Genomic DNA, 115,343 nt, shown 5'->3' with positions numbered 1-115,343 from the left:
AAACTTCATAAGTCTCCCTTAATTTAATAGATGTCCTTCTCTTATTACCAAGTCCATTGACCTTTTTCTTAATTTCTAAATATACTTTGTCATCTATATGGGGAACTCCATAAGCCCTGATACGAAGCTTTTCTTTATACTTAGGTTTGGTTAGGGAATTTCTTATTAAGAAATTGTCCTTCGTATCATAGTAAATATTACTTATTGTATAAAAATCATGAACTTTATTGTAATCATCCCTCTTCATATATTCTAGAAGCTTTATATTTAACGCTTCATATACATCCTTATCGATTAAAAATTTACATTCACTTCTATTAAAAACCTCTATAGCCATTTAACTTCTCCTTTCTACTAACTTTAAAGAGTTTACTGCTTTAACTTTATTTTAGAAGCCTAACCTTAAACAAACCTTAAATACTTTTAAAAGCTTCAATAACTTTGGTAAATTCATTTAAGCCTGCGTGTATATCATGATATTACATTTTACTCAATACTATAATTAATAGTAAAATGGTGGTATAATATAAGCAGAAAGTGAGGTGAATAAAGATGTATCTATGTGTAAAACAACAGTTGAAAAAACTATCTAAAGAAGACTATGAAAATCTTAGAGAGTTATCTCATATTGCTAAAAATCTATATAACTATGGTTTGTATAATGTAAGACAATATTACTTTGATCAAAAAGAGTATCTTAATTATGAAAAGAACTATGCTATTTGTAAAAGTAATGAAACTTATAAATTACTAAACAGTAACATGGCTCAACAAATTCTAAAAGAGGTAGATGGAGTATTTAAGTCATTTTTCGGACTAATTAAACTTGCAAAAAAGGGTACATATGATTTTAGAGCAATTAAACTGCCTAAATATCTTAAAAAAGATGGTTTTGCAACTCTTGTAATAGGCTTTGTAAGGGTAAAGGGTAATGAACTAATTATTCCTTATTCTAACAATTATAAAAAGACTCATAAGCCTATTAAAATTAAAATACCACCTATACTTTTAGATAAGAAAGTAAAAGAGATTAGAATAATACCTAAAGATAATGCAAGGTTCTTTGAAATACAATATACTTATGAAGTAGTTGAAGCTCAAAGGGATTTAGATAAAACAAAAGCACTTGCAATAGATATAGGGTTAAATAATCTGGCAACTTGTGTAACTAACCAGGGAAAAACATTTATCATAGATGGAAGAAAATTAAAGTCTATTAACCAATGGTTTAATAAGGAAAATAGTAGACTACAAAGCATAAAGGACTTACAAGGGGCTAAGGGAACTACTAAAACACAGTCTATATTAAAAAACAACAGAAATAATAAAGTAAATGATTACATTAATAAAACCTGTAGATATATCATTAATTATTGCTTAGAAAACAATATAGGAAACCTAGTAATTGGATATAATCAAACACTTCAAAGAGATAGTAATTTAGGTAAAATTAATAATCAGAACTTTGTTAATATACCAGTTGGAAATATAAAAGAAAAGTTAGAATATCTTTGTAAGCTATATGGGATTAACTTTGTAAAACAAGAAGAAAGCTATACTTCAAGGGCGAGTTTTTTTGATAATGATACTATACCTAAATACAATGCAGATAATCCAGCAGATATAATTTTTAGTGGTAAAAGAATTAAAAGAGGATTGTATAAAACTAAAAATGGATATTACCTAAATGCTGATGTTAACGGAGCATTAAACATATTAAAGAAAAGTAGCGTTGTGGGCTTACAAGTCCTATACAGTAGTGGCGAAGTGGATACGCCTATAAGAATAAAGATTGCATAGATTTTTAAGTCTTATGAAGCCCCCACTTCTAAAGTGGGGGAGAGTTCACTAAAGCTTTCTTATGATATAATTAGAGATAAACATATCCTAAAGTAAGGAGCGAATAATATGAGAATTTTGATAGTAGAAGATGAACTTCCTTTAGCTGAGGCTTTAGCACAAATACTAAGAAAAAATAATTATACTGTAGATGCTGTTAACGATGGAGAAAGTGGCTTAGATAATGCCTTAACCAACATCTACGATTTAATAGTTTTAGATATTATGCTTCCTAAAATGGATGGTATAACTATTCTTAAAACTATTAGGAAAGAAGAAATTTCTACTCCGGTCATACTTCTAACTGCAAGAGGAGAAATAAGCGACAAGGTCCTTGGACTAGACAGTGGTGCTGATGATTACTTAGCAAAACCCTTTGCAAGTGAAGAACTACTTGCCAGAATAAGAGCTATGTCAAGACGGAAAGGTGAGGTACTACAGGACAATTCCTTAAAATTTGGAGATTTACAGTTAAATACTTCTACCTTGAAATTAAGTAAAGACAATAAAGAGATCAAACTTATATTGAAGGAATCTCAGCTTTTAGAGCTGCTTATTATGAGGAAAAACATAGCTTCCTCAAAGGAGCTTATAATTGAAAAACTGTGGGGCTTCGACTCTGAGGTTGAGCATAATCATGTAGAAGTTTATATCTCCTTTTTACGAAAGAAACTGACTTACTTAAACTCTAAAGTTACTATTAACACCGTAAGAGGTGTAGGCTATATTTTAGAGTCAAACTAATGGATGAAGTATAAACTTGAATCAGATGGGGTTTCAAACTCCACCTGATTCTTAGTTGAACGAATCCAGGGACGTAACCGGTCTTTACTCCCACTTTGAAGAAAAGCAGCGAACCAAAATCTCTGATTTTGTGTGAGTCGCTTTCACAGAGTGCGTATGGGAGTATTAGAGCGGGTAGTCATCGGATGAATTTTGAAGGGAGCCTATTATGTTTAAACAGCTTAGAAACAGATTTCTGGTGTTAAATTTAGTTATCATTTCCATTATGATGATAATTTCTTTCACAAGTATATATTTGATCACCTATAAAAACGTACGTAATGATATATCTATGGAAATGAGCAAAGTATCGGATTTTAACAAAAAGCCTGATAACATTCTAAAGGAACAACATAATCTAGATAGCAATAATAAAAAAGAAGAACACCGCGGAGAACGCTCCATATCCTTTACATTAATAATTGATAATAACAAAAAAATAATAAACAGTTTTTCTATATTTGATATGGATGAAAAATTTTATGAATCAGCAAAAGATAAGGCTTTATCAGAAAACTCAAGCAATGGTAGGTTCAAGCTAGAGGATACTTACTGGGAATTTGTAATTAAGGAATCTCCAGAGGATTTAGGCTATAAAATGGTATTTTTAGATGTAACTTCAAGATACTCATATCTAACAAACTTAATTTATACATTCTCAGCTGTAGCTTTAGTTACGCTTATAGCAATTTACTTTATAAGTAGGTTCTTTGCCAATAAATCTATAAAACCAATTAAAGAAACCTTTGATAGGCAAAAACAGTTCGTTGCAGACGCATCTCATGAGTTGAAGACGCCGCTGGCTGTTATAAATACAAATGCTGATGTACTTTTATCAAACAGTGAAGATACTATAATAAATCAATCCAAATGGATTTACTTTATAAAATCAGAGGTTGAGAGAATGACTAAATTGACAAATGATTTACTATATCTTGCTAAAGCAGATAACTCAGATATGAAGTTAATTTCTACTGATTTTGATTTAAGCGAAACTATAGAAAATGTTATTTTAACAATGGAAGCCTCTATTTTTGAAAATAATATGGTTCTGGATTATAATATTGAGCCTAATGTTATAAGTCACGGAAACAGCGAGCAAATTAAACAAGTTGTAATGATATTACTAGATAATGCTTTAAAATATACAAATCCTGAAGGCAAGATTTCTCTCTCATTTAAAAAGTATAATAACAAAGCGATACTTAAAATATCCAATACTGGCAAGGGAATATCTGAAGAACATCTAGACAAAATTTTTGATAGATTCTACTGTGTTGACAAGTCTCGTTCAAAAAACAGTGGAGGCTATGGATTAGGACTCTCTATAGCTAAAGCTATTGTAGAACAGCATAATGGTAAAATATCTGTTAAGAGCAGCTTAAATGAAAACACTACCTTCACAGTTGAACTTCCTCGTGTAGGAAATAAATAAAAAAAGAGATAGGTTTTACTTACTTTCACAAGTAAAACCTATCTTTTTTATTTATCCGATGACTACCCGCTCTAATACTCCCATACGCACTCTGTGAAAGCGACTCACACAAAATCAGAGATTTTGGTTCGCTGCTTTTCTTCAAAGTGTACGTTGCCAGCGGCTATCTCCCTGGATTCGTTCAACTAAGAATCAGGTGGAGTTTGAACCTCCATCTGATTCAAGTTTACACTTCATTATTGACCTGTAGTAGGCGCTTGACCTTTTTGACCTCCTTTACCTCCATGCATAGAACTTTTAGCAGTTGTCACTCCAGATTCGTTAAGCCAAGTTACTGAACTTGAAATAGTAAAGTCTACAACCTTTGTTCCACCTTCATAATTTCCATCAGTATAAAGTCCATCAGTTTCTGTTTCAGCATTAGTTGTAGGGTATTATTGTCCTTACCACCCATTGGTCCTCTCATGCCTTCTTCTGCTTTTTTAGTGCCGTTTACACTGCCTCCGCCAGTGGTAATATTAAAGGAACCATCTGCAATAAGTATTGCTGTTTCTGCTTGTATTCCATCCTTTTGGGCTTTTAGGTTAAAGGTACCCTTTTCAATAGCTATAATTCCTTGAGTACTGTCTGTATCATTTGAAGACTTCACTGCATCTCCACCTGATTCAATAGTTATGGTACCATCTTTTACTGCTAATATGTCACGTCCTACTAAACCATCATCAACTGCTGTAATTTGAATATTTCCTCCCATAACTTTTAAATCATCTTTACTAGTAATTCCATCCTTATAATTTCCCTTAACAGTTAGTTTACCATTTCCGTTTATAACAAGGTTATCCTTACTAAAAATTGCTGCACTAGGCTCATCAGTGGAGGTGTCCGCTAAAACATATTTAGCGCCATCTACTATGTTGTTTTCTGTGCCTTCCTCTATAAAACATTTGTTAGCTATTTTAAACTCTTCTAAAGTCATGTATCAGATAAGTGACTATTATTTTAAACTAATATATTAGCATCATTTTCTTTCTATTTCATATAATGATATAGGTAAATTATGTTATTAGAAGGAGATATCATGCAAATTCATGTTGTTCAACCAGGACAATCAATACTTGAAATAGCAAGAGCATATAATTCCACAGTTCCAGCAATTGTGAGAGCTAATGAAATTCCAAACCCTAACCAATTAGTAGTAGGCCAGACAATGGTAATTCCTATAGTTGGAAGCTATTATTGGGTTCAACCAGGTGATAACTTGTACAGTATTGGACGTCGTCTTGGAATAAGCTATCAAACAATTGCTCAGGCCAATAGAATTTCAGCTACCCAGCCACTGAAAGTTGGATTAAGATTGTATATTCCTCCTCGACCTAAAAGAAAGGCAGAAATAAACGCATATGTTGAACCGCTAGGTGGAAGGGTCACTCCAGAACTACAGCAGTCAGCTCGAAGTGCAGCACCATTTTTGACATACTTGGCACCATTTAGTTTTCGAATTAAGAGAGATGGAACATTACAAGCTCCTCCGTTAGATAACTTTTCAGCTATAGCCAGAGCAAATGGTGCAACTTTGATGATGGTAGTTACTAATCTTGAGGAAGGAAAATTCAGTGCAGAATTAGGAAGAATTATCTTAACAAATCCAGAAATACAAGATCGTTTGCTTAATAACATTATTTCAACAGCAAAACAATCTAACTTTAGAGATGTACATTTTGATATGGAATTTTTGCCGCCTGAACTAAGACAAAACTATACTAACTTTTTAAGGAAGGCAAAAGCAAGATTATCCGCAGAAGGATTACTAATGTCTACAGCTCTAGCACCAAAAACAAGTGCCACTCAAGCAGGTCCTTGGTATCAAGCCCACGACTACAAAGCTCATGGAGAAATTGCAGATTTTGTTGTCTTAATGACTTATGAGTGGGGATTCAGTGGTGGTCCACCAATGCCCGTATCACCAATAGGTCCTGTAAGAGATGTAATTGAATACGCTTTAACTGAGATGCCTGCTTCCAAAATTATGATGGGACAGAACTTATATGGATATGATTGGACACTTCCTTATGTACCAGGAGGACAATATGCAAAGGCAGTCAGTCCTCAGCGCGCCATTGAAATTGCAGCAGAAAATAATGTGCCAATCAGATATGACACTAAAGCACAGGCCCCTCATTTCAATTATACAGATAGTGCTGGAAAACAGCATAAAGTATGGTTTGAAGATGCAAGATCAATTCAAGCGAAGTTTAACCTAGTAAAGGAGCTAGGTCTACGAGGGGTTAGCTATTGGAAACTCGGGCTTCCTTTCCCTCAAAACTGGCTGTTGATAGAAAACAACTTTGATGTAGTAAAACGATAAATTTACAATTAGCTTTAAATAAGATTTTTCAAATTACCCGAACATAATACTTCTATAAGTATCATGTTTGGGTAACTTAACTTTTCATGATTCTATATTAATTAAGACCTGCATCCTAAAATAAGGAATACAGGCCTTAGTTGCTATAATAAAGATTCTTAAAGTAATGGAAATATAGTTTATGCATTACTTCCGCTTTCTTTATCTTATGTAAATCTCAAGTTAGATAGTACCATTTAATTTTAATACTATCTGTGCAAATCCAGTTGCGAATATGAATGTACCTGTGTAAACAAGCAATGAGACAATAATGATTCTTAATCCTAACTTTTTAAATGTATCGATATCTTTTCCTAAAGATAATCCTGCATAAGATAGAACCGGTGTTGTCAGTGCCATAAAGTTTACTTTGTTTGTAATTTTTGTTAACATTTCATGTCCTGGAAAAATTGGTGATGTCAAAATAAGTGCCAAAAGTGAAATCCATACAACAGTAGGTGACTCCACTTTTATTGGAATAATTTTACTTATCCACCAACCCAAAAGAGCTATAGCAACAAGAATAGCCATTCCAGGAAGTGCTTCAAGTGGTTTAATCCCAAACCCTATCCAGTTTCCAACCAATGTTATTAGCCCTATAGCACTCAATGTAATAGCATTATTCTTCATTTATATTTCTCCTTTCAATATTTAAAGATGATTCATTTCTTCTACCGATTCTTGGCTCCAGCCAATTGTAAAAACGTTCTGCTAAGGGAAGCGATATAAATGCGCATACAAATGTACCTAGTATGGTTGTTGCTAAATTTGCCGCCCCAGAGAATACAAGTATATCGTTTTTAAAGTCAGGAAATAAAACTACTAGCGCACCAGCTGCTGCAGCCATCATACTACCTGATCCAACACCTGCACCCATTGCTAATGCTAAAGGATGAAAAATTCCTGTTCCACCTAAAATGCTAGCTAATAGTCCTAAGTAAATTGCACCAAATAGTGTTCCACAAATATAAACTCCAATTGCTCCCTTACTTTCTTGAGATTCGACACCAAACTTTTCAGATATAATAGCCAAATTGTTTTCGCGGTCTATTGAATAAGTTGCACCTATAGCTTCTCGCTTCATTCCCAAAAAAACAGCAACAGGAAGTGCAAGAACTATGGTACCAATGAAATGTCCTACTTCTTGGAATAGAAGTGCCCATCCTTCATTGAAAACTTTCATGATTGAAGGACCAAGCATAGTTCCTAGTTTTGCTACTAATAATACAAATGAAATTCCTAAAATATTTGATGCTTTAGACATTTCTTTTTCTTTTAATAGTTTAAACGAAGGAAAACTTATAATTCCTCCTAAAACTAGAGCATATAGCATTGGAAATAATGCTATAACTCCAAAACCAACATTTAGCTTTTTCGCCCCAACAAATTCTGTACCTACTACTAAGCATAGAACTATAAGGTGGATCCTTGGATTGATTAATTTTTCTTTATTCATAGTTTCAGCCCTCTTTTTAAATATGTATTTTTATGCTTATTAAAGAACAATTTTACTAATAAGTTTTACAAAATATTCTACTCCAATATTCAGAGAATCTTCATCAATATCAAAACGTGGATGATGATGGGGATATACTATACCCTTTTCCTCATTCTTAGCTCCTACTATAACAAAACACCCGGGTGCTTCATTGGCAAATGCTGAGAAATCCTCGCTCCCCATCATCGGTTCTGTCTTTCTTAATGTCCCTGTTCCAAAAGTATTGATAATGGTTTCTTCCACAAATTGAGTTACCTCTTTATTATTTTTTATCATATCGTAGCCATAATTATAATCAAATATATAGGTTGCTCCATGAGCTTCACAAATTCCTTTTATAATCCTCTCCATAAGAGTAGGTATTTCTTTACGTATTTCAGGTTTAAAAGTACGAACAGAACCCTCTAATTCAACTGCGTCAGGTATAATATTATACGCATGTCCACCATGAAATTTTGTAACAGAAATAACAACTTTTTCGTAAGGGTTAATTTGACGTGAAACAATATGTTGTAAATTACTAACAATTTCAGAACCAATAACAATTGGATCTATTGTTTCATTTGGCATAGAGGAGTGACCACCTTTACCTTGAATCTTTATTTTAAATGCATCATTTCCAGATGAAGCTATACCTGGTGCAACATCTATTTTCCCAACAGGAGCAAGAGTCATAATATGAATTGCGTATACCTCATCTACCCCTTCCATTACTCCAGCTTTAACCATTTCATGTGCTCCTCCAGGTGGAATTTCCTCAGCATGTTGGAAGATAAAACGTACTTCACCTCTTATTTGCTCCTTAAAATGACTCATAATTTTTGCTGTTCCAAGAAGCACTGACGCATGTCCATCATGTCCACAGGCATGCATAACACCATCATTCTGAGATTTGTACGGCAAATTATTTTCTTCTTGAATCGGTAAGGCATCAATATCAGCACGAATAGCGACTACCTTACCGGGGTTTGATCCAATCAAACGAGCAACAACACTTGTTCTCGTAGGACGTGAAACAATCATATTCCCAAAAGACACCAATGTGTCATAAATAAATTGTGAAGTCTCTATTTCTTCAAATGACAACTCTGGATTTTGATGAAAATGTCTTCGCCATACAATTACTTCTTTCTTAACTGATTCTATCAGTCCATCTATTTCTTTCTTTTTATCCATATTTGTCCCTCCCAACCTTATTTTCGGTATATTAAAGGAAATTTTCCTTTTACATTATTATATTCAATAGCTTTCAACATTGCAAGTTTTTCTTAAATAATACAGAAATTTAGAATTTAAATACCAGTAAAAGTTTTACATTTACTTGAGGGGCTGGTAAGCCCGCAGATTGTTAGATAGTAAAAAGAGGTTATTTCAAAACTGTCAATTAGTTTTGAAATAACCTCTTTTTACAGACGAATGTATTTTTTTCACTTAATATATATTTCGCTCTTAAATCAATTATTTAAGTTAATCGATAAAGCTTACTTGGTCTTCCTCGAGCAGAAAAATCCTCTTCGCCAATCCACAATGCTAAACCTATCTTGCATAATTCTGATATAATACGCCTAGAGTTACGCTCCGTCATTTGTAAATGAGTAGCTATGTCTTTTGTTGTGAATTGATTCCATCCCATTTTTTGATTTAATGCATATATTTTTTTATATGTTTTAATACTAATATTCGCTGCTTTCAACTTCTCAATTAGCCCTAAATCACTAGTTCTTGGGAAATAAGTCAGTTCTTCTTCGTTTTCAGCATGTTCGATTATGAGCCCATTTTCTTGAATAATAACAATATCTCTTTCAGCTTTTTCTTTTGACTGCTGCATGGCATTGTGTGCGTTAACTTCTGCAGACAACACAGTTTCTCCATAACCTATTCCAACAGCAACACTAGAATCAGCCTCCGTTGATAATTGATGAATTGTTTTCTTTAGTGTTGAAATCTCCTTTTCAATTGCACCACGGGTACTAATAATGACGTACCTGCCATTTCCCCGTTCAGACAAAGAACCATCAATTTTTTCACACAATCTTAGAATGGTGTCCTTTAAACGCAGTTCTAAACGCTGAAGATAATAGGTTGATTTCATCTTATTAATGATTTTATCAAAATTTTCAACTTCAATCATTTCAACTCCAATTTGGGTTCCTTTAAAATAAGACGTCATAAGGTTTTCCACTACTATCTTAATAGCCTGCCTGGTCTCTAGACAGCTAGTTGTCAACCAAGATGCTGGAACTCCTAATCTTTTCAATTCTTCACTAATAGAAGGTAAACAGGAAATTCCCCCTTCGGTCTTTTCTTCCTTCCATAAATTCATATGAAATTCCACCAGTTCTTCAGATTTAGTCTGTGGATCGATATATTTTACGTAAATATTCTCAGGTGGACTATCTAGTTGTTTAAGCGTATCATCTAGGGGGTACATGTCTTTTGGTAAATCTATACTAAAACTATTTAAAATTCCCTTTTGATCATAAATAAAATCTAACATTGCTTTAAATAGTCCTGATTCTGTGGCTGGTATATAAAATAAATTTTTATCAGACTTTAGTGCATCCTTAGCAAATAGGTATACAACAGGTCCTGAAAACAGCCATGCATTAACTTTATCATTGTTCTCCAAAATAAGTTTTTTAATCTCACTAGGACTTTCATATATATATGGAATAAATTCAAAAGAAGTTTTCATTTCCTTAGCAACGCCCAGTATTCGTTCAACTGATTGCCGAGGCCCCATGACACCAATCATACCAATTTTATACACTTTTAATTTCCTACTTTCTAAATGTATTTAATCAATGAGTATTGAATAATTTCACCTACAAGAACATTATAATCCTCATTTTTACTTATATCAAATAAATCCTAATGTATTAAATTACTATTATAAATTATTTTTCAGAACAACTTACCTTATTCACCTAATTCCACAAAACTTAATATTATAATATATATTAATTGTTGAGGAGAGTATTATGTTTAATTGTCCATATTTCTACTTTGATGAATACTCTGACTATTATAGAGCTACTTACAGTATCACTATCAACGTGAAGAATCACAGTCTAACATTGTTTAGAGACAATAAGGTTTTTAAGACTTATAGAGTTGCAGTGGGTAAACCTTCCACCCCTACCCCAAAGGGTACTTTCAAAATTATAAATAAAGCTGTAAATCCTGGAGGTCCTTTTGGTGCAAGATGGATGGGACTTAATGCTCCTAATGGAGACTACGGTATTCATGGGACTAACAATCCTAGTTCTATTGGTAAAGATGTATCCAATGGATGTGTTCGTATGTACAATAAAGATGTTATTGAAGTTTTTAAACTAGTTCCTGTGGGTACTGTAGTAAAAATTATATAACTTAGCAGCCTGTTAAACTAAAATAGAAACAATCATAAGTAGAATAGTTAAACAATAGAAAAAAAGTACGCTAAAGAGTATCTCGGATTTTTTCCAAGATACTCTTTTACTTATTGGTTTCGCCTAAGCCCTATTTCTCTCCTTCCTTTTGATTAATTAATATATATGCCCATCTCACAGGAAAATAATAAATACAACAATTTTTTTGATTAGATAATTTTTATTAATTAATATTGACAATTAATTAGAAATAATTTATAGTTAAAGTATACCAATGAAGTAGTTATTTGGAACAATTGTATTTTTACTAAAATAAATTAGGTTATTTTACTATGCCTAAATATTCAAAGGGGGATTTATCATGTCAAACTGTGAAAATTGCACAATATGCCAATCAGCGGATAAAGTTTTAGAGGGATTTATAGGAAACTTAGATGTGGAAACGGCTCATCATAGAGTTGAAAGCCAAAAAATCAAATGCGGCTTTGGACAACAAGGTGTCTGTTGTAAATTATGCGCCAATGGTCCTTGTAGAATAACTACTAAGTCACCTAGAGGAATATGCGGTGCAAATGCTGATACTATAGTTGCAAGAAACTTTTTAAGAGCTGTTTCTTCTGGAGCTGCTTGTTATCTTCATATAGTTGAAGGCACTGCTAGAAATATAAAAGCTTTAGGTGAAACGAAGGGCATAATTAAAGGTGTAAATGCTCTAAATAGACTTGCTGAAATCTTTGATATAAAAGAAGAAGATAATCATAAAAAAGCAATTTTAGTAGCAGATAAGGTTTTACAAGATCTTTATAAGCCTAGATTTGAAAAAATGGAATTAGTAGAAAAAATGGCTTATGGTCCTAGAGTAGAGAATTGGAAAAAACTCAACATAATGCCTGGTGGAGCAAAATCAGAAGTTTTTGATGCAATTGTAAAAACTTCTACAAACTTAAACAGTGACCCTGTTGATATGCTGCTTAACTGCTTAAACTTAGGAATATGTACCGGCCTTTATGGGCTTACTCTTACCAATCTTCTTAACGATATAGCTCTTGGTGAACCTGTTATAAGAGCAGCAAAGGTTGGTTTTAAGGTTATTGATAAAGATTATATAAATATAATGATTACTGGTCACCAACATTCTATGATATCTCACCTACAGGATGCACTTATCCAAGACAATTCTATAAAATTGGCTAATGCTGTTGGTGCTAAAGGCTTCAGACTTGTTGGTTGTACCTGTGTAGGTCAGGATCTACAGCTTAGAGGAGAACACTATAAGGAAGTTTTCTCTGGTCATGGTGGAAATAACTTTACAAGTGAGGCTATGATAGCTACTGGCGGAGTTGATGCTATTGTCTCAGAATTTAACTGTACTCTTCCTGGAATCGAACCAATTGCAGATAAATATATGGTTAAAATGATATGCTTAGATGATGTTGCTAAAAAGGCTAATGCAGAATATGTTCAATACTCTTATGCAGAAAGAGAAAAAATAACTAACCATATTATTGATGAGGCTATTAACAGCTATAAAAATAGAAGAAGCAATATACAATTAAATATTCCAAAGGATCATGGTTACGATGATGTTATAACTGGTGTTAGTGAAGTTTCACTTAAAAATTTCTTAGGTGGAAACTGGAAACCTCTAGTCGATTTAATTGCTTCTGGAAAAATAAAAGGTGTGGCTGGTGTTGTTGGATGCTCAAATCTTACAGCAAAAGGTCATGATATATTTACTGTTGAACTAACTAAAGAACTTATAAAGAGAAATATTATTGTACTATCAGCTGGATGCTCCAGTGGCGGACTTGAGAATGTAGGCCTTATGTCACCATCTGCTGCAGAACTTGCCGGAGACAGCTTAAAAGAAGTTTGTAAAACTCTTGGAATTCCTCCTGTACTAAACTTTGGCCCTTGTCTTGCTATTGGAAGACTTGAAATTGTCGCTACAGAACTTGCGGAATTCCTGGGAATAGATATACCTCAGCTACCTCTAGTTTTATCTGCACCACAATGGTTGGAAGAACAAGCTCTTGCTGATGGTGCTTTTGGTCTAGCACTTGGACTTCCATTACACTTAGCAATTCCTCCATTTGTAACTGGCAGTAAGGTTGTAACAAAGGTTTTAACAGAGGACTTAGAAACTTTAACTGGTGGAAAACTTATTCTTGAAGATGATGTAGTTAAAGCTGCAGATAAACTAGAAGAAATAATTATAAATAAGAGAAAAGGCTTAAATCTGGCATAGGGTGAATCATAACTCTTTATAGGAAGGTGTAATTTTATGAAACGTATAATGATCAATAAAGATCTATGTACTGGTTGCTTGAATTGTTATATTGCCTGCATTGCAGAGCATAATGAAAAAGGCAAATCAGTATTTGATGTAGATCTTGAAGATATAGAAAATGAAAGTAGAAACCATATAACCTTAGATAGTAATAAAAAACCAACTCCTATATTTTGCCGCCACTGCGATAACCCTGAATGCGTTATAACCTGTATGAGTGGTGCAATGACAAAGGATAAAACTACTGGTATAGTTTCATATGACAAAGACAAATGTGCTTCCTGCTTTATGTGTGTAATGTCCTGTCCTTATGGAGTTTTAAAAGCAGAATCTAAGAATAAGAAAGTAGTTGTTAAATGTGATATGTGTAATGACAGGGCTACCCCAAGATGTGTTGAAAATTGCCCAACTGGTGCAATATATTTGGATGAGGAGGGCTAAGTTATGAGATATTTAATACTAGGAGCAAGTGCAGCAGGTATAAATGCAGCAAAAACTATTAGAGAATTAGATAAATCCAGTGAAATTGCAATTATATCTGAAGATACAAAGGTTTATTCAAGATGTATGCTTCATCACGTAATAAGCGGCTCAAGAACTGTTGAGGAGATAAATTTCATGGAAAAGGACTTCTTCGCAAAATATAAAATCTCCTGGATAAAGGGAAAAAAGGTTATAGATCTTAATATAGATAAAAATGAAGTGAAGTTAAATGACGATACAGTGGAAAAATACAATAAACTTCTAATAGCCACTGGTTCCTCCTCTGTTATTCCGCCAATAAAAAATTTAAGAGAAGCTAAGGAAGTATACACTCTTAGAAATATATCTGATGTTTTTCATATACAAAACTCCCTAAAAAAGTCAAAGAACGTAGTTATAATAGGCGCTGGCCTTGTGGGCATAGATGCTTTAATTGGTATTATGAATAACAACTTAAAAATATCCCTTGTTGAAATGGGCGATAGAATTTTACCTTTACAATTGGATAAGAAGGCTTCATCTAAATATGAGAAGCTTTTGCTAGAAAAGGGTATTGATATTTATACTTCTGCTAAAGTAGAAGAAGTAACCTTAAATAAAACCGGCTTCGTAAAAAAAGTTATTTTATCTAATGGTACTGCTATAAATTGCGATTTGGCTGTAGTTGCTGCAGGAGTTAAGGCTAATATAGACTTTATAAAGGATTCCAGAATCAAAGTAAATAGAGGTATCATTGTAGATTCTACTTGCAAAACAACAGTTGAAAATATTTATGCTGCTGGCGATGTTTGCGCTACTGCTCCAATTTGGCCAATAGCTGTAAAAGAAGCTATCACTGCTGCCTATAATATGACTGGTAATTATAAAGTACTAGATGATAACTTTGGTCTTAGAAACTCTATGAATTTCTTAGGTCTTCAAACTGTGTCTCTTGGACTTATTGACCCTCCGGATAGCAGCTACACAGTGGATATATTAGAGAATAAAGATATTTATAAAAAAATTATACACAAGGATGGCATAATATACGGCGCACTTCTTGTAGGCGATATAGCTTACTGCGGGGTATTAAGTTACTTGATCAGAAATAAAGTTAACATTTCCAAAATAGACAAAAATATATTCCAAATAGACTATTCAGATTTTTATAATATAAAACCGGACGGACAGTTCGCATATGAAGAAATCGCATCTGACAATATTGTGAATGATACCCTAGAACAAATTACTGTCTCCAAACCAAAGTCTTTTATTGATAAAATACGTTCCTTTATTTCTAAATTTTAAATATATGAAAAGAACCCATGAATAAATGAACTAAAAACCCATCACTATTTGCACTTTTTAGAATAATTCTAAGTGCAATAGAAGCCAAGAATATAAAAACAATATTCTTGGCTTTTGTCTTTTAGCAGAGATTATACTATTTTTGAAATATTACTAAGTATATTAGTAGATCTAGTAATCTGATCAATTGTGGCATTAATCTCTTCAGTTGCAGCTGCTTGAGATTCTGCTATAGAACTGGATTCAGCAATGGCTTTTTTAATCTCTTCTATGGATTTGTTTATCTCTAATAAAGTTTGAGATACCTTTTTTGCAGATTCACTACTTAATTGGGATAACTTTCTAATTTCACTTGCAACTACACTAAAACCTTTACCAGCATCGCCTACTCTTGCCGCTTCTATAGCTGCATTTAGAGCCAATAAATTAGATTGTGAAGCAATATTTTGAATGGCAGAAAGTATTGAATCTGTATCTTTTATTCTTTCATTAGCGGAATTAGTATAATCCACTACAGTGTCAATGGTTTCAACTAATTTTTGAGAGGCATTAGCAATTTCTTCAACACTAGAGCCCGTTTGTTTCATTGAGATAGCAATGTTTTCTGACTCTTCCTGTATAAGTGCTTCCTTCTCTAAACTTTTTGCTACCCCTACCGCTCCGAAAACTTCTCCGCTGCTATCAATAAGTGGATAACAAATTGCTTTAAATACCACTCCAAATATTTCTTTTGGTACAATAGCAGAAACTACTTTTTTGCTGTTCATAGCCTCTAAATATGGATCACCTTTTTGAATAATATCACCAACTTTTAATTTTAGAGGAACTTTTTCGTTTGGAAAATAGGCTATAAACTTTGACCTATCAGTTATTGAAATTGCTATTTCCTCTTGCATCATGTCTTTCATTAAAGGTAGTACATCCATTAAAGAATTTATAATATCTTTGTTCACCATAACCAACCCCTGTCTATTTTTTATAAATACCCTAGTATTCAAATATTATTATATAACTTATATTATCGTTCATATTATCCTAATGTTTAATACTTTTAACTATTAAGTGGATTTTCTTTTAGATGATATCCTTCAATTTTAAAAAGATAAGTAGGTGTCTACTAAATACTTTGACACCTACTTATCTTTTTCTTTTTTTTACTTTATATTATTAAGTACTTAGATGATACTTTTGGGGACATATGCAACTATCTATTTAACCGAAAATCTTTTCTCAATAGTTTTTTGTAGTTTTTTACCGTCTGCAGATGTAACATCAGAACTTATAAGAATAGTATAATTTTCTGATTTTATAAACCCATCCTTAGCTTCAATAATAACGTCATTGCTATCCTTGTTATAGGAAACATCAGCATCTACAATATTATTTTCAGAATCAATAATCATAATGTTCTTTGAATTGATAGTTTCAGGATTTATTGCTTTACTAAAATGTATTTTCCAGCTTTTCTTCTGCTCATTTATATCCTGATCTTCCATTACTTTTTTATCTAATTTATCTTTTAAACTTTTAACATTTTCATTTTGAAGGTTTGACACTTTATCCATAGACTCTTTAACTTGCTTTATCAATTCATCGGTTCTACTCTTCAAATTAGATACATCTTCACTATTTGAAGAGTTAAGTCTATTAAGCTGTCTCTTTACTGTATTAAGTCTATTCATAATAGCATTTAACTTGCCATAAAAGCTGTTATTTACTAGACTATCTTCATTTTCGTATTCATTTTCAAATTCTTCACTTTGATCTTGATCATTTTCTCTTCCAGTATCAGTTGTTGTACTATCTGTTGTTGTTTCCGTTGAATCTTCAGTAGTTACTGCACTGCTAGTTGTTGTCTCCGTTGGAACACCAATAGTTATTGCGCTACCCGTTGTTGAAAAATACTCTTCTATTTTTACATTAACTTTTTTATAGGAATCCTCAATTTTATCTAATCTTTTAGATAATGTGTAAACTTCTTTTGAAATTTTTTTAGTACTCTTCTCTTGCTTCTGTTCAACCTTATTAGTATTTTTTCCATTTGAACTTGGCTTTGCAGCATATACTACATTAGTAGCAAAACTAGTTGTTACAATAATAGTTAGAATCATTAGCTTAATATTTTTTCTTATCAATTAAATTACCCCCTATAATTTGGTTTTATCCGATGACTACCCGCTCTAATACTCCCATACGCACTCTGTGAAAGCGATTCACACAAAATCATAGATTTTGGTTCTCTGCTTTTCTTCAAAGTGGGACTAAAGAGCGGCTATGTCCCTGGATTCGTTCAACTAAGAATCAGGTGGAGTTTGAAACCCCATCTGATTCAAGTTTACACTTCATTGTCACAGTATAATATTGAAACTAATGAACAAAATACTATCCTGTCCTAATAATTCCATAAGCATTACAAAGTTATTATCGTAAAAAACTTTTCTTTCTTTAATAAAATTTAATTAAAAGTTAAATTTTATTATATAATTTTCTCAAATAAAAAAACAGAAGTATATGACCTGATAAAACCAAAATAAATAAGTCATCGGATAAAATGAGGATCTGCCTTAAAATGATTTTTTAAATCATTTTAAGGCAGATCCTTTACTAAACATATATGCTGGGGAACCCAAAATTGAGTTCATTTAAAAATTATAATAAGCCAAAGCTCAAATTTTTTGTTTATGCAATTGCATCTATATCAACATTCTCAATAATAATTGAGTTATTACCATCCCTCTTTGCTTTTGTCGATGCCAAACTCGCAGCGTTTACTAACCTATTTATTGCATCCCCTATATCACTTATTTTATTATTATTATTATTTAATTTATAACTTGCAATTCCTATTGCTGCTGAAATCGGTATACCATTGGGAAATTCATATGAATTTATAGCATTTATTATTTTTTCCGCAGTTCTCTTGCTATCCTCTATACAACATGATGTTAATATTGCAAACTCATCCCCTCCATATCTACATAAATAAGAGTGTGAATCAGTATTATCTTTTAATACTTTAGCCACATTTTGCAGTATTATATCTCCATTTACATGACCATACGTTTTATCTATATAACCAAAATTATTTAAATCTATAAAAACTACTGTTGTATTTTGTCCACTTTTTATCAAATTATAACTATTACAATATATATAATTACTCTTATAAAGTCCTGTAAGTGAATCAATATGTTTGCTTAATTCTATATTTAAGGTTGTCCTTGTAATAAATCCTATGATATCATTTTCATCTTCCACAAATATAACGTCTATATTTTTATCTGAATCAAATAGTTCTTTAATATTCCATATATGTGTGTAACAATTTACACACATATACTTATCAGACATAACATCTGCAATTATTCTATTAGAATGAGCAGCAACTAATTCTCTTTTTGTAACTATGCCAACCAATCTTTTATTCTCATAGGCAGCAAAACATTCTATATTTTTTTCATAAAAAACATTCTGAATTTTCCTTATCCCATTTAGGATATCAACTTTTATAAAATTTTTATCTACTATGTTTAAAATCTTCTGCATTATAAATCAATAGATTTGCTAACATTAAGAGTTATATTAATTTGTGCTCTTATAATCATAGATTCGTTAGCAATTTTCCCTCCTTCCTCCATAATTATTGAAACAAGTTTATGTTGTGAAAGCATATTTAATAAAGATCTTCTTACTACAATTGCCTCAACATACTCATGTTCAATTTTAATTATTTCGTATTGCTCTGGCGAAAGTATATCTACCATTCTTCTTGCAGCCTCTGGTCCAATTGGTGCTCTTTTCCCTACTATTAGTACATCTTGCATTGGAGGCATTTCAAACTCTGAAAAACGCATATTTATTTCTGCTTTTTTTGTTCCTTCTATTCTACTTTCCATAAATTTGTCACCTTTCCTTTAATTCTTATATTATATTATCATATTTTGTCTATATTTTCTATTATATGTATTATATTCAACGAAAATTTTTCTATAATATTAACTTGTTAATATTAGGTATAGCTACTTATCTCACTTATAACTTAATTATTTTCACTTATATATATTCTTTTTTAATTTTATATTTATATACATTTTATATTTATATACACTGATAATAATAACGATTATCTTATTTTCAGTTTACATATTAGACTAAATTAAAATAAATTAAAGAAAACTTCAAATAATAAAAGCAACTAATAGCAAGTTAAATACAAACTTGTATAAATATAAAACTAAACAATTCTTCATAGAAATTTATCAATAATTTAATATTGATAATATAATTAAAAGATAGTAATATTGTGTAATACTTTAATATTACTAGGGGGATATGAAAAAATGTTTAATGAAAAGAAGACTCTAAATCTCTATACAAGTACAGAATCCTATAATAACTCTCAGCCAGATATAGTCATTGAAGATATCACTATTGAAACTCAGAGGGAAGGCTTTTTAGTAATAAAAGACTCTAACAATTACACTCATATAATAAATGTAAATAAATTCGTAGCAGTGGTTTACTAGGGGGGCAAATTTAAGTTGAATTTTTTAAAAGATTTAGAACTATACCCTGTATATTTAAAATGGAGAGAAGGCACAAATGCTTTTGAATGTTTTCTCAAATCTACAACTTTTGTATCTTTAAAAAATTATCCTAATTTTCCTTTAGAGGAGTTTTCTATTTCTGAAGAAGAAAATATGATTTATAATAAAGTTAAGACAATAATAGATGAGCAATATACATCAAATACCCTTTTTCTTTTAGATGTACCTGGGTATCTAAGTGTACTATTAGGATATTTGCTTCAAAATGACTTAAGTATAAAACCTATACTAACCCTTAATCAACTATTTCATCCCTATGGATTGATAGGCAGTAAAAAACTCATAAGCAATCTGCTGCTTTGTGGCAACAAATTAAATAGCATTAATCCAAAAGGATATATTTTCATATTAGATAGTGAAAGATATTTATTCCAATCTGATGGTACTGAGGAGAATTTCTTCAATAATCAATATGAAACTACAGAAGAAGATATGCCAAGTGCGGAACTATTAAAAGATCTCTGTTATTCAAAGGCTGTTTATATTTACCTTGATGAAATAAAGGAAGATATAAATTGTTACCTTGACTATTTAGACCATTTTGATATTAAAATAATCAAGTGTAAGATTGGAGAATGTTAAAATTATGGATAAAAATAATTCATGGAAGCAAAAATCTGCGGCATTAACCTTAGCGGTCTCTATGATTATGGTTAATCCTATAGCTTTATCCGGTTGCAATTCTTCTAACAATACTCAAGTAAAAACTCTACAAGTCAAAATCAGAATGTTGCTAATGATGAGGATGAAGAAGAAGAGGAACAAGGAAGTGGTTATAGCGGCGGCGGTCATAGTTCATCTCCCTTTATTTTTAACTCTTCCAGTACAAGCAGCAGTGGGAGCTCTACTATTTCTAACCAATCTTCTAGCGGTTGGCATGCATGGACAAAACCCTCTTCTTCAGGAGGATATTCAGGAGTACATGCCACTAGTTCAGCAAGCTAATTATAAGGGAGAAAATTGATTATGTACAAATCCTTAACAGATAAATTATTATTTGATTATTATATGATAGATAGCAGAAGAAAAGACAGTATCTTTTCTCCTGCTCCCTTTTATTTAGAAAAAGAAACTACTGAAAACATGAAATTTTCAGCAGAAATACTAGATGCCTTAGTGCAAAGAATTATTACAAATATTAATGGAACTTTCAGTGACTTTATAGATTTCATACCTCACTTTAACTATAAAAGAGAGATTTTAAAGCTAAAAGTTCCTTTAAGTCCTGTATTTTGGACCAGGTTTGATGGCTTTATAAGGGAAGACGGCGGCATCTTCTTCTCCGAATTTAATTATGATAAACCCTGTGCCCAAAGGGAAGTTTTAGTCAGCGAGTATCTGTATGCTGAAAATAATGTTAATACAGGTTTCAAAGAAGCCTTTATTAACTCTTATAAAAACATAGTTTGTGAATTTTTTAAAGAAAATAAAATATTTAATACGGCTATATTAATAGACCCCTGTCACTTAGAAGAATCTAGACTTTCCTATTTATACACTGAAATTTTAGAGGATAGTAGGTTTCATTTTATTCCTGTTGGTCCTAAAAACTTAAAAGTTATAAATGGTGAACTCTTTGCTTTTGGTAAAGAAAAGATAGATATAATATTAAGGCAATTTCCTACAGAGCATTTAGATGAAGTTACAGATATTGAGTCTATATTAAATTTATTTGATAAGAAAGAAGTTCTTATATTAAATGATCCTAGAATTATTATAGGTCAATGTAAGAATTTATTTTCTTTTCTGTGGACTCTTGTCACAAGTAATGATGATAGAGTATCTAACATAGAAAAAGAAGTAATCAGAAATACTATTCCACACACTATACCTTTTAAAAAAGAATATATTAATGAGGTTATAAATAATAAGGATAAATACGTATTAAAGCCTATATATGGTAGATATAGTGAAGATGTGTTTATAGGAATACTTTATAACAATAAAGAATGGCTAGAAATTGTAAACTATGTACTTGAAAAAAACAATAGCTTCATATTACAGGAATTTTGCCCTATCCATAAGGATTCTGTAACAGCTGCTTCTAAGGATAGACATATACCTAAAGAAGCCTTTGGAAACTTTGGTGTTTACCTCATAGAGGGAAAGGTTAAAGGCTTTTGTACAAGGTGGAACGAAAGCTATCTTACCTGTGATGAAAGCACCTGGATAACACCTGTAGGGTTATCAGAAAATCCATTAAAAGTTATTAATGCAAACCTTCAATGTAGAAAAAAGGCATGGGATAAAGTAACAGATAAAGCTATGCTGGATTACGAATTTACAGGAAGATATTTTAGAGATAAGGAATACGTAGGATTAGACAGTCTTTTAATAAATAAAGATAAATTTTTAGAGTTAAAAAATGCATCAGAAGCCATTTGTGAAATTTTTAAAAAGGCTCAAAATCTAGTTGTTAACAATATTGATACCTTTGCATCAGTACTTGGAATAGAAGGTTTAAATGGTCTAGCTGTTCAAAGGTATACAGATTCCTTTGTTTTTTTAGGAAGAATGGACTGGTGCCTAAACAGTAAAGGTCAGTGGAAACTTTTAGAATTTAACTCAGAAACTCCTGCTGGACTTGTAGAAAGTATGGGCATAAGCAAAATTCTAAAGGACGAGTTAAGCATTAAGTATGAAAATCCAAATGAATATATGGAAGAAATCTTAAAAAATCAGTTTTACAAAATAATAAAAGATTACGAAAAAGTACAAGAAATAAACAACATAGCTATTCTTACCAGTACCTATTATGAGGATTGGTATAATTGCAAGGCTATATATAATGTAGTTAATGATCTTCCCTATAATATAACAATAGGAAATATTTTTGATATTAAAGTACAAAATGACAAATTATATTTATACGGAGAGCCTATAGATGCTGTATTTAGATACTATCCTTTAGATTGGTTTCTTAAAGATGATAAAAAAGAAATACTTAAAGCTCTAGAGTTTAATACTTTAAGTATAAACCCTCCCCACACTATAATAACCCAATCTAAAGCATTCTTGGCACTAATTTTTGAACTAAAAGCTCAAGGCTTCTTTTCTGATACAGAGAGTAAATTGATAGATAAATATATAACTGAAACCTCCTTTAATGTGGAAAACTTAAATACTGTAGATATATGTATAAAACCTCTGCTGGATAGAGAAGGTAATGGTGTTATCTTAGGCTGTGATACTTTTGAGGAACCGGAATATGATTTTATATTTCAGAAAAGAGAAGATATCAGACCTTTAGACTATATACAGTATTCTACTACAGGTAAAAATAAAAAATTATTATATCCAATAGTTGGAGCCTATATAGCTGATGATAAATTTTGTGGTATATATACCAGGCTTGGTGAATTAATTACCACAAGTTCTTGTATCTATACACCAATATTTTTCAAGTAAGATCTTAATTCAGATGGGGATTCTTTTACCCCATTTGAATTTTAGATCTGCGAATGCATGACTTATGACAAGTTAGTCAGGTAAGAATAATATAAGGAGATTTTTTATGGGCAAAAGAGACAACTCTTTGAGTAATGTTAGTCTGTCAAAATCAAAATCAGCTGAACTAGACAGTTCAATAAGAAAAATCAAAAAAATTGTAATATTTGTTTTAGTTATATTTACTGCTATTGGCATTTATATAGCTAAGGAATCTAAGGAAAAAAAGGATGACAAAAATCTAGTGGGCTATAGTGTAAAAAAAGAACAACTAGTTGATACTTGCAATCTGGTCTCTGTTGAAGGCTTTTATCTTGGGAAAGGCGTCCTTAAGGGTGAAGTACACTATATTTTTCAAGCAGAAAAGAATGGTCAGAAATCAAATAATGTTGATGTAACAGATAAAGACATAGAAATAATCTATGTTTCTTCAGACACTGCTGCTGAAAAACCCGGTACTGTTAAGGCTTATGCAAGAACCTATACAAAAGAAGACAAAAACAAAGGACTAAAAACTCAAAACAGATATTTTTATAAAGTCTACATCTCTGATGGCACTATCAAAGATTGCGGTGAACTTACAACGGACCCTGTCAGTAGTGATGAATAAGAATGAAGTGAAACTTGAATCTAATTTAAGTTTCACTTCATTTTCAAATTATCTTTAAAAATCTTCCCGCCTCTATACAAAGCCTAATATTGAAGGCCGTTTTATCATCTTTTAAATTACATTCTAATATCTCTTCTATTCTACTAATTCTATATTTCATAGTATTACGGTGTATGAAAAGTACCTCTGCAGTTTTTCCAAGGTTTCTATTTTGTTCTATATATACTACTAAAGTTTCTATCAAATTAGTTGAATTTTTATCGTCATACTCTTTTAACTTTAATAATGTTTCATCATATAAATTCTTTATTTCAGAATGGGTATTTACTTGAAGAAATAACCTGTATATCCCTAATTCCTTATACTTAGTTACGCAATTTATATTTCCACAACCTTTTGATGTTTCTAAAGCTTTTTGTGCCTGAAAAATAACCTTTTTAAAATTTTTCAAATCGCTGCAGGGCTCACCTATTCCTATGCTAACTGTAAGTGATTGTATCTTTGTTGAAACAATTCTCCTTATACTTTCCGCTATAGAATTTATATTTTCCATTAATATTCTATCGGTTTTATAATAATTTTTACTAATAGAAATCATAATAAAAAATGCATCTCCTTGAATTGCATAAAGGCATTTTTTATTGTGGCTATGAGCAATTTGCTCTATAGTTTCTTGTATCTGCATTTTTATATTCGCTATTGCAGTTTCGGTCTTTATATTTTTTCTTTTCAAATACATACTGAAGTTATCAATGTCTAAGACTAATGGTACGTAAGTTTTTTTAGGATTATATCCATATAAGGTTGCTCTATTGATAATCTCATCTGTGATATCTATATTTCCAAAGATTATTTCCCTCATAAAGCTATCCATAGATTCTTTTTTCAGTTTATTTTCAAAAATTGCCCTACAAATACTTTGAGTTATATCTATTAATTTTACTTCAAAAGGCAACTCGAATATGGGAAAATCAAGATTATTAGCTAAATCAATTACTTCTTTAGGGGTTTCCTTAATATAAGGTCCTACATTAATAACAAGTCCAGATAATCTTCTATCATTAATATCTTTTACTAGCTTTAATAATGCTTCCTTGTTATCCTTAATTCCAACACCTGTAATAAAAAGCAATTCTCCTCCCTTTACCCAATCTGAAGCCTCCGGTAACTCAACTACATGAACCCAACTTATTACATTATCTAATCCACCCTCTCCTGCTACCAGTTTCATCTTTTCAAGATAAGGCAGTCTTAATATACTTTTACAGGTTACAATCATCCCTATAGCCCCCATAATACAAAATAATACTTAAATTATATTTTACACATATTCTTATAATTTTTCAAAAGATATCGACATGGTTTAATTTTAACAATATATATGCTTAATTTATTAGATTGAAACTTCCGAAATTTTTAGTTAATTGACAAAAACGGTACAAATACTTCTGTACCGTTTAATATGGCTGTTTCATTATTTAAATATCTTGTCTATAACGTAGGTAGGCACAGATCCTTCTCCACCTACTGTATATTTCATCTTCATTTTATCTCTTAAGTTTTTTAGCTCATACATAGCCTTATCACTACTTACCAAGCTTTCGTCTGCCAAAAGAATAGGCGCTTCAGATATTCCTGCTAGGGCAGAGGCAGATAGTGCATCTGCAAAACCTCTTCCTGATGCTATAAAAGTATTTCCAAAATAGAATTGGAATTTATTTAGCACCTTCATATTTGTTTCATACCTATCACTTCCATATATTCTCTCAGCACCTGGCAGCTTAGTCACCAGGTTATCACTGATAACTCCAGATCCTCCAATTACATAAGTTTTACTTATATCATAATCTGATATATATTGTTGCAATTCTTCAGGGAAGTTATCTTTTCCTACTAGTATAATAGGCATTTCTTGAGAAACCTTGACACTTGTCTCGTATCTATTAGTTCCGGCCATACGATTGTATTCTTTACCAGTACTAAAACTCATTGTGAATTTATTATTAGACTTACTTCCATCCAGGTTACTTATAGTATCTTCTCCAACTTCTAAAGTAATATTTGAACTGTAAGGAAGATCCTCATGTGCAATTATAAGCATATCATCACTTATTAGTGCCTTAACACCATAGTTACTTTTTCCATCAGAAATCACTATATTATTCTCATTAACTAAATCAATTTCACTGCCATATTTAATTATTATAGGAAAGTCTGTAGGTATCTCTTTTTCCCCATTTGCCGGTACAGATACAGGTGTTTCAAGTTTTCCTATGGGTGCTGAAAGATCTAAGGAATACATGTCTTTTCCATTAAAAAAATGTAACTTACCGGCCTTGTCAAAGAACATATTACTTGTACTATGATTTGGCATAAACCTCACAGCTTCACCTGTTTCTAAATTATATATTTTTGTCTTTCCCACAGCTAGATTGTTCTTTTCATCTACTGCATAAATAGGTTCACTAAAAATCCTTTTTAATTCAGTTAGATTATTTAAATTAAAGACTTTATCCTTATATACAATCTTCCCCTGTCCCTCTAGTACTATAACTGGAGTATCCAGTGGATCTCTATTCAAATTTGGATATCCTAAATTAGATTGTCCAACCTCATTAAGTTTGTCCCCATCAATTGAATACTTAAATACATTAGATCCTGCAAAACCGGCTGACCAGCCATACTGCTGCCACTTATACATATTCTTACCATCTTGACTAAAAGCAATATCTCCTGCTTCTTCAATTGTAGAGCTATACTGAATTTGCTGAAAGCTATTTGCATCAAATATTAGCAGCCTTGGAGACCATCCTCCATCTATGATAAAAAGTTCTAAGTGTTTTACCCACAAAATCACTCCTCTTTACTGATATTTTAAAATCAACTTTCTTTGTTAATAATATCACAAGAGCAATTAAGTTTTATATAGAGGATTATATCCTCTATACTTATTATTTTACAAGCTGTTGATAAAACACACAATTTTGTAATAACTATGTAACATTATTTTAATAGTTACCATTTATACTAGTTTATATTAATTTTTCTTAGTTCCTATTTCCTCAATCTTTCCTTGAGAATAAACTGCGTATTGAGTATTAGGATAGTCCTTTTTAACTTTTTCAAATAATGCAAGGGCATTTTTATTATCATTTGTTTCCTTATAACAGTTTCCCATCTGATAAATCACCCATGGCATTATATCCAGTTCAGGGGCAACCTGATGAACTTTTATAAGTTTAGGCAATGCCTCTACATACTTTCCTTGTTTATACAGGCTATTTGCTTGATTGTATATAGTCCATACATCCCTTGTCTTTATATTATTCCACAGAGCATCAAACCTTGATTTTTCTGCATCGTCAAGCTTTAAAGCTTTCAATGTTATCAAATTATCTAATGCTTTTTCCGGTTCCCCGTCTCCATAAAATTTTTCAGCATCATTAAGCATTAAACTAATATTTTTTTTATATTTCTCGTTATCCAACTCTAACTTTGTAGTCTCTAAGTTCTTTTGTAGTTTCTTGTAGTCCTCGTTGATTTTCGCATTCTTCTCATCTGCAACTTTGGGTTGTTCAACCTCCTTATTTTTTTTGATATCAGTATTTTTAACTTTATTGGAAATGGTTTTAATACTTGGATACTTCCAATATATTAAACCTAAAATACTGCTGATTACGGCTAATGCAAAAAATGATATAGCAAGCTTTTTAGGAAGGCCACTAATATTTTTTATTTTACTTATAGACTTAAAACTATTTTTTCCTTTTCTGTTACCCTCTGGATTTGAACTAACATTTTTTATAGTATCAAGAGCTTTGGAAATAGTCCGCTCCGACTTCAACTGCTGTAAATATTCATTTGCTAACATAGAGTATATATTGTGTTTAGCTAGTTTTTTAAAAACTTTTTCGGCCTTTTTGAAATCTTTTTTGTAGACATAACATAATCCTAGAAGTTTTATTGCTTCGCAAAAATCCGGATTAAGTGATAAAGCTTTTTTTAAGTCATTTATAGCCAAATCCGCACATTTTACTTTTAGATTTAGAATAGATTTGTTATATAAAGCTATGGATTTACGAACACTATGAGGAATTTTATGCACTTTAAATTCCTCTGCACTGATATTTATAGGATTTATTTTTTCTATTTCGTAATCAAAATTCACGAACCCAGCCCCACCTTTATTAAAATCAATTTCTTTATTATATAGATTTCTTAATTTTGTTTTCTCAATTTTAGGTTAACGAATATGCTTAGTTAAAAACAACACCATTTTATCCAAAAGTGTCGAAATAGTATTCAAAATCTCTATACATTACAAATAAACTTAAAATTATCTATACTAATTATATATTTTTAGACATATTCTTTCAATACATTACAATAAAGAATATTTTCATAGAATATTTGAAAATATAATATAGAGGTGAGAAGAATGGTGACAAAATCAGAAAAGAAAAATAGAAATGATAATAAAACTAAAAATACTAAAACTTCTAATCCTATCACAATGGATACGGATAACAATATGCACAAACCTGTAAGAGGATTGCCAGAGAAGTAATCAAAGACCTCCTGCTTTTTAAAGCGGGAGGTTTTATTATTTTCTCTGACTATTTCAAAAGTTCATTATTGTATTACTTTGAAGTTGATACTTGAAATAAATATATCTGTATGTTATCCTTATACAAGATTTATTTAGGAGGCTAAATATCATGAAGCATAATCCAGAACTACATTATGGACATTGGATTAGGAAAATTATAAGAAAGATAAATAGTATTTATGATCATAGACTTCAACAATATGATTTAACAGGATCCCAGCTTTCGGTTTTATTTCAGCTTTGGAAAAAAGATGGTCTTACCCAGAAAGATATTCAAGAAAATTTGAATATAAGACCAGCCTCTGTTTCAGGACTGGTTGATACTCTATCAAGCAAAGGATTTATAGTGCGAAAACAAGATGATGAGGATGCAAGAATTAAAAGACTTTATTTGACTGAGGATGGAATTAAGCTTAACGATTTATGCACTGAGATTATTGAGGAAATTGAAGTCACTATTACTCAAGGTTTTTCACAGGATGAAAAAATAATTTTGATGTCATGGCTGAAAAAATTATATGGAAATCTTCAATCTTTAGAATAATATATATCACATTTAACTATATAAATCATATTAGTATATTTAGGAACCTAAATTTAATTATTGTTATTAGGAGGTCTTATTTTGAATAATTCGCAGGAATTAGGAAATGAAAAAATCGGAAAACTTCTTTGGAAATTTTCTATACCAGCCATAATTGGTATGGTTGTTAATGCATTATATAGTATCGTTGACAGAATATTTGTTGGTAGAGGTGTTGGCTCCCTTGCACTTTCAGGAGTAGCTGTTACCTTTCCAATCTCTAATGTAATCATGGCTTTTGGAATGCTTATTGGTATAGGCGCCGCTACAATAGTTTCTATAAAACTGGGACAACAAAGAGTAAAACATGCTGAAAAAATTGTAGGTAATGCCTTCTCACTTGTAATTATTCTTTCAATACTTGTAACTATTTTCGGAATTATATTTTTAGATCCTATACTAAAGATATTAGGAGCAAGTTCTGAAACTATGCCTTATGCAAAACAATTTGCTACTATCATACTTTGGGGAGTTGTACTTCAAAATATTGGTTTTGGAATGAACCCGCTTATTCGTTCTGAAGGCGATCCTAAAACAGCTATGATAACAATGCTTATAGGCGCAGTACTTAATTTTATACTGAATCCTATTTTAATATTTGGATTTAAATTAGGAGTTACAGGCTCCGCTTTAGCTACTGTTATTTCACAAGCGGTTTGTTCTTTATGGATTTTTTCATATTTTACAAAGGGTAAAAGTCTTTTAAAACTTCACGTAAGTAGCATGAAACTAGATAAAGCTATAATAAAAGAAATAGTAGCAATAGGAATGTCTCCTTTTGCAATGCAGCTTGCAGCAAGTTTAGTTACGGTTGTTTTTAATAAGAGTCTTGCTGAATATGGCGGAGATATTGCCATAGGTGCCTTTGCTCTTATAAATAGTATTGTTATGCTGATACTAATGCCTTTATTTGGTATAAATCAAGGGTCACAACCTATAATTGGATATAACTATGGAGCAGAAAACATCAATAGAGTAAAAAGAACATTGGTTTATGCATCAGCTGCAGCTGCAAGTATAGCAACTTTAGGCGTTATAATAGTTGAGCTATTCCCAGTTCAAATAATTAGAATTTTTAACACAAGTGATGCTCAATTAATAGCTATTGGTTCAAAGGGAATTACTATTTTTGTCTCTATGTTTTCTATCGCTGCTGTTCAGATAGTAATTGCTAATTATTTTCAAGCTATTGGGAAGGCAAAACACTCTATGTTTTTAAGTTTATTAAGACAGGTTCTATTACTAATACCTATGTTACTTATACTGCCACAGTTTTTTGGTTTGAATGGGGTATGGATGTCTGCTGCTGTTTCAGATTTTATATCATCTGTAATAGCAATAATTTTATTAGCCTTTGAATTTAAAAAGCTTAATAAACATAGAAAAGACGACAATGAAGAGTTTCCTAGTGCTTTAGAGGCTATTATTTAACTCTCAGTAAATTATAAAAGGTAAGTTGTAAATACTCAAAATTTATAACTTACCTTTTTCTATAATACATAGTAAAAAAACGAATTGAATAGCATTACATTTAAAGATATCATCTATAATACCATCAGCAGTATTATGAATATAGCTTAAATTAATAGTATAATAGATTTAGTTATTACTTCATTGAAAGGGGATTTTAAATCTTGCTTATTAAAGACATAAATGTAATGCATAAAAACAAATCAAAAATTCATATGCCTAATACGACTTCTGAATCTATTCATCTAGGAATACTTCTTGCGCTAGTTGGAGGACTTTTAGATGCTTATACATTTATAGGTAGAGGTGGCGTTTTTGCCAATGCTCAGACAGGAAATATTGTATTAGTTGGTATAGCAGCTTTAAAAAGAGATTGGATGGAGACCTTAATCCAAGCCCTACCTATTTTTGCATTTATAGTAGGAGTAGTGGTTTCTGAAACCTTAAACAGAACCTCTTCTATTTCTCGTATAAAAAATTCAGAACGTGCCATTTTAATTCTTGAGATAGTACTTCTTTTTATTATTGGATTTATACCTAATAATGTTGGGAATATGCTGGTTAACGTTACAATTTCCTTTGTAGCTTCACTTCAGACTTCTACCTTTAGAAAATTAGTTAACTCTCCTTATGCTACAACTATGTGTACTGGTAATTTACGCTCCGCTTCACAGGCAGCTTATATTGCTTTCACAAAAAAAGATCCAGAATCTGCTATAATATCCCTTCGTTACTTTATAGTAATATTTGCATTTTTACTTGGAGCTTTTTTAGGTGGATTTCTAACCTTATCTGTTGGAGCTAAAGCAGTATGGGGTGCTGTTGTGATATTGATTTGTTCCCTTATCTTACTTAATACAGATGATTGTTAGATTAGTTTTTTTTAAAACATAAGCAAAAACAAAGGTTATTAGTTAACTCAAGTTCTCTAATAACCTTTGTTTTTGCTTTACTCCGTTATCGAAAATTTGGACACATAAGACTATTTACCTTATATACCTATATTTCCTCTCCATTTGATGCAATAACCTTCTTATACCAATGAAAAGACTTTTTCTTTGATCTTGCTAAAGTGCCATTTCCTTCGTTATCTTTATCTACATAGATAAATCCATAACGTTTTTTCATTTCTCCTGTAGTAAAGGAAACACAGTCAATACATCCCCATGGAGTATATCCCATTAAATCAACACCGTCTAATTCAACAGCTTTTTTCATTTCCTTAATATGTGATCCTAAATAGTCTATTCTGTAGCTATCATTACAGGAACCATCTGCTTCTTTAACATCAATAGCACCAAACCCGTTTTCTACTATAAATAGTGGCCGCTCATATCTTTCATATAGAAGATTTAAAGAATATCTAAGTCCTACTGGATCAATTTCCCATCCCCAGTCAGATGCTTTTACATATGGATTTTTAACGCTTGCACTGGATCTAAGAATTGAGTCCTCATTTACAGTATCAACTCCCGACTTAACTGCATCGGACATATAATAACTAAAACCTAAATAATCTACAGTTCCTTCAGCTAGAACTTCAGCATCACCTGGTTCCATCTTTATATTATATCCTTTTCTTTCCCATTCTTTTAACGCATAGGCTGAGTAATGTCCTCTACAGTGTACATCAGCAAAAAAATAGCGGTCATGCATTAATTCAACCTGAAGCATCATGTCGTCAGGATTACATGAGAAGGGGTATATAGGAACAAAGGAACACATGCATCCTATTTTGAAGTCTGGATTAATTTCATGGCCTTTTTTAACTACTATTGCACTAGCAACTAACTCATGATGCACAGCTTGATACATCACTTCTTCTCGATTTTCTCCTTCCTTAAATAAAATCTCCTCCTAATATTGCAATGAATATTTGAACAATATGATTTATTTTACAAAAACAACTTTTTGCTATAATATAATCATACAAAATAAGCATTTATTTTTGAATACTTTACAAGTATAATAGAATGGTATTTCATTTTTTTCGGTTATTTTGCACTAAATTTTAAAATCATGTTTTAAAAGATGTTTAATTCTGTTTCAGAATGGAGCACTGTAACTTATGATAATTTCTAACAACTTAGAATCTATGAACTCTTTTTCTAAGTCAGAAGAAATTTTAGCTAAATATATTCTTAACAAGAAGGAGAATATAGAAAAACTATCAACTAAAGACTTAGCAAATGCTACTTATACATCACCTTCAACAGTGATCCGTTTATCACAAAAATTAGGTTTCAGTGGATGGAATGAATTTAAAGAAAAATATCTCGAAGAACTTCACTACTTAAATAATCACTTCTCTAATATTGATCCTAATTTTCCATTTGAACCCAATGATACTTTGATGAATATTGCTTCAAAAGTTGGTCATTTGGCTTGTGAAACAATTGAAATGATAATTTAGAATATAAAACTAATATTTCCAAAAATATTGAAGAAAGATCTTCAACTAGTTACTTATTAAAAGAGTACTAAATTACTCTTTTAATATTATTTTTAAACTAATAAAACATCTATTAGTCTCCATTTAAGATTATAAATACATATTTTACTTGACTAAATAGTAATTTACTAAATAAAATTATATAGGCGATACCCTATATTATATTAAAAATTGTATAAATGAGGCGAATATTTATGAATGAAAAAAACAAAAAATCAAAGGAAGCTATCTGTGAAATTGAAGTAGCCTTTGGTGTTATAGGCGGAAAGTGGAAACCTCTAATCCTATGGTTTCTTGAAAAATTCTCCACTTTAAGATTTGGACAACTTCAGCATTTGATTCCTGATATAACACACAAGGTGTTGACAAAGCAATTAAGAGAACTTGAAGAAGATCAGCTTATAGAAAGAAAAGTATACCCTGAGGTTCCACCAAAAGTCGAATATTCAATTACAGATAACGGTAGGGAAATAGTCCCTGTTCTTGAAATGCTGTGCGACTGGGCTTTCAAAAATGATTACTTTGGTTATGATATAAAATATAACATATGCGATTTAGATTTAGACTTAGGTGAGTCTAGGATATTAGATAACACTTCCGGTTATTTATCCGATGACTACCCGCTCTAATACTCCCATACGCACTCTGTGAAAGTGATTCACACAAAATCATAGATTTTGGTTCTCTGCTTTTCTCCAAAGTGTATGTCACAAGCGGCTACGCCCCTGAATTCGCTAAACTAAGAATCAGGTGGGGGTTAAATGCCTAAATGGCATTTAACGGGCAAAGCACCGAGTCATAGACGAAACCCCATCTAATTCAAGTTTACACTTCATATCTTTCTTTGGATAAATACTATTTTAAACAATGCATGTACCCTTTTGCTTCATCTCCATTTACCAAAAATCCTTGACCTTTTGAACAGAAGATTGAAGTTGATGTATAGTCAATATCAGCATTTTTATCATATCCTATCTTTTTAACTACATCTTCTTCATCATGGCAAGTATCATATCCGTCAAAGGTAAAATTAATCTTACCCTTTCCCCTTGTTAATGATGTAAATTCCATACTATAATCCATAAAAGCGGCCACAGGCCCTCTTCCTGTTATAATAGCTTTATTATGATAAGTTTCCGGAGCATCAAAGGAACCATTTAACTTTTGTATGTCTGACAACACTCTTCCCATAAAGTCTATATCTACTTCCATTTTAAAGCGGTAATATGGTTCTAATAATGTATTTTCTAGCCCTTGTCTTAAGGCTCTTAAGGTTGCTTCTCTAAAATCTCCTCCACTGGTATGTTTGTTGTGTGCTCTTCCTGTCAATAAAGTAATCTTTAAATCAGTTATAGGTGATCCTGTTAATATGCCACTCTAATTTTTCTAGAAAGCTCTCTATACCAATATCCTGCAGCGCTGAACCGCTTAGACATGGAAATATTTTATTTTCTTTAATCATTTTAATAATAGTTCCACTTTAACAAATAACATTACCAATTTGCATTAAATACTAACATTCTATAATTGATGCTATTTATCATCTAATTACTTACTTTAAATGTATAATTAAGCTATATAATACAAATTATTAAACCACTCTGTTGAATTTCATGAAATTTATGGTATAATTTATATTATTATGCCAGCTAAACAAAATAATAGATGAAGTGAAACTTGAATCAAATGGGTTTTCAAACCCATTTGATTCTTAGTTGAACGAATCCAGGGACGTATCCGCTCTTTACTCCCTCTTTGAGAAAAGCAGCGAACCAAAATCTCTGATTTTGTGCGAGGCGCTTTCACACCGTGCGTAGGGAGTATTAGCGCGGATAGTCATCGGATGAACTTAATAAAGGCAAACTTATTTAAAGGTAAGGACGCAAAGCCATGAGTCTAAAGGATCTTTTCCCATGATAGTCAGGTCGCTAAGTTAACACAGCTTTAAAATAGCATAACTTAGCCATGCTATTTTTTGTTTTTGCATCAAATTATTAGGAGGTTTACTATGCATAAGAATGTACACTTAATCGGAGTTGGAACATATCATCCCAAAAAGCAATTGGACAACCAGTATTTTATCGAACATTTCAAGAAGTATGGAATTGAGGAACATGCTAGAGGTCTTATGAATAAGCTTGGTAGAGAAGTAAGAACTTTAGCTGAGGAAGGCGAAACCAGCGTTACTATGGAAGTAGAAGCAGCTAGTCAGGCGCTCATTAACGCTGGGTTAACTGCACAGGACATTGATATGATTATATCTGTATCAGATACACCAGAATATCTGTCACCTAGCTGTGCTCTTTTAATTAAAAATCAGATTAAAGCAAAAAATGCTTCAGCGGTTTTTGATGTAAATTGTAATTGTATAGGCATGATAACAGGTATAGATGTAGCAAGTAGATATCTAAAAACTGATGATAAATATAAAAGAGTATTAGTTGTTGGTGCCTTTTTAATTAGTCCTTTCTCTAGAAAAGATGATATGGTACTCTTAGGTTGTGCAGCTGATGGTGCAGCTGCAGTAATTCTAGAAAGAAGAGATGAGGAGGATGAAAGAGGTATATTAGGTTCTAGAATGTTTACAGATGATACATACCATTGGTCTATAACCTTTCCAAGCTGCGGATTGACAAATATCCGCGATAACAACATAGATCCAGAAGATAAAAAGATGCTCTGGAAACCCTTTGACTTTAGTTTTCTTTCGGAAAAATGGAGTGATACAATTACACAACTTTTGGACGAGCATGAATACAAACCTAAGGATGTTAGTCATTATTTTATGTCTCAATTTTCAAGAGCGGATCTGGAATTAACCTTAGAAAAACTTGGTTCAGATATAAGCAAAGCCACTTTTGTTGGAAATAAATATGGCTATACAGGATGTACAAGTCCTATTATGGCATTAGATGACAGATTAAAATATCATAAATTTAATAAGGATGATTTAGTTATATTCTGCTCTGTAGCCTCTGGATATTCTATAGGAACTTTGTTGTATAAATGGTAGAAAATTTAAGGAGCTGATTAACAATATGGAAACAAATACAAGTACTATAATCGAATACCAAAAACATACATTAAAATTTGTAATAGTTATTTACTGCATAAGTGTATTTCTTGCCGGTTCAGTATTCATAGTGATGAAACTATTCGGACTATATAATGAAGTAAAATGGCCTCATTTAGCTGGATTGTTTCTACTAGTCATTTTAGAAATAATAATTCTTAGAGTTATGTACAAACAAGCAGTTTTAGATGGAAAACTAAACATGAAGGTGTTTAATAATCTAAAGATAATTATACTTGTACTTTCCTATACAAACTACCTATATATGAATTTTATGATTCCTTCAAAGGAGCTTTGGGTATCAGCTTTCTATATGATTATACTAAGTTCTCTATTCCTAGATAATAAAGTGAATATAGCTTCTGTTATTCTAAGCATTATCTCAGAAGTTATGATATTTACTTTAAATCCCAATACGTTACCTACTCAATTCTTTTTAAGAGAATTGATGCTTAGAATAATTTGTATAACCTTAGTTACATTTGCTATCACAGCTTTTACTACATTTGCGGCTAGTATATTAAAGTCCGTTGAAAAAAATGAGAACGAACTTAAAAAAAATAATGAGAATATAAGTAATTTATTTAACAAAACTACTGAGTTTGCTAAATGTTTACTAAGCTCAAGTGAAACTTTAGCATCTATAGCTTCAGAAGAAAGTGCAGCTATGGAGGAAATATCAGGCACTACTCAATCCGTTACTAAATATACAGAAAAAATATTAAAGGATTCTTCTGAAAATACAAAAGTACTTGATCATCTTCTTGATGCTAATAAATCTATTTCTATAAAAGTTAAGGATACTGAAAATAATTCTGTTAGTTTAATTCATTTATCTAATGAGAATGAAGTAGCATTAAATGAAACTCTAAATATAATAAGCGGTATAAAAAGCAGCATAGACAATACCTTCGATGCCACAAAGATACTTGAGGAAAAGTCTAAGCAAATTGATGAAATACTTCTTATAATAAAACAGATAGCTGAACAAACTAATCTCCTGGCTTTAAATGCATCAATTGAAGCTGCGAGAGCTGGTGAATTTGGAAAAGGCTTTGCAGTTGTTGCAGATGAAATTAGAAAACTTGCTGAGGATACTGGAGCGTCTTTGAATGATGCAACTTCAATTACTAATGAAGTTAAACAAAGGGTTACTGAAGTAGAGCATCTTATGACGGAGAACTGGGAAAAAATAAATAATGGTGATGCTATTATAACTAACGCAGTTGAAAATATAAAAACTATGCTGACTAGATTAAAGAATTCAGGAAGCAATATTAAGGAGATAAGTGAATTAACTAATACACTCTTAACAGAAACCCAAAATATTGTTACATTTAATAATGATATTTACAAAACTATAAAAGAAACCACTTCAAATTTCAATTTAGTTGAAAAATCTATAAATGAAAATCTAGCAGTAAGCGAAGAGTTGACGAGCAGTGCTGAAAGTTTAAAGAATATGGCTGTTGAGATGAATAAGTTAATTAGTTAAACATAACCATTGGATAAATAAAAAAGCTGAAGAATATACAACGTTTATTCTCCAGCTTTGATTTATTCTGTTGTAAATGGTAATAATGCTATGTTTCTTGCTCTCTTTATAGCATCAGTAAGTGATCTTTGATGCTTAGCACAAGCACCGGAAATTCTTCTTGGAAGAATCTTTCCTTTTTCTGTAACATATTTTCTTAGCTTATTTATATCTTTATAATCTATAAATTCAACTTTATCCATACAAAAAGAACAAACTTTTCTTTTAGTTCTTCTCATCTTAGCTGAATTTCTTCCGCCTTCTCTATATGCCATGCTTATCCCTCCTTACCTTTAAGAATCGGATACCTCCATCATTAACTGGAGTCATATCCTTCCCTTATGTTTCTTAATTAAAAACCTTGAGTTTTTCCAAATTCTCCAGGCATATTATCGTCAAATGACTATACTTCAGCTCTATTTCCACTTCCCATTCAGGAAAATTAAAACATCACTTATTTTTCGTTTTTAACGATTATGTGTCTTACAACAGCATCTGATATTCTGAATACTCTGTCTAACTCTTTTGGTAATTCAGGGTTAGCATCGAAGTGTACTAAAGTGTAGAATCCTTCTCCAACTTTGTTTATTTCATAAGCAAGCTTTCTCTTACCCCAGAAATCAACATTTTCTATTACTCCCCCACCATTTTCTATTACTCCCTTAAACTTTTCAACGTTAGCTTTAACAGCTTCTTCATCTAAAGATGGGTGTAATATGAATATAGTTTCATACTTTCTCATTTGATTTCACCTCCTCCCCTTGGACTATCGGCTGTGTTTCACACAGCAGGGATTACAATTTTGTATTTTACCACTAATTTGATTAAAAAACAACATTTTTTTGTTCTTTTCATCATTCTTCCAAATACAAACAAAATATCCCATTATTTTACCAAATAACTTGTATTTATTAATCAAATTTGATAAGCTTTAATTATGTTTTAATCAAAAAATTATAAGGAATAGCGTTTTATATTTTATTAAAAAGTGGTGATATTATTGTTGCATTTATTACGAAAAATAAAGTCCTACTTCCATAAAAACATTGAAATAGATAAAGACATTAATTACTATCTAAATTCTAATTATCAGATACATCCATACTCTGAATCTATAAAGATTGCACTTATTTATGGAGTAGTAGGAACATTATGGATTTTATTATCTGATGAATTTTTAAGTACAATTGTTAGCAATGTTGATGCATATAAAGAACTTGCTACATATAAAGGATGGGCCTATGTATTTATAACTATGATATTAATTTATTCTCTTGTCCTAAAAAGACTTGTTCTCTTTGAAAAAGCAATAAAAAAAATTTATAGTAACTTTGAAGATTTAAATGCTGCTAATGAAGAATCAATAGCCTTAGAAGAAGAGTTAAGACAACAATTTGATGAGTTAGAAATCCATAGAAATGCACTTATTGTTAGTGAACAGAGATATGAATTAGCAGTTGAAGGAGCTGATTGTGGTATCTGGGATTGGGATATAAAAAACGGTATACACTATGTTTCCCCAAAATGGAAGACTTATCTTGGTTACTGTGAAAATGAACTAGATAATAATTTTGATACCTGGGCAAATTTACTTCACCCTGATGAAAAAGAATCTGTTATATCAAAGGTGGATAACTATATTTTATCAAAGACTGGCTCCTACGAGAACGTATATAGAATGCTATGTAAGGATGGGAATTACAAATGGATATTAAGTAAGGGTAAAGCAATATGGAATTCAGAGGGTAAAGCTATTAGACTAGCTGGTTCCTTTACAGATATTTCTGAACATAAACATATAGAGGATAGGCTTAATTTATTAGCTTATTACGATACATTAACAGAATTACCTAATAGAGTATTATTTGAAATAAAAGTAAAGGAGTTAATATATGAAAAAATAAATCTAATACAAAATTTGCTTTAATTTATATGGATATAGATAATTTCAAACATATAAATGATACTTTAGGACATATGTCAGGGGATTTATTCCTAAAATATATTTCTGATATATTAAAATCTCAAGTGAAAATTCCTGATTTCGCTGCAAGATTAAGTGGGGATGAATTTGCTATTATAATTGAAAATATTAATGATAAAAATGATGTTATTAATAGAATACAGATTTTATTGAAACATTTAAGAAAACCATGGATGCTTGATAACCACGAATTCTTTATTTCCTTCAGTATTGGAGTAGCAATATATCCAGAGCATGGGGATACTTTATCCTTATTGCTTAAAAATTCTGATATAGCTATGTATTATGTTAAGAAAAATATGAAAGACGACTATTGTTTCTATTCACATGATATACAGGCGGAAAATGTAAAGCAAATAATAATGATAAATGAACTTAGACATGCTATTGATAATGAAGAATTTGCTCTTGTCTATCAGCCAATAATTAATTTAAATAGTGGAAAATTAATTGGAGTAGAATCCTTGATACGGTGGATTGATCCTATAAAGGGAGTAATTTCTCCAATGGAATTTATTCCATTAGCTGAAGAAACTGGCCTTATTCACGAGATAGGCAAATGGGTATTAAAGACAGCCTTATTCCAAAAGAAGACCTGGGAGGAACAGGGATACCCTCATATAAAAATGTCAGTAAATATTTCTGGGAAGAGAGTTACCAATAGTGATCTTATAAATGAAGTTAGAGAATTAATATTAAAAACAAATTTAAACTCTAACGAAATTCAACTTGAAGTAACTGAAACGGCAGTTATGGAAGACATAAATACATCAACTAGAGTTTTAAAAGAACTAAGAGATATGGGAGTTAAGATTGCTCTTGATGATTTTGGTACAGGATATTCTTCATTAACATATTTGGAAAGACTCCCGATAGATATTGTTAAACTTGATAGAAATTTTATTAAAGGTATTTCAAATGTGGGACAAAGCAATGTGATAGTAGAATCTGTTATTAAGCTTACACATGATTTGAATTTGGGCATAGTTGCAGAAGGCATAGAGACTAAAAATCAATTGGAATTTTTGATATTAAATAATTGTGATTATGGGCAAGGATATTTATTTAGTAAACCTGTTACAGAAAAAGAAATCGAAAAATTATTGCTAGAAAATCTGATTTATGTATAATCGCAAATGAAGCTTAAAATCATATGGGGATTAAATGCCGCTTAGGCATCTAATTCCCATATAATTTTAACCTCCACAGAATACGTAACTATTGAAAATTGACATTAATATTTATAAGTAGTAATATTTACATGAAAATATACAATATTCTTGGAGGATATATATATGATTCATACATTAGCTATCACAAAAGATATGAAATTAGAAAAAGACCTACCAATAAGTGAGCTTGATGGGCCAAATATAAAATGGTATTGGGTTGATTTCGATTGCTCTGATGAAACTGAATCTGCTATATTAGATACCCATTTTAATTTTCATCATCTAGCAATCGAAGATTGTCTACATTTCCTACAAAGACCAAAACTTGATTATTATGAGGACTATAATTTTTTTGTTCTTCATGTATTAAATGATCAGGATTTGACGCCCCATGAACTGGATGTGTTTGTTGGGGATAACTTTATAGTATCTTTTCATAAAACTCACCTTAAAGAGATTGAAGAAGCATGGTCGAAAATCATTTCTACTGAAAAAAACTGGCGTGATGGCAGCATATATGTCTTCTATCATATACTTGACAAGTTAGTGGATCATTATTTTCCCGCTGTATATAAACTTGAAGATCAAATAAATGTGATTGATGATAACGTAAAAGGTGCATCCTTACGAAAACTCTTAGATAGAATTTTTGAGATCCGTTCAGATCTTTTAAAGCTAAGAAGAATAATAATTCAAATGCGTGATCTTGTATACAGAATTTTAAACTCAAATCATCTAAAGGATATTGAAAGAAAGCATGTATACTTTTCTGATATATATGATCACCTTCTACGACTTGCAGATATGATGGAATCAAGCCTATCCTTAACCTCTGAACTTAGGGATAGTTACATTTCGGTAAATTCACATAAGATGAATAAGATAATGATGTTATTAACTGTAGTTACTACAATATTTATTCCTCTTACCTTTATAGTTGGAGTTTACGGAATGAATTTTAAGTATATGCCTGAGTTAGAATTTAGATATGGTTATTTTGTAGTACTAGGTGTTATGTTATTTATTGGGGTATTTATGTTTACATGGTTCAAAAGAAAAGGTTGGTTTGATATTGATTAAAAAGAATTAGATGGGGACATAGATAATCCCCATTTAATTAATAACTTTAAGTTATATTCTAATTCTCAGCCACATAACTAATCTTAGTTCTACTACTTTCATTCTTACCAAGACTTGTTACTGATATATATATACTTCCTGATGCCGCACTAAGCTGAGGTATAGTAATAATGGCTTGCGTTCCATTAGAGGATACTGTTGCAGTACCAATTAAATTTCCTCCAGTTGATGCATCATATACTTTTATAACGTCACTTGGTGCTAGATTATTTACAGTTATAATGTCAGATGTTCCCACAGTATTATTCACTATGTTCACATTTCCTGAATAAAGAGCAGTTGAAGTTTGTTCTGCAATATAACCTGCCTTTGTTCTCTTACTCTCACCTTTTCCAAAGTTTGTAACAGAAACATACACACTACCTGAAGCTGTAGTTAACTGTGAAACTGTAACAGTAGCTTCAGTGCTATTAGCTGATACAATAGCATATCCTAATAAATTACCATTAGTTGAAGCATCATATACCTTAACTATATCATTAGCTGTTAACCCTCTAACTGTTATTATATCTGATATTACAGCATTGTTATCAATAGATATATTTCCCACCACTGGTGCAGTAGATTCTGCTGAATAACTTGCTTGAGTTCTACTACTCTCCGTTTTTCCAGATCTTATCACTGAGACATATATACTTCCTACATTTGATCCAAGCTGTGATACACTAATAACTGCCTCAGACTCACCACTTACCACTGTTGCAGTCCCTAGTACACTTCCACCTGTAGCAGCAGTATAAACTTTAACTATATCACCTGCAGATACTCCTGTTACATAAATCGTATCAGCTGTTCCAGCATTATTTTCTATAACTATGTCCTCTTCAGCTAGAGGATCAGATTGGGCTTCAGTACTATATTCTACTGCTGTTCTACTACTTTCTATTTTTCCTGTGCTTTTTATAGACACATAAATAGTTCCCGAACCAGTACCAAGCTGTGCTATTGTCACTGTAGCTGACATAGTGTATGAGTTTACTACAGCATTACCTAATAGGTTTCCACCAGTAGCTTTATCATATACATTAACTACATCATTTGGTTGAAGTCCTGTTAATTCTACAGTATCGCTTATGGATGCATTATTAGTTACAGTTATATTTAAAGCGTTAGGCGGAGTACTCTCTGTCTTTCCAGAAAAAGCAGCCTCCGTTCTGTCACTCTCAAGTTTTCCCTTACTAGTAACAGATACATACACCTTTCCTGCATCAGAACCAAGTTGAGTAATAGGTATAGTCACTGCTGTATCGTATGTACTAACTGTTCCTGAACCAAGTAAATTACCTACTTTAGAGTCATCATATACTTTTACTATATCGCCATAGGTTAATCCATCTACTTTTACTGTGCTAGCTATTCCTGCATTATTTACAATAGTTATTTTACTTGCTGAAGGTGAATTTGACAGAGCCTCTGCAGAAAATGCTGCTTGAGTTCTATCACTTTCACCTTTATTAGTACTAGTTACAGAAACATATATATTACCTGAATCAGTTCCTAATTGAGAAATTGAAACCGTAGCTTCTGTAGCATAATTTGCAACAGTTGCAGCTACAAGTAAAGTACCACCTTGAGCTGAGTCATATACCTGTACTAAATCATTAACAGAAAGTCCCTTTACTTGTATAGTATCATCTATCCCTGCATTATTTGTAGCAATTATATTAGCAGCCCCTGGAGCAGTAGATTTTGGCTCAGCTGAATAGTCAACCTTTACTCTGTCACTTTCAGCTTTATTTGAGCTAATTCGAGACACATAAACACTTCCTGAGATCGTTCCAAGTTGAGCAATAGATATACTAGCCTTCGTGTCACCTGCTGCCACTGTGGCAGACCCAAGCAAAGTTCCTCCCTTTGCCAAATCATATACTTTAATAATATCATTCTGAGAAGCACCAGTTACATCAATAGCATCTGCACTTCCTGATCTATTTGTAATTAGTATATTGCTTGTACTCAGAGCATCAGAAATAGCCTCCGGAGAATAGCTTACTTGTACCCTATCACTTTCAAGTTTATTTATTTCTGTTAAAGACACATAAATACTGCCTGCATCAGTACCAAGTTGTGAAATTGTTATTGTTCCATATGTATCACCAGCGGATACTGTGGCTGTACCTAATAAGTTTCCTCCCTTTGCAGCATCATACACTTTTACTACTTGATTTGTTGAAACACCAGATACCTGTACAATATCATTTGCTCCTACATTATTAGTAACAACTATATTATTTGTATCTAAGGTTTTAGATTTATTTTCTGCACCATAATCAATTTTCACTCTAGAACTTTCACTTTTACTTTTACCGGTTACAGAAACATATATGCTTCCTGCTGAAATTCCAAGTTGATTTATTGATATATTGGCAGTTGTATCACTATCTCCTACTGTCGCAGAACCAAGCAAATTTCCGCCGCTAGAACTATCATAGACCTTTATCAAATCACCAGCAGTTAAATCGGAAGCATATACAGTATCTGCCTTTCCTGAATTATTAGCAACTATAACATTATCTCCATCTACACTGCTGGATTTTCCTTCCGCAGTATAATCAACCTGTATTCTATTACTTTCTAATTTATTTTCAGCAGTTATAGAAACATATATTGATCCTGCTGCAGTTCCAAGTTGTGATATAGTAATAGTTGCATCTACAGCACCAGATGCTACTGTTGTAGTACCTAACAAACTACTACCAGTAGATGAACTGTATACCTTGATTACATCACCTTCTACAACTCCCGAAACATATACAGTATCAGATCTTCCTGCATTATTAGTGACTGTTATATTTGAAATATCTACTGCGCTAGATTGGTTTTCTGCAGAGTAATTTACTTTTTCCCTTGAACTTTCAAGCATACCTGAACTTGTAGTAGATATATAAACAGTTCCAGTAGAAGTTCCAAGTTGTCCTATGCTAACTGTTGCATCACCATTTGATGATGCCGTTGCTGATCCCAGTAATTTTCCACCGGTTGAAGTATTATATACATTTACCTTATCTCCTGATACAAGACCTGTAACATATACAGTATCTGCTTTGCCTGAATTATTAGTAATAATTATGCTATCAGTTGATACTGAGTCTGATTTGCCTTCAGGTGAAAAATTCACTTCAGTTCTACTGCTTTCTAGCATTCCAGAACTTGCAACAGAAATATAAATATTTCCCGAACTCGTTCCAAGTTGTGATATACTAAATGTTGCCTCTGTCTTACCTGCACCAACTGTTGCAGATCCCAGTAACTTTCCCCCACTAGCTTCAGTATATATATTTACCTTATCCTTAGGAGCTAGTCCACTAATATATATTGTGTCCGCTTTGCCTGAGTTATTTGTAATTGTTACGTTATCAGAATCTATCCCTTCAGACTGGCCCTCTCCTGAATAATCAGCTTTTATTCTTCCACTTTCATGCATTCCTTTACTTGTAACTGAAACATATATGCTTCCACTGGATACCCCAAGTTGCGAAATGGATTTAGTTACATCTGTCTTACTTCCACCTACTGTAGCTGACCCCAATAATTTCCCACCAATAGCCGCAGTATATATATTTATCTTATCATTAGGAGCAAGCCCACATACATATATTGTATCTGCTTTTCCTGAATTATTTGTAATAGTTATATTATCAGTTAAAGGCTCTTCTGATTCGGCCTCTCCTGAATAACTAATCTCAGCTCTACTGCTTTCAGTCATTCCTGATGAGGTAACAGTTATGTATACACTTCCTTCTGTGCTTCCAACTTGAGCAACAGATATTGTTACATCACCTTTAGCACTTGTTACAGTTTTTTTCCCTATAGCCTTCCCTTCAGTAGCAGCATTATATACAGTTACTATATCTCCTTTTATGACCCCAGTAATATATATAGTATCTGCTTTTCCTACATTGTTTGTAATTTTCACTTCATTAGGGCTGGGTGCAACAGAAACACCAGATGCTTGTACTGCATTCCCTTGAAATAAGGTGTAAGACAATAGCAACAAACTTAAAGATTTTGACAAACATTTTTTCATTATTCTAGCTTCTCCCCTTGTTTTTATAAATAGTTGATGGAATTTACTTTTTATTTTGTTAACACTCCTTTCTGTTATAATTGAACTATGTCCTGTGCTTATTATGAAATATTTAGACTTTTTTCCATCATATCACTTCAATGTTACAGTTTTGTTACAATTTTGTCACAGCACTGTTTCATTTTACACATACTTACAATTTTCTTGTTGTATTCAATAAATTTTTACAACAACAACAGTTATATCAATGTTGAAAATCATTCAACATTCTCAAACCAAAATTCACAATTTATAATATAATAAAAATCACTATCATAATTTATTGATCTTCAATAAATATAGATAGTGATTTTTGTAATTATAAAAGCTGAATATTAAAATTGTAATTATCTTTTGTTAATTAATAAGTTTCAACAAATACCTCAAAGTATCCTTGAGGATGTATACAAGCTGGACATACTTCTGGTGCAGATTCTCCTTCGTGAATATATCCGCAGTTATTGCATTTCCATAGAACAGCTTTATCCTTTTTAAATATTGTATCATTTTCTATATTACTAAGTAGTTTTCTATATCTTGCTTCATGGTGCTTTTCTACTTCAGCTATTTTTCTAAAAGCTACTGCTACAGCTGGAAATCCTTCCTGTTCTGCAACTTCTGCAAACTTAGGGTATAGCTCTACCCACTCCTCATTCTCTCCATTTGCAGCTGAAAGAAGATTAGCTTTTGTATCTCCTAACCCTACAGGAAAAGCCGCATTAATCTCAACTGTCTCTCCATTTAAGCTTTCATTTAAAAACTTTAGAAACCTTTTAGCATGCTCCTTTTCGTTTTCAGCTGTTTCTATAAATAAATTATAAATTTGCACATATCCTTCCTTTTTTGCTGCAGATGCAAAATATGTATATTTATTTCTTGCCTGACACTCACCTGCAAAAGCTTTCATTAAATTTTCAGCAGTTTTCGTTCCTTTTAGTGATTTCATAAAAAATTCCTCCTTATTATGTTATAAGCATTTTCTATATAAATTATATATTCTAAATATATATTCTAAGTTTTCTACGAAAATCCTTCTAAATTTACAAATAATTAATATATAAATAACTTATAAATGTAAATATCAATAAACTTACAAAATTATATACGTTAAACTTATTCAAATATACTTTATTTTTCTCTTCATTTTCATTCATGTATATTTTATATGAAATAAGACTTGCCAATGAGGCTATAAGGGTACCCATCCCCCCGACATTCACCCCCAAAAGAACTTCCTTCCAATTATCTGTAAACCCTGATACTAATATGGAACAGGGAACATTACTTACTATCTGGCTAAGTAATATAGATGAAAAATAGGGCATATTTGGCTTTTGAAGAAAATGCTTTAAGTATTCCTGTACTGACTCAATATTAGATATATTCCCAATAAACACAAAAAAACATATAAAAGTAGCTAACAGAAAGTAATCTACTTCTCTTATAAGGTACTTGTCCATGAAAATTATACACAATAATGTAGCTAAGAAAGTATATCTGTAATCTACCAATCCAAATACAGAAAATACTATAAATAGGAAAAGAATAAAATATATAATCGCCCTCTTTTTATCTTCTATATGTACAGTTTTAAAGGAAAGATTTATTTCTTCCTTTAAAACGCTTTTATTCAGTAATAAAAGCCACATCATACCAAGAACCACAAAAGGCATTGTGACAGAAAAAAACTGTAATGCATTTAAATTGTATTGAGTAAATAAAAATAAATTTTGAGGGTTTCCCATAGGTGTTAGACTGCTTCCTATATTAGCTGCTAAGGTTTGAATTATTATTGTTTTCATAGAGTCAACCTTTGCCTTTTTAAAGGTAAATATAGCTAATGGAACAAAAGTAAGCAATGCCACATCATTAGTAACCAACATAGACGCAAAAAAGGTTACTATTACAAATACTCTGGAAACGGTTCTAGTATTTTTACATTTCGATAAAATCTCCAGAGCGATCTTATCCATAACTTTTAAGCTTTCAAAAGCGGAAATTATTATCATTAAGTTAAAAAGCAATGCCAGTACTTTAAAGTTTATATAGGATATTTGAGGTTTTATAAAAAAAGAAGTGGAAATTGCAAGTAATAAAGATATACTAAATACTTTTTCATTTTTTAGTTTTTCAACAAAAGAATATATGCCGTTAGAACCTAAAGTTACACTTTTCATATGATTTATCTCCTTTAAACAAAAATACCCTTCACTATTATACAAATAGAAGTTAGTATTTACAACCTTTTAATATATATGAATAATTATTTCATTATGCCAGATAATAAAATATATGGAAGGTGAATTAAATGTTAAATTTTTTAAAAACTATCTTTTCACTAAAAGATGAAAATAGTTATAAGCCTAATAAAAATGCTAATACACCTCAATGTGAAAACACTAAAGTTTCAAATATATTACAAGACAACAAAATAACTATACAAAATATACTTAACAACTTCTCAGATTTAATTATTAGAGAAGTTAAAATAACAAATAACCCTAAATATAGTGCAATATTTGTATATTTAAATAATATGATAGAAACAGTTCTAATTGAAGAATCCATTATTGAAAAACTGACAAATAAGCGTGAAGAATATACCTATTCGCCATGGACTAAAGAGTATTCTAAATATTTATTCGGAGTGAGAGATGAAGATGTACATATAGATATGAATAAAGTTATTAATTCAATATTAAGCGGAAAACTTATTTTATTTATAGATGGATTAAATGAAGCAATGGTAATCAATGTTACTAAGCCACCAGCGAGAAGTATCGAAGAACCTCAAGTAGAAACTGTCATTCGCGGACCACGAGAGGGCTTTACTGAATCTATGACCACTAATATGACTCTTATACGAAAAAAAATTAAAAGTGTAAATCTTAAAATGGAAACTTTAAAAATAGGAAGGGAAACAAAAACAGACATTACCATTGCCTATCTTTCTAATATAGCAAATTATAAAATAATAAATGAAATAAGAGAACGATTAAATAAAGTTGATATAGATTCAGTAATTGCTGCTAACTATATCAAGGAATATATAGAGGATGACCCCTTAAGTATTTTCCCCACTATTTTCTCCACAGAGAGAGCGGATGTGGTAGCATCTAAAATACTAGAAGGTCGAATTGCCATCATTACTGATGGAACCCCTTTAGTTATAACTGTCCCTTCTCTTTTTATAGAATTTTTTATGAGTAATGAGGATTATTACTTAAAATTTATTCCTGCTACCATTAATAGATGGATAAGATATTTATCCTTTATCATTACCCTTACTTTGCCGGGAATTTATTTAGCAATAACTACATTTCATCAAGAGGTTATCCCAAGAGCTTTACTGATTACTTTTATAAAAGCTCGTTCTAGGGTACCATACTCAGCATTGCTTGAATCCCTTCTAATGCTATTGATGTATGAAATATTAAGAGAAGCTGGTGTTAGAATGCCAAGGTCTGTGGGGCAGGCAATGAGTGTAGTAGGTGCCTTAGTATTAGGCCAGGCTGCAGTAGAGGCAGGTATCGTAAGCACACCAATGGTAATTGTGGTATCTGCTACAGCTATCTGCTCCTTTGCCATTCCGGCCACAGATATGTATGCAGCAGTTACTGCACCTAGATTCATATTATTAATAATAGGAGGGACTTTTGGATTATTAGGCTTAACTTGTGGCATAATAATACTATTTATGACACTTATATCTCAACGCTCCTTTGGGATACCCTATATGGCACCCTTGGCACCTTTTATCTCAAAAGAATTCCCAGATTTACTTATTAGGCGTCCTATTTGGGCTAAGTCTAAAAGATCTTGGCTTATAACAGGAAAATCTTCAATTAAGAGGAAACCAGAATCTCGCATCAAATCAATAAAAGAAGAACAAGCAAAAGCTATGGAGGAAAGGGAAAGTAAGGAGTAGACTATGAAAAAATTATTTTGCATCTTTATGTCAACTATAATTATATTTTCTGCTACAAGCTGCAAAGGTGTAAAACAGGAAGTTGAAAAATTAGCAGTAGTGCTTGCAATAGGATTTGATCTTACACCAGAAAATAAGTATTTAGTAACAGTACAAATATTAAATCCACAGGAGAATTCCTCCCAAAGTACCAGTTCTAAGAAAGGTGGTGGGCAAGATCCCTCCTCAGAGGTTCTCATATTTAGTTCGGAGGGAGATACTCCCCTTGATGCTATAAACCGTTTATCTATAGACTATGGCAGGAATCTATACTTTGGCCACAGTGACTATTTAGTTATAGGCAAGAATCTGGCCGAATCTGGTTTATCATTACTTGTTGATGCTATTCTAAGAGGATATGAAACAAGGCCGGATAACACTTTGCTTCTAGCAAAAGATAAAGCTTCAAAAATATTAGCATTCAAACCTATTGACGAACCAATACCTTCAAATTCAGTAAAAAAATTAATAACACTGCAATCCATTAGAGGATTTTCTCCTGTAGTAACTAGGTTAGATTTTGCCAGTACCTTATCAAGTAAAACAACTGCACCTATTATGGGAATTATCGACATAAGCAAAGACAATAATATAGGAAACACCTTTAAACTCGCTGGTACTGGTGTATTTGAAAAAGATAAACTTATTGGCTATTTAGATATTAATGAAACCCGTGGTATGCAGTGGATAAGAGGAAAAGTTAAAAATGGAAATATAACAGTAACTACTCCCGATAACAGTAAAGTAACATTCTCTATCATAAATGGAAGTAGCAAAATAAAGTCTTCTATAGAAAATGATAGCGTAACAATAGAAATAACTATTAAATCACAATCAAATATATTAGAAATGCCAGGCAAATTAGATCCTATGAAAGATCCAAAAATAATGGATGATTTAGCTAAACTACAAAGCGAAGCTATAGAAAATGAAGTTAAACTTGCTTTAAATGCAGCACAAAAGAAACTTAATGCAGATATATTTGATTTCGGCGGCTTGATTCATAGAGAACATCCTGCTTATTGGAAAAAAACAGAAGACAACTGGAATCACATCTTTCCAAATATAAAAGTAAATGTAAATGTGGACTCTTCTTTAAAAGGCCCAGGGGTAATTTCTAAACCAATAAAATAATAGCAAAAATAATTTCATAAGGGGTAGTATTATGAAAACAAAAATATCAGCAGTTCAACTATTTTGTAGTATTATATTAGCACCTTATGGTAGTGCGTTACTTTTTCTTATAACCCCAAATGCAAAACAGGATGCATGGATAGCAATGCTTATCTACATATTGCCAGCAATCATACTGCAAATTATATATACTGGTTTGTGGAGCAAATATCCTGATGATACCATTGTTACATATATGCCTAAAATTTTCGGAAAATTTATAGGGACCACTTTAAGCATAATATACACAATTTTTTTTGCATATGAGGCTGCAAGAGTATTAAGAGATATTACCTCTCTTATAGTAATCACCACAATGCCTAAAATATCTTTTAATTTAACTACATTACTGCTTGTTTCAATAGTTGGGTATAGTGTCTATTTAGGTATGGAAGACCTTTGCAGAGCAGGACAATTTATATTAACTATGCTAGTATCATTTTTTATGTTAGAATGGATATTTTTATTTACTTCACCAGATAGTTTAAAGTTTTATAATTTAAAACCAGTGCTTGAGAATGGAATAATATTTGTTATTAAAGAAGGCTGGAAACTCATAACCTTTCCCTACGGTGAGACTGTATTATTAACTATGCTATATCCATCTACTGTTGAAAGATCAAAGGTAAGGAAAATTGCAGTATTAGCTATCATTTTTTTAGGGATACTCCTTACCTTAAGTTCTATAATGTTTATATCTGTACTTGGAATAGATTTCGCATCTACTTCACTCTTTCCCCTTCTTCAAACTATGCGCTTAATTCATGTAGGAGAATACTTTGATAGGATAGATATATTTTTAATACTTATTATGGTCGTAGGTGGATTTATTAAAATAAGTTTATTTACATATGGGGCAATGCTTGGCACTGCTCAGCTTACAAAATTAGAAGATACAAAATACTTAGCAGTACCCTTTAGCATATTGATTTTCGGCACTTCATTGGTTATAGCCAAAAACTATCCACAACACATATATATAGGTCAGATATTAACGCTAACCTATGTTCACCTGCCATTAGCAGTCTTTATTCCAATTATTGCACTATTAGTCCAACGAATAAAAGAGTCTATTAAGAAGAAGTAATAAAAATGTGCCTGTTGAAAATTGCATAAAGGTTCTATATAAAAACAAAAGCCATGCATAAATTGGAAAACAAATTTCCTTATATGCATGGTTTTTATTCATGAAAATTTATGAAGTGGAAACTTGAATCAGATGGGGTTTCAAACCCCACCTGATTCTTAGTTGAACGAATCCAGGGACGTAGCCGCTCGTGACGTACACTTTGAAGAAGATGGGAGTATTAGAGCGGGTAGTCATCGGATAAATATCCCTTTTGCAATAGTCCCTTTTACAACCTTTTAGTGATTTTTTAACAATCTTCTTCACTTGGCATTACGGAATGATTATTTTTTATAGTTGATAAAGCTACTGTGGTCTTTGTTTTAATAATTCCATTCATACTTTTTATCTTGTTTAAAATCTTTTCTAGAGTCTCAGTGTTTTCTGTAATAATTATCAATGCATAATCATAATCACCTGCAAGATAATGACACTCTATAATTTCATCGTCTTTTTGAATCGCCTCTAAAAAATTATTAATATACTTAGGAGATTCTAAACTAATAAACATAATAGCTGTAAGATTTCTATTTAACTTTTTAGCATTAATAATAACAGTATACTTTTCTATGACTCCTGAAGCATCAAGCTTTCTCAGTCTATCACTTACCGCTGGTACAGATAAATTGATTTTACTGCTGATTTCAGATGCAGTAACTCTCGCATTATTTTTCAATAATTTCAGTATTTTGATATCTAAAGCATCCATCGCACACACCTCTTTTGTTAAATAATTAATTATCTATATTAATTATAGTATATATATTTAAATATTGGAACAGAATCAACTAAAATTTAATATAATAATTTAATTATAATCCTAAAAAAATTAACCCTAAACTAATTTAACCTAAATTTTCTAATATCCATGAGTTGCTATCTTGTATTTCATAGAATAATTTAAACAAAAATTCAATTATATCATTAATTATTATGGAATTTTGTTATTTATATTTAAAATTATTAGAAAATATAGTATTATAAGATTAAAGAATGACTTCGGTCAATAGAATGAAAATTTAATTATTTGGGGGTATAGTTTTATGATAAATGAAAAAGTGAAAAATTACATTGATGAGGTAATCGAAAAGGTTAAAAAAAGAAACGGACATGAACCAGAATTTTTACAAACTGTTGAAGAAGTATTAAGTTCTCTTGGTCCAGTTTTAGAAAGACATCCTGAATACATGGAGGAAAATCTTTTAGAAAGAATGTGCGAACCAGAAAGACAAATAATGTTTAGAGTACCATGGGTTGATGATCAAGGCAAATTACAAGTAAACCGTGGATTTAGAGTGCAATTTAACGGAGCTATAGGACCTTATAAGGGAGGGCTTAGATTCCATCCTTCAGTTTATATAGGAATTATGAAATTCTTAGGATTTGAACAAGTATTAAAGAATTCATTAACTGGTCTTCCAATAGGAGGCGGTAAAGGTGGTTCTGACTTTGATCCTAGAGGAAAGTCAGATAAAGAAATAATGAGATTCTGTCAAAGCTTCATGACTGAGCTTTATAGACATATAGGACCAGACGTAGACGTTCCAGCTGGAGATATTGGCGTTGGCGGAAGAGAAATAGGTTATCTTTATGGACAATATAGAAGAATTAGAGGAGCATTCGAAAATGGCGTGCTTACTGGTAAAGGAATGTCTTATGGTGGAAGCTTAATAAGACCAGAAGCTACAGGATTTGGAGCAGCTTACTTCTGCGAACAAATGCTTAAACATGAAGGAACAGATTTTAAGGGTAAAACTGTTGCAATATCAGGTTTTGGTAACGTATCATGGGGTCTATCTATAAAGATCGCTCAATTAGGTGGTAAAGTTGTAACGCTTTCAGGTCCAGATGGATATATCTATGATCCAGAGGGAGTAACAGGTGAAAAAATCGACTACCTTCTTGAGATGCGTGCTTCAGGAAGAGATAAAGTACAAGATTATGCTGATAAATTTGGAGTTAAATTCTTCCCAGAAGAAAAACCATGGGGAGTTAAGGCTGATATCATAATGCCATCTGCTACTCAAAACGATATACACTTAGAACATGCTAAGCAAATAGTTGAAAATGGAGTTAAAATGGTTTGCGAAGTTGCTAATATGCCTTGCACAAACGAAGCTGTTGACTATTTACAAAAGAACGGAGTTATAGTAGGACCTTCTAAAGCAGCTAATGCTGGTGGTGTTGCTACTTCAGCTCTTGAAATGGCACAAAACAGTGGTAGAATGTCATGGACTGAAGAAGAAGTTGATGCGAAACTTCACCAAATAATGGTTAATATATACAACAACTGTAAAGATGCATCTGAAGAATATGGCTTTGGATATAATCTAGTTGCAGGAGCAAATATTGCAGGATTTGTAAAAGTTGCTGATGCAATGCATGCTCAAGGAAACTATTAAGATGAAGTAAAATAATTAGGATCAGATGGGATTCCAACCCCTCATCTGATCCTATTATTTTTTATTTAGATAATTTATTTATTTTGATAATGAATTTATTGGTTACACATGAATATCTTTCTTAGAATCAAATACTTTATTTAGTTAAAAATAAGATTACAAATGAAAGGAGGCTTTATAATGGGAAAAAAATCAAAATCTAAAGAAAATAATCAATGGTCATCTTTACCTGAGCAATCTGGTATGGAAGCAAGTACTAATAAAAAAGATAAAACAGCAACAGATAATCAATGGACTTCAACTGCAAAGAATAATCTAAGTGATAAGTAAAGATGTTAGATATAGACATCTACATAAAAACACTTTAGGCGTTGGTTTTAATAAATTATAAAAACCAACGCCTTCTCTAATATATTTTTTTCTATTTAGCCTATGAAGCATTTGCATTTTCAAACTGACTATTATAAAGAGAGGCATAGAAACCATTAGCTTTTAATAACTCTTCATGATTACCCTGTTCTACAATATCTCCATCCTTCATTACAAGAATTAAATCTGCATCACGTATTGTTGATAATCTATGTGCAATAATAAAACTTGTTCTTCCTTTCATGAGATTTTCCATTGCTTTTTGTATAAGAATCTCCGTACGAGTATCAATAGAGCTTGTTGCTTCATCAAGTATCAATATCTTAGGATCTGCTAAAATTGCTCTGGCAATTGTTAATAACTGTTTTTGCCCTTGGGATACATTATTTGCTTCTTCATTCAATTCCATATTGTAACCATTTGGTAAAGTCTTTACAAAGTGATGAACATGAGCTGACTTAGCTGCCTCAATGACCTCTTCATCAGTGGCATTAAGTCTTCCATAACGGATATTTTCCATTATTGAACCATTAAACAGCCAGGTGTCCTGAAGCACCATGCCAAACATATTACGTAAGTCTTCTCTGGTAAAGTCCTTTATGTCATGACCGTCAATTAATATCGCTCCGCTATTTAAATCATAAAAACGCATTAGAAGTTTAACTATAGTCGTTTTACCTGCTCCAGTAGGTCCCACAATAGCCACCTTTTGCCCTGGCTTAATATGAGTTCCAAAATCATTTATTATGATTTTGTCTGAATTATATCCAAAGTGAACATCTTTAAAAGTAACTTCTCCTTTAATCTCTTCAACCTTCAAAGGATTTTCTGCTTCTAAGACTTCTTCCTCCTCTTCTAGGAATTCAAAGACTCTTTCAGCAGCAGCTGCCGTTGATTGAAGGACGTTAGATATTTGAGCCACTTGAGCTATTGGTTGTGTAAAACTTCTAACATATTGAACAAAGGATAAAATATCTCCAACTTCAATAGTTTTCTTTACAGTAAGCCATCCGCCTAGAATGGATACAGCTACATAACCTATATTTCCAATAAAGGTCATAATAGGCATCATCATCCCTGATAAGAATTGAGATTTCCATGCAGAACTATAAAGTGTGTCATTAATTTCATCAAATTTTTCAACAGCTTCTTTTTCCCTATTAAAGGCTTTCATTATATTGTGACCACTATAGATTTCTTCTATATGCCCATTAGCATGGCCTAGATATTCCTGTTGATCTTTAAAGTATTTTTGCGATTTTTTAACCACTACCATTATTAACAGCATCGATACTGGCAATATTAGTAACGCCACCAGTGTCATTTGCCAACTTATTGATAACATCATTATTAACACACCAATTATAGTAATAACTGAGGTTATTATCTGTGACAAACTTTGATTTAAGGTTTGACTCACTGTATCAACATCATTTGTAACCCTTGATAGTACTTCTCCATGAGACTTCTTATCAAAATAACTAAGGGGCATACGATTGATCTTTTGTGAAATTTCTTTTCTTAAATTATAAGATACCTTCTGTGCTACTCCTGAGATAATATATCCTTGTATAATCCCGAATATAGCACTAATTATATATAATCCAAGAAGCCAAATTACGATATTCCCTATATAAGTAAAGTCAATTGCTGCACCTTCCACACCCATTACCTTACTTACTAAACCTTCAAAAAGCTTTGTTGTAGCCTTACCTAAAATCTTAGGACCTACTATAGAAAAAGCCGCACTACCTATTGCAAAAATAATTACAGTAATTATTGATAAACTGTATGGTTTTAGGTATTGGATTAATTTATTCATAGTATCCTTGAAATTCTTAGCCTTTTCAACTTTTCCCATACCGCCCATAGGACCGCCGCCAAAGCCACCCTGTCTTTTATTTTCTACTTTTCTATCACTCATGATGAAAGTTCCTCCTTTGAAAGTTGTGATAAAGCAATTTGTTTATAAACCTCGCAATTTTCCATAAGCTCATTATGAGTTCCGTTTCCTACTATCTTGCCTTGATCAAGTACAATAATTTTATCTGCATTCATTATTGTGCTTATTCTTTGTGCAACAATTAGGATGGTACTTTCTAAAAGTTCACTCTTTAATGCCTTACGCAATGCTGAATCTGTCTTGAAATCAAGAGCTGAGAAACTATCATCAAAGATAAATATTTCAGGCTTTTTAGCAAGAGCACGAGCGATAGAAAGCCTTTGTTTTTGACCTCCTGAGACATTATTTCCCCCTTGAGATATCTCTGTATTGAAGTTTTCAGGTTTAGCATTAATAAACTCCATAGCTTGAGCTATATCTGCAGCCTTTATTAACTCCTCTTTTGTTGCATCCTTCCTACCGTACTTTATATTACTTTCTATAGTACCTGAAAATAAAATCCCCTTTTGTGGTACATAACCAATTTTTTCTCTTAATTTCTGCTGAGGTACCTCTCTAATATCAGTACCATCTACTAATATTTTTCCATTTGTTATATCGTAAAAACGTGGAATCAAATTTATCAGCGTCGATTTACCACTGCCTGTACTTCCGATAAAAGCTGTAGTTTCTCCAGGCTTAGCTGTAAAGGTAATGTTTGAAAGTACATCTTCTTCTGCACCTGGATATCTAAAACTAACATTATTAAATTCTACATAGCCTTTTTTATATAAGGAAAATTCTTTTGACTCCTTTAAATCATTAATGCTAACTTCAGTATCTAAAACTTCTGCTATACGCTGCGCTGATACGGAAGCACGAGGGAGCATAATTGACACCATTGATATCATTAAAAATGCCATGATTATTTGCATTGCATATTGTATAAATGCCATCATATTACCAACCTGAATATTTCCTGCGTCAACTTGGTGTGCTCCAACCCAAATTATTAGTACTGTAATTCCATTCATTATAAACATCATCATTGGCATCATTAAAGTCATTAAGCGATTTATGAATAAATTTGTTCTTGTTAAATCCTGATTTGCCTTTTGAAACTTATTCTCTTCATACCTTTGATTATTAAAGGCACGGATAACCAGCATCCCTATTAGAGATTCACGAGTTATTAAATTTATCTTATCTACCAGCTTTTGTACACTCTTAAATTTAGGAATAGCTATACTAAATAAAACAATTACTAAGGTTAAAATGGCCATAACTGCTACTGCTATAATCCATCCCATTGAAATATCTGTATTAATAACCTTAATAACTCCACCTATCCCTAAAATCGGTGCATAAAACACTACTCTAAGCAACATAACCATAAGAGTTTGAACCTGTTGAATATCATTTGTGCTTCTTGTGATTAAGGACGCTGTAGAGAATTTATCAAATTCAGAATTAGAAAAGCTTGTAACCTTTCTAAATACATCTTTTCTAAGATTTTTACCTAATCCTGCAGCCACTTTTGCAGCAAGTAGACCAACTATAACTGTAGCTACCATACTTAGCAAGGCTAAAAGTAGCATTTTAACTCCTGCAATTAATATATAGTTTGATTGAAGCTTATCAGTATCTATACCTATATTTTTATATTCCTTATGAAGGAAGGTAACTGCTGACTGAGTAATCATGCTGTCCGGCATATTTTCAAATTTTTCATCTGTTTTTTCTTTCATTGCCTTGATTTGCTCTTGAGGCATCTTTGCAATTATTGCAAAAGGATCTGTATTTGCGGTCAGCTTCTGCTGTGCTTTAACTCCCTGATCTCCTTCTGGCATAGAGGGAGTTAAGGTTGCCATACCTCCCTTTTCAATCCCCTGCACTATTAACATGGGCTTACCAAATATGTTGTTAAGCTCATTAATTTTATCTTTATCTTTTGTATTAAGCTTGTAAATTGCCTCTTTATCAAGCTGTGGATACTCCTCTAAGTATTTTCCAACTCACTTTGAGAAAGATTTTTCTTATCTAAAAGCAAATAGCTGCCTTCTACCTTTTTCCTATCCTCTTCACTGATAAATAGTTTAATTTTATCAAATTCACTTTTACGAATTACTTCAGGAACTGCGTTTTCTACTCCCCCCTGTTGAATGCCCACATTTACAATGTTAGACATATAATCTGGAAGTGATAGGTCACATACGGCTTGTACAAACAGAAGACCTATAATTACAACTATTGAAGCAATAAAGGGTTTTAGTTGCTTTATTATCTTTAACATTAAACTCATCTCTCCATTTCATCATTAATTATTGCATTTAGTTTTTACTAAATATATTTGGTTTATTCTTAATATTATTTTTATATAACAGTTATATTTTCATAACCATTATATAAAAATAATATTTATATGTCAATAATATTTATATAAAAGCAACTTTTCACATTGTATAACAATTATAAATATATTATAATATAAGTAAATTCATAAAATTTACCTAAGGAGGATACGATGAGTACTACTGAACTCAATAAGCTCTCTGGAGATTTGTATAGTTTAATGTTATATTTACATAGGAAATTTTTTAATCCAAGTGAAATCACAAAAAATCTTCCTATACCACCTTCACATATAAAGGTTATAATTCATCTTGCTCATCATGGTGCCTGTTCTATATCTGAGGCAGCTAAAAATCTTACAATATCTAAACCTAATATGACACCTATCATTGATAAACTAATTAGTGAGGGGATGGTTACTAGATACAATGATCCAAATGATAGAAGGATACTAAGAATTGAACTAACAGAAAAAGCTCATGAATTTATAAAAGAACAAGAAGAAGCAATCAAAAACAATCTAGCACAAAAAATATCCTCTCTTGATTCTAAAGATTTAGAAGCCCTAAATACACATGTAAGAGGAATCACAGATATAATTCTAAAAGTAGATTAACTTTCTGAATACGAGACGATACCTAAAATAATGAATAACTTCCCAGATTCTCTTCACCTTTTTGGCTGTTACTTCTTATTGTCAGATATGATAAAAAGCTGATTAGTGTAATTACATACTACACTAACCAGCTTCTTTTTTATTATTTATGAATAAACCTTCTTTTATATAGATAAACAACTTCATAACTTGAATTATTCACTTAGCTAAGTTGTTAAGCTTGCTGAATTATAGCTAAAGAATATATCAAGCTTTGGAATTGGATATCTATATAGATAAATTTGTTCAGTTGTTGACTTATTCATTATCTAGAAACATTGAGATATAAGGCTTTTGATAAGAGAATAAGTCAACTTTTAAGCACATTTATCTATAGATACTCGTAACAGAAAGTTGACTTATTCGGAGGAATGTAATACCAATTTGAAGGTAGATTTAAATATTTTTTAGTAGTCTTAACAAAGAATTTGTGAAAAAATTAGAACTTTAGATTGTCTGAGCAATGCGAGTTATTTAAAGTTCTTAGTTTTTCATAAATTCTGAGTTTTAGATCTACTTAAAAATATTTAACGTGCTGAAGATTGGTATTATATCCCGCAGAATAAGTCAACTTTCGGCGGTGGGTGTCTATATAAAACTTATAACATAGAAACTACATAAGCTGTAAAAAGTTCAAAAAGTTCTATTAGATTTCGTGGATTCTTTCCTGAAATTTCTTGGATTTTTTCTAATCTATAACTCAGTGTATTCCTATGTATATGCAATGCTTCAGAGGTTGTATTTGTTTCCCCATTATTGTAAACATAAGCAGCTAAAGTATCTAAAAGATCTGCTTGCTTTCCGTCTAATTTTAGCTTACTAATTAATTCCTTTAATTTATGATCACCTGCAAAATTAGCAAGCATAGAGATAAAGTACAGATCTTTATATAAATAAATATTCTTACCACTTTCCAACTTTCTCCCAATAGTTAGGGCTCTACGAGCCTGATTTATTGAATCAGCAATGATAGATTCAGCAAGTCCAACCCCTAAATTTATATTGCTAGTAAATTCATTATTTAAAATTCGTTCTAACCTCTTAACAAGATATTTATCCGAATGCATAAATGTAGCAATAGTATTTGGATTAAGTATAAGATAATACTCTTGTTTTTGAAGGAAAGAATTTAAATAGTTTTTTAACTTTTTTAAAGCATCTTCATTAGAAGAACTTATTAGTACTGCTGTATGAGCACTAGTTATATCTATTCCCAAAGAAAGCCCTCGCTCAATAAAAGACTGAGAATAAGCTTCATCTGCATATACAAGTTCATAGAGAAACTTTTCCCTCTCCTGTTCTTTTATCTTCTGTTGATTTGAAGCATATTCTTGATTAATTAAAAGCTCTGCAGTAACACTAACTAGCTCACTAAAAGATTTCACAATTTCAGGATCTCCAGTAATTCCAATAGCTCCTACCGGTTTTCCATCAAAAAAAATAGGAGAATTCACACCTGCCCTTACACCTGGTGAAGAATCATCAGGTATTTTAATCATCTTTTTAGTCTCAAGAACTTTTTTTGCTACTGAATGAAATTGATGAATTCTATCTGGATCGCCACTTCCTATAATTACACCTTGTTCATCAGTAATGATGACCTTATAAGGAATAACCTCCATCATCTTATCCACAATCTTCTGTGCCAGTTGTTCCGATAACTGAATCATGTCCTGTCTCCTTTTTACTATAGATTGTTATTACTTAATTTAGTGCCAGTATTTATATAGTATAAAATTTAGATTAAACTGTGAAAAATTTTTGTCATAATAGGAACAATTAATACGGTTATTAGCCCTGCTATACCTATAGAGAGGCTGCTCATTGCACCTTCTGTTTCTCCAAGTTCAATAGCTTTTGAAGTACCAACAGCATGTGAGGCAGTACCGAGAGCAACTCCTATAGCTACCTTATCTTTTATATTTAGGATTTTAAAAACACCTGGCCCAATTATAGATCCTATTATACCAGTAAGTATTATTGCAGCTACAGTTATAGATGGTATTCCTCCAAGTTGTTTTGAAACCTCAACACCAATTGGCGTAGTTATTGACTTAGGTATAATTGAAAGATTTAAAGATTTTGATAGTCCAAATAAATGACATAAAGTTATTACGGTGGCAATTCCACTCAAAGTACCTAAAAAAATACCTGAAAATATAGGTAAAGCATTTTCCTTAAAAAGCTTTATTTTTTTATATAATGGTACCGCTAATACAACGGTAGCTGGAGATAGAAAAAATGATATAAACTGTCCACCCTTATTATAATCAGATACGCTTATATTAAAATATTTTAAAAATATTATTATTAAAATTATGCCTACTAAAAGTGGGTTTAGAACAGATAACTTTGTCTTTTTATTAATTATACAACCTATCTCAAAGGCTACTAAGGAAATCATTATAGCAAAGGCTGGGGTAGAAACTATATCTCTCATTACAATCAACTCCTTTTAAATAATTGAATTGTTATACTGGTTATAGCCATAACAATAATAGTGGATATAACAATTATAAGAACTATATATTGCCAACAATCTTTTATAATACTCACGCTAGCAATTAGTCCAACACCCGCTGGAATAAAGAAAAAAGGTAAGTGATCTAATAAAAACTTACTAATGTCTTCTATAAGTTCAAGTTTAATAATTCCACAACATAAAGAAATCAACAATAATATCATGCCAATTACGTTTCCTGGTACAGCTATCCCCAAAAGACTTCTTATTACTTCGCCTAAAAAACAAATTATACTGATAATTGCAAACTGTCTTATCATTTTCATATTAAATACCCTCCTAAAATTAAACTACGTCTATCACTTGAATTTTTTACAAATATTAATAGCATTTTGGAAATCCCTACTTGTTCACTTGCATCATTGTTAGTTTATCCGATGACTACCCGCTCTAATACTCCCATCTTCTTCAAAGTGGCAGTAAAGAGCGGCTATGTCCCTGGATTCATTCAACTAAGAATCAGGTGGGGGTTAAATGCCTAAATGGCATTTAATGGGCAAAGCTCCCGGTCGTAGACGAAACCCCATCTGATTCAAGTTTCCACTTCATATATAATATATTAAACTAGTTTTACTCAATATGCATTAGTCAATTGATTTATTTTTCCAGAGTTTTTTTGTGCATTTGACTAAATTATCTTATGTTAGGCAATTGAAAACGATACAAGAAATTAATCCTGTATCGTTTTAAAAATAAATTAATTGTTTTATTTTTAATCTAAAAATTAAGTTATTTTAGAAAATCCTCTCTTTGTGGAGTAAATATGTCTAATATTACTGAATCTTCAAGTGCCACTACACCATGGGCTTGATTTGGTTTTATATAGTATGTATCTCCAGCTTTTATAATATGTTTTTCACCTTCAAGGTCAAATTCAAAACTTCCCTCTAAAACATAACTAACCTGTTCATGTGGATGGGTATGTACTGCTCCAATTCCACCTTTTTTAAATCTGACTTCTACAGTCATCATACTTCCACCAGTAGCCAATATCTTTCTCTCTACACCTTCGCCTACTGTGATAAATTTTACTTCTTCATTTTTTACTATCATATTAATCTACTCTCCATATTTAATGATTTACTGAAGTTGTTAATCTCTCTAATTCCGCGGATACATTCACAAGTTCCTGTAGACTATTATTAACCTCTTCAATTGCTAACCTTTGATTCTCTGTAGTTTCTAAGGTAGATTTTGAAGATTCAATTGTTTTATCCATAGATTCATGTATCTTTCCTGTAAGCTCTGTTATTGTAAAAGTTGTTTCCTTTGAACTTTGAGATAGTTTGCCTATTTCTGAAGCAACCACACCAAAGCCTCTGCCAGCCTCTCCAGCTCTTGCTGCTTCAATGGCAGCATTAAGGCCAAGCATTTTAGTTTTATCAGCTATACTTTTTATAGAATTAAGTATTGTATCTATCTCCATAGATACATTCTTAACTGTGTTTATTTCCTCACTAAGCATATGCTGATTATTGGTAACGTTTATAGCAGAGGCCGCCAACTCCTCCATTGTAGCTGATATCTGACTAAAATTTTCAGAAAGCACTTGAGATATTTCTTTAAGCCTAAACTGTTCATAGCCTATTTTTGAAAGTGCATTTGAAACAATAAATAATACTTCTGCAGCTGACTTTATATTCTTTTCAGTAGTAACTTTAATTTTATTTACAGCATTAACGTATTCCCCTTCATTAACACCTATTTCTTTTGCAGTTTTTATATAACTTTCTTCTTCAGGTAGTGAGGTTAGAATTTGTCCACCCAAAATTGTTCCTATTTGATGACCATCAATCAATATTGGAGCTGCAAAATCAATTAATCCTGCATGACATTTATAAACATATGGTTTTCCTGTTCTTGCGGCTTCTTCTCCACCTTTTTTATGTGATTCTGCACATCTATTCCTTCCAGCAGTAGTTGATTGAGTGAATCTTTGACAAAAGTCTGTATAGGAGCTATTTTTTGTTACTGGAACTCCATTTATATCCACAGTTATACTAGCAATATTCATACTTTCTGCAAAGTTATCTTGGAATCTCTGAAGCAGATCAATATCTATAACGTCCTTGATCTGAAGTGACTTTACATCTATTTCCTTAGTATCTGTTCTTTTCATCATTATTGCTACCTCCAATAAATTATTTTAAATCACTTATCTTTTAATAACTCTTTTAATATATAACATGTGATAAAAACGTTATTATTTAACACATATTAACTTATAATGGCAGTGTATATATTTGTTATTAAGTATAATCTTATAGTTAAATTATAATGCATCGCCTCAGTTTTTACCACAAAAAAAGAGAACAGAAAATGTTCTCTCTTAAAAAATCATTCAAATCTTAAAGCTTCAATAGGACTTAGCTTTGAAGCTTTATTAGCAGGATATACTCCAAAAACTACACCTACAACAACTGAAAATAAGAATGCCATTAAAACTACATTAGTAGATATTACAACAGATGTATTAAAAAAAGTTTTCATAACATAAGCTGCTACATATCCTCCTAAGACTCCTAGAATTCCTCCAAAGGTACTTATACCAGCTGATTCCAGCAAAAATTGTATTAGTATAGTCATTCTCTTTGCCCCTATGGCTTTTCTTATACCTATTTCCCTTGTTCTTTCAATTACTGAGACAAGCATAATATTCATGATTCCTATTCCACCAACTAATAGTGATATAGCTGCTACTCCTGAAAGCATAGTAGTCATACTATCACTTGTTGAGGTAGCTGTTGCTAAAAGAGTAGATTGATCCATTATTCTATAATTAGTACTTCCTGTGGAATCACTACTAAATTTGTTATTTAAAAATATTTGAAGATAAGCCTTCGCTTCTGATACTGAATTCTCATCTTCTGCTTCCACATAAAAAGTTCTTATTGTTGAAATTTTAAACAATCTTTGGGCAACACTTAAAGGTATTATTATTTTGTCATCTGGTGAATCTTGTCCACTACCTCCTTGAGTTGCAAGGACACCTACTATAGAGAATATACTTCCATTTACATTAATTTCCTCTCCAATAATATCTGTACTCCCAAACAAAGTATCTGCTGCATCTGTACCAATCACTGCAACCCTATATCTGCTATCCACATCATCTTGATTTATAAATCTCCCATTACTTACACCTAATTTTCTTATGGTAGCAGAGCTTGGTACACATCCTTCAATAGAAGTTGAGGTACTCTTGGAGCTACTTCCAGACTTCACCGTAACGCTTCCTTGCGAGGCTGAAGGAGCTATATCCTTTATTCCTGGTTTCTTTTTAAGTTCATTCAGCTCGGCAGTTGTTACTGTTACACTTCTTCTTCCCATTATATTTACAGTTATAAGGTTAGTTCCCAAACTTGAAATTTTGGAAGCTACATCCTGTTTTGTACCCTGTCCCATACCTACTAAAGCAATAACAGAACTAATTCCTATTATTATACCCAGCATAGTAAGAAAAGACCTGACTTTATTGGCCAAAACCGATGAAACTGCCATTTTTATAAGCTTACTAAATTTCATTTAAATCACCTTACTATATTCAAGATTTAATTCATCTGATTCAATATATCCATCTTTTACAGTTATTATTCTTTTCGCCTGCTGTGCAATTTCACGATCATGAGTTATAAGCACAATTGTATTTCCCTCTCTATTTAATTCCTTGAGCATTTCAATAACTTCTTTTCCTGTTTTACTATCTAATGCTCCAGTAGGTTCATCTGCAAGTAGTAGTTCAGGCCCTGTGGCAAGGGCCCTTGCAATGGCAACTCTTTGTTTTTGCCCTCCTGATAGTTCTGAAGGCTTATGCTTAATATGAGAGGTTAAGCCAACTCTTTCTAAAGATTTTAAAGCTTTTTCTTTCATTTCTTTGTTACTTAATCCCTGATATATTAAAGGCAGTTCCACATTTTCCAGTACATTCATCTTTGGCAAAAGATTATAGTTTTGAAATATAAAACCTATTTTTCTATTGCGAATTTCAGATAGTTTGTTATCGCTACAATCTGTATCTTCTCCATCAAGAATATATCGTCCGGAAGTTGCTACATCCAGACACCCTATTATATTCATTAAAGTAGATTTTCCTGCTCCAGAAGGTCCTACTATTGATACAAACTCACCTTTTTTTATATTTAAGTTAACATCACTTAAAGCCTTATACTCACTGTTGCCCATTTTATAGATTTTATTAATATTTTTCATTTCTATAACAAGATCCATATTATCCCTCCCATTTAAAATATGTTTACATTCCAGGAGGTCCTCCCATTCCACCGCCTGGCATTCCAGTACTTTGGCTATTTTTGCTTGACTTCGTACTTGTACTCGTGCTTGCTGAAAGCTCTGTCATGACAACCTGCCCCTCAGTAACACCACTTGTTATTTCAATTAAAGTTTTATTTTTAAGCCCTGTTTTTACTTCTATAAGCTTTCCTGCAGTTACATTATTAGCACTATTTTTGTTATTAGCACTACTTTTATTATTAGATGTAGTTGACTTCTGTGTTCCATCAGAAACCATAACATACTTCTTACCATTTTTTTCTATGATAGCTTCTACGGGAACTGTCAATACATTTTCTTTACTTTGTACTGCAATAGTAACATTTGCATTCATTCCTATTTTTACGTTTTCTGGATTATCTATAGTTACAACTACATTATAAGTTGTAACATTGTTAGTAGTTGTACCACTTTGTGCAATAGATTCAACAATACCTGTAAACTTTTTGTTTTCAATATCATCTATCTTTATAGCGGTTGTTTGTCCAACTTGAACCTTGTTAATATCTAACTCATCTACAGCAAGTGTTACCTGCATTTTAGATGTATCTGTTATGGTAGCTATAAGCTTTTCATTTGTTGCTATTTCACCATTTTTAACATTTAATACTGTTACTATTCCGCTTATAGGAGTAGTTATTGTAGATTTAGATAATGTCTCTTCCTTATCTTTTAGATTTTTTTCTGCCAGTCTAATATCATTTTCTTTTTGAGCGATAGTATTATTTAAAGTTGTAGGATCAAGTTTAAACAGCACATCACCTTTCTTAACACTCTGACCAGCTGATGTACAAACTTCAACTACTTTTCCACTAGAAGGAAATGGAACAGCTGTTTCTAAAGCATTATCAGTACCGACAGTCATCATTGCCATTCCTCCATAAGTAGATTTTATAGAAGTAACATCATCTCCAACTTCTGCATATACTGCTTTTATTGTTCCATCGATAGGAGAAGTTATCGAAAGATCATCTAATTGTTTTTTCAACGCTTCCAGTTGCAAATAACTTCCTTGCAGAGAAATCCTTGCATTTTCTACTGCCTGCTTATTTGTATCATCATCAATTTTGCAGAACAAGTCACCTTTGTTAACAGCTGCACCTAATTTTGCAGTCATTTCTTGTATAGAACCAGTATTAGACGAATAAACATTTACTGCATCTCCCCCTGTAACAGTACCAGTAGCTTCTACAGTAATTTCCAAATTAGTTTTTGTCACCTTTGATAAAGAATATTTAGTGGCTGACACAGTAGTTTTAGACGTTTTATTTTTATATGCATAATAACCGCCTCCACCTACTAAAAAAATTAAAAGTATTATAGGTAATACCTTTAAAAACTTTTTTTTCATGTTTAAAGACCTCCAGTTTCAGTTTTTTTTCTAGTATTTTCCCATTACGCTTCCAAAAGCTTGTTTATATATTATTCTACTCCAATTCATCCAGATAAATCTCCGTAAAATTGTGGCAAAATGTAGCTAAAATATTTTTTCAATTACTTCTTTGCACTTTATCCGATGACTACCCGCTCTAATACTCCCTCTTTGTGAGGTGACATTGCAAGCTGGTACGTCTCTAGACTCGTTCAACTAAGAATCAGGAGTAGTTTGATACCCCATCTGATTCAAGTTTTACTTTATGTACCTAAAAGGACTTGCGATGAAGCAAGTCCTAAATTAATATTGGGAATTCAAATCCAAACCAACCTAATGATTTTGATCAATAATAACTACTATTAAGCCCATGTATCAATTTTATTACCGGTAGTGCTTTCATTTGCTGAATCAGCCGAATTAGATTTATTGCTTGTCTCATTATTGTTTTTTGTCCTAGTATTATTATTTACAGACTTTAATTGCTGTATACTATTTTGACTTTGATCAGTTTTTTCTGACTTTTTTTGCTGGATTTCTGACTCAATTTGCTGTATTTCAATTTGTAATTGTTGAATTTTTTGTTGTTTTGTTTGTTCATCTCCCTTACTTTGTTGAGCTTCTTGTAATTCACTCTCTAATTCTGCTTTTTGCTTTTCAAGTTGTTTTATTTCACTACTGCTAGTATTACTGCTGCTTGCTTTAGAATAAACTGTACTTGATGAATATGAAATTGATGAAATCCCCATTCTAATATCACTTTCCTTTCGTTTTGTTCAATAAACAAATGATTTAAAATAATTTCTATAGGATTATAAATGGTCACATATAAATTTTATACTACTCCGTGTAGTTATACGTATTTACCCGATCACTAACAACTCTAATACTCCTATCTTCTTCAAAGTAGGAATAAAGTTCAGCTAAGTCATTCGTATTCATTCAGCGAATATATTTTAAGCATTAATATCTGAATCTATTGTACTAGTATAATTTTCTTTCTTCTCAATATGATTAGGCATCTGTGAAGGATAAAATCTACCCATCATAGGAATATCGTTTGCCTGCTGCTGAATTTTTTTCAGTATATCTTTTATATCAGACTCAGACATACTATCTATATCTATACTGTAAATATCGTCTGCTTGTCCTTCTTCACTTGATATAGACTCTGTATCATTTTTTAGCTGTGTAAGTACACTCTTTACCTCATCAGCAGACATATTGTCTATATCTGCAGTTCTAATTGTATCTATATCTTCTTTTACTTTATTATACGTATCTGATAATTCATCATCTTCTGTCTGTATAGTCATTTTATTAGCATATTCCTGAATTTTTTTCAACATATCCTTAACATCTGATTCGGTCATACTATCTATGTCCATTTTTTGAGAACTACTTGATCCTCCATATGGATTTTTTATTGGAGCCATATCTGTTTGTAATTGTGTTAACAATTCCTTTGCATCATCTACAGATATACTATCTATATCTACATCTTTAAGTGACTCCATATTTTCATCTATTTTACTAAATACATTAAACTCTTTAGTATTTTGAGGCGGAGCAGCCATATTATTAGCATTCTCTTGAATATTTTTTAGCATATCTTTTATATCAGACTCAGATATACTATCTATATCAGAAATATCATTTGCTTCTCCCTCTAAGCTTTTTATGGAGGACATATCTATTTGTAGCTGTATAAGTAGTTCCTTTGCCTCATCTGCAGACATACTATCAATATCTGTTGTTTTAAGAGAGTCTAAATCTGTGTTTAGCTTCTCAATACTCTCAGACATTTCTGAAGTATCAACACTCTGCATTCTTAGTGAATTCGCCACCATTGTTCCACTGTAATTAAGATTCGCAATATCTACATTCTCATCAGGTATATAATTCCTTGTCTGAATGAAATTAATTGCTTTAGTTTTATCTTCAGAAAGACTTGAATTATCATTGTCTATCTGAAAATCACTGTTTATCTGTGTATTTGAAAGAGAGTTCAATTGATAAATTTGATTATAATAATCATAGTAGTTCGAAGAAATTTTCATATTATACCTCCTTAAGTAAACTTTTCGTTTATTTTCCTTATATAATTATCTCAAAAAAACAGCTTTTGTTTTGTGGCAATATTGCGGCAAACATGTGGCAATTTAAAACATAAAAGAATTCTGAATGATATTCCAGTCTTCTTATGGTAAAATTGATTAAGAGGTGATTGAAGTATATGGATAAAAAACTAATATATATTGCTGATGATGAAATTAATATCTGTAATATAATCAAATCCTTTCTTGTTAAGGAAGGATTTGAAGTAGAGACCTTTAATGATGGTCGTTCAATTTTTGAAGCTTTTAACAATAGACCAGCAGATATGTTGGTAATTGACGTTATGATGCCAGAAATAGATGGTTTTTCTCTTTGCTCATCTATCCGAAAAAAAAGTTCTGTACCAATAATAATCGTATCTGCCAAAGATACAGAACCGGATAAAATAGCTGGACTTACATTAGGAAGTGATGACTATCTTACTAAGCCTTTTAGTCCGATGGAACTCATTGCTAGAATCAAAAGTATTTTTCGAAGAATTGAATTGGACAAGACTCGTACTGAATATAATCAAGTTATTAATATTTCAGATATTTCAATAAACTATCACATTAAACAAGCTCAGTTTGGTAATAAAAACATAGGTCTTACAGGAATGGAATTTTCGTTACTCTATTATCTAGCAGTAAATAAAAATAGAGCAATTAGCCGCAGCGAGCTATTAGATAAAATTTGGGGATTTGAAAATGATGTAGAAACTAGGGCTACTGATGATATGATAAAAAGAATTAGAAAAAAATTATTAGATGCTGGTTCCCTTTTAAAAATTGCTACTGTATGGGGATTTGGTTTTAAAATACAAGATAAGGAATGATACTATGAAGAGGAATACAATTAAGTGGAGAATTTTTAAATATAATCTTGTTTTAATCATAATGCTCATTACATTAGCTACAATCATATTTAATATTGCTGTCCGTTTATATATTGAAAAAGATGTTGTTAATCAGCTAAATAAAATTGCATCAAATACGGAACATACTGCGTTACAGCATGGACCAGATGCCTTTACAGGATCTGAAATGATGCCGCCGCCACCTCCTCTTGACCCCAAAAATAATAATGACATTCTAAAATTCTATTTTAAATTGGACCGTTCATTAAAAGAATCTCTTACAGTTTTAAATGCAGACTATATTTTACTTGATAAAAGCAAGAATATAGTAACTCCTTCTCCAAAAGATTCTTTTACACCGCCTACTGATCTGCTTCATCAAATAACTGATGAGATCAATAAATCTAAAAATCCAGATAATGAAACATATTTAAACTTCTATTTATCTGGTACCAAATATATAGCAATAATCAAACCAGTTTCTACTAAAAACTCTTTTGGTTTAGGTTGGATAGTCATATACTCCAGCCTGGAAAAAGTAATTCAACTTCAGTTTGGAATAAATATTATTCTTTTTGTTATTTTAATCTTCTCAGCCATTATTATTTTAATATTTTCTTCCCTTATTTCTAAAAAAATATCCGCACCCTTTTCCTCTCTTAACAAACATATAAGAGCTATTGCAGAAAGGAATTTTGGGACCAAAATTCATATGCCAGTGGATGATGAGCTCCGTGAATTTGTAAATAATATAAATATTATGTCTGAAAAACTTGAAACATACGATAAAGCACAGAAAACTTTTCTCCAGAATGTATCCCATGAATTTCGGACTCCACTTATGTCTATTCAAAGCTATGCTGAGGGTATAAAATATGATGTTATAGATAATAACACTGGCGTTAATGTTATACTTGATGAAACCAAACGTTTAACCCATTTAGTAGAGGATTTACTTTACTTATCTCGACTTGATACAATTGAAGAGAGTTATCACTGTGTTAACTTGGACTTTAATGAATTAATAAATAATTGCATTGATCGTTTAAGTGGTATTGCCATGCAGAGCAATATAAAAATTACCAATGATAATCTTAATAAAAATATTGAAATATATGCAGATGAAGAAAAACTTTGTCGTGCAATTACTAATATACTAAGTAACTGTATACGATATGCAGATAGTGTTATTATGCTAACAACTAAAATAATTGCTAATGACAAAGTGGAACTTACTATATCAGATGACGGACCAGGCTTTGATCCAAAGGAAATTGAAAATATATTTCAAAGGTTCTATAAGGGTAAAAAGGGCAATTTTGGACTGGGTTTATCTATAAGTAAAAATGTTATTGAGAAGCATAATGGAAAAATCAAAGCTGAAAATTCAGAGTTCGGTGCCGTATTTATAATTGAGTTACCAATAAGTTCAAGTTAATCACTGCGGGAACTTAACTTAGTTCTCCCATTCCTATGTATATCTATTTGACGCCACTTTCTTCTTTAAAACCTTATAAAATTAAATTTTATTGAAAAGAATATAAAAATATTGTAGAATTAAGTAAATAAAATTTGAAATTTGAATTAAAACAGAGGGTTTAAAGGAGAAAAAATATGTTAATATTTGTACTATCGTTTATGATTTTAAGCTGCATTTGGTATTCTCTTTTACTTACAAAAGATTATATTAAAAAGAAAAAAGAAGGTACCTTAGAAGAAGGAAGTTTTATAAAACTAGGACTTATTGGTATGTTAGCTAATTTTTTTGATACTTTAGGAATAGGAAGCTTTGCTATAGAAACTTCACTTTTCAAAAACCTTAAATTAATAGAAGACAAAAAGCTTCCAGGGACCTTAAATGTGGCTAATACCATCCCTACTACATTAGAAGCAATTATATTTATAACAGTTATAAAGGTAGAACCTGTAACACTGTTTAGCATGTTAGCATCTGCAGTTATAGGTGCTATTGTAGGTGCTAAATTTGTATCTAAATTTGATGAAAAAACTATTCAAATTTCTATGGGAATAGCTCTTTTAGTAGTAGCTGCACTTATGACTGCTGGACAGTTAAAGCTTTTCCCTATAGGCGGAGATGCTGTAGGTCTTACAGGAATAACCTTAGTGATTGGAATTATCGGAAACTTCGTGTTTGGTGCACTTATGACTATAGGCATAGGACTCTACGCGCCGTGTATGGCCTTAGTCTTTGCATTAGGAATGGGTGCTAAGGCAGCCTTCCCTATAATGATGGGTTCCTGCGCACTGCTGATGCCTTTTTCATCTTATCAGTTCATAAAAAACGGAGCCTATTCAACAAAAGCTTCAGTAGCCATTGGTATTTTAGGCTCAATTGGAGTATTAATAGCTGCATATGTTGTAAAATCATTACCTTTAAGTGTACTAAAATGGGTAGTAGTATGTGTAATAATATATACTTCCGTTGTTATGTTTAAATCCTCAAAAATTAATAATAAAAAGCAACCTGAGGTTTGTACAGAGTAAAATTAGAAACAGCTGCAAGACATTTAATTCTTGCAGCTGCACTGTTTCTCTATTAATTATTTTATTGTTTCTGCTATCTTATTTATAATATCTACTCTTTCAGTACCTAAGACACCTGCTAATTTTGTTGGCATAAATCCATTTTTGTACACCCTATCTTCATTAGCATTTATTATAGCAATAATTGTTCTTTCCAATTCCTCATAGTCTAACAATCCCTCAAGATATGTGTCAACTAAATCTCTCAATTTGCTTGATAGTTCCTTTGGGTTTTTGTAACTTGCTCTCATTTTTAATATACTCCTGTGTATTTAAAATTATTTTTTCTTAAACAAAAGATATTATACTTTATTTGTTTAATTATTGCAAAGTCTATTGTATATTCTTTATCGTTATAACTTTTATATTGGAGGATTATTTCATTAGGCTTTCTCTACCTCAAACCAAAATTCTACCCCACCCTCAACATTTTCTACACCATAAGAGTTGTTATGAAGTTCTTGAATGGCTTTTACTATAGAAAGTCCAAGTCCATATCCACCATAAGCTCTCGTCCTTGCTTTGTCTACTTTGTAGAAGCTGTTCCATAGTTTTTCCAAAGACTCTTCAGGTATATGTTTTCCTGTATTAAATACACTTACTCTTATTTTATCCTGAGTAAGCACTTTACTTGTTTTAATAACTCTATCTCCATCCACGTGGTTAAGGGCATTATTAATATAGTTTGTAAGTACCTGCTCAATTCTTACCATATCTCCATAGGCAGTACAACTTTCTCCAAGATCAAATTGTATTTGGATATTTTTTTCTGCAAATATTGTTTCATATTTATTGAGAACATACTCTATTAAAGATGTTATATCAAATTCAGTTTTTTCAATTTGGAAATAACCGGATTCAATCTGTGAAAGATTCATCAAATCCTTTACCAACTTATTCATTTTGTCCGTTTCTTTTATAATAACGTCACAATAAAATTTTCTATCCTCTTCACTTTCCGCAACATTACTAATAAGTCCCTCCGCATAACCCTGTATTACTGATAACGGTGTTCTTAATTCATGAGAAACACTAGAAACAAATTCCTTTCTCATCTCGTCTATTTTTCTTTCCTTCTCAATATCTTCTTCAAGTTTCTTATTTTTTACATTTAATTCTGTAATCACTCTATCTAGCTCACCAGACAGATGGTTAACACTTTGTCCCAACTGGCCAATTTCGTCTCTGCGGTTTACGTTATATTTTTGAGTAAAGTCAAACTTAGACATGTTTCTAGCAATATTATTTAACTCTAATATTGGCTTTGTAAATCTTCTTGAAAATAAATAGGCCCATACGCTTCCTAAAATCATAATTATAATACCTGTGATAATTATAAACCTGTTTGCAATATCCACACTTTCTCTTATCGAAACTAAAGGCACTTTTATAGAAAGTATGCTTCCATCACTTAGCCGTGTTGCAAGAGTAAGAAAATCTATTTTCATCTTGAAATCTCTGCGGTTTTCAAATGTATATTGCCCTTCTGTGTATTCGGTAACTTTATCACCATCCGGTTCCGGTGGCTGGTTTATCGGTGGTTTCAGACCTGTTTTGAAAGGGCCGTCATCTTGTATATGCTTATCCTCTAGCTGTTTACGGCCTGAGTTATAAATCATTATTCCATCCTCATTACGTATATCAATATTACCACCTGTTATATTAGCAGTTCTATCCAACTCATCTTGTATATCATTTATATTCCCGTTATAAATACTTACTATATTTTTCGCATTTTCTCTAAGTATATTTTTCTTTTTCTTTATATAATATTGCTCCAGATATAAATTATTTACTACACATAAAACAGAAATAAAAAATATTAATAGAAAAGTTATTGAAATAAAAAGCTTTGATCTTATAGATTTACTCATTTTTCAACCTCAAATCTATAACCATAGCCTCTAACAGTGTGTACATACTCACTTTTAGAGTCTAATTTTATTCTTAATCTGTTAATATGCGTATCCACTGTTCTTAAATCTCCATAATAATCATATCCCCATACCTTATCTAAAATCTGTTCTCTGCTTAGCGCCTTTCCATAGTTCTCAGTAAGATAGTCTAAGAGCTCATATTCTTTGGGACTTAGATCAATTGACTGCCCTTCAATAACTACCTGCCGTGCATTATGATCTATTGCCAGCCCATCAAATTCTTTAAGAACAGTAGTATCCTCAGTCATTGTTCTTCTAAGCACAGCTTTTACTCTAGCTATCAATATGTTTGGACTAAAGGGCTTTGCAATGTATTCATCTGCTCCGATATCTAAGCCAAAAACCTCATCAAATTCCTCTCCTCTTGCAGTAAGCATTATGATAGGAACTTTAGACTTTTTTCTTATTTCTCTACATACAGTCCAGCCATCATATTCAGGAAGCATAACATCAAGAATTATTAAATCTATATTTTTTTCATCTGAAAACAAATCTAAAGCCTTACGTCCATCCTCTGCTTCAATGGTTACACAGCCTTCTCTTTTAAGAAAATCTGTAACAAGCTTTCTAATTAATGGTTCATCATCAACTACTAATATCTTTTTGCCGTTCATATTATCCCTCCAAAAAACTATTACTTACCTTAATATATCATACTTTTATTACAATTTCGTTACAATCGTAAAAATTGCCACACAATATAAAAAAGTCAAGAGTTAAGAGTTGAGAGTTAAGAGTTGTGGAAGTTATTTTTAACTACGTTAAAAATAACAAAAATTAATTTATTGTTTTTTCTTAACATAGTTAAGAAAAAACTTCATTAACTCTTAATTCTTAATTCTCAACTCTTAACTAAAAATGGTGCAAATTAACTCTGCACCATTTAATTTATTATTTTGTGGAAGTAGTAGAGATTCCTTTTAGGTCATAAAGTTGTTCAGAATTTCCGCCTCCAAATCCTCTGGAACTTTTATCCGTTGAATTTCCGTCTTGGTTATTAGTTTCCTTTATATTGCTTACCTTATTATTTGATTGATTAGAATCCTTCCATTCACTTTCCGAAACAACTTTACCATTTGCCTTGACCCAGTTCATGATATCATTGCTACCACCTTGGCCACCTACCATAACATATCTTACTTCACCTTTATTAACTAGTTCCTTAAACTGATCCAGAGTTATGGCTTTATCATTTCCAAAGAACCCCCACGTCATTACAGCTTCACCTGTTTTAATTATTATATCTGAAGCATAGCCGTTAGTAGATGAGGTTACAAGAAGATATTTTTCATTTGTTTTATGACTTTGTAAAAATTCTATTAGCTTTGAATTGCTATTGTTACCAGAATTCATACCTGCTCCTCCCATTTGTTTATTAGACATTAGTGATAGTCCAGCAGACGGGAAGCTTCCAGACATTCCATAAAACATAGTAGTACCAGACCAAACTGTAGGTGCTACTAAAAGTCCTATTAACGCAGTGCTCAATGCTATTTTTTTAAGTTTAGTATTTTTATTTTTTATTAGATTAACAATAATCAGTATAAGGGAAGATGCAAAACATAAAACTGATGTTATTATGATTATAATCTTTGCCACATTTGATGTACTATAGTAATAAGATATTAATAACACTTGAACTAATCCATCTGCAATAAGTGCTGCTGGTAATATCCAAGATTTCCATCCCCCTTCCTTATAAAGCTCCCACATTGACACAATTCCAATTCCTGTTAAGGCTGCAATTGGCGCAGCGAGCATAGTCAAATAATATGGATGGAACAACCCTGTTGTAAAGCTAAAATATATAAATTCTGGAAGCATCCACATAAACCATAATACTAATAACTGTTTTCTTTTATTATCAAAGGATTTTCCTAGTTTTTCTTTTATCCCCGCCGCTATAAATCCAAATATTGCAAGAGGGAACAACCAAATTATCTGGTCTGATAAACTGTTATTAGAAAATAGTCTTGTAATACTTGACTTTTCCTTGCCTCCAAAGGTTCCTCCTTGACCGCCGCCATTACTTCCAGGACTACCTTGTCTTTGACCATCACCATTCGGTGGAGCTTCTGGAGGCATTCCTTGCCCTGGTCCATTGCCATTAGGAGCTCCTCCTGGCATACCCTGTCCGCCAGCATTAGCAGAGGAATTTTCTGTATTATTACCTTGAATAGATTGTCCTTTAGCTACACTAGAAGCAGCATCTGTTTGATTTTCTGATTTTATTTGATCTCTGTCATTTTGTCTCTGCATATTAGCTCCAGGATTACCACCTGGTGCAGAGTTTGATGTACCACCAATGCCAAGTCTCTCTAGCCCATTATGTTCTAATATAAGTTGCAATACTGAATTACTTGTACTACTTCCCACATAAGGTCTGTTAGCTGCCGGTGTTAAATCCACAGCCACAGCCCAGGAGAATGATACTACTATAAGAACAGCTGTACCTGCAATAAGGTGTACTATTCGCTTTTTTATAGAAACTGAATTAGCAAGAAGATAAGTTATATATAAAGCTGGTACTACCATATAGGCCTGCAGCATCTTTATGTTAAAGCCAACTCCTACAAGGGCTAAACTTATTAAGAGATATTTTAATTTTCCTTTTTCAGCAGCTATAGAAAGTGCCCAGCAAGCTAAAAGTAAAGTTAAGACAAGCAGATTATCACAAGTATTATTTCTGCTTACCGCAACAAAAACTGGTGTAACTGCAAGGCATAACGCTGAAATTAGCCCTGCAGCACTGCCGAAGGATCTTTTCACAACACGATATATAACCCAAACAGAAATTACTCCTGCAATAGCCTGTGGAAGAATTATACTCCATCCACTAAATCCAAATATCTTTGCAGATATAGTTTGTATCCAAAACCCTAGTGGAGGTTTATCAATAGTCACAAATGATGCAGGATCGAAGGATACGAAGAAGAAGTTTTTAAGACTCATTGTCATGCTTTTTACACCCGCTGCATAATACTGATTTGCATATCCCTCTATTCCCAAATTAGTTAAATTCAATACTGAAGATAGTATTAAAATCATTACCAATCCAAAAGTTTCCTTTGTAAATTTAACCTTTTTCACCTTTACTTGTCCTCCTAGAACTTTTTATTTATTATAATCTATATTAATTAAATACCCATAACTTATACCCAAGAAAATTAGTTACTTGAGCTATAACAGTTACTAGTACTTTAGCTATATATACATTTAAATTAAGATTTTGTACTAACAGACTCATAGCTATCATTGTAATTATAAGAGAAATTAAGTTAACTACAACAAATTGCAAGAATTCATAAAAGGACCTTTTGTTAGCTCTTCTATCTGCAAAAGTCCACTTTTTATTTAATAGAAAACTATTTACTACTCCTAAACCATATCCCAAACCTTGACTGAAAACATAACTTACTCCAAACAAACTATGAAATATCGTAAATACTGTAAAATCTATGATAGTATTTATTACTCCTATCATAGAAAATCGGCTCAAATGCTTGAACTTTCCATTGAAAATATAACTATTTACTTTAACTACTAATTTCATATCTTTTATCAGCTCTCTTATAATTTATTGTACTATCAATTATATATATAGGTCTTCCTTTGCTTTCATCAAAAATTCTTCCGATATATTGACCCATTATACCAATGCATCCAAGCATAAAACCAAACATCATTATATTTGTTGCCAAAATTAATCCTAGATTTAGTATTTCAGTTTTCTTGATTAAGTCTCTTATAATAACAGTAATCATTAAAATCATACCTATTAAAAATGCTGCACCTCCAAAATATCCTGCAAATACAAGTGGTTTGTATGATAATGAAGTTATACCGTCAAAAGCTAATTTTATCATTTTTTTCAAAGGATATTTTGTGTCACCAGCAAATCTCTCTTGCCTTATAAATTCCACAGATGTTTGCTTATATCCAACCCAACTAACAAGTCCTCTTACATATCTATTTTTTTCTGGAAGAGAAACTAAAGAATCACACACTTTTCGATCTATAAGTCTAAAGTCTCCTGTATCTACAGGAATATCCACACTTGTCATGCTCTTTAACAACCTATAATAAATCTTTGCTGTGACTTTTTTGAAAAATGTTTCCCCCTCTCTTTTTACTCTTTTTCCATATACAACTTCATAACCTTCCTTCCATTTTTCAATCATCTTCAGAATGACTTCAGGCGGGTCTTGAAGGTCTGCATCTATTACAACAACAGCATCTCCATAAGCTAAATCCATCCCTGCTGTTATTGCAGCTTGATGACCAAAATTTCGTGAGAAATTAATTAGTTTTATTCTTTCATCATTTCTACATATGATTTCTGCTTTTTCTCTTGTTTTATCTCTGCTTCCGTCATTTACAAATATAATCTCATAATTTTCCTTAGTAGAATCCATAACTTTTTTTAGTCTTTTATAACTTTCATCTATAACAAGTTCCTCATTGTATAAAGGTACTACAATTGAATAAACTATGCCATTACGCATTTACCTCACCTCAAATATAAATATCTTTGCTCATAATTGTATTTTCCTATTGAGCTTATGTATGTATCTTACTCCTCAATTGTTACAGTTTAGTTACAATTAAATCACAACTTAACTACAATTTTAAAATATACCTTGAAGCTTAGAAACTTTATGGAAATCATTGATATCATATGAAAATGAAAGATATTATTCACTACATACCCATAAATGCCTAATTTTGGTCAAAGTTTCGTTGTAATTGTATGTGAATTGTGGTATTATATTCATGTTCATAATATTAACACAATTGCACTTCTAAACTTTTATAATTGCATGTTTTCTTTTATTATTTTTATGGAGGTGGTATCTAAAAAATAATTCTACTAAATCACATAATATATTTTTTGGGGGGCAAAACTTATGAATGAAAAAAATGATTTACCACAGGAAGAACTACATCGTGGCTTGGAAGAAAGACATATTCAATTAATGGCTATTGGTGGTGCCATTGGAGTTGGTTTATTTTTAGGATCTGCAGGAGCTATTAACAAAGCAGGTCCAGCGCTATTATTGGCATATATTATTGCCGGAGCTATATTATTCTGTATAATGCGTGCCCTTGGAGAAATAGCAGTAGAAAAACCAGTTGCTGGTTCCTTTAGTGCTTACGCAAATGACTACATAGGTCCTCTTGCTGGATATTTAACAGGATGGACTTATTGGTTCATGTGGATTGTAACCTGTATGGCAGAGGTTACTGCAGTAGGTGTTTATATTAATTTCTGGTTACCTGGAGTTCCACAATGGGTATCAGCTCTTGTAGCCGTTCTTTGTATGACACTTGTAAATTTAATTGCAGTAAAAGCTTTTGGAGAGTTTGAATTCTGGTTTGCACTTATCAAAGTTGTGACAATTATTGCTATGATAATAGTTGGAGTACTAATGATTACTACTGGATTAGGTAATGGAGGTATTGCAACAGGTATTTCAAATCTTTGGTCTAATGGAGGTTTCTTCCCTAAAGGATTTAGTGGTCCTATTATGGCTTTAGTTATGGTAGCTTTCTCTTTTGTTGGAATCGAACTTATTGGTGTTACAGCAGGTGAAGCAAAAAATCCCGATAAAACTATACCATCAGCTATAAACAAGGTTTTCTGGAGAATTATGATATTCTATGTAGGTGCATTAGGTGTAATAATGGCTATTTATCCATGGGACAAGATAGGAACAATGGGTAGCCCATTTGTTTTGACATTTAGCAAGCTTGGAATTGGCGCCGCAGCTGGAATTATAAACTTTGTTGTATTAACCGCTGCACTATCTTCCTGTAATAGTGGTATTTTCACAACAGGTCGTATGCTTTATAACCTCTCTCTTCAAGGTTCAGCACCAAAAGTGTTTGGAGAACTTAGTAAATCACAAGTTCCAATGAAAGGAATTTTAGTTTCATCATTTTGTATGCTTATAGGTGTTTTCCTTAACTATGTTGTTCCTGGTAAGGTATTTGGATATGTTACAAGTGTTGCAACTTTCGCAGGAGTTTTTGCATGGTTCATAATATTACTAGCACAAATGAAATTTAGACAAAAACTTAATCCAGAACAAGTATCTAAATTAAAATTCCCAATGCCACTATATCCATTTTCCAACTATATTAGTATGGCATTCTTAGCTTTTGTAGTTATAGTAATGTGCTTCAGTCCAGATACTTTAATAGCAGTTATTGTAGGACCAATTTGGTTATTAATTCTAGTTGGTTGTTATTATGGATTTGGATTAAATAAAAGACAAAAAGAGGATGAAACAGTTTCAAATGAAGTAAACTAATCTCAAAACACTGTTAAAAACGCAGAATCATACAGTATTTTAGGACATCCTTCTCAGTTCTCATACTAAGAAGAATCACTATCAATAACTTCTGATAGTGATTCTTTGTTATTTAAGGTTTATACAATCAATTTTTTCACATATAGATCTCTCTCTAATTTTAAATCTATAAATTCTAAACCATCAAACAAAAGAAGACGACACAAGTAATTCACATTAATTTGTATTATTTTACACTCCTTGTTGGTATTTAATAATACCTTCTCTCCCATATAATAATTTATTATATTATCTATAAATATTTTACAAAATCTATAATATAATTTTCCTAAACTATCTTTATATATAACATCATTTCCACTTCCATAAAGCACTATATTCTTTATAATAGCATTAGTATTTTTTAATTCACTTTGAATTCTTCTAGTAAAATCTCTAAGTTCCTCCAAATCCCATCTAGCCCCATTTACCATGCAATTAAACAAGTCTTCTATATTACGAGAAAATTCATCAAAAATTCCTCCAATCTCTTCTGCATTTTTTTCGTGATTTTCTGTAAATTTATTGTCTACATATAAATATATATATTGTATAAAAATTCCTGCCTCCTCCAAAAACTATAAAAATAAAAACTGTAGTTAAATTATACTAATCTAACTACAGTTTTAAAGCCTCATAATTTTCTATTAAATTATTAATTGATCTTTTTCTATTACAGATTTACAATATATTAGTTATATTGCCATTGATATAAATTCTAACCCTGTTGTTTCTTTTAAATTAAACATAAGATTCATGTTTTGCACCGCTTGACCAGCAGCTCCTTTAATTAAATTATCAATAGCTGCTACAACAATAACTCTATTAGTTCTACCATCTACTTTAAGATTAATATGACATAAATTAGACCCTCTTACCCACTTAGTCTCTGGTAAGCTTTCTATTATCTTTACGAAATACTCATCTTTATAAAAAGATTTATATATATCTTTTAGTTCGTCAGTACTAATTTTGGTATTTAATTTAGCATAACAGGTAGCTAAAATACCTCTGTTCATAGGTACTAAATGTGGTGTAAAGTTTAATGTTATGTCTTCTTTGCAAGCACTACTTAGCATCTGTTCTATCTCTGGAGTATGTCTATGACTTGCTATACCATATGCCTTTACTGAGTCATTACATTCAGTAAAAAGGTTTGATATATTTGCATTTCTGCCAGCACCTGTTACACCAGATTTAGCATCTATAATTATAGAATCTGGATTTATAAATCCATGTTTAAGTAAAGGATATAATGATAGGGCACTGGCAGTAGGATAACAGCCCGGATTAGCTACCAATGAAGCATTTTTAATATCTTCACGATTTAATTCTACTAAACCATAGCAAGCCTCTTCTAACACTTCTTTGTATTCATGCTCTAATCCATACCATTCTTTATAAACTTCTGGAGATTTTAATCTGTAATCTGCACCTAAATCTACTACCTTAACGCCCTGCTGTAAAGCCTTTTTTACTATATCAAAGGATTTACCATGAGGAAGCGCTATAAAAAGTATATCTATTAATGAAAGTTTATTTTCTGCTTCTTCCATGTTAATACATACATCTTTCAATAACCCATTATAGTTATTATAAATATCACTATATTGAGTATTTGCATAACTATGTGAACTAATAAAAACTATTTCACTTTGCGGATGATTACGTAAAATCCACACCAATTGTTGTCCTGCATATCCAGTTGCCCCTAATATGCCCACCTTTATCATAATTATCACCTCAGTAATTCATTAAATTTTTTATAAACTTATTATGCATCAAAAGAAGAAAAATTTCAATAGAATGTTGCATATTTATTAATATGAATGTATAATTATTCTCATACACATTTGAAATGAGGGATATTATGATAAAAATAGATAAGTCAGTAAATGCAGATGCCATAAATGGTATTTCTCAGTATAAAGGAAAAACTTTTGTTATAAAATATGGTGGAAGTATTATAAATAATATAAATGCCCAAAAAGCTTTCATAGAGGATATTATACACCTTATAAACTCAGGTATCAATATTATAATAGTCCATGGTGGAGGTCCAGAAATAAATAAGTGGATTAACAAAATAGGTATTAAAAGTGAGTTTGTAAAAGGCTTAAGAGTGACTGATGAAGCTACTATGGAAATAGTGGAAATGGTTTTATCCGGTAAGGTAAATAAAAACTTAACCTCAAACCTAAGTAAATATGGCTTAAATGCTGTGGGCATTAGTGGTAAAGATAGTAATTTAGTTCAATGTGAAAAAAGATATGTCTATGGAAATGGTGAAAAGGTAGATATCGGCTTCGTAGGCGATGTCGTTAGAATCAATAAAAATTTCTTATTGACTCTATTAGAAAAAAATATGATTCCAGTAATTTCTCCTATAGGTACTGATAAAAATGGTGTAAGCTACAACATAAATGCAGATTATGTAGCAGCATTTGTAAGTGGAGTATTAAAAGCAGAAAAATTACTTATTGTGACTGATGTTGAAGGAGTGTACAAGGACATTAATGATCCTTCAACTTTACTCTCCTCCATATCTATAAATGAAATTAAAGAATACAGTGATTCTGGTATAATAAAGGGTGGTATGCTGCCTAAGCTGGAATGCTGTGTAGAAGCCTTAGAAAAAGGTGCTAAAAAAGTTCATTTGGTAGATGGAAGAAAAGAACATAGTCTACTAAATAGTATTTCTAAGGATTTCGGTACTAAAATTATAAAAGAAAGAGGGATTGAAAGATGTCAAAAAGTAGTGTAATGAATACTTATGGAAGATTTGATGTAACATTTGAAAAGGGAAAAGGTGTTAAATTATACGACACAAATGGAAAAGAGTATATAGATTTTGTTTCCGGAGTTGCTGTTAACTGTCTTGGCCATTGCCACCCTGCTATAACAAAAGCAGTTGTAGAGCAAAGCAATAACCTTGTACAGTTATCTAACTATTATTGGAATACAAAACACACCTTACTTGCAGAAAAATTAACAGAAAACAGTGATCATGATAAAGTATTCTTCTGTAATAGTGGAACTGAAGCAAATGAGTGTGCTCTTAAAATAGCAAGAAAATACGGTACCCTTCATGGAAATGGAGATAAAAACGTAATTTTATATATGGATAATTCATTTCATGGAAGAACAGTAGGTGCTTTATCCGTTACTGGTCAGCCAAAATATCAAAAAGACTTTATGCCATTAATGGGCGGAGTTAAAAACATAAAATTTAATGACATAAACCAGTTAAAAGAAAATTTTAATGAAAATGTGTGCGGGGTTATTATAGAGCCTATACAAGGGGAAAGTGGAATTAATAATGCTGATGTTGACTACTTAAAAGAACTACGTAGTCTATGCGATCAGTATAATGCTCTTATGATCTTTGATGAAGTTCAATGTGGTATGGGTCGTACAGGAAGCCTTTTTGCTTATAAAAAATTCGGTGTTATCCCTGATATTATCACTGTTGCAAAAGCACTTGGTGGTGGTTTCCCTGTTGGTGCAACTATAGCTAACGAAAGAGCTGCAAGTGCATTTGTTCCTGGTGATCATGGAAGTACCTTCGGAGGAAATCCACTTGTTTGTGCAGTTGCTTTAGCAGTATTAGATGAATTAATAGATGGGAAAATAATAGATAGTATCCCTGAAAAGGAAGCTTATTTAAGAAGCAAGCTAGCTGTTTTAAAAGAAAAGTATGGGTTGATAAATGAAATAAAAGGTATGGGTCTTTTAATTGGAATTAGTATCAATGATGGAAAATTTAAAGATTTAGTAAATAAGTGCTTTGAAAAAGGACTTTTAGTTGTAACAGCTGGTTCAGATGTTGTTAGACTTCTTCCTCCTTTAAATGTAACAAAGGAAGACATTGATGAAGCTATGGCTTTACTAGAACTTGCAATGAAGGAAATGGTGTCTTAATATATAGAGGTGTGCAGCCGAAAGTTGACTTATGCTACGGGATATTGGGCTAATTCTTCTGCACGTTAAATACTTTTTAATGAGTCTAAAGCTCAGAATTTAATAAAAGCTAAGAATCTTTGATAACTCGCTAACGCTCAAACAATCAAAGATTCTAAGCTTTTATCAAATTCCTCACTAAGACTCATAAAAAAGTATTTAAATGTGCTTTCAGAATTAGCCCAATATCCCTTCGTATAAGTCAACTTTCTAGTTACAAACTCTATATATTAAGATAATATCACTCAGTCCAATCATATAATTATTTTAAGATTTTTTACAATATCTCTAAGTATGAGATTTAATTATATACAGTTAAAACCTTAGAATTAATAAATTTTGATCAATATAATAAGTTAGTTTATAAATCAGAAACTCTATATGAAAACTAAAAGTGTTTTTATGGAATTAACTTAATTTATGAAATGATACATCTAATACATATATAAATATTTGCAAAATATAAGTTTAACCTGTAGTCTATTAGTATCAATTTGCTAATAGACTACTATTTTATCTAAATCATATATAAAGAAAGGTGAGTTATAATGGATTTGAAGAAGTTAGTAGAGGAAAATATACAGGAAGTGAAGGATATTTGGGATAGACTGCATTGTAATGCTGAGCTTTCTTTTAAGGAAGTTAAGACTCAAGGGATAATATTGGAGTTTTTTAAGGAGTTAGGAATTAAAACTCAGGTGCTTTTTAATACTGGGGTTGTTGCTACTCTTAATGAAGGCGAGGATTGTATTGCTATAAGAGCAGATATGGATGCTTTGCCTGTCAATGGGGTTTCTCATGCTTGTGGCCATGATTATCATATGGCAATAACCTTAGGTACAGCTTTACTTCTAAAAAAGATAGGCTGTAAGAAATGTATTAAGTTTATATTTCAACCTGCAGAAGAGAGCGAAGGCGGAGCTCTTCCTATGATAGAACAGGGTGTTCTTGAGAATCCTACTGTTAAATCTATGATAAGCTTTCATGTTTGGCCTATGGTGCCAGTTGGTAAGATAGAAGTTGCTGGTGGTCCTTCAATGGCTTCTGTAGATGACTTTCATGTAACCTTTAAAGGAGTTGGAGGTCATGCTGCTATGCCTCATTTATGTAAAAATCCTATATACCCTGCTATAGATTTTATTGAAAGCATGAATATAAAATCTCGTATTGAACAAAATCCATTAAATTCTCATATTATAACTTTTTCTTCTATGCAGTGCGGCACTGCACCAAACGTAATATCTAATGAGTCAAAGGTACTTGGCACCGTTAGAACTTTTGACAATAATTTGAGAAATAAACTATATGAAGATATCCAAAATACTGTAAAATCAAGTGCTGAAAAATATGGATGTAGTTCTGAAGTAAACTATAGTTTTCAATATCCACCTTTAATAAACGATAACGATCTTGCTAAAAAGTTTATGGATTTGACTAAAGAACTTATTGGTGATGAAAATGTTTTACCTTTAGAAAAAACCTTTGCCGCTGAAGACTTTTCATTCTTTGCTGAAAAGGTACCTTCTGTACATTTTAGATTAGGTATTTCAGACGGAGTAAAAGGTGAGCACCCACTCCACTCCCCTAACTTTGATGCCTCAGAGGACTCTCTTCTCTACGGAATTTACATTACAACTAATTTTTTGCTTAGTTCCTAAATCTATATATAGGTATCCATCATCAAACATTAGCTTATGCTAGGTATTACTAAGGATAGCTCTTCTTAAGAGAATAAATGGTATTTTGAATTGTTATGCAAATTTAAATGATACTTAAATTCTATATTGGTAAAAATGCTCTAAAAAGAGGAAGTTTCTAATAACAAACGTCCTCTTTTTGGATCATATAGCCCCTAAATATTAATTTATTTTTTAATGTCTTTGAGTTTATCAATAATGTATTTCGCTTTATCAGTTACCAATCCCTCTGCTTTCCCTAATTTTTTACCTTCTAACTTTGTATTAACTAAAGAATATACAACAGGAACGACAATAAAAGTAAGGAAAGTTGCAGTTAAAAGACCAAACATTATTGTTACTGACATAGGTCCAAACAAGGCACTCTTTGAAAATGCAAGCGGAATTATCCCCGTAATGGTTGCTGCAGAACTTAATATTATAGGTCTAAATCTTTGGCTTACAGCATGAAGGCAAGCTTCATCTATAGATAGACCTTCACTTCTTCCTTCAATTATATATTCTATAAGCAATATGGCATTTCTTATAACTACCCCAATTAGACTTATTATACCCATTACAGCAGTTAATGATAGTGGCATTCTAAATACTAGAAGTCCTATTACTACCCCTATCAGGGATAGTGGTAGAGAACACATAATTACAAGAGGCTGTATAAAGGATTTAAATTGAATAAACAACAGTATATAAATTATTAATATAGTAAGCACTCCTGCTAAAGCAAGGCTGGTAAAGTTCTTTTCTATCTGATACTTTTCACCATCATAAATAACCTTTACTCCATCTAAGTCTATTTTACTTAGCTTACTGCTTAGTGCATTTTCTACATCTACAGAGTTATAACCTGTTTTTACATCACTATATACAGTAATTGTCTTATCTTTCTTATAATGTTTTATCTGATCCAACTCTGAGTTCAAGGCAATAGAAGCTACTTGTGCTAACAACACTTTATTTTCAGTAACACTAGATTTAATTTGTAAGTTTTCAAGCTCCTTTACAGTGGATATATTAGTTTTAACTAATATATCATACTCACTACCATTTTTTCTATATACAGAACTGCTGTAGCCTTTTAAAGCAATGTTTATCTGCTTTAAGACATCTGACTTTAATAAACCAAGTGATGATGCTTTTGCGGTATCTATATTCACCTCATATTCATAAGTCTTTTTTGCGGCATCATCTCTTACGTTTGAGGTTCCAGGAATGCTTTTTAGCTGTTGCTGTATCTTATCTGAGGCTGCATAGACTTTGTCCAGGTCATCTCCAGTAAGTCTTAATCTTACAGGGGATCCGATTGGTTCAGCTACCTCCAATAGTTTTACTGTAGCTGTGCCTCCTGAGATTTTAGCATCTAATACGTCTTGCACATGCTCAGCCAGTTCTTGATTGCTTTCAAACTTCTTCGTTTTAGTTAAATCCACATTTGCTAAAATTTGAGCAGTATCCTTTGCTGGAGTTGTTGTAGGTAAAGTAATATAGAATCTAGGCATACCTCCACCTATGGCTGAAGTGTATGAAGTAATCTCCTTTTGTGACTTAAGTACATCTTCCACTTGCTTTACCAAATTTGATGTACTGTTAATATCTTCAACTTTTTCGTTGGTAATATCCACATATACTATATCTTTATCTGCGCGAGGGAAAAATTGCATCCCTAAGGTTTGTGCTATTCCCACAGACACTATGAATACTGCAAGAGCCGCAATAATAACTTTCTTTTTGTTCCCAAGTCCATAAGTTAAAAGTTTGTGGAACATTTTTCTAATCTTACTTTCCTTATCAGCACTCTTGCTTTTTTTAAAAGCTAAGGAAGACATAGCTGGAGTTATAAGTAAAGCTGATATATAGGAACAGGTTACACAAATTATTACTACTTGAGGTAAAGTTTTTAAAAATTCACCCACTGCACCAGGGATTGTTAACAATGGTAAAAAGGCTCCAACAATAATTAATGTGGAAGTAAATACAGGTACAAACAATTTATTTATACCCTTAACACCTGCTTCATCTCCAGTCATTCCTTCATCTATTCCTACCTGGATAATATCGCCTATTACAATAGCATCATCCACCAGTATTCCCAGTGCTATGATTAGTGCCGTAGTAGACATTTGCTGAATTTTTATTCCAAGTACATACATTACTAAAAAAGACATGCCTATGGATATAGGAATAACTGAAGATACTACTAAGGCATTTCTTATTCCCATACCTATGAGCACCACTATAACTACTAGGATTACACCTTCTTTAAGATTCTTCATAAAAAATGATACTGAATTATTTACATCCTTAGGTTGAAATATAACCTGATCTACAGCTAAATCCTTTGGAAGCTGTTTTTTTATTTCATCTAGTTTTTTTGTTGTATCATTACCTATTAAGACTATATTTTTATTATCTTGAAAGTAGCCTGATAGTAAAACTGCGTTAGTTCCATTATTGGTATATTTATAATCAGAATCATCATCATAATCCATAGCTACTTTTGCTATGTCTTTAATTTTTACAGTTTCCCCGGTAGTACTTGATACGCCAACAATAGTATTTTGTATATCTTGAATGGAGGTAAAGGCTCCTGGTGTTTTAACCTTTATTTTTCCACTAGCTAAATTCAAAGATCCTGAAGGAATATCTATATTTTGTGCTTTTAATACAGAACATACATCTTCAATAGAAATAGGATATTTATTTATTTTACTTAAGTATACTTCTACTTTTACCTGCTTTTTCTGTTTGCCTTCTATATCAAATCTAGAAATACCACTGACACTACTCAATTGTTTCTTTATATCATCCGCATAATTTCCTAACTGCTCATAAGTATAATTTTTGCCCGATATACTTATAATCATACCTGCAGTCTCTGTCAGTTTGGTGTCTATCTGACTCTCCTCACAGCCATCTGGAAGCTCAGACTTTAAATCCTTTATCTTATCTCTTAACTCTCTCCAGGCTTTGTCTTTATCCGCATCATTATTTAAGTTGACAATAACTATAGATGCACTATTTTGCGAGTAGGATTCTACATAATCAAAACCACTTATCTCTTCTACCTTGTCCTCTATCTTTTTTGAGACCAACTTTTCTATATCACTGGAGGAAGCCCCAGGATATATAGTGGTAATCATGGCAGCAGGAGATGAAACATCGGGACTTTCTTGCTTAGGAATAATGTAGTAACAATAGAAGCCACTTATAATAGCAATAGCTACTAAAACAAGTACAATTTTTTTATTTTTTATAGCTGCTTTAATTAATCTCATAATTAATTCTCCTTTACTTTATTGTAACCCCATAACCAGCTTTTATATTTTTCATGCCTTCAATAATAAGATTGTCATTAGGTTTTAAGCCTTCTACTGCAACCTTACCTTCATTTGTAGCCCCTAAGGTTACATTTTTCCTAGTAGCATGTCCATTTTCTACTATATAGACATAGTCTTCTCCATCATTTAAAATACTGCTAATAGGAATCCATATGGAATTCTTATCCCCTACACTAACATAAACTTTTACAGTGTCGCCAATATAAAATGTACTGTTATCGATGGGATTTAACAGCTTAATTTCAGCACTATAGGTTCCAGAGGTTTTATCTGACATTTGAACTATATTTATGATTTCTCCCTCCACCTTATCATTATTGATTTTAACCTGTGATTTTGTTCCTGTTTTTACTTTCTTAACATCATCAGAGGATAACCCTATTGTAACAACTTGATTTTCACTTCTTAATAAAACAGCAGGATTACCAGCAGACTGCATTTCCCCTTCCCTGCAGAGTACATCTACAACATAACCATCTACATCTGAGGTTAAGGAAGCGTCCTGTACTAAATTTACTTTTGAATCATAACTAGCCTTTGCAGCGTTTAATTGAGCTAGAAGTCCTTGTTTATCTTCCTTTCTAGCTCCATTTTGGAGCTGCTGTAGAGTTTGTCTCGCACTATTTAAAGCACTTTCATAGCTATCTGCTTGAAGCTTGGCACCCTCTAATTCTTGCTTTGAAATTGCTCCACTTTGATACAGTTTAGCATTTTTATCATACAAGTCCCTATAATAATTATAGTTATCCTCAGCATTTTTCACTGCTATCTCAGCTTTATTTATATCTTGCTCTTCAGCACCATTTACTGCCTTACTATACTGTGCAGAGGCTGAATCCATCTGTGCTTTAGAAGCTTCCATATCAAGGTTTAAATCACTTTTATCTAAATCAACTAAATAATCACCTTTTTTTATCTGTTGTCCCTTTGACACATATATTTTAGATATTTTTCCAGAACTCTTAAAAGAAAGCTTTCTCACTTCACTGCCTCCTGTTATTCCTTCATATTCTAAAGAAATAGGGTAGTTTTCATTTTTTACCTCTAAAGTTTTTACAGGGTAACTTTTAGTATTGCTTTTTTCCGAGTCCCCTTTGCTGCCGCATCCACCTAGTATAATTATGCTTATAAATAAAGAACAAACAGATAGAATTTTTTTATTCATGTTATACCTCCTGTAATTTAAATAATTATATTAGAATATATAAAACACTTGCACTTTATCCAACATGTGTTTATTATAAAAGGTAAATTATACATCTTCAAGCATTAATGTACTTTGGATTTGTCGGTTATCCAGCACAAAACCTACAGGTGTTGGATAACTATCAAAATATTTTTTAAGGAGTTTTTATGATGGAAGAAAAGAAACTTGATAGGCGTATACAGAGAACTAAAAAAGCTCTACTTCAATCTTTAACAAAGCTTATGTCTGAAAAAAAAATTAATAATATTACAGTAAAAGAGCTTACTGACTTAGCAAATGTTAATAGATCAACTTTTTATTTTTACTACAAAGATATATTTGATATGGTAGAGAAGATAGAATCTGAACTGATTAATGATTTCAGCGAGACCTATGAGAAATTTTCAGAGAAAGCTACCACATATGATGACATGCTATCTTTTTTTATCTATCTATTTGAGTTCATACAGATTAATTCTGAAATGTGCAAGATATTTCTTCGTCATGATGGGGATCATACTTTTATAGAAAAACTTAAGGATGCTATAAACCACTGCAAGATTCCTCTAGACAATACAACCTCAGAAACAGAAGCTCATTATTGCATGCCTTTCGCCATATCAGGCTGTATTGGAGTAATACAACAGTGGCTAAAGGATGATATGAAGGTTCCTCCTAAAGAAATGGCTGCCATTGTTGTTAAAATGCTTTAAAATTAAACATGATTGTTTTTATTTTTCCGTATATAAACCTATATTTGTATTTTTATCTTTAATGTTATTATTACCATAATTACCAACTATACATGCAAAAGAACGTATATAGATTTGAATTTACACAAATCTATATACGTTCTTTGCTATCATTTAACAGTGCTAAAGCTTGGTAGCATATTTCGGAGTATAAGTTAAGTTTCCGTTTTATGATTCTAGAAAATATTGATTTAAAGATTTATAAGTTACTTCTTTGTCGTATTTCTTTACCTCTATTGCAGTTAAAAATACTTTTGCAGTATCTATGCAGGTAAATGCTCTCACTGCCATTTCTAAACATCTTTTTCTTAACTTGAAACCTTGTCTAGTATCATTATTGCCTATAGTTGGAGTATTGATTACTAGATTAAGCTCCCCACTTGATATTAATTCTTTAGCTTCTTCAAAAGTTACTATACTACATTCAATACACTCATTCTGTAAAAACATTCCCGTACCTTCAGATGCATATATCTTAAATCCTAATTCACAATACTTTTTAACAATTTCAGATCCTTCATTTTTATCTATATCATTAAAAGATACATAAATGCTTCCTTCAACTGGTATATGGTTCCCTGCAGCACTAAAAGCTTTATAAATTGCTATATCTAAATCTTCATCAATACCTAAAACTTCTCCAGTGGATTTCATCTCTGGTCCTAAATACATATCTGCATTTACTATTTTCTCACCGGAGAAAACTGGTGCTTTTACTGCGTAGAATTTATTAATTTGTTTTAAACCAACACCATAAGGTGATTCTTTTAGCTTTTTGCCAAGCATTGCATCTACAGCTAATTTTACCATAGGTATTTGTGTTACCTTACTTAGTATTGGCACAGTTCTTGAAGCTCTAGGGTTTACTTCAATTACATATACATTCTCTCCATTATAGGCATATTGTATATTTACAAGACCTACAATATTAAGTTCTTTAGCAATAAGCTTAGTATACTTAACCAAAGTATCTACTACTTCAGGTTTTAAAGTAATATGAGGATAAACTGTAATACTATCACCAGAATGTACTCCTGTTCTTTCAATATGCTCCATTATACCAGGAATTAATATATCTTCCCCATCTGCAATAGCATCAACCTCTATTTCAGTACCTTTGATATACTTATCTATCAATATAGTATGCTCATTTGATAGGTTTACTGCTTCAGTCATATATTTTACTAGTGAAGCCTCATCGTACACTACCTGCATAGCACGACCGCCTATTACATAAGAAGGTCTTACAACTACAGGATATCCAAGTTCTGGTGCAGCTTTAATTGCTTCTTCAATGCTTGTAACTGCTACACCTTGTGGGGTAGGAATATTGATTTTGTCTAATAACATTCTAAACTTATCTCTATCCTCTGCCTCATCTATTGCTTCTACAGAAGTTCCTAATATTTTAACACCTCTGTCCTGTAATTTCTGTGCTAAATTAATTGATGTCTGCCCTCCCAGTTGTACTATGACACCTTCTGGTTGTTCACAATTAACAACATTCATTACATCATCTATATATAAAGATTCAAAGTAAAGTTTATCTGCTGTATCAAAGTCTGTACTTACAGTTTCAGGATTGTTATTTATTATTATAGATTGGTAGCCAGCTTCTTTTATAGCCCATACTCCCTGAACACAAGAATAATCAAATTCTATTCCCTGACCTATTCTTATTGGTCCAGAACCAATAACTATTATCTTCTTTTCATCAGATATAATATTTTCATCTTCAAGTTCATAACAGCTATAATAATATGGTGTTTCAGATTCAAATTCTCCGCTGCAGGTATCTACCATTTTATACACAGGTCGAATCTGATTTATTTTCTTTATATTATCTAGTGCTTCCTGCTTTAGACCAGTGCATTCACATATATATGCATCTGTAAATCCCATTGATTCTGCTTCATGTATTAGCTCAATGCTAAATTCTTCATTTCTCAGTCTTAATTCCATTTGAACTATATTATTTATGCTGTGTAAGAACCATATATCTATTTTTGTAATCTTTTCAATTTGTTCAATAGAAATATTTCTTCTAAAAGCCTCTGCAATTGCAAATAATCTTTCGTCATCCTGCTTAGAGATCTTTAAAAGCAGTTCATCATCGCCCATATCTTCTACTGATGCAATCTTTAAACCTATTATTTTTCCTTCAAGACAAGTTACAGCTTTTAATAGAGCTCCTTCAAAAATTCTATCGATAGCCATAACCTCACCAGTGGCCTTCATTTGAGTACCTAGACTGCGCTCTGCTTTTGCAAACTTGTCAAAAGGCAGCTTAGGTATTTTTACTACAACATAGTCAAGACTTGGTTCAAAGCAAGCACTTGAGTTTTGTGTAACATAATTTTTAAGTTCATCTAAACTGTAGCCAATTGCTATTTTAGCTGCTATCTTTGCAATAGGATAACCTGCTGCCTTAGATGCCAAAGCACTTGAACGACTTACTCTTGGATTTACCTCAATAACTACGTATTCACTGCTTTTAGTATCTAGTGCAAATTGTACATTACATCCACCTTGAATCTTCAGGCTTCTAACTATTTTTAGAGCTGATTGTCTTAACATATGATATTCTTTATCTGTTAAGGTCTGAGATGGCGCAACTACGATACTATCTCCTGTATGAATACCAACTGGATCTATGTTTTCCATATTACATACGATAATACAGTTATCTTTTCCGTCTCTTATAACTTCGTATTCAATTTCCTTCCATCCAGCTACACTTTGTTCCAATAAAATTTGTCCTATTGGACTAGCACTCATACCTCTTTCACAAATTTCTATTAGTTTTTCATGGTTATCTGCTATACCGCCTCCTGTTCCACCAAGAGTGAAAGCAGGTCTTATAATTACAGGATATCCATATTTCTCTACAAAGGCTTTACACTGTTCTATATTATTAGCAATAACGCTCATCGCAACAGGTTCGCCAATTTCAACCATAAGTTTTTTAAACTCTTCTCTATCTTCAGCCTTCTCTATAGACTCTTCATTTACGCCTAATAATTTAACTCCATATTTATCAAGAATTCCTTTTTCCTTTAATTCTAGACCTAAATTAAGAGCAGTTTGACCTCCAAAACCAGCTAGTAACCCATCTGGTTTTTCCTCTTTGATTATTCCTTCAAGACTTTCCAAATTTAATGGTTCTATATATACCTTATCAGCTATGTGTAAGTCTGTCATTATAGTAGCTGGGTTGCTATTTACCAAAATGGTTTTTATGCCCTCTTCTTTTATCGCTTTACATGCTTGGGTACCTGAGTAATCAAATTCAGCTGCCTGCCCAATTATAATCGGTCCTGATCCTATTATCATCACTTTTTCTATATTAAGGTTTTTGCCCATGCTATTCCTCCTAATTGATCTAAGTAATACCTTCACGTTGTTAATATATTGAGTTTAAATCAACCTTCTTATCGACTATCCTTCATTAACCCCATAAATTTATCAAATAAATAAGATGTATCTTCTGGTCCTGGTGCTCCTTCTGGATGAAATTGAACTGAGAAAACTGGCAGCTCTTTATGCTGCATTCCCTCTATAGAATTGTCATTTAAGTTTCTGTGTGTAATAATCATACCTTTTTCTTCTATACTTTGCTCATCTACTGCATAACCATGGTTTTGAGAAGTTATATAAGCTCTGTCTCTCTGTATATCATAAACTCCATGGTTTCCTCCTCTGTGGCCAAATTTCATTTTATAGGTATCTCCACCTACAGCCAGTGCTAATATTTGGTGTCCAAGACATATCCCAAAGGTAGGAGTCTTAGTTATAATCTTTTTAACGGTCTTAATTGCACATTCAACGCTCTTAGGATCTCCAGGACCATTGCTTAGTAATACTCCATCTGGTTTAATCTCCATTATTTCCTCATAAGTTGCATTATAAGGAAAAATTGTAATGTCACAATTTCTGTGCTTTAAGTTATTTATAATGTTATTTTTTGCACCAAAATCCATAACTGCTATCTTTGGACCTTGGTTTTTTATAGTTATAATTTCTTTTGTACTTACTTCTTCCATATAATCTTCATTATACTGTCCATTTTTTAAGCAATCTTCAAGAGCTGATATGGATAATTCCTCTGTGGATATTACACATTTTAAAGCTCCATTACTTCTAATTTTCTTAGTAATACTTCTTGTATCCACACCATATATGCCAACAATATTCATTGATTTAAGCATTTCATCTATTGAGTTTTCACAAGTATAATTAGAAGGTGTATTAGATATGGATTTTACCACTAACCCTCTGGCAAAGGATTTTTTTGACTCCCAAGCAAATCTATTTACACCATAGTTTCCTATCAGAGGATACGTCATAGTTATTACCTGTCCAGCATAGGACGGATCAGTAAGTATTTCCTGATATCCAGTCATAGAGGTATTAAAAACTAATTCTCCAACTGAAGTTCCACTTTTACCAAACCCTTTACCCATATAGACTGTTCCATCCTCAAGATATAATATTCCCTTCATTGTATCTCCTCCACATAGTAATTGAATTTATTTAATCATTAAAAAAATATAAACTGTAATGAATTTCTAAATGCTATTGTCCTAAAGTTGCTACCATAACTGCTTTTATTGTATGCATTCTATTTTCTGCTTCGTCAAATACAACGGAATGCTTGCTTTCAAATACCTCATCTGTTACTTCTAGTTCCTCTAATCCAAATTTATCGAAAATTTCTTTGCCGATTTTTGTTCCTAGATCATGGAAAGCTGGTAGACAATGCTGAAAAATAACCTTCTCATTCCCAGTCATCTTAAGCATATCCATATTAACTTGATATGGCTTTAAAAGTTTTATTCTACTTTCCCAATTCTCAACGGATTCACCCATTGATAACCAAACATCTGTATATATTACATCAGCACCTTTAACACCTTCAGCTATATTATCTGTACAAGTAATCTTTGCACCTGTCTCCTCTGCAACTTTGCTGCATTTCTCAATTAGCTCTTCCTTTGGAAATAATTCCTTTGGTGACACTATTCTAAAATCCATTCCCATCTTTGATGCACCTATCATTAATGCATTTGCAACATTGTTTCTTCCATCACCGGCATACACAAATACTACTTTGTTAAGTGGTTTATCTACATGTTCTTGTATTGTTAAAAAGTCTGCTAAAACTTGAGTAGGATGATCTTCATCTGTTAATCCGTTCCACACAGGTACCCCAGAATACTCAGCAAGCTCTTCAACTATGGATTGACCAAATCCTCTATATTCAATTCCATCATACATTCTTCCCAGTACTCTTGCAGTATCAGCTATTGATTCCTTTTTACCCATCTGGCTTCCTGTAGGACCTAAGTAAGTTGTATATGCTCCCTGATCATGAGCTGCAACTTCAAAAGCACATCTTGTTCTTGTTGAGTCTTTTTCAAATAGTAAAGCTATATTTTTACCTTTCAATTTTTGCTTTTCCGTTCTCTGAGCTTTTGCAGTTTTTAATTCTTTCGCTAAACTTAATAAGTATTCTATTTCCTCCGTTGTGAAATCCATTAATGTTAAAAAACTTTTATTTTTTAAATTTTCCATAACAATACCCCCCAAAAATTAAACTCTTGCATAAATATTCTCCAAACATCCCGTTGTTTCCGTTGATTTTTCTTATATGATAAAAAATATGCAATTTATTTTATTCATTTTATACATTTTATTTTATATTTATACATATATTATCATAAGCCCATTCCAGTGTCAATAACCTTTATGACAAGCCATCACTGAAGTATGAAATTTTTTTATCCGTGAATAATTCAAATTTATACAAAAAACTACATCACAAAAAACCCTCTATGCAAAGGGTTTTTTTGATGATATATATTTATTAATAATTCCCCTTCATTCCTGTAAGATTTCTGATTTAAAATTAATGGAGGATTTTAAATTTTATAGGGTAACTTATAGTATTTTTTCTAAAAAAGCCTTTGTTCTCTCTTCTTTAGGATTTTTAAAAATATCTTCTGGAGTACCCTGTTCAACGATTTTTCCACCGTCCATAAAAATTACTCTATCGGCAACTTCTCTAGCAAAACCCATTTCATGAGTCACAACTACCATAGTCATACCTTCCTTTGCCAAATCCTTCATGACACTTAAAACTTCACCTACAAGTTCAGGATCTAATGCGGAAGTAGGTTCATCAAAGAGCATTATATCTGGTTTCATACAAAGAGCCCTTGCAATCGCCACTCTCTGTTTCTGTCCCCCGGACAATTTAGAAGGATACTCTAAAAATTTTTCACTTAGTCCTACTTTATTTATTAATTTTTTTGCTCTCTTAGCAACAATCTCTTTATCTTCTTTTTTTACTGTGATAGGAGCTTCCATTACATTTTGAAGCACTGTCATATGTGGAAATAGATTAAAGTTTTGAAAAACCATACCCATTTTTTCAACTACTTTTCTCAGATGCTTTTTATTCTTTGAATCTAAATTTTCTTCTTCTATCATAACAGAACCCTTATCAGGCACTTCTAGATGATTTAAACATCTTAAGAAAGTACTCTTGCCTGAACCAGAAGGCCCTATTATTACAAGCACTTCTCCTTTTTTAACACTTACATCTAGATTTTCAAAAACCTTAAGATTGCCAAAGACCTTTGTTAGTCCTTTAGTTTCAATTATATTCATCAACAATTCCTCCCTAATATATAGACAACTTTTTCTCTATTGAAGAAAAAATCGAAGTGAAAACTGTAGTCATTAAAAGATATAAGCAAGCTGTAATAAAATATGGTCCTATTGGATTACCTGAAGCTGATACTAAAAGACCTGCTGATCTAAGTAACTCCTCCATAGCTATAGAGGAAACAAGAGATGTATCCTTTATCATAGCTATAAATTCATTACCTACAGGAGGAATAACTATTCTAAATGCTTGAGGAAGCACAATTCTTTTCATAGTCTGATAATGAGTAAAGCCTAGAGCCTTTGATGCTTCAAACTGTCCTTTATCTATAGCAAGAATACCACTTCTTATAATCTCAGCCATATATGCCCCTGAGTTAATGCTTAGGCCAATTATAGCTGCCTGCATAGATGTAAGAGTTATTCCAACTGATGGAAACCCATAGTAAAAAACGAAAAGTTGAAGCAAAAGAGGAGTTCCTCTAAATATCCATGTGTAAAAATTACCAATAGAGGCAATAAACTTATTAGATGATATTTTAATCATTGCAACAATTACCCCTATGATAGTTCCAAAAACAACTGACAAAAATGTTAACTTAAGAGTCATAATACTTGCTTTAAGTAAAATAGGTACTATACCCACTAAAGTATTAAAATCCATTATAAAATCTCCCCTCAATCAGTAAGCTAAGCTTTATCCGATGGCTACATATACATCAAAGTCTAATTACTGATTTTCTTTATAAATATCATAACCGAACCATTTTTCAGAAAGCTTTGATAGTGTTCCATCTTTTTTAAGCTCGTCCATAGCCTTTTGATAACCATCTCTTAAATCTGTATCATCTTTTCTAAATGCTACACCTATTGGTTCCTGACTTAATAAGGATTTTATTTTCTTAAACTTATCCTTTTGGCTTGCAATGTAATAATCTCCAACCTGAGGATCTGAAACAACAGCATCTATCCTTCCATTTTTAAGGTCTAAAAAGGCTTCTGTCATTCCATTGTACTTTTTAACTTCTTTCATACCTGATATCTTGCTCAAGGCATCTTGTGCAGTAGTCCCTACTTGACAGCCTATAATTTTCCCTTTAAAGTCATCTTGACTGTTTACCGTTGTATTATCAGCTTTTACAAAAATTGCATTTCCACCATAAATATATGGCTCTGTGAAAATCATAGTTTTCTTCCTTTCATCTGTTATACTAACACTAGAATGTATAACATCAAATTTTTTAGATTGAAGAGCCATAAAGATACCATCCCATGCCGTTGGAACAAATTCTACCTTAGTACCAAGTTTTTTACCAATTTCATTTGCTATGTCTATATCATAGCCTACAAGCTTATTATCTTTGTCCTTAAATTCCATAGGCGGATAAGTATCGTCTATTCCAATAATAATTTTTCCTGCTTTCTTAACCCTATCTAATGAATTCTCCTTAGAACTATTATTAGAACTTGATGTTAATTTGGATTCTGAGGTACCTTGTCCACAACCAGCCAAAACTGATATACTAAGTACTAAAATAATAAACATAGAAAAAATTTTTTTCATTTAACATACTCCCTTTCAAATATAATTTTAATAATTTTGTTTATTCCATGACATCTTATCTGATTCACAGTTCATTTTTGTTAAGAACTTTCTTAGTAATTTTCTCTACCAAACCTCCTTCTGAGTTCCTTTAATAAAGATGTTTTTTTGATAATATTCTATTTTATAAGATAATTAATTGATACTTTATTAATTACACGTATATAATTTTAATATTTTGATAATTTCCATTTATTATATCACCTTAGTTATAATAAATCAATTTAGTAAGAATATGTTTTTACAAATATATTTTTACAGCAAAAAAACCATGAAAATCTATCATAGTTTTTTTATCCATTAATTAATTGGAATACACGCAGCACTTGAAACATTGTAAAAACTGCTATAACATATTAATAAGACAGAAACTTGAATCAAATATAAATATTAGAACTAGTAATCTTCATACAAAATAAAGTTTGGTGGTGATTGAATGTATGATGAAAATAGTGAATTGAAAATTAAGAGAGGATATCTTAATGGCGATTTTGAATTTTTTCATTTAGTAGATAAAAAAAGTATGGAATTCGAATTTCATTATCATGATTTTAATAAAATAATTGTTTTTATCTCTGGAAAAGTAACTTACCTAATAGAGGGGAAATCCTACAGACTAAAACCTTGGGATCTGCTTTTTATAAATAGCAATGATGTCCATAGAGCCATAGTAAGTTCCGATGAACCATATGAAAGAATAGTCATTTGGGTAAACCAGAACTTTTTAGAATTACATAACAATGGCAGTAACTTGCTTACCTGTTTTGAGCTTTCTTCAAAGCACAAAATAAATCTACTCCGTTCAAATCTTGAAGGAATTAGAAGCATAAAAAACACTATATATCTTCTTGAAGACGCCATTAAAGACAAAAACTTTGGAAACATTGTATTAAAAAATTCGCTATTTCTTCAACTTATGGTCTATTTTAACAGACTTTATATAGGAACTGAAATTAACATAGAAGAAAAGGACATTGAATATGACGAGAGGATAGTCAAAATACTTGATTATATTAATAAAAATCTTGGTGAAATTTTATCTGTAGAAAATATAGCTTTAAAATTTTACATGAATAAGTTTTATCTTATGCATAAATTTAAAGCTCAAACTGGCTATACACTTCACAGCTATATACAACAAAAACGATTAGTACTTGCAGCCTCCCTTGTTAAGAAGGGTAAACAAATAACGGAAATTTATTTAGAATGTGGTTTTAGAGATTATTCGAGCTTTGTAAGAGCCTTTAAGAAAGAATTTAACCTTTCTCCTAAAAAGTATTATAAATCTGTAATGGAGATTCAAAGTTCCTATATTCATAAACACCATACATAAAATGAATCAGATGGGGTAAAAGAATCCCCATCTGAATTAAGATCTTGCTTCAATACATGCTTACTTATACCCCTTCATTTCCTCTAAATAAAACTTTGCTGATTCTTTGATACGCCTTTTCTCCTCTTCTGTAAGTTCACGAATAACTTTAGCAGGCGAACCCATACACAAAACACCAGAAGGTATTTTTTTATTTTCCGTTACAAGACTTCCTGCTCCTATTATAGTTCCTTCTCCTATTTCTGCATTATTTAGAATTACAGCCCCCATACCAATTAAAGTATTAGATCCAATTTTACATCCATGTATGATTGCATTATGTCCTACTGTTACGTACTCGCCTATTTTTACAGCTTCTTTATGCCCCACATGTACAGTACAGTTATCTTGAATATTTGAACCCTTTCCTATATGAATAAAATTACAATCTCCCCTAATTACAGCGCCAAACCAGATGCTGCAGTTCTCTTCTAAACTCACTCTTCCTATAATATCTGCACTCTCTGCTACAAAACAACTTTCATGTATCACAGGTATGTTATCTTTATAGTTACGAATCATAATTTCATCCCCTTAGAATATATTAATCATTCTTTTAAATTATAGCTTATTATTCTAAAAAATAAAATCTCAAATTCAATTGATTAAAAATTCCATAAAAACTTTGAATAATTTATTTTTTAAATATAATAATATATATTAGTTATATCCGCATCCTTTAATAGATTTCCAAAAACCTCTTTATAATTAATAATTATTATTTACAAATATTTAGTTTTATCATATAATTATACCATAAAGGATAAATATCTTTGCTAACAAAATATTAAAATTATAGGAGTGATAACTATGAAAAAAGTTAATATATACACAAGTGATACCTGCGGTTATTGCCATGCTGCTATAGACTATCTAAATCAAAATAACGTTCAATTTACTGAGCATAATATTTCGTCTGATCCAGAAGCTAGAAAAGAACTTATGAAAAAGGGATATAGATCCGTTCCTCTTATAGTAATTGATAATGAAGAAATTCTTGGCTTTGACAAGGATAAGGTCTCCTCTTTATTAGGTTTATAAATCTAAGCTAACAATGCCTTTACACTAATGAGGCATTGTTTTTTTGTTCTAAAAACCTATCTATATTGAATAGTATATTGTTAATGTAAATGTCTATATAACAATGCGTATTTTATCCGATGACTACTCGCTCTAATACTCCCTACGCACGGTGTGAAAGCGATTCGCACCAAATCAGAGATTTGGGCTCTCTGCTTTTCTCAAAGAGGAAGTAAAGAGCGAGTACGTCCCTGGATTCGTTCAACTAAGAATCAGATAGAGTTTGAAACTCCATCTGATTCAAATTTCCACTTCATCTAGAATTAAGTTACATGATAGTACATATCATATAGTATAGTATTCTTCTGAAAGGAGTTAAAATGCATAGAGAAATATATGAACGATATATCGAGAATTTTGATGTTAATCTTCTAGATTGTAAGGTGCTTGGTAAAGGTCATAATGGTATTGTTTATTTGTTACCTGATGGTAAAGTAATTAAAGTTTGTTTTGATATTAAGAGTTGCATGAAAGAATATTTTATATTGAATAAAATAGGTAATAATAAATATTTTCCTCGAGTATATGGTATGTCGGGAAATTACATGATAAGAGATTATGTAGACGGTGTAATACTTAAAGATTATATAAAACATCATGGTTTGAATAAAGATTTGGCAATAAAGATCTTAGATTTATTAGAAGAGTTTAAAAACCTTCAATTTCTAAAGGAGGATCTACGATGTAAAGATATTTTAATCCAGTCAGATGGTTCTTTAATGGTAATAGATCCCAAAAAATTCTATTCAAAAAAAAGAGATTTTCCTCGACACTTGTCCAAGGGTATGTATAAGCTTGGTGTGCTTGATTATTTTATGTCAGTAGCTAAAGTGGAACGTCCAAAACTTTACAATCAGTGGTATGAGAAAATTAATGAGTATATATCTAAACTAAATGAAGACCACGATAGAGCTTAAGAAGATGTACATTGACTTTACTACTATTATATATTACATTTATAATATCAATTTTTTGAACTAAAAGAAAGCGGTGTATTTATGTTTCGATTAACCCCTATTAAAATGAAAACTAATACTAAATTAGCATATTCAGTAAAACCAAAAGTGAATATAAAAGGTTTGATTAAACCATATTTCTATACAATTAAATATGCTTTGGATGAAGAAAATCTATGCAAAATGGAAATGAAAACTCTTTTCAATAAAATTCCCTGTAAAAAACACTTTTTTTCTTATCATCATGTTAGTCCCTCTAGAAGTCCTTTTCTAAAGGAGTGTATATCAATAATGTATACTGGAAATACACTAGAAGATATAGTACATCAAATTACCACTGATAAATTATCTCTTGATAAATTTAAAGTTTCCTATGTGAATTATGGTGATGAAATTCTCCACTTAGATGAAAGAAGAAAGATTGAATACCTAATTGGAATGAATATTAATGGAGAAGCAGAAATGCAGTATCCAGAATTACTTCTAGCTATAACAAAGGTTCATGATAAATGGATACTAGGTGAATATGAACTGAATGAATCTAAATGGCACTTGCATAATAGAAAACCTTATTCATATTCCAATGCCCTTGGTGTAAAGGCTTCAAGAGCTATTGTAAATATTGCAGTATCAAATAATTTAAAATTAAAAGTCATAGACCCTTGCTGTGGCATTGGAACAGTACTTGTAGAAGCATTATCCCAGGGCATTGATATTATAGGATATGAACTAAACCCCCTGATAGCCGAAAATGCAAAGAAGAATCTTGAGCACTTTGGATATGAAAATGTCATAACTACAGGAGACATGAATACAATAACAGATAAGTTTGATGTAGCAATCATAGACCTTCCCTATGGCTTATTTTCTCCAACTACTCTTAAAGATCAAGTAGATATTATAAACAGTGCTCGTAAAATATCAAATAGATTGGTGATTCTTACCTTTGAAAATATGGATAGATATCTTCTTGCATCAGGTTTTAATATTGTTGACAGATGCGATGTTTCAAAAGGCAAGTTTAAAAGATTTGTAACTATATGTGAATAATTAAATTACATAGTCTAAAATCTTAAAAATAACAGACTTCTATATAGAGACCATTAAAGTTTCTATATAGAAGTCTGTTATTTTTTATAACATGTTTTTTTAGTGCATTTTACCGTTAGAATATTCTATTCCTATTATTTATTATGAAGTGTAAACTTGAATCAGATGGGGTTTCAAACTCCACCTGATTCTTAGTTGAACGAATCCAGGGGCGTAGCCGCTCGTGACGTACACTTTGGAGAAGATGGAAGTATTAGAGCGGGTAGTCATCGGATAAACTACTATCCTCATCTATTTGTCTACAATTCAATTTTATGCTAAAATTAGATAAAAACAGTATTAATATTACAATTTAATCCATAATAAGCCATTAATAAAAATTAAAATTAGTCGATAATTAATATATACTATAATCTGCATCATAGAATATTTTTCAACATTTTTATCAGGAGGCTTCAAATATGAAAAAAAACAGTAAAATTAAAATGACAATTAAATTTAAGTTAATAGCAATGTTTACTTTACTAATTCTTATTCCATTATTTGTTTTAGGCGCATCATCCTATTATAAATCCACTAACCTTCAAAAGCAGTCCCTTAGGGAATCTTCTTTTGAACTTACTAAGCAGATAAATTCATCTATACAATATTACACTTCTGCTTATGAAGAAAGTATTCTTCATATGGCTAAAGACTCTACTATACAGCAAATATCTGCCCATCCTGAACTTGAGTCATCCATGCTGAATACTTTTAAAGCATTTGCAGAATCTCATAAGGGAGTTCAATCCATTTATATAGGTACTACGGACAAAAAATTCACCATATATCCAGCTCAAAAAATGTCTGAAAATTATGATCCTACATCAAGAGTTTGGTATAAAGAAGCTTTAGCAAAGAATTCCACTATATGGACTGCACCTTATGTTGATGCAGCTACCCAAAAGTTAACAATATCTGTTGCAACTCCAGTATATAATTCTTTCAATAAAAATGAACTTATAGGAGTAGTATCTATAGACTTAAGCCTAGATGCCTTAAGCAATAAAATAAACTCTATTAAAGTTGGACAGAAAGGTTATGCGATAATATTAGATTCAGCAAATAATATAATAACTGAAAAGGATAAATCACTAATCGGTAAACCATTAACAATACCTGAAATTACAAAAGCTATCAGTGGAAATAAAGAAGGATACATAGAGTATTCTCAAAATGAAGGTGGAATCAATCAAAAAAAATTAGCTGCATTTTCTAAAGTAGACAACCTTAATTGGACGATACTAACTTCAACCTATGAAGACGAAATCTCCAGTAAAACCCGAAGCATGCTTTCCAATACTTTCTTCATTGGAATAGCATTATTAGTTATAGCAATCTTAATAGCATTATCCTTCTCAAATTCCTTAACTAAAAACATCAGGACACTTTTAAGTAATATTAATAAGATTAAGGAAGGAGATTTGACCATTCGTTTAACAAATAAATCCGAAGATGAACTTGGCGAACTTTCACAAGGAATAAATGCTATGGTTGAAACAATAGCAGGACTTATTAAAAACATTCAAGTTGTATCAAATGACGTAAACATGTCTTCCGAAACTCTTGCAGCTACTTCTGAGGAGACAACTAGTTCAGCAGAAAGTGTAACAAATGCTGTTGAAGAAATAGCAAAAGGTGCATCAGAGCAAGCTAGTGATGCAGAGAAAAGTGCCTCTCTTACTTTAGAACTTTCAAACAAGCTTAATGTACTTGATGATAACACAAATAAAGTTTTAAAATTTACAGAAGATGTAGCTGAAATAAATAAAAAAGGCGTAGAAGTTGTAGAAGGACTTCAAAATAAGAATAGACAAAATCAATCTTCTATTGAAAAAATTGAGACAGCAATAATTGATTTAGATAATAAAGCTAAAAATATAACTAATATTTTAGAAACTATATCTTCAATATCAGAACAAACTAATTTACTAGCTCTTAATGCATCTATAGAGGCGGCAAGAGCAGGCGAAGCAGGTAAAGGCTTTGCAGTAGTGGCAGATGAAATAAGAAACCTTGCAGAAGGATCTAATGATGCAGTTAAGGAAATAAATGGAATAGTTGTATCCATTCAAAATCAAAGCAGCAATACAGTGCAAATAATGAATGAAGTAAAGCAGATTTCTGAGGAACAAACTCATTCTGTTAGAGAAGTCAATGATTCCTTTGAACATATACTTGATTCAATAAATTCTATCACGGAAAATATTAAATCTGTCGGTAATTTTGTAAATCAAATAAACAGAGATAAAGAATCTATTATTCAAGCGGTGCACAGTATATCTTCTGTATCAGAGGAAACTGCTGCTGCTTCTGAGGAAGTAACTGCATCAATGCAGCAACAGCTAGCAGCTATACAACAGGTATCAGCATCAGCGGAGAAACTTAGTCAAAATGCCCTTGATCTAAATAATGAACTAGATAAGTTTAAAGTAGAATAAAATCCCCCCCCTCTATACGAAAAATAGAGGGGGTATTTTATTTCACTTTAAATTCTTTGGTTATATTTCCCAAAATCTGTTCATACTAATTTAAGGAGACCGTATACAGAAAGGATGTTGGTATGAATACAAATGTGAAAGGATTAATAACAACTATAATTCTGGCCGTTGGAATCCTAAATATAAGGAATTCATATATTTATAACAGTATAAATAAAAATATTTTTAACAGTGAAAAGAATGAAATTCAGTATGTCGCTCAGTCAAACGACTCAAAAGATGACAATGAAATTAATGAAAATAAGGTAACAAACCCCCGGTCAAATGAACAACAAGTAAATTCTCAAAAGGATACAAAGCAAGTAGCATCAAAAGAAGAACCAGGCTCAAATCATCTATCCCGTGGAGGTAGTATAAGTAATGAACTTGATATTACCTTAACCTTCTACACTAGCTTACCTGAAGAGAATGGAGGTTTTAATGGTATAAACTGCAGTGGTGAAAAACTTACTGCTGGCACTGTTGCAAATAATGTATTACCTCTTGGAACAGAGATTTATACTAAAGAATTTGGAACCTTAACTGTTTCAGATAGAGGAGGAGATAACTTTAACACTATAAATAGATTAGACGTGTATATACCCAGAGAAGATGGCGAAAGCGATCAGAATTACTTTAGAAGGGTTAATAACATGGGAAGAGTAAAGGTAAAAGGCTACATTGTTAGACATTAGTTTTATTTAATTATACATATGGTATATAAAAAAATTCATATATAATAGTATAATGAAGTTTGCGTAAATTTACACAAACTTCGTTATAGTTTCAGCACTTAATACAGGCATTACATTTATAACCGGTATCTCATAAGGATGAACCTTTTTTATCACATCTACCGCCTCTTTAATAATTTCCCTTCTGCAACAAAATTCTACCTTATACTCTTCTGCCTCACATAGTTTTCCAATTTCCCCCTCAAAAGGATCTGCTCCCTTTAAGGGTCTCCAAGAACCTATAACTTTATATATAGACATACAGTTATCATAATTACCGCCTATGGTTAGTGCGCCTATATCATTAAGACTTTTTCTAAGTTCTTTTACATATTCTTCAGGTATAAAGGTTTCCACCTTGAAAATACTAAATTCCATATTATTAATCTCTCCTTTCCAAATAAGATAGATTTCTATTATTTATTATAAAGCAATATTACTACATATTATACCGCCTTTTATCTCTAATCTTTTAATTATATGATGATATAGAGAGTTGAATCAGATAGAAATATCAAGCCGCATAAATTGGCGAATAAATGAATAAAAAATCATATTTCTAAATTTTGATATAAGTGGTAGTATATAAGTATAAATATTTTATGAAATATGTTGTAAAAAATGTGATTAAGTAGTTATTTGTAATCTACTGAAGATAACTTATCCGATGACTTGATACTTAAGCATTTTATTTAAACAGAAAGGGAGGTTGATACTCCATGAATAAACTTTTATTAAAAAGGTTCTTTTTAATAATTATTTTTGCATTATGTTTTATATTAAATATAAGAATTTATGTAAATGCGGATGTTGTAAATACTGATATAAGTATGAATTCATCTAAGAAGGTATTGGTTTTACATTCCTATTCAGAGAACTTTAAATGGATAAATAATATTTCTAAAGGAATAAATTCTGTATTAGATAATGACTCAGAAAAAATCGATCTAAGCTATGTCTATATGGATATGAAAAAAGTGAAAGATAAATCCTATATAGATGCCTTATATAATTTACATAAAATAAAATATAATGATATAAAATTTGATGCTATAATTTGTTCTGATAATGATGCTCTTAATTATATAATCAAATATGGAGACGACCTCTTTCCAAATACCCCCATAGTATTTTGTGGTGTGAACAACTTTGATAAATCTCTTTTAAATGGGCACAAGAACTATACTGGAATAGTTGAAACAATTGATATAGAATCTACTATTAAAGGTATATTCAAACTTCAACCTAATGTTAAAAATATAATTTTAGTCTGCGATAGTACTGCTACTGGTAAATTGAATGAAGAACGTGCTAAAACGATAACTAAAATTTTAAAATCATCTGCTAATTTCTATTTTTGCACAGACACCAATATTAAGAATTTGCAAAATATCCTTTCTAATTTAGGCAATAATACTGCTATCTTACATATAGGCCAACTAAAAAATAGTGATGGAACTTTTATAAATTATGAAAAAGTCGGCAGTTTATTATGGAAAAATATAAATGCAACTAATTATATATGCTGGGATTTTCCTTTAGGACAAGGTCTTCTAGGTGGAAAGGTAATAAACTCATTTGAACAGGGAAAGATTGCAGCTGAGATAACCCTTAGAGTATTAAATGGCGAAAAAATTGATACTATACCTATAGTTAAAGAGATCCCTAGTACCTACACCTTTGATTTTAACGAATTAGCTAAATTTAAAATAAATAAAAAAAATATACCTGCTGACAGCATAATAATAAATAAACCCTTCTCCTTCTATGAAAAATATAAGGATTTCGTTTTAACTATGATTAGTATTATATCTGTATTGCTAATATTTATAATTATACTAGCTGTAAACATTAACAGGAGAAGATTAAGCGAAAAGAAACTTATAGAAAACTATTCTGAGTTAAGTGCAGTCTACGAAGAACTTACAGCTACGGAAGAAGAACTTAGGGCACAATATGATGAACTTCAACAAGGTGGGGAATTTTTAAGAATAATTGAGGAAAGATATAAGTTAGCACTGGAAGGTTCTAATGATGCAATCTGGGAATGGGATATAGAAAAAAATAAATTTTTTGCTTCAGATAAGTGGAAAAATATTGCTGGATATGGTTTTAATGAAGATGGCAGTTTAAAAGATATATTAGAAAATTTATTATCCCATGAGGATAAGGAACCTTTTGTAAATAGTTTGCTTTCCCATTTAGATGGAACTACTCCTTTTTATAAATGTGAATTCAAAACACGTGATAAACATGGAAATGAAAGATGGCTTTATATTAGAGGAAAGGCTTTAAGAAATAAGGATGGACGAGCTTTCAAAATGGCTGGATCTATCAGTAATATCACCTTACGAAAGATTGTTGAAGAAAAAAACAAATACTTAGCTTATTATGATAGCCTAACTTCCCTTCCTAACAGAACTCTGCTTATGGATAAGCTTAATGAAGCTCTTAAGGCTGCCAGTAAAAATAGTGAAAAAGGTGCTGTTTTTTTTATAGATTTAGACAACTTTAAGAGAGTTAACGACACCTTAGGTCATGATTACGGCGATAAGCTTCTTCAAGCATTAGCTATTGCAATAAATAATATTGTTGAAACTAACACCACTGTATATAGAATGGGTGGAGATGAGTTTTCAATATTAATGCGTGATGCAGATTACAGAGAAGATATTATAAAAACCTGTAACAATATAATAGATATTTGTAAAAAACCTTTTAAAATAGATGGAAAGCAAATTTTCAGTAGTGTTAGTATTGGAGTATCTCTATATCCTGATGATGGAATAGATTCTAGCTTATTATTAAAAAACGCAGATACAGCTATGTACAAGGCAAAAGATTTAGGTAAGAACAGATATGAATTTTTTGATAAAAATATGTTTGATGAAGTTCTAAAGAAAACTAAAATTGAAAAAGGCCTCAGAGATGCCCTAGAAAACAATGAACTTGAGTTATATTATCAGCCTCAGATAGATTGTAAAACCACAAAAATTCAGGGTATAGAAGCCTTACTTAGATGGAAAAGCAATGATTTTGGATTTGTTTCACCTGCAGATTTTATTCCTATAGCCGAAGAAACTTCTTTAATAATACCAATTGGAGAATGGATATTTAAAACTGCCTGCACTCAAGGCAAAGAGTGGCTTGACAAGGGATACAACTTAGGAGTTATAGCAGTGAATGTTTCTACAGTACAACTTCAGCACATAGACTTCTTAAATACAGTAAAAAATGCTCTAGAAGAAAGTAAACTTCCACCGGAGCTTTTAGAAATTGAAATCACAGAAAGTGTTCTCATGCAATACCTGGACTATAATATAGACATATTAAATAAGTTACGGCAACTAGGTATTAATGTGGCATTAGATGATTTTGGAACAGGTTATTCCTCTCTAAGTTATTTAAGAGTACTACCAATAAATAATCTTAAGATTGATAAATCCTTTATTGACTCTATCCATTCAAATTGTAAAAATGAGTCAGTGGTATACGGCATTATTGAACTAGCTCACAAAATGAATTTAAATGTAGTTGCAGAGGGAGTTGAATGGCAAGAGCAATTTGATATACTTCGCTCTATGAACTGTGAAAGAGTTCAAGGATACCTCTTCAGCAAACCTATACCTGCAGATAAGATTGAAGATTTAAATGCTTTAATGACTAGCGATAACAATTAGTTATATATTGGGAATAAAACTTAAATTGGCACCGATATTTCTATGGATATCTATATGGCTGCACCTTATATATTTTAAGGTGCAGTTTTTTACGTCAAATTATATGCATATACTTAATAAATTATTACCTATCCTGTAACTTTTTTTTGCTTAATACATATCTTATATTAGAGAAATAATCTTAGCCTAGGCTAAGATTATTAATCTAGAGTAATAATTTAGAGTTAATAAAATTCATATAAGGACGGTGCATTCACTTGAATAACGAAACAGAACTAAAGGAACTTAATATTGATCCTAAAGAATATACCATACATGTAGTAAATAATAGTATGTTGAATAGAGCTAAGCAGCTATCAAAATATTTAGGTCCTGCATTTATTGTAAGTGTTGCCTATATTGATCCTGGAAACTTTGCAACAAATATTAGTGGTGGTTCAGTTTTCAATTACAATCTACTCTGGGTTATATTATGGAGTAATCTAATGGCTATTTTTCTCCAAACCACCTCTGCCAAACTAGGTATTGCCACTGGTGCTAATTTATCTCAGATGTGCAGTAAAGTCTTTTCACGAAAAACCAACTGGTTCTTTTGGTTTGTTGCTGAACTGTCTGCAATAGCTACAACAATGGCTGAATTTTTAGGTGGTGCCCTAGGTATCTACTTATTATTTGGCATCCCCTTACCAATAGCAGGTCTCATCACTGGCTTAGTAACATTTTTTATAACATATATGCAAAAATATGGTCAACGAATTGTAGAAATTATAATAACAATACTTGTAGCAGTTATATGTGTAGCATATGGTGTTGAAGTGTTTCTTGCGAAGCCAGATTGGGTTGCAATTGGTATTCATACACTGGTTCCTTCCCTCCCAAACGGTCAAGCTGTTCTTATAGCAGTTGGTATGCTTGGCGCAACGGTAATGCCTCATGTAATATATTTGCACTCTCAATTAGTTCAGTGTCGCAATATTGATATGTCTGTAAAAGAAAAGGAAAGACACTTTAGAATGGAAAAAATAGATATTGTCATTGCAATGAATATTGCCTTTATTGTAAATGCTGCAATGGTTATAGTATCTGCAGCAGTCTTCTTCAATCAAGGAATATCCGTAGATTCTATTGAACAAGCTCACAAATCATTGTCCCCGCTCCTTGGTGCCATGTCTAGCGGCGCTTTTGCCATAGCCTTACTTGCATCGGGCTTCTCCTCTTCTGCTGTAGGAACCATGGCTGGTGAAACTGTTCTAGACGGATTTGTAGATCTTAAAATACCTAGTAACATTAAAAAATTAATAACTATGTTACCGGCTATGATAATTATAGGAATAGGCGTGAATCCTATGAAAGCATTAATTATAAGCCAAGTTTGCTTAAGTTTTGCTCTACCAGTAGCTATCATACCTATGATGATAATTACAAGCCGAAAAAACCTAATGGGTGCATTCGTCAATAAACCTATTACCAAAATAATTGGTTGGATAATTACTACAGTGATTATTGGATTAAATACTATATTATTATACTTAACATTTTCAGGAGGCATATAAAGAACAGTAAGGGACATGCTATTTAGGTAGTCCCTTATTATTTTTTTGTAATTTGAATCCTTTAATAACACTTTTTAGTATGCTTACATACAATAGATTAGGCTGTCATTAGTTTAATTAATGAAGTATAAACTTGAATCAGATGGGGTTTCGTCTACGACCCGGGGCTTTGCCCGTTAAATGCCATTTAGGCATTTAACCCCCACCTGATTCTTAGTTGAACGAATCGGAGGGGCGTAGCCGCTCGCAAAGTACACTTTGGAGAACATGGGAGTATTAGAGCGGGTAGTCATCGGATAAACTTTTTTCATTGAAATCAGTTGAAACTTCATCTATAGTGAACAGCCATATTGACTATTAATTATTTAGGAGGGAACTTTACATTGTACTACTCAGAACAATATAAGTTTAAATCATCAACTTTAAAGGATAATCCTTTATTTAATCTTATTCTAATAGCAATGAACAACAATAGATTTACTTCAAAAAAATATAAACTAATGATGAATATGACAAAGGATACAAATATTTTAAATTCAGTTCAACATGCCTACGAAAATGAGCTAAAACATTATAACTCTTTCAAGCAAATTTTAGGAAAACTTACTGGCCAGTCTGTAGAGATACCTTCACCTAATATAAAGATTAACACCTCTATTACAGAAGCTATAGAGGACTGTATAGATAAAGAACTGGAGGAGATAAAATTATATCAAAAAATCGTAGTTCTAATTTCATCAGACCAAATTAAAACTTCTATAAAAAATATGATTACTGATAAACAAAGAACTGCAGCATCACTCAATTTCCTTTATGCTAGAGGGTCTTTCAACCGTAATCCTATTTCATCAACAGATAACAATGTAAGTATTACATTTATACCAATGAAAGCTTCTAAAAAATATATTAATGAAGATTTAAGAATTCCTGTTTTAAGCGGTATTAAAAATACAAGAGTACAGAATAAAATTAATGATTCTTTAAAAGATGACATACTGGAGTTTAAACGCCAAATGGAAGATGCTGCAGATGAAGATGGTTTAAAGGCTAAAAAAGAAGAAAAGAAATTCATGAATTATGCTATATCTAATAACACCACTATTACTTATAATAAAAACAACATTATTAGTCTCTCAAATCTATATCATCAATTTATTAACGGTA

95 protein-coding genes, 3 pseudogenes and 1 riboswitch (2 of these 99 cut by a window edge) are annotated in these 115,343 nt (G+C 31.7%); of the genes and pseudogenes, 47 read left to right on the top strand and 51 right to left on the bottom strand.

The window, feature by feature from the left end; translation table 11 throughout:
* Window positions 1-337 carry the beginning of a polyphosphate polymerase domain-containing protein gene (locus CLMAG_RS24560; RefSeq protein WP_066628899.1) on the bottom strand. Its footprint begins 461 nt before the window's first position, so 337 of the gene's 798 nt are visible here — the first part of the coding sequence; the start codon lies at window positions 335-337; its stop codon lies beyond the left edge, outside the window.
* A gap of 215 nt (window positions 338-552) precedes the next feature.
* On the opposite strand from CLMAG_RS24560, the gene CLMAG_RS24555 reads away from it, so the two are divergent.
* The 3 genes from CLMAG_RS24555 (at window position 553) to CLMAG_RS24545 (ending at window position 4,057) form a co-directional block, all read left to right on the top strand.
* Window positions 553-1,800: an RNA-guided endonuclease InsQ/TnpB family protein gene (locus CLMAG_RS24555; protein WP_066628896.1), complete on the top strand. Its 1,248-nt coding sequence runs from the start codon at window positions 553-555 to the stop codon at window positions 1,798-1,800.
* Between the two features lie 108 nt (window positions 1,801-1,908).
* Window positions 1,909-2,583 (top strand): response regulator transcription factor, encoded by a 675-nt coding sequence (locus CLMAG_RS24550; protein ID WP_066628893.1) that lies wholly within the window; start codon window positions 1,909-1,911, stop codon window positions 2,581-2,583.
* 208 nt (window positions 2,584-2,791) lie between these two features.
* Window positions 2,792-4,057 carry a sensor histidine kinase gene (locus CLMAG_RS24545; protein WP_066628890.1) on the top strand — a complete coding sequence of 422 codons (1,266 nt, stop codon included), beginning with the start codon at window positions 2,792-2,794 and terminating at the stop codon, window positions 4,055-4,057.
* 355 nt (window positions 4,058-4,412) lie between these two features.
* On the opposite strand, the gene CLMAG_RS24540 is transcribed toward CLMAG_RS24545, so the two are convergent.
* The gene (locus CLMAG_RS24540) at window positions 4,413-5,033 is read right to left on the bottom strand and encodes a carbohydrate-binding domain-containing protein (protein WP_066628887.1); all 621 of its coding nucleotides are present in this window, start codon (window positions 5,031-5,033) and stop codon (window positions 4,413-4,415) included.
* A 102-nt stretch (window positions 5,034-5,135) separates the two neighbouring features.
* Here CLMAG_RS24540 and CLMAG_RS24535 point away from each other — a divergent pair, with 102 nt between their 5' ends.
* Window positions 5,136-6,422 (top strand): glycoside hydrolase family 18 protein, encoded by a 1,287-nt coding sequence (locus tag CLMAG_RS24535; protein ID WP_066628884.1) that lies wholly within the window; start codon window positions 5,136-5,138, stop codon window positions 6,420-6,422.
* 222 nt (window positions 6,423-6,644) lie between these two features.
* On the opposite strand, the gene CLMAG_RS24530 is transcribed toward CLMAG_RS24535, so the two are convergent.
* From CLMAG_RS24530 to CLMAG_RS24515, 4 genes are all read right to left on the bottom strand, one after another.
* Window positions 6,645-7,091 (bottom strand): hypothetical protein, encoded by a 447-nt coding sequence (locus CLMAG_RS24530; protein ID WP_066628882.1) that lies wholly within the window; start codon window positions 7,089-7,091, stop codon window positions 6,645-6,647.
* Entirely contained in the window at window positions 7,081-7,917 is an 837-nt protein-coding gene (locus CLMAG_RS24525) for a DUF3100 domain-containing protein (RefSeq protein WP_066628874.1), read from the bottom strand. The genes CLMAG_RS24530 and CLMAG_RS24525 overlap by 11 nt, the downstream gene beginning before the upstream one ends.
* Before the next feature lie 39 nt (window positions 7,918-7,956).
* A complete protein-coding gene (locus tag CLMAG_RS24520) occupies window positions 7,957-9,135 on the bottom strand; it encodes an amidohydrolase (RefSeq protein WP_066628871.1) in 1,179 nt (392 codons plus the stop codon).
* A gap of 286 nt (window positions 9,136-9,421) precedes the next feature.
* Entirely contained in the window at window positions 9,422-10,729 is a 1,308-nt protein-coding gene (locus CLMAG_RS24515; RefSeq protein WP_242873128.1) for a hypothetical protein, read from the bottom strand.
* 211 nt (window positions 10,730-10,940) lie between these two features.
* Here CLMAG_RS24515 and CLMAG_RS24510 point away from each other — a divergent pair, with 211 nt between their 5' ends.
* The 4 genes from CLMAG_RS24510 (at window position 10,941) to CLMAG_RS24495 (ending at window position 15,390) form a co-directional block, all read left to right on the top strand.
* Window positions 10,941-11,330: a L,D-transpeptidase gene (locus CLMAG_RS24510; RefSeq protein ID WP_066628868.1), complete on the top strand. Its 390-nt coding sequence runs from the start codon at window positions 10,941-10,943 to the stop codon at window positions 11,328-11,330.
* A gap of 361 nt (window positions 11,331-11,691) precedes the next feature.
* A complete protein-coding gene (cooS, locus tag CLMAG_RS24505) occupies window positions 11,692-13,578 on the top strand; it encodes an anaerobic carbon-monoxide dehydrogenase catalytic subunit (RefSeq protein ID WP_066628866.1) in 1,887 nt (628 codons plus the stop codon).
* A gap of 36 nt (window positions 13,579-13,614) precedes the next feature.
* Window positions 13,615-14,061 (top strand): 4Fe-4S dicluster domain-containing protein, encoded by a 447-nt coding sequence (locus tag CLMAG_RS24500; protein ID WP_066628860.1) that lies wholly within the window; start codon window positions 13,615-13,617, stop codon window positions 14,059-14,061.
* Window positions 14,062-14,064: 3 nt separating this feature from the next.
* Window positions 14,065-15,390, top strand: coding sequence for an NAD(P)/FAD-dependent oxidoreductase (locus CLMAG_RS24495; RefSeq protein ID WP_066628857.1), 1,326 nt, complete (start codon window positions 14,065-14,067; stop codon window positions 15,388-15,390).
* A 131-nt stretch (window positions 15,391-15,521) separates the two neighbouring features.
* On the opposite strand, the gene CLMAG_RS34500 is transcribed toward CLMAG_RS24495, so the two are convergent.
* From CLMAG_RS34500 to CLMAG_RS24475, 4 genes are all read right to left on the bottom strand, one after another.
* Window positions 15,522-16,346, bottom strand: a complete 825-nt coding sequence (locus CLMAG_RS34500) for a methyl-accepting chemotaxis protein (RefSeq protein ID WP_066628854.1) — start codon at window positions 16,344-16,346, stop codon at window positions 15,522-15,524.
* 252 nt (window positions 16,347-16,598) lie between these two features.
* Complete coding sequence (locus tag CLMAG_RS24485) at window positions 16,599-17,525, bottom strand: Ig-like domain-containing protein (RefSeq protein ID WP_066628851.1); 927 nt, start codon at window positions 17,523-17,525, stop codon at window positions 16,599-16,601.
* A 544-nt stretch (window positions 17,526-18,069) separates the two neighbouring features.
* On the bottom strand, window positions 18,070-18,936 hold the full coding sequence (locus CLMAG_RS24480; protein ID WP_242873127.1) for a diguanylate cyclase domain-containing protein: 867 nt from the start codon (window positions 18,934-18,936) through the stop codon (window positions 18,070-18,072).
* Window positions 18,936-19,286, bottom strand: coding sequence for a hypothetical protein (locus tag CLMAG_RS24475; protein WP_066628845.1), 351 nt, complete (start codon window positions 19,284-19,286; stop codon window positions 18,936-18,938). Before CLMAG_RS24475 ends, CLMAG_RS24480 begins: the two co-directional genes overlap by 1 nt.
* Window positions 19,287-19,730: 444 nt before the next feature.
* Between CLMAG_RS24475 and CLMAG_RS24470 the strand changes: the two genes are divergently transcribed.
* The 5 genes from CLMAG_RS24470 (at window position 19,731) to CLMAG_RS24450 (ending at window position 24,054) form a co-directional block, all read left to right on the top strand.
* Window positions 19,731-19,916: a hypothetical protein gene (locus CLMAG_RS24470; RefSeq protein ID WP_066628842.1), complete on the top strand. Its 186-nt coding sequence runs from the start codon at window positions 19,731-19,733 to the stop codon at window positions 19,914-19,916.
* Between the two features lie 15 nt (window positions 19,917-19,931).
* A complete protein-coding gene (locus tag CLMAG_RS24465; RefSeq protein WP_066628840.1) occupies window positions 19,932-20,579 on the top strand; it encodes a hypothetical protein in 648 nt (215 codons plus the stop codon).
* Window positions 20,566-20,961 carry a hypothetical protein gene (locus CLMAG_RS24460; RefSeq protein ID WP_242873126.1) on the top strand — a complete coding sequence of 132 codons (396 nt, stop codon included), beginning with the start codon at window positions 20,566-20,568 and terminating at the stop codon, window positions 20,959-20,961. The genes CLMAG_RS24465 and CLMAG_RS24460 overlap by 14 nt, the downstream gene beginning before the upstream one ends.
* Before the next feature lie 2 nt (window positions 20,962-20,963).
* The gene (locus tag CLMAG_RS24455) at window positions 20,964-23,405 is read left to right on the top strand and encodes a glutathionylspermidine synthase family protein (protein ID WP_066628837.1); all 2,442 of its coding nucleotides are present in this window, start codon (window positions 20,964-20,966) and stop codon (window positions 23,403-23,405) included.
* Window positions 23,406-23,511: 106 nt separating this feature from the next.
* A complete protein-coding gene (locus tag CLMAG_RS24450) occupies window positions 23,512-24,054 on the top strand; it encodes a hypothetical protein (RefSeq protein ID WP_066628834.1) in 543 nt (180 codons plus the stop codon).
* A 43-nt stretch (window positions 24,055-24,097) separates the two neighbouring features.
* On the opposite strand, the gene CLMAG_RS24445 is transcribed toward CLMAG_RS24450, so the two are convergent.
* The 3 genes from CLMAG_RS24445 to CLMAG_RS24435 form a co-directional block, all read right to left on the bottom strand.
* Window positions 24,098-25,333 (bottom strand): PucR family transcriptional regulator, encoded by a 1,236-nt coding sequence (locus CLMAG_RS24445; protein ID WP_066628831.1) that lies wholly within the window; start codon window positions 25,331-25,333, stop codon window positions 24,098-24,100.
* Window positions 25,334-25,528: 195 nt separating this feature from the next.
* Window positions 25,529-26,905 (bottom strand): cell wall-binding repeat-containing protein, encoded by a 1,377-nt coding sequence (locus CLMAG_RS24440; RefSeq protein ID WP_066628829.1) that lies wholly within the window; start codon window positions 26,903-26,905, stop codon window positions 25,529-25,531.
* Window positions 26,906-27,091: 186 nt separating this feature from the next.
* Window positions 27,092-28,222 (bottom strand): tetratricopeptide repeat protein, encoded by a 1,131-nt coding sequence (locus CLMAG_RS24435; RefSeq protein ID WP_082832071.1) that lies wholly within the window; start codon window positions 28,220-28,222, stop codon window positions 27,092-27,094.
* Window positions 28,223-28,492: 270 nt separating this feature from the next.
* Here CLMAG_RS24435 and CLMAG_RS34495 point away from each other — a divergent pair, with 270 nt between their 5' ends.
* From CLMAG_RS34495 to CLMAG_RS24420, 4 genes are all read left to right on the top strand, one after another.
* Window positions 28,493-28,621, top strand: a complete 129-nt coding sequence (locus CLMAG_RS34495; RefSeq protein ID WP_278331595.1) for a hypothetical protein — start codon at window positions 28,493-28,495, stop codon at window positions 28,619-28,621.
* Between the two features lie 151 nt (window positions 28,622-28,772).
* Complete coding sequence (locus tag CLMAG_RS24430) at window positions 28,773-29,207, top strand: MarR family winged helix-turn-helix transcriptional regulator (RefSeq protein WP_066628821.1); 435 nt, start codon at window positions 28,773-28,775, stop codon at window positions 29,205-29,207.
* A gap of 81 nt (window positions 29,208-29,288) precedes the next feature.
* A complete protein-coding gene (locus CLMAG_RS24425; protein ID WP_066628816.1) occupies window positions 29,289-30,677 on the top strand; it encodes an MATE family efflux transporter in 1,389 nt (462 codons plus the stop codon).
* Between the two features lie 203 nt (window positions 30,678-30,880).
* On the top strand, window positions 30,881-31,588 hold the full coding sequence (locus CLMAG_RS24420) for a YoaK family protein (protein ID WP_066628813.1): 708 nt from the start codon (window positions 30,881-30,883) through the stop codon (window positions 31,586-31,588).
* A 127-nt stretch (window positions 31,589-31,715) separates the two neighbouring features.
* On the opposite strand, the pseudogene CLMAG_RS24415 reads toward CLMAG_RS24420, so the two are convergent.
* Window positions 31,716-32,567: pseudogene (locus CLMAG_RS24415) on the bottom strand (family 1 glycosylhydrolase); the annotation flags it as partial.
* Between the two features lie 217 nt (window positions 32,568-32,784).
* Between CLMAG_RS24415 and CLMAG_RS24410 the strand changes: the two are divergent.
* Both CLMAG_RS24410 and CLMAG_RS24405 read left to right on the top strand, forming a co-directional pair.
* Window positions 32,785-33,129 carry a MurR/RpiR family transcriptional regulator gene (locus CLMAG_RS24410; RefSeq protein WP_082832070.1) on the top strand — a complete coding sequence of 115 codons (345 nt, stop codon included), beginning with the start codon at window positions 32,785-32,787 and terminating at the stop codon, window positions 33,127-33,129.
* A 233-nt stretch (window positions 33,130-33,362) separates the two neighbouring features.
* Complete coding sequence (locus CLMAG_RS24405) at window positions 33,363-33,797, top strand: winged helix-turn-helix transcriptional regulator (RefSeq protein WP_066628808.1); 435 nt, start codon at window positions 33,363-33,365, stop codon at window positions 33,795-33,797.
* A gap of 226 nt (window positions 33,798-34,023) precedes the next feature.
* On the opposite strand, the pseudogene CLMAG_RS24400 reads toward CLMAG_RS24405, so the two are convergent.
* A pseudogene (locus CLMAG_RS24400) lies at window positions 34,024-34,542 on the bottom strand (elongation factor G); the annotation flags it as partial.
* A gap of 473 nt (window positions 34,543-35,015) precedes the next feature.
* Window positions 35,016-35,101: riboswitch (cyclic di-GMP riboswitch) on the top strand.
* Between the two features lie 75 nt (window positions 35,102-35,176).
* Here CLMAG_RS24400 and CLMAG_RS24395 point away from each other — a divergent pair.
* Window positions 35,177-36,181, top strand: a complete 1,005-nt coding sequence (locus CLMAG_RS24395) for a ketoacyl-ACP synthase III (protein WP_066628802.1) — start codon at window positions 35,177-35,179, stop codon at window positions 36,179-36,181.
* Between the two features lie 25 nt (window positions 36,182-36,206).
* A complete protein-coding gene (locus tag CLMAG_RS24390; RefSeq protein ID WP_066628800.1) occupies window positions 36,207-37,736 on the top strand; it encodes a methyl-accepting chemotaxis protein in 1,530 nt (509 codons plus the stop codon).
* Window positions 37,737-37,798: 62 nt separating this feature from the next.
* Here CLMAG_RS24390 and rpsR read toward each other — a convergent pair whose 3' ends face one another.
* Together rpsR and rpsF are read right to left on the bottom strand one after the other, a co-directional pair.
* The gene (rpsR, locus tag CLMAG_RS24385) at window positions 37,799-38,050 is read right to left on the bottom strand and encodes a 30S ribosomal protein S18 (protein WP_066628798.1); all 252 of its coding nucleotides are present in this window, start codon (window positions 38,048-38,050) and stop codon (window positions 37,799-37,801) included.
* A 179-nt stretch (window positions 38,051-38,229) separates the two neighbouring features.
* A complete protein-coding gene (rpsF, locus tag CLMAG_RS24380; protein ID WP_066628795.1) occupies window positions 38,230-38,517 on the bottom strand; it encodes a 30S ribosomal protein S6 in 288 nt (95 codons plus the stop codon).
* A gap of 258 nt (window positions 38,518-38,775) precedes the next feature.
* Between rpsF and CLMAG_RS24375 the strand changes: the two genes are divergently transcribed.
* The 3 genes from CLMAG_RS24375 to corA all read left to right on the top strand — a co-directional run bounded on the left by CLMAG_RS24375 (window position 38,776) and on the right by corA (window position 42,011).
* Window positions 38,776-39,702: a PAS domain-containing protein gene (locus CLMAG_RS24375; protein WP_066628792.1), complete on the top strand. Its 927-nt coding sequence runs from the start codon at window positions 38,776-38,778 to the stop codon at window positions 39,700-39,702.
* Between the two features lie 5 nt (window positions 39,703-39,707).
* A complete protein-coding gene (locus CLMAG_RS24370) occupies window positions 39,708-40,889 on the top strand; it encodes a putative bifunctional diguanylate cyclase/phosphodiesterase (protein WP_066628789.1) in 1,182 nt (393 codons plus the stop codon).
* Between the two features lie 165 nt (window positions 40,890-41,054).
* Window positions 41,055-42,011, top strand: a complete 957-nt coding sequence (corA, locus tag CLMAG_RS24365; protein ID WP_066628787.1) for a magnesium/cobalt transporter CorA — start codon at window positions 41,055-41,057, stop codon at window positions 42,009-42,011.
* 58 nt (window positions 42,012-42,069) lie between these two features.
* Here the strand turns inward: corA and CLMAG_RS24360 are convergent, their stop codons facing one another.
* The 3 genes from CLMAG_RS24360 to CLMAG_RS24350 form a co-directional block, all read right to left on the bottom strand.
* Window positions 42,070-46,098, bottom strand: coding sequence for a beta strand repeat-containing protein (locus tag CLMAG_RS24360; RefSeq protein ID WP_066628782.1), 4,029 nt, complete (start codon window positions 46,096-46,098; stop codon window positions 42,070-42,072).
* A 400-nt stretch (window positions 46,099-46,498) separates the two neighbouring features.
* Window positions 46,499-47,083, bottom strand: coding sequence for a rubrerythrin (rbr, locus tag CLMAG_RS24355; RefSeq protein ID WP_066628775.1), 585 nt, complete (start codon window positions 47,081-47,083; stop codon window positions 46,499-46,501).
* Between the two features lie 94 nt (window positions 47,084-47,177).
* Entirely contained in the window at window positions 47,178-48,314 is a 1,137-nt protein-coding gene (locus CLMAG_RS24350; protein WP_066628772.1) for an SLC13 family permease, read from the bottom strand.
* Window positions 48,315-48,445: 131 nt separating this feature from the next.
* On the opposite strand from CLMAG_RS24350, the gene CLMAG_RS24345 reads away from it, so the two are divergent.
* Genes CLMAG_RS24345 through CLMAG_RS24335 form a run of 3 tightly spaced genes read left to right on the top strand, consistent with a single transcriptional unit; the run spans window position 48,446 to window position 52,364 of the window.
* Window positions 48,446-50,065 (top strand): spore germination protein, encoded by a 1,620-nt coding sequence (locus CLMAG_RS24345; protein ID WP_066628764.1) that lies wholly within the window; start codon window positions 48,446-48,448, stop codon window positions 50,063-50,065.
* Window positions 50,066-50,068: 3 nt separating this feature from the next.
* A complete protein-coding gene (locus tag CLMAG_RS24340) occupies window positions 50,069-51,238 on the top strand; it encodes a Ger(x)C family spore germination protein (RefSeq protein ID WP_066628761.1) in 1,170 nt (389 codons plus the stop codon).
* 31 nt (window positions 51,239-51,269) lie between these two features.
* Window positions 51,270-52,364: a GerAB/ArcD/ProY family transporter gene (locus CLMAG_RS24335; protein ID WP_066628758.1), complete on the top strand. Its 1,095-nt coding sequence runs from the start codon at window positions 51,270-51,272 to the stop codon at window positions 52,362-52,364.
* A 289-nt stretch (window positions 52,365-52,653) separates the two neighbouring features.
* On the opposite strand, the gene CLMAG_RS24330 is transcribed toward CLMAG_RS24335, so the two are convergent.
* A complete protein-coding gene (locus tag CLMAG_RS24330) occupies window positions 52,654-53,112 on the bottom strand; it encodes an Lrp/AsnC family transcriptional regulator (protein WP_066628756.1) in 459 nt (152 codons plus the stop codon).
* 334 nt (window positions 53,113-53,446) lie between these two features.
* Here CLMAG_RS24330 and gdhA point away from each other — a divergent pair, with 334 nt between their 5' ends.
* Window positions 53,447-54,805, top strand: coding sequence for an NADP-specific glutamate dehydrogenase (gene gdhA / locus CLMAG_RS24325; protein WP_066628753.1), 1,359 nt, complete (start codon window positions 53,447-53,449; stop codon window positions 54,803-54,805).
* Between the two features lie 180 nt (window positions 54,806-54,985).
* Window positions 54,986-55,135, top strand: coding sequence for a hypothetical protein (locus CLMAG_RS33090; RefSeq protein WP_169809817.1), 150 nt, complete (start codon window positions 54,986-54,988; stop codon window positions 55,133-55,135).
* A gap of 100 nt (window positions 55,136-55,235) precedes the next feature.
* Here CLMAG_RS33090 and CLMAG_RS24320 read toward each other — a convergent pair whose 3' ends face one another.
* Together CLMAG_RS24320 and CLMAG_RS24315 are read right to left on the bottom strand one after the other, a co-directional pair.
* On the bottom strand, window positions 55,236-57,098 hold the full coding sequence (locus CLMAG_RS24320; RefSeq protein ID WP_066628750.1) for an ABC transporter ATP-binding protein: 1,863 nt from the start codon (window positions 57,096-57,098) through the stop codon (window positions 55,236-55,238).
* A pseudogene (locus CLMAG_RS24315) lies at window positions 57,095-59,349 on the bottom strand (ABC transporter ATP-binding protein). The gene CLMAG_RS24320 and the pseudogene CLMAG_RS24315 overlap by 4 nt, the downstream one beginning before the upstream one ends.
* Before the next feature lie 231 nt (window positions 59,350-59,580).
* Between CLMAG_RS24315 and CLMAG_RS24310 the strand changes: the two are divergent.
* The gene (locus CLMAG_RS24310) at window positions 59,581-60,024 is read left to right on the top strand and encodes a MarR family winged helix-turn-helix transcriptional regulator (protein ID WP_066628746.1); all 444 of its coding nucleotides are present in this window, start codon (window positions 59,581-59,583) and stop codon (window positions 60,022-60,024) included.
* A gap of 638 nt (window positions 60,025-60,662) precedes the next feature.
* Here CLMAG_RS24310 and CLMAG_RS24305 read toward each other — a convergent pair.
* From CLMAG_RS24305 to CLMAG_RS24260, 10 genes are all read right to left on the bottom strand, one after another.
* Window positions 60,663-61,733, bottom strand: a complete 1,071-nt coding sequence (locus CLMAG_RS24305; RefSeq protein WP_066628744.1) for a CdaR family transcriptional regulator — start codon at window positions 61,731-61,733, stop codon at window positions 60,663-60,665.
* A 68-nt stretch (window positions 61,734-61,801) separates the two neighbouring features.
* Complete coding sequence (locus CLMAG_RS24300; protein ID WP_066628743.1) at window positions 61,802-62,503, bottom strand: LrgB family protein; 702 nt, start codon at window positions 62,501-62,503, stop codon at window positions 61,802-61,804.
* A gap of 5 nt (window positions 62,504-62,508) precedes the next feature.
* Window positions 62,509-62,850 (bottom strand): CidA/LrgA family protein, encoded by a 342-nt coding sequence (locus tag CLMAG_RS24295; protein ID WP_066628742.1) that lies wholly within the window; start codon window positions 62,848-62,850, stop codon window positions 62,509-62,511.
* A gap of 463 nt (window positions 62,851-63,313) precedes the next feature.
* Window positions 63,314-63,637 carry a cupin domain-containing protein gene (locus CLMAG_RS24290; protein WP_066628740.1) on the bottom strand — a complete coding sequence of 108 codons (324 nt, stop codon included), beginning with the start codon at window positions 63,635-63,637 and terminating at the stop codon, window positions 63,314-63,316.
* A 19-nt stretch (window positions 63,638-63,656) separates the two neighbouring features.
* The gene (locus CLMAG_RS24285) at window positions 63,657-64,706 is read right to left on the bottom strand and encodes a PocR ligand-binding domain-containing protein (protein ID WP_066628737.1); all 1,050 of its coding nucleotides are present in this window, start codon (window positions 64,704-64,706) and stop codon (window positions 63,657-63,659) included.
* Window positions 64,707-64,921: 215 nt separating this feature from the next.
* Window positions 64,922-66,109 carry an ABC transporter permease gene (locus CLMAG_RS24280; RefSeq protein WP_066628734.1) on the bottom strand — a complete coding sequence of 396 codons (1,188 nt, stop codon included), beginning with the start codon at window positions 66,107-66,109 and terminating at the stop codon, window positions 64,922-64,924.
* On the bottom strand, window positions 66,110-66,811 hold the full coding sequence (locus CLMAG_RS24275) for an ABC transporter ATP-binding protein (protein WP_066628731.1): 702 nt from the start codon (window positions 66,809-66,811) through the stop codon (window positions 66,110-66,112).
* Window positions 66,812-66,836: 25 nt separating this feature from the next.
* A complete protein-coding gene (locus CLMAG_RS24270) occupies window positions 66,837-68,225 on the bottom strand; it encodes an efflux RND transporter periplasmic adaptor subunit (protein ID WP_066628729.1) in 1,389 nt (462 codons plus the stop codon).
* Between the two features lie 383 nt (window positions 68,226-68,608).
* Complete coding sequence (locus CLMAG_RS24265) at window positions 68,609-68,995, bottom strand: FlxA-like family protein (RefSeq protein ID WP_066628727.1); 387 nt, start codon at window positions 68,993-68,995, stop codon at window positions 68,609-68,611.
* 207 nt (window positions 68,996-69,202) lie between these two features.
* Window positions 69,203-70,306, bottom strand: coding sequence for a hypothetical protein (locus CLMAG_RS24260; protein ID WP_066628721.1), 1,104 nt, complete (start codon window positions 70,304-70,306; stop codon window positions 69,203-69,205).
* A 176-nt stretch (window positions 70,307-70,482) separates the two neighbouring features.
* On the opposite strand from CLMAG_RS24260, the gene CLMAG_RS24255 reads away from it, so the two are divergent.
* The 3 genes from CLMAG_RS24255 to CLMAG_RS24245 all read left to right on the top strand — a co-directional run bounded on the left by CLMAG_RS24255 (window position 70,483) and on the right by CLMAG_RS24245 (window position 73,704).
* Entirely contained in the window at window positions 70,483-71,178 is a 696-nt protein-coding gene (locus CLMAG_RS24255) for a response regulator transcription factor (RefSeq protein WP_066628719.1), read from the top strand.
* 4 nt (window positions 71,179-71,182) lie between these two features.
* On the top strand, window positions 71,183-72,637 hold the full coding sequence (locus CLMAG_RS24250; protein ID WP_066629052.1) for a HAMP domain-containing sensor histidine kinase: 1,455 nt from the start codon (window positions 71,183-71,185) through the stop codon (window positions 72,635-72,637).
* Between the two features lie 176 nt (window positions 72,638-72,813).
* On the top strand, window positions 72,814-73,704 hold the full coding sequence (locus CLMAG_RS24245; RefSeq protein ID WP_066628716.1) for a sulfite exporter TauE/SafE family protein: 891 nt from the start codon (window positions 72,814-72,816) through the stop codon (window positions 73,702-73,704).
* Window positions 73,705-73,760: 56 nt separating this feature from the next.
* Here CLMAG_RS24245 and CLMAG_RS24240 read toward each other — a convergent pair whose 3' ends face one another.
* From CLMAG_RS24240 to CLMAG_RS24215, 6 genes are all read right to left on the bottom strand, one after another.
* Window positions 73,761-73,994: a TIGR04540 family protein gene (locus tag CLMAG_RS24240; protein ID WP_066628715.1), complete on the bottom strand. Its 234-nt coding sequence runs from the start codon at window positions 73,992-73,994 to the stop codon at window positions 73,761-73,763.
* A 132-nt stretch (window positions 73,995-74,126) separates the two neighbouring features.
* Window positions 74,127-75,617: a sensor histidine kinase gene (locus tag CLMAG_RS24235; RefSeq protein ID WP_066628712.1), complete on the bottom strand. Its 1,491-nt coding sequence runs from the start codon at window positions 75,615-75,617 to the stop codon at window positions 74,127-74,129.
* Window positions 75,614-76,294: a response regulator transcription factor gene (locus tag CLMAG_RS24230; protein ID WP_066628709.1), complete on the bottom strand. Its 681-nt coding sequence runs from the start codon at window positions 76,292-76,294 to the stop codon at window positions 75,614-75,616. Before CLMAG_RS24230 ends, CLMAG_RS24235 begins: the two co-directional genes overlap by 4 nt.
* Before the next feature lie 277 nt (window positions 76,295-76,571).
* The gene (locus CLMAG_RS24225; RefSeq protein ID WP_066628706.1) at window positions 76,572-78,770 is read right to left on the bottom strand and encodes a glycosyltransferase family 39 protein; all 2,199 of its coding nucleotides are present in this window, start codon (window positions 78,768-78,770) and stop codon (window positions 76,572-76,574) included.
* Between the two features lie 43 nt (window positions 78,771-78,813).
* Window positions 78,814-79,233 (bottom strand): GtrA family protein, encoded by a 420-nt coding sequence (locus CLMAG_RS24220; protein ID WP_066628703.1) that lies wholly within the window; start codon window positions 79,231-79,233, stop codon window positions 78,814-78,816.
* The gene (locus CLMAG_RS24215; protein ID WP_066628700.1) at window positions 79,217-80,185 is read right to left on the bottom strand and encodes a glycosyltransferase family 2 protein; all 969 of its coding nucleotides are present in this window, start codon (window positions 80,183-80,185) and stop codon (window positions 79,217-79,219) included. The genes CLMAG_RS24220 and CLMAG_RS24215 overlap by 17 nt, the downstream gene beginning before the upstream one ends.
* A 402-nt stretch (window positions 80,186-80,587) precedes the next feature.
* Between CLMAG_RS24215 and CLMAG_RS24210 the strand changes: the two genes are divergently transcribed.
* Window positions 80,588-81,994 (top strand): amino acid permease, encoded by a 1,407-nt coding sequence (locus CLMAG_RS24210; protein WP_066628696.1) that lies wholly within the window; start codon window positions 80,588-80,590, stop codon window positions 81,992-81,994.
* A 119-nt stretch (window positions 81,995-82,113) separates the two neighbouring features.
* Here the strand turns inward: CLMAG_RS24210 and CLMAG_RS24205 are convergent, their stop codons facing one another.
* Together CLMAG_RS24205 and argC are read right to left on the bottom strand one after the other, a co-directional pair.
* Complete coding sequence (locus tag CLMAG_RS24205) at window positions 82,114-82,608, bottom strand: hypothetical protein (protein ID WP_066628693.1); 495 nt, start codon at window positions 82,606-82,608, stop codon at window positions 82,114-82,116.
* A 120-nt stretch (window positions 82,609-82,728) separates the two neighbouring features.
* On the bottom strand, window positions 82,729-83,766 hold the full coding sequence (argC, locus tag CLMAG_RS24200) for an N-acetyl-gamma-glutamyl-phosphate reductase (protein ID WP_066628690.1): 1,038 nt from the start codon (window positions 83,764-83,766) through the stop codon (window positions 82,729-82,731).
* 137 nt (window positions 83,767-83,903) lie between these two features.
* Here argC and argB point away from each other — a divergent pair, with 137 nt between their 5' ends.
* The 3 genes from argB to CLMAG_RS24185 all read left to right on the top strand — a co-directional run bounded on the left by argB (window position 83,904) and on the right by CLMAG_RS24185 (window position 87,651).
* Entirely contained in the window at window positions 83,904-84,797 is an 894-nt protein-coding gene (gene argB, locus CLMAG_RS24195) for an acetylglutamate kinase (protein ID WP_066628685.1), read from the top strand.
* A complete protein-coding gene (locus CLMAG_RS24190; RefSeq protein ID WP_066628682.1) occupies window positions 84,779-85,954 on the top strand; it encodes an aspartate aminotransferase family protein in 1,176 nt (391 codons plus the stop codon). Before argB ends, CLMAG_RS24190 begins: the two co-directional genes overlap by 19 nt.
* Window positions 85,955-86,541: 587 nt before the next feature.
* Window positions 86,542-87,651 (top strand): M20 metallopeptidase family protein, encoded by a 1,110-nt coding sequence (locus CLMAG_RS24185; RefSeq protein WP_066628680.1) that lies wholly within the window; start codon window positions 86,542-86,544, stop codon window positions 87,649-87,651.
* Between the two features lie 206 nt (window positions 87,652-87,857).
* Here CLMAG_RS24185 and CLMAG_RS24180 read toward each other — a convergent pair whose 3' ends face one another.
* Complete coding sequence (locus CLMAG_RS24180) at window positions 87,858-90,962, bottom strand: efflux RND transporter permease subunit (protein ID WP_066628678.1); 3,105 nt, start codon at window positions 90,960-90,962, stop codon at window positions 87,858-87,860.
* A 13-nt stretch (window positions 90,963-90,975) separates the two neighbouring features.
* Entirely contained in the window at window positions 90,976-92,190 is a 1,215-nt protein-coding gene (locus tag CLMAG_RS24175) for an efflux RND transporter periplasmic adaptor subunit (protein WP_066628674.1), read from the bottom strand.
* A 191-nt stretch (window positions 92,191-92,381) separates the two neighbouring features.
* Between CLMAG_RS24175 and CLMAG_RS24170 the strand changes: the two genes are divergently transcribed.
* Window positions 92,382-92,924 carry a TetR/AcrR family transcriptional regulator gene (locus CLMAG_RS24170; protein ID WP_066628673.1) on the top strand — a complete coding sequence of 181 codons (543 nt, stop codon included), beginning with the start codon at window positions 92,382-92,384 and terminating at the stop codon, window positions 92,922-92,924.
* A gap of 207 nt (window positions 92,925-93,131) precedes the next feature.
* Here CLMAG_RS24170 and carB read toward each other — a convergent pair whose 3' ends face one another.
* The 6 genes from carB to CLMAG_RS24140 form a co-directional block, all read right to left on the bottom strand.
* Window positions 93,132-96,326, bottom strand: a complete 3,195-nt coding sequence (gene carB, locus CLMAG_RS24165; protein ID WP_066628672.1) for a carbamoyl-phosphate synthase (glutamine-hydrolyzing) large subunit — start codon at window positions 96,324-96,326, stop codon at window positions 93,132-93,134.
* Between the two features lie 68 nt (window positions 96,327-96,394).
* Window positions 96,395-97,465, bottom strand: coding sequence for a glutamine-hydrolyzing carbamoyl-phosphate synthase small subunit (gene carA / locus CLMAG_RS24160; protein WP_066628670.1), 1,071 nt, complete (start codon window positions 97,463-97,465; stop codon window positions 96,395-96,397).
* Window positions 97,466-97,538: 73 nt separating this feature from the next.
* Window positions 97,539-98,537 (bottom strand): ornithine carbamoyltransferase, encoded by a 999-nt coding sequence (gene argF, locus CLMAG_RS24155; protein ID WP_066628659.1) that lies wholly within the window; start codon window positions 98,535-98,537, stop codon window positions 97,539-97,541.
* A gap of 366 nt (window positions 98,538-98,903) precedes the next feature.
* Window positions 98,904-99,635 (bottom strand): amino acid ABC transporter ATP-binding protein, encoded by a 732-nt coding sequence (locus CLMAG_RS24150; protein ID WP_066628657.1) that lies wholly within the window; start codon window positions 99,633-99,635, stop codon window positions 98,904-98,906.
* A 13-nt stretch (window positions 99,636-99,648) separates the two neighbouring features.
* On the bottom strand, window positions 99,649-100,296 hold the full coding sequence (locus tag CLMAG_RS24145) for an amino acid ABC transporter permease (protein ID WP_066628654.1): 648 nt from the start codon (window positions 100,294-100,296) through the stop codon (window positions 99,649-99,651).
* A gap of 66 nt (window positions 100,297-100,362) precedes the next feature.
* A complete protein-coding gene (locus CLMAG_RS24140; protein WP_066628653.1) occupies window positions 100,363-101,196 on the bottom strand; it encodes an ABC transporter substrate-binding protein in 834 nt (277 codons plus the stop codon).
* A gap of 475 nt (window positions 101,197-101,671) precedes the next feature.
* On the opposite strand from CLMAG_RS24140, the gene CLMAG_RS24135 reads away from it, so the two are divergent.
* Window positions 101,672-102,568: an AraC family transcriptional regulator gene (locus CLMAG_RS24135; protein ID WP_066628652.1), complete on the top strand. Its 897-nt coding sequence runs from the start codon at window positions 101,672-101,674 to the stop codon at window positions 102,566-102,568.
* A gap of 60 nt (window positions 102,569-102,628) precedes the next feature.
* On the opposite strand, the gene CLMAG_RS24130 is transcribed toward CLMAG_RS24135, so the two are convergent.
* The gene (locus tag CLMAG_RS24130; protein WP_066628647.1) at window positions 102,629-103,129 is read right to left on the bottom strand and encodes a gamma carbonic anhydrase family protein; all 501 of its coding nucleotides are present in this window, start codon (window positions 103,127-103,129) and stop codon (window positions 102,629-102,631) included.
* A gap of 288 nt (window positions 103,130-103,417) precedes the next feature.
* On the opposite strand from CLMAG_RS24130, the gene CLMAG_RS24125 reads away from it, so the two are divergent.
* The 5 genes from CLMAG_RS24125 (at window position 103,418) to CLMAG_RS24105 (ending at window position 108,907) form a co-directional block, all read left to right on the top strand.
* Window positions 103,418-103,648, top strand: a complete 231-nt coding sequence (locus tag CLMAG_RS24125) for a glutaredoxin family protein (protein ID WP_066628646.1) — start codon at window positions 103,418-103,420, stop codon at window positions 103,646-103,648.
* A gap of 359 nt (window positions 103,649-104,007) precedes the next feature.
* The gene (locus tag CLMAG_RS24120) at window positions 104,008-104,604 is read left to right on the top strand and encodes a serine/threonine-protein kinase (protein ID WP_066628645.1); all 597 of its coding nucleotides are present in this window, start codon (window positions 104,008-104,010) and stop codon (window positions 104,602-104,604) included.
* A 105-nt stretch (window positions 104,605-104,709) separates the two neighbouring features.
* Window positions 104,710-105,693, top strand: coding sequence for a TRM11 family SAM-dependent methyltransferase (locus CLMAG_RS24115; RefSeq protein WP_139264118.1), 984 nt, complete (start codon window positions 104,710-104,712; stop codon window positions 105,691-105,693).
* A 461-nt stretch (window positions 105,694-106,154) separates the two neighbouring features.
* Window positions 106,155-108,173, top strand: coding sequence for a methyl-accepting chemotaxis protein (locus CLMAG_RS24110; protein ID WP_066628643.1), 2,019 nt, complete (start codon window positions 106,155-106,157; stop codon window positions 108,171-108,173).
* 122 nt (window positions 108,174-108,295) lie between these two features.
* Window positions 108,296-108,907 carry a 3D domain-containing protein gene (locus CLMAG_RS24105; protein ID WP_066628641.1) on the top strand — a complete coding sequence of 204 codons (612 nt, stop codon included), beginning with the start codon at window positions 108,296-108,298 and terminating at the stop codon, window positions 108,905-108,907.
* Between the two features lie 69 nt (window positions 108,908-108,976).
* Here CLMAG_RS24105 and cutA read toward each other — a convergent pair whose 3' ends face one another.
* Window positions 108,977-109,324, bottom strand: coding sequence for a divalent cation tolerance protein CutA (gene cutA, locus CLMAG_RS24100; RefSeq protein ID WP_066628639.1), 348 nt, complete (start codon window positions 109,322-109,324; stop codon window positions 108,977-108,979).
* A gap of 341 nt (window positions 109,325-109,665) precedes the next feature.
* On the opposite strand from cutA, the gene CLMAG_RS24095 reads away from it, so the two are divergent.
* The 3 genes from CLMAG_RS24095 to CLMAG_RS24085 form a co-directional block, all read left to right on the top strand.
* The gene (locus CLMAG_RS24095) at window positions 109,666-112,626 is read left to right on the top strand and encodes an ABC transporter substrate binding protein (RefSeq protein WP_082832068.1); all 2,961 of its coding nucleotides are present in this window, start codon (window positions 109,666-109,668) and stop codon (window positions 112,624-112,626) included.
* 290 nt (window positions 112,627-112,916) lie between these two features.
* A complete protein-coding gene (locus CLMAG_RS24090; protein WP_066629044.1) occupies window positions 112,917-114,179 on the top strand; it encodes an Nramp family divalent metal transporter in 1,263 nt (420 codons plus the stop codon).
* A gap of 383 nt (window positions 114,180-114,562) precedes the next feature.
* A protein-coding gene (locus CLMAG_RS24085; RefSeq protein ID WP_242873125.1) for a PdaC/SigV domain-containing protein crosses the window boundary here: on the top strand, window positions 114,563-115,343 show its 5' portion. 332 nt of this gene lie beyond the right edge of the window; 781 of the gene's 1,113 nt are visible here — the first part of the coding sequence; it begins with the start codon at window positions 114,563-114,565; its stop codon lies beyond the right edge, outside the window.

Source organism: Clostridium magnum DSM 2767 (assembly GCF_001623875.1).
GTDB lineage: Bacteria > Bacillota > Clostridia > Clostridiales > Clostridiaceae > Clostridium_AM > Clostridium_AM magnum.
The sequence above is the reverse complement of the archived record's forward strand: the minus strand, read 5'-3'. Positions and strand labels throughout refer to the sequence as shown.

Bases quoted from the DNA above. Each gene is read 5' to 3' on its own strand.
- cutA (WP_066628639.1), bottom strand. From the start codon at position 109,324: ATGGAATTTAGTATTTTCAAGGTGGAAACCTTTATACCTGAAGAATAT.
- CLMAG_RS24550 (WP_066628893.1), top strand. From the start codon at position 1,909: ATGAGAATTTTGATAGTAGAAGATGAACTTCCTTTAGCTGAGGCTTTA.
- CLMAG_RS24105 (WP_066628641.1), top strand. From the start codon at position 108,296: ATGAATACAAATGTGAAAGGATTAATAACAACTATAATTCTGGCCGTT.
- CLMAG_RS24110 (WP_066628643.1), top strand. From the start codon at position 106,155: ATGAAAAAAAACAGTAAAATTAAAATGACAATTAAATTTAAGTTAATA.
- CLMAG_RS24220 (WP_066628703.1), bottom strand. From the start codon at position 79,233: ATGAAATTAGTAGTTAAAGTAAATAGTTATATTTTCAATGGAAAGTTC.
- corA (WP_066628787.1), top strand. From the start codon at position 41,055: ATGATTCATACATTAGCTATCACAAAAGATATGAAATTAGAAAAAGAC.
- CLMAG_RS24455 (WP_066628837.1), top strand. From the start codon at position 20,964: ATGTACAAATCCTTAACAGATAAATTATTATTTGATTATTATATGATA.
- rbr (WP_066628775.1), bottom strand. From the start codon at position 47,083: ATGAAATCACTAAAAGGAACGAAAACTGCTGAAAATTTAATGAAAGCT.
- argC (WP_066628690.1), bottom strand. From the start codon at position 83,766: ATGATAAAGGTGGGCATATTAGGGGCAACTGGATATGCAGGACAACAA.
- CLMAG_RS24240 (WP_066628715.1), bottom strand. From the start codon at position 73,994: ATGAGAGCAAGTTACAAAAACCCAAAGGAACTATCAAGCAAATTGAGA.
- CLMAG_RS24290 (WP_066628740.1), bottom strand. From the start codon at position 63,637: ATGATAGTAAAAAATGAAGAAGTAAAATTTATCACAGTAGGCGAAGGT.
- CLMAG_RS24310 (WP_066628746.1), top strand. From the start codon at position 59,581: ATGAGTACTACTGAACTCAATAAGCTCTCTGGAGATTTGTATAGTTTA.
- carB (WP_066628672.1), bottom strand. From the start codon at position 96,326: ATGGGCAAAAACCTTAATATAGAAAAAGTGATGATAATAGGATCAGGA.
- argF (WP_066628659.1), bottom strand. From the start codon at position 98,537: ATGGAAAATTTAAAAAATAAAAGTTTTTTAACATTAATGGATTTCACA.
- CLMAG_RS24265 (WP_066628727.1), bottom strand. From the start codon at position 68,995: ATGGGGATTTCATCAATTTCATATTCATCAAGTACAGTTTATTCTAAA.
- CLMAG_RS24280 (WP_066628734.1), bottom strand. From the start codon at position 66,109: ATGAAATTTAGTAAGCTTATAAAAATGGCAGTTTCATCGGTTTTGGCC.
- CLMAG_RS24125 (WP_066628646.1), top strand. From the start codon at position 103,418: ATGAAAAAAGTTAATATATACACAAGTGATACCTGCGGTTATTGCCAT.
- carA (WP_066628670.1), bottom strand. From the start codon at position 97,465: ATGAAGGGAATATTATATCTTGAGGATGGAACAGTCTATATGGGTAAA.
- CLMAG_RS24470 (WP_066628842.1), top strand. From the start codon at position 19,731: ATGTTTAATGAAAAGAAGACTCTAAATCTCTATACAAGTACAGAATCC.
- CLMAG_RS24530 (WP_066628882.1), bottom strand. From the start codon at position 7,091: ATGAAGAATAATGCTATTACATTGAGTGCTATAGGGCTAATAACATTG.
- CLMAG_RS24475 (WP_066628845.1), bottom strand. From the start codon at position 19,286: ATGGAAAGTAGAATAGAAGGAACAAAAAAAGCAGAAATAAATATGCGT.
- CLMAG_RS24140 (WP_066628653.1), bottom strand. From the start codon at position 101,196: ATGAAAAAAATTTTTTCTATGTTTATTATTTTAGTACTTAGTATATCA.
- CLMAG_RS24445 (WP_066628831.1), bottom strand. From the start codon at position 25,333: ATGATTGTAACCTGTAAAAGTATATTAAGACTGCCTTATCTTGAAAAG.
- CLMAG_RS24305 (WP_066628744.1), bottom strand. From the start codon at position 61,733: ATGATTCAGTTATCGGAACAACTGGCACAGAAGATTGTGGATAAGATG.
- CLMAG_RS24430 (WP_066628821.1), top strand. From the start codon at position 28,773: ATGAAGCATAATCCAGAACTACATTATGGACATTGGATTAGGAAAATT.
- gdhA (WP_066628753.1), top strand. From the start codon at position 53,447: ATGATAAATGAAAAAGTGAAAAATTACATTGATGAGGTAATCGAAAAG.
- CLMAG_RS24495 (WP_066628857.1), top strand. From the start codon at position 14,065: ATGAGATATTTAATACTAGGAGCAAGTGCAGCAGGTATAAATGCAGCA.
- CLMAG_RS24150 (WP_066628657.1), bottom strand. From the start codon at position 99,635: ATGAATATAATTGAAACTAAAGGACTAACAAAGGTCTTTGGCAATCTT.
- CLMAG_RS24295 (WP_066628742.1), bottom strand. From the start codon at position 62,850: ATGAAAATGATAAGACAGTTTGCAATTATCAGTATAATTTGTTTTTTA.
- CLMAG_RS24520 (WP_066628871.1), bottom strand. From the start codon at position 9,135: ATGGATAAAAAGAAAGAAATAGATGGACTGATAGAATCAGTTAAGAAA.
- CLMAG_RS24175 (WP_066628674.1), bottom strand. From the start codon at position 92,190: ATGAATAAAAAAATTCTATCTGTTTGTTCTTTATTTATAAGCATAATT.
- CLMAG_RS24555 (WP_066628896.1), top strand. From the start codon at position 553: ATGTATCTATGTGTAAAACAACAGTTGAAAAAACTATCTAAAGAAGAC.
- CLMAG_RS24230 (WP_066628709.1), bottom strand. From the start codon at position 76,294: ATGAACGGCAAAAAGATATTAGTAGTTGATGATGAACCATTAATTAGA.
- CLMAG_RS24250 (WP_066629052.1), top strand. From the start codon at position 71,183: ATGAAGAGGAATACAATTAAGTGGAGAATTTTTAAATATAATCTTGTT.
- CLMAG_RS24145 (WP_066628654.1), bottom strand. From the start codon at position 100,296: ATGGATTTTAATACTTTAGTGGGTATAGTACCTATTTTACTTAAAGCA.
- CLMAG_RS24450 (WP_066628834.1), top strand. From the start codon at position 23,512: ATGGGCAAAAGAGACAACTCTTTGAGTAATGTTAGTCTGTCAAAATCA.
- CLMAG_RS24185 (WP_066628680.1), top strand. From the start codon at position 86,542: ATGGATTTGAAGAAGTTAGTAGAGGAAAATATACAGGAAGTGAAGGAT.
- CLMAG_RS24180 (WP_066628678.1), bottom strand. From the start codon at position 90,962: ATGAGATTAATTAAAGCAGCTATAAAAAATAAAAAAATTGTACTTGTT.
- CLMAG_RS24300 (WP_066628743.1), bottom strand. From the start codon at position 62,503: ATGAGAGATATAGTTTCTACCCCAGCCTTTGCTATAATGATTTCCTTA.
- CLMAG_RS24260 (WP_066628721.1), bottom strand. From the start codon at position 70,306: ATGAAAATTTCTTCGAACTACTATGATTATTATAATCAAATTTATCAA.
- CLMAG_RS24210 (WP_066628696.1), top strand. From the start codon at position 80,588: ATGAATGAAAAAAATGATTTACCACAGGAAGAACTACATCGTGGCTTG.
- argB (WP_066628685.1), top strand. From the start codon at position 83,904: ATGATAAAAATAGATAAGTCAGTAAATGCAGATGCCATAAATGGTATT.
- CLMAG_RS24170 (WP_066628673.1), top strand. From the start codon at position 92,382: ATGGAAGAAAAGAAACTTGATAGGCGTATACAGAGAACTAAAAAAGCT.
- CLMAG_RS24390 (WP_066628800.1), top strand. From the start codon at position 36,207: ATGGAAACAAATACAAGTACTATAATCGAATACCAAAAACATACATTA.
- CLMAG_RS34495 (WP_278331595.1), top strand. From the start codon at position 28,493: ATGGTGACAAAATCAGAAAAGAAAAATAGAAATGATAATAAAACTAAA.
- CLMAG_RS24215 (WP_066628700.1), bottom strand. From the start codon at position 80,185: ATGCGTAATGGCATAGTTTATTCAATTGTAGTACCTTTATACAATGAG.
- CLMAG_RS24510 (WP_066628868.1), top strand. From the start codon at position 10,941: ATGTTTAATTGTCCATATTTCTACTTTGATGAATACTCTGACTATTAT.
- CLMAG_RS24330 (WP_066628756.1), bottom strand. From the start codon at position 53,112: ATGGATGCTTTAGATATCAAAATACTGAAATTATTGAAAAATAATGCG.
- rpsR (WP_066628798.1), bottom strand. From the start codon at position 38,050: ATGGCATATAGAGAAGGCGGAAGAAATTCAGCTAAGATGAGAAGAACT.
- CLMAG_RS24270 (WP_066628729.1), bottom strand. From the start codon at position 68,225: ATGAAAAAAAAGTTTTTAAAGGTATTACCTATAATACTTTTAATTTTT.
- CLMAG_RS24535 (WP_066628884.1), top strand. From the start codon at position 5,136: ATGCAAATTCATGTTGTTCAACCAGGACAATCAATACTTGAAATAGCA.
- CLMAG_RS24095 (WP_082832068.1), top strand. From the start codon at position 109,666: ATGAATAAACTTTTATTAAAAAGGTTCTTTTTAATAATTATTTTTGCA.
- CLMAG_RS24480 (WP_242873127.1), bottom strand. From the start codon at position 18,936: ATGCAGAAGATTTTAAACATAGTAGATAAAAATTTTATAAAAGTTGAT.
- CLMAG_RS24370 (WP_066628789.1), top strand. From the start codon at position 39,708: ATGGATATAGATAATTTCAAACATATAAATGATACTTTAGGACATATG.
- CLMAG_RS24135 (WP_066628652.1), top strand. From the start codon at position 101,672: ATGTATGATGAAAATAGTGAATTGAAAATTAAGAGAGGATATCTTAAT.
- CLMAG_RS24255 (WP_066628719.1), top strand. From the start codon at position 70,483: ATGGATAAAAAACTAATATATATTGCTGATGATGAAATTAATATCTGT.
- CLMAG_RS24345 (WP_066628764.1), top strand. From the start codon at position 48,446: ATGTTAAATTTTTTAAAAACTATCTTTTCACTAAAAGATGAAAATAGT.
- CLMAG_RS34500 (WP_066628854.1), bottom strand. From the start codon at position 16,346: ATGGTGAACAAAGATATTATAAATTCTTTAATGGATGTACTACCTTTA.
- CLMAG_RS24285 (WP_066628737.1), bottom strand. From the start codon at position 64,706: ATGATGAAAAGAACAGATACTAAGGAAATAGATGTAAAGTCACTTCAG.
- CLMAG_RS24360 (WP_066628782.1), bottom strand. From the start codon at position 46,098: ATGAAAAAATGTTTGTCAAAATCTTTAAGTTTGTTGCTATTGTCTTAC.
- CLMAG_RS24120 (WP_066628645.1), top strand. From the start codon at position 104,008: ATGCATAGAGAAATATATGAACGATATATCGAGAATTTTGATGTTAAT.
- CLMAG_RS24275 (WP_066628731.1), bottom strand. From the start codon at position 66,811: ATGGATCTTGTTATAGAAATGAAAAATATTAATAAAATCTATAAAATG.
- CLMAG_RS24130 (WP_066628647.1), bottom strand. From the start codon at position 103,129: ATGATTCGTAACTATAAAGATAACATACCTGTGATACATGAAAGTTGT.
- CLMAG_RS24190 (WP_066628682.1), top strand. From the start codon at position 84,779: ATGTCAAAAAGTAGTGTAATGAATACTTATGGAAGATTTGATGTAACA.
- CLMAG_RS24410 (WP_082832070.1), top strand. From the start codon at position 32,785: ATGATAATTTCTAACAACTTAGAATCTATGAACTCTTTTTCTAAGTCA.
- CLMAG_RS24350 (WP_066628772.1), bottom strand. From the start codon at position 48,314: ATGAAAAGTGTAACTTTAGGTTCTAACGGCATATATTCTTTTGTTGAA.
- CLMAG_RS24500 (WP_066628860.1), top strand. From the start codon at position 13,615: ATGAAACGTATAATGATCAATAAAGATCTATGTACTGGTTGCTTGAAT.
- CLMAG_RS24540 (WP_066628887.1), bottom strand. From the start codon at position 5,033: ATGACTTTAGAAGAGTTTAAAATAGCTAACAAATGTTTTATAGAGGAA.
- CLMAG_RS24340 (WP_066628761.1), top strand. From the start codon at position 50,069: ATGAAAAAATTATTTTGCATCTTTATGTCAACTATAATTATATTTTCT.
- CLMAG_RS24115 (WP_139264118.1), top strand. From the start codon at position 104,710: ATGAAAACTAATACTAAATTAGCATATTCAGTAAAACCAAAAGTGAAT.
- CLMAG_RS24335 (WP_066628758.1), top strand. From the start codon at position 51,270: ATGAAAACAAAAATATCAGCAGTTCAACTATTTTGTAGTATTATATTA.
- CLMAG_RS24395 (WP_066628802.1), top strand. From the start codon at position 35,177: ATGCATAAGAATGTACACTTAATCGGAGTTGGAACATATCATCCCAAA.
- CLMAG_RS24320 (WP_066628750.1), bottom strand. From the start codon at position 57,098: ATGAGTGATAGAAAAGTAGAAAATAAAAGACAGGGTGGCTTTGGCGGC.
- CLMAG_RS24525 (WP_066628874.1), bottom strand. From the start codon at position 7,917: ATGAATAAAGAAAAATTAATCAATCCAAGGATCCACCTTATAGTTCTA.
- CLMAG_RS24245 (WP_066628716.1), top strand. From the start codon at position 72,814: ATGTTAATATTTGTACTATCGTTTATGATTTTAAGCTGCATTTGGTAT.
- CLMAG_RS33090 (WP_169809817.1), top strand. From the start codon at position 54,986: ATGGGAAAAAAATCAAAATCTAAAGAAAATAATCAATGGTCATCTTTA.
- CLMAG_RS24235 (WP_066628712.1), bottom strand. From the start codon at position 75,617: ATGAGTAAATCTATAAGATCAAAGCTTTTTATTTCAATAACTTTTCTA.
- rpsF (WP_066628795.1), bottom strand. From the start codon at position 38,517: ATGAGAAAGTATGAAACTATATTCATATTACACCCATCTTTAGATGAA.
- CLMAG_RS24545 (WP_066628890.1), top strand. From the start codon at position 2,792: ATGTTTAAACAGCTTAGAAACAGATTTCTGGTGTTAAATTTAGTTATC.
- CLMAG_RS24405 (WP_066628808.1), top strand. From the start codon at position 33,363: ATGAATGAAAAAAACAAAAAATCAAAGGAAGCTATCTGTGAAATTGAA.
- cooS (WP_066628866.1), top strand. From the start codon at position 11,692: ATGTCAAACTGTGAAAATTGCACAATATGCCAATCAGCGGATAAAGTT.